We start from the raw sequence: 115,343 nt of genomic DNA on the forward strand, positions 1-115,343 counted from the left end.
CCAGCACACGCCAATATCGCCAAAGTTATCGACGACCTTGCAAAAAACATCCCAGCGCTGTGTCATATCAGATAAGGTCAATCCCAAAATTCTTTAAAACCATAGCATAAACACCAAATATGCCGATTGAAATCGCCAGACTCAGAAATAAGCTCAACCAGAAATTGTATCGGGTTAAAAAATACGGCATCAACAAAAACATAGGTAAGGTTGGAATGACATACCAGAACGTGTAATAAGCGTGATTTGAAATTTTAGCAATCGGCTGCTGCTCATAATTTAACCAGATCAAAGTAAATACTGTAACAAGCGGTAAAGCTGCTATTAACCCACCCAGTTTATCGCTCAGCTTAGCTGCTTCAGATATTACCAAAATCAAACCAGCCGTCACTAAGTACTTTATCAAAAAATACATTGCGCCCCCCCTTTAAACACCTAACTGCTCAATACAGTTAGGTATTAGCGATTGTTTATAAAATAATCGGTGCTATAAATGCAAAAAAGCCGCCTACCAAAAATATCAGTACCGAAAACACGTAAACACGCCATGAAACTTTACGCGCTTTCATACATGCGGCTGCCAGCGCAGGATCGACTGGGCAAGGTAAGCTTCTAGCACGCCATTGCAGCATGCCTGAGACTATCAACATGCATGCTGCAAAAATAAATACCACTACTTTATGCTCCGAAAACCACACAAGCTGCGGTACATTGGCGACTAGGCTCGACATTGCAGCGCCTGCACCAATGCCTACCAGCAGTGCAGGTAAGGCGCAACAAATCAGCGTACCGCCACTGGTGAATAAGGAAAGTACTGAGGCTGCTTTGGTATGCTTGAGATGCGTCATCTCAGGAGGATGCGCTGTCATTTATTTGGCTCCTTGCTTGGATTCAATCTCTGCCTTGATATACGCTACTGGATGATCCGTGATTTCAATTGCAGTCACATCATAACCAGCATCCTTAATCAGATCTTTCACTGTACTCTCCGGCAAGGTTTGGCCTTCTTTTAGCTCAACCGCGACAATGCGCTGCTTTAAATTGACATACACATCTTTGGTTTGTGATAGCACACGCATCTTTTTCTCGATGCCTTGTGCGCAAAACGCGCATACCATGCCATTGACTTTTGCTTGGATAGTTTGGGTTGCAGCCATGGCCCATTGACTGAAAAATACAGTTGAAACAAGTAAAACAATGCTTAATTTTTTCATGATAAATGCCTTCAAATTTGCGAATTAAAATATATACATAAAGTTGAAACGTGGTTCACGTGCGTTATTCACACCCGCCTCAACAAAGAAGTTTTTGTTAATCAAACGTAGCATGGGGGTGACTTCTACTTTGTCTGATAAGCCGTTCATATTGCGTGCCTCAACAATTAACCAAGGCTGTGTCTTATCGTAATCGGTTTCGTAAAAGGAGAAGCCAGCGCGCGCACTGGTAAAGTCGTGGTTGATATCGGACGCGCGATAAAAGCGATGTGTCGCTGCGAAGTAAACACGCGTGGTTTCATAATCAAACTGAATACCAGGCGTAATCATGACCTTGCTAACATCATGATGCACACCTTCTTGCTTGTCTTCGGCTTGCAGCGCCCCTACTCCACCAATAAACCATACATTGGCTTGTGCATGCGGCAAGTTCCATCGCTGCAATAAGCGTGTGTATATCACCTCTTCCAACGTGCGAGTTTTGGTTTTATCGTCTGCGCGCATATAGGTTGCGCCCACTCCCAATGCATCTCGCGGGGTGATGGCGTAGTTAATAAACGACTCACGCCAGTGATTATTGAAATCGCCCATGGCCATATAGGAATCGTTAAATCCCATCGGCCCGGCAATGACATATTGACTTGTCATCAGGGCTGCGGCAGTTAGCCACAGCCTTGTTAAGACTTTGAAAAACATAGATTTCCTTTCTATCAAGTAACAGTCACGTCCATGTATGGACGTGACAAGGCTTTACTTAAGAAAGGAATATAGGGGGACGTTGTAGGCTAGGTAAGGTAATAGAAGCGTATGAAAAATGTGCTGAGCCAATCAATGTAGTGACACTAGGTAACATGGCTGCTTTATTACGCATGGGTAAAGCTGCAATCGCGCACAAATTTGTACATAAAGTATTGCAACTGGTTTTACATGCGGTAGTTGGGGACTTGCCATGGTCTGCGGCTGCATCAGCATGCCCACCGCTCTGCGCCATGTGCGCATGACATGGCATTGCATATGCTTGCGCTTGAGTCTGTTGCATTTGCTGTATTTGCATCGTGCTATTGCACACCAACATATTTGCCGCAGCAATACCCTGTAGCGGCATAACCAGCAGCAGGACATAAGCAAACAAACGTGAAAAGCGAATCAACATGGCGGATATGATAACAGTCTATGTATTAAGTTCAATGCAGAAGTATTTGTTAAATGGCTGGCTAATAGTGAATATCAATCACTTCAAACGCTTCTTCTGCTTTGGGGGTCGCTACACGTACGGTATCACCAACACTTTTACCTAACATGGCTTTGGCTAATGGCGATATCCAGCTGATATAGCCTTTGGTCGGCTCGATTTCATCTTTGCCGACAATGCGATAGATATGCTCGCTATCATCCTGTAGATTGAACAAGGTCACCCATGCGCCGAAAAATACTTTCTCTAAGTGCTGCTGCAAGCTGCTATCGACCACCTCGGCTAAGTCCATACGCCGCATTAAATGGCGGCAACGGCTATCAATCTGACGTAATCTGCGTTTGCCGTAAATATAGTCACCGTTTTCACTGCGATCACCATTGCCAGCAGCCCAAGATACGGTGCGCACCACTTCTGGCCGCTCTACTTTGTACAACTGATGAAACTCTGCTTGTAAGGCAGCGAAACCCTCTGGTGTGATGTAATTTTTCTCGTCGCTTGCTGCCATAGTTACTGAAGTTCGTTTTTCTGAATCATCTCGATTTGCGGAGTATCCAACAGCTCAACATCGCTCACAAAATGCGGTGTCTCGGCAAAGCAAGAACTCGGCACACCCAAATGCTCTTCATAAATTAAGCGTACGCGCTTACCCACGGTTTCATTGATACGTTGCGCGACTTTTTCATCACGCACGGAAAAAAAGAACTTTTCCGCTTGCGTGCCTGGCATGGAAACCAGCACCAGTTCACCTTCATAAGTTTTACACACCCAACCCTTTAATGAGAGCTTTTGCACGTACCCTGCGCGCTCACCGGATGAATAGACCCACGTCAATGTTGCCCATGTGTAGAGTGCAAACAATGCAATGGGTATCACAATCAGACCAATACTGTATTTCAAAAACTTTGCCAAACCACCTAACATATCTTCCCTTTCAAGCACTTTCTTTGATAACGCCCATTATCCAACAATCCGCAGATTTAATTGTTAATTTTTAATCGTTGCGCCTGCTCATCCATTGGCATGGTCGGTTAGAATGTGGCAATGTTAGCACAAGCCCATAGCCCGCTCATTTTATGCTCAACCACGCGTCTAGCACGTAGCCTGCATCTGGATTATCAGCGTAAGCAAACAGAAAGCGGAACGCAGCAGTGGGCAGCCCCGCAGATTGATACGCTCACACAGTGGCTGCATCGTTATACTGGCTTTGCTTTATTGGCTGGCGAGATTGATGCTGATTATTTCTCCCCTAACACTCTAGATAGTTTTACTGAGACTATGCTGTGGCAACAAGCCATTGAAAGCTGCCTTGCCAAGCATGCCTTTTCTGAGCTATTTGATGTTCCGAGTTTGGCACAATCAGCCATCGCCGCGAACCAGATGCTGATTCATTGGCAGATTGAGGACGCACAACTTAGCGATTACTTTACCAATACCGAAACCCGTCAGTTTTTGCGCTGGCGCAATGCATTTTTTAAACTTTGCGAACAACATCAAACCGTCACTCCCGCGTGGCGATTACAGCAAGAGATACAAGCACTTACGCAATGCCAAAGCCCATTGCCCCGCCACATTCAACTGATTGGCTTTGACCGTATTACACCGTTAGAACAACGCTTAATGGCGATTTTGCAAAGCAAAGGCGTGACTATCGACGTGCGTAAACTAGACATAGCCGATGCACAACTCGTGCAGATTGGGCTGCCCGATTTGCAAGCCGAGTGTCGCGCAGCAGTCGCTTGGGCCAAGCAGTACCTAACGCAATGTCCACAAAGCAACCTTGCCATTATCTCGCCAGTGCAAAATGAGGTACGACGCGTTTTAAGTGATCTGCTAGACGATACATTTCATCCGGAAGCACTGCATGCGCATCAATATGAAACGCCCAGAATTTACGACTTCTCGGTAGGCATGATGCTCAGTGAGCACAGCATGTGCCGCACCGCGCTAAACCTACTACGTTTGGCAAGCAGCCATCAAACGCTGACACAAACCGACATCAGCCCACTATTACTTGATGTCTACTGGAGTGACTTAACCGAATTAGACGCGCGCAGCCTTGCCGATGCACGGATGCGTAAAAAACTGATGCGTACTTTTCATTTAACGCAATTGATTGCTTTATTAGAACAAAGTAACGACTTGCCACAATGCCTTGCGCATTTACAGTGGCTACACACCACACAATCACAATGGGGAAAACCTCAACCGCCTTCCGTATGGTCAACACACTTTGCAGAGCTGTTAGCCCATTTACACTGGGCACAGACACGCCCGCTCAGCAGCCATGAATACCAAGCCAAACAAGCGTGGGATGGAGTGTTAGAAGCATTTGCAGCACTTGACTCCTTAACGGGGGCCATCACTGCAAGCAATGCCTTACAAAAGTTGTACCAGCTTGCTCGCAGCAAAATGTTTATGCCAGAAGCCATTGGTGATGTGCGTATTCAGCTACTGGGTATGTTGGAGAACCTGAGTCAACCGATTGATGCAATTTGGGTAATGGGGATGAACGACCACTTGTGGCCTCCACCTACTGATTTGAATCCGCTCTTGCCTGCCACGTTGCAGCGAGAGCTACTCACGCCAGGCGCAAGCCCCAATGCACAAAGTGTGTTTGCACAAGCCATCCACAGCCGGCTGTGTCACAGCGCGCATGAGGTGACATTTTCTTGGTCGCACAAAGCGGGAGAGCGTGAATTACGTGTTTCTCCCCTATTAGCGAATATTCCCAGTGTGGCGCACGCACCGCAGGCCAACACCATGGCGGAAAACCTTGCAGAGCCCCAAGCCATGCAGATGCTGGATGACGCGTTAGCACCGCCAGTACATGCAAATGACAAACTGCGTGGCGGCACAAAACTGCTCGCAGCCCAAGCTGTATGCCCGGCTTGGGCATTCTATCAATACCGCCTAGGTGCAATGGCGTTGGAAGAACCCAGTGACGGTTTAGACAGCATGACCCGCGGCAATTTAGTGCATACCGTTTTGCAGCATTTTTGGCTAGCGTGTGGCGATCTACAAACACTTAAGCAGTTGAGCCATGATGCGCTTGATAGCAACATTCGACACGCCGTAGAAAAAGCCTTGCAAGACATTGCACAAACCTTACCTAAGCAACTAGTACGTATCGAGCAAAATCGCCTGCAACAACTGCTACGCGCTTGGCTGGCCATCGAAATACAACGAGAAGACTTTAGCGTGAAAGCATGTGAGGCTGTCTATCCGATTCAGGTTGCCGGATTGGCGATTGAATGTCGCATTGACCGTATCGACAAGCTTGAGGATGATGCATTGGTCATCATCGACTACAAAACAGGCGCCAGCGACCCCAAAACCAGTAGCTGGGTCAAAGACAGAATCAATGAACCACAGCTACCACTCTATGCGTCTATTGCCTTAAAAGACAATGAAGTGGTCGCCGTGTGTTTTGCCAAAGTGCATGCAGAAGAATGTAAATTTAGCGGCTTGGCACAAGAGGAAGGCATTCCCAATATTACACCGTTTGAAAAGCTCAAAAGCAACTCAGCATTTAAAGCCTTCGATACCTTGCCTGCGCTCATCAGCCATTGGCGTAGTAGTTTAGAAAATATTGCCGAAGAAATCCGCGCGGGCCATGCAGGCGTCATATTTGAAGACGAAAACGATTTAATGTATTGCGATGTAAAACCCTTATTGCGTTTACCGGAGCGGCAACTACAGTTTGAGATGCAACGTATGGGGGCATCTGCCAAGGGTGCAGGCAATGCATGAGATGACCCCACAAGCACTTATTGCGTTGGATGCAGACAACCGCCTAAAAGCGTTGGATGCACGCCAATCGTTTATTGTAGAAGCGCCAGCGGGTGCCGGAAAAACCGAGTTATTGACGCAGCGTTATCTTAAATTACTTGGCACAGTAGAATCGCCTGAAGAAATCATTGCACTCACCTTCACAAATAAAGCCGCGGCGGAAATGCGCAACCGCATTTTACAAAGTTTGGAAGCGGCTGAGCAAAACACAACGGTGGATGCCCCACACAAACAACAAACACGCGCATTGGCGTTATCGGCCTTGCAACAATCCGGCCAAAAAAACTGGCAATTGCTCACACAGCCCTCCCGTTTACGCATTTTAACTATTGATGCGTTATGCAGTAGCCTGTCTGCACAAATGCCATTGCTTAGTCGATTGGGTGGGCAACCACGTGTAGCAGATGATGCCAATACCCATTATCTAGAGGCCGCCAAACGCACACTGGCCATGGTCGCACAAGAAACCAGTTTGGATGCGCCCATCAGCACTGTATTGGCGTTTATGCAGAACGACGCGCAGAAGCTTGCGCAATTATTAAGTGAGATGCTTGCCAAGCGTGAACAATGGCTGCCACTCACCTCACAGCACCAAGCATTAGATTTGGATGAAATATCCAATCAATGCGCAGCTATCATCCAAACTGTTATTGAAGAGAAATTAGCGTTGGCTTACCAAGTACTCACCCCTCATCGCCAAACCATATTGATGCCAGTAGTACGATTTGCAGCCGGCAATTTAGATGAAGCTCATCCACTAAAATCACTGCAAGATTGGCAAACCCCTTTGGCGTTGCATGCACAAACGCTCCCGCACTGGCTGATCTTGATTGATTTTTTACTCACGGATAAAGGTATGTTTCGTAAGCCCGGTGGCTTAAACGTGAATTTAGGGTTTCCAAAAGAGCATGCAGATAAAAAATCACATGTAGAAGTGTTTGAGCAAATTACCGAGATGATAGGCGACCCAGATGCCTTACATGCGTTACGTAGCTTGCCCATGCTCAATGACGCAGACTTACACCAAAATAGCGTAGTCGTCAGCGCGTTTGGCCAAGTGCTGCAATTGGCGGCTGCGCATTTGTGGCAAGTATTTCAATCGGCCGGTGAGGTTGATTTTGTTGCGATTTCACGATTAGCCATCAATGCACTGCGTGACGAGGATGGCGCAACAGACTTAGCGCTGAAACTGGATTACAAAATCTCGCATCTATTGGTCGATGAGTTTCAAGACACCAATGCCACCCAAAAAGAATTGTTGGAGTTATTGACGGCAGGCTGGCAACCTAATGACGGCAGAACGCTGTTTTGTGTGGGCGACCCCATGCAATCGATTTATCGCTTCCGTAAAGCGGATGTCAGTTTGTTTCTGCAAGCAGCCACCCATGGCATTGGGCAAATATCACTACAACCACTCAAACTCACGCGCAATAACCGCTCGCATCCGCAAGTGGTTGAATGGATTAATCAAAAATTCAAATCCATCTTCCCCCCTGCCGACAATACGCTAGAAGCGGCCATTAGTTATCGCGAGTTTATTGCCACGCGCGATGCCATTGATCATGAAGGTGTACAAGTACACGCACTGGCGGTAGAAGGCGATGAGGAAAGCGCAGTGGTTTACACGCATGAAGCGCATTATGTCGCCGCACTGATTGACCAAACACAACGAGAACACCCCTCACAAACAATAGCCGTGCTCGTGCGTTCACGTACGCATCTACACGCGCTGGTCTCGGAAATTCGCCGCCACTTCAATCATTTAAAGTTTCAGGCGGTGGAAATCGAAGGCTTGAGCCAACGCCAAACTGTGCAAGATGCACTTTCCCTGACACGCGCCATGCTGCATCGTGCGGACCGCGTACATTGGCTCAATATATTACGCGCGCCTTGGTGTGGTCTAACGCTTAAAGATTTACATGCCCTCTGCGCACATGACCACCGCGCTACCATTTGGCAGTTGATGCAACGTGCGATATCTAGTGAAAGCGCACTAAGTATTGATGGCCAAGCGCGCTTAACGCATGTGCACGCCATTTTAAACCAAGCATTTAATGAGCAAGGCCGTGTGCCATTGCGCCGCTGGATAGAAAGCACTTGGCTACAGCTAGGTGGCGGCAGCACGCTCATCAGCGCAGGGGATAACCGCGACATTCAAGCATTTTTTGATTTAATAGAAACGTTAACGCAAGGCCATTCACTGGATTTTACGCAACTTGAAACAGCCATGGAAAAGTTGTACGCCGAGCCAGACATTACCGAAAATGACCATTTGCAATTTCTCACCATCCATAAATCCAAAGGCTTGGAATTTGACTGTGTCATTCTGCCGGCGCTGAATCGCAAACCTCGGCATGCAGATTCACCACTCATGCTGTGGGAAGAAGTGCAATCAGAGGCGCATACACAATTGCTAGCTGCACCCTACAGCAAAAAAAAGAAAAACAGCGCGCCCACCATTTACGATTACATCAAACAACTAGAAGCCACGCGTGCCAATAACGAAACAGCACGGCTGCTTTACGTGGCAGCTACCCGTGCTATCCGTCAACTGCATCTGGTAGCAACGGTCAAACGTAAAGAGGGTGACATCACGCCAGTGAAACAATCGTTATTAGAACTGCTCTGGCCAAGCGTAGGCGCTGCGTTTATGCAAGCAGAGCCCATCCGCTTACAAGAAGACGCAAGCTCACTGGCAGAATTTACGCCGCAGCTCATGCGTTTACCTACTGTGCAAATGCCTGCCATATTGGCGCAACACAATACAGCTAAACCAATGGCGGGTGCATACCCGCAAGTGAGTCCAGAACCAGATAGCGCTTCTACATCATCTACGCTAGCAACTGACAAAGGCACGCTAGCGCACTTGTATATGCAGCTCATCAGCAATATTGGGCTTGATCAATGGTCGATTCAGCGACTCAATGACTGCAAACCTGCGATGGTACACTGGCTGTTACAACAGAGACACTCTCAGCCGCTAAGCACAAGCGCCGCCGATGAGATCATTGCCATGTTGCACACCACATTGACCAGCCAAGATGGGCAATGGGTATTAAAAGCAAGGCCAGATGCTAACAATGAGCTTGCCGTTGAAGCCCTCAACAACCAAGTGATTCAAAAGAAAGTGATTGACCGCACGTTTGTAGAACATGATACGCGTTGGATTATCGACTACAAATCCATCCCTCTAACGTCTGGGTTGTCCGATGCAACGCTCCAGCAAATGGCCGAACCATACCGGGAGCAATTAGAAGGTTATGCAGTGCTATTTAAACAAGAAGGCTTAACCGTACAAAAGGCCGTGTTCTTTTTAAGTGTAGGTAAATTGGTGAGGCTAATATGACGTCTTTGAAATGCTGGATATTGATTGCAACGCCTATATTGCTGAGCGCTTGCGATGATCAATCTCATGACCAACCCAGCAAAGATTTAAAAGTAGTCATTATTCGGCATGCAGAGAAACCTGCAGATGGGGATAACTTATCTTGCCAAGGGCAAAACCGTGCACTGCAATTATCGCAGGTGCTCCATCAAAAATTCAAGCTGCCCGATTACCTGTATGTGCCTTCACTCGATGCGGATAAAAACACATCGCATAGCCGCATGTTTCAAACCATTACTCCGTTTGCGGTGAAGTACAATTTAACGATTAACAGTAAATATGAAGATAACGATTATGAGGGTGTTGCTAACAATGTCTTCAAAAAGCGTGGCACCGTGCTTATGGTGTGGTCTCACCAATCCATCCCCAAACTGGCTCGTGCGCTTGGTTTAAAAGACGCACCGCAGTGGGAAGATGCTGATTTTGATTCGATATGGATACTCACCTATCAACATCACAAACCCACGCTCACGTTAGATCAAGAAGGACTCAATCCATCTAGCAATTGTGATTACTAGCTGCTAGTGCTCATTTTTAAAATGACGGTGAATATACCAAGCCAGAAAAATCACCCCTAGCGCTGCAATCACATAGTGAGACTCGTGGAAATACACTTTCAAGTCTTCCCAGTGCTCTCCAGTCTTCATACCAATGTAACCCAATGCGTAACACCAAATCAGCGAGCCTACAAAGGTGTAGCTGACAAACTTGGTCATGTTCATCCGCGCCACTCCGGCTGGGAAAGCAATAAACGTGCGGACTGCCGGCAACAGGCGCGCAATAAAAATAATGATTTCGCCATGATTGGCAAACCAGCGATCTGCCATGTCTAAATCTTTTTTGCTGATGAGTACATATTTACCGTATTTTTCAGCCAGTGGTCTGCCACCAAACAGCCCCACATAATAGGCTGGAATAGAGCCCACCACACAGCCAATCGCACCCGCAAGCGCAATGCCCCACAGTGTCATTTCGCCTTTACTCACCAAAAATCCAGCAAACGGCATGATGATTTCTGACGGTAACGGAATACAGGCAGATTCGATGGCCATCAGTAATACAATGCCACCGTAACCCATGGTGGAAATCACAGAAATAATCCATGCGGCAACTGCAGCAAGCGCTTTTTCTAACATAGTGAATCACTCTTTAATTTGAATAAAAACGAATATAGCATTGTTTTGTGAAATCCATCCGCAGGCTACGCATCTAGGCTATGTAATTTCGTTACAAACACAACCATCTCAAGCAAACTCTTTCAATAAAGTTTTCACCAATTCAGCACGATGATTCACGTTGCCCAACTGTACAGACACGCGCAATTTGTCCGGGCCATTCATGCGGCAGCGTCTATCGCGTTGCAGTAGGTTGACCAGTTTCATCGGGTCAATGTCTGCTTTGATATTGAATTGCAGTTGAATCGCTGTATCAGAAGCATCAATTTTAATAATGCCTAGCGGTTTGGCGGCAATACGTAATCGATGACACGCGATCAGCGCCTCTCCAGGCTCTGGCAATAAGCCAAAACGGTCAATCAACTCTTCTTGCATCGCATCTAGCGCATCATCATCGTTACAGTTGGCTAGGCGCTTATAAATCACCAAACGTTCATGTACATCCGGGCAATAGTTATTGGGCAGCAACGCAGGCGTATGCAAATTGATTTCTGTCGTCACGCCAAGTGGCGCATCCAAATCGGGCTCTTTACCTGCTTTAAGCTGCTTCACTGCGTGGTTGAGCATATCGGAATATAAGCTAAAGCCTATCTCTTGCATTTCACCGCTTTGGCTATCGCCCAGCAATTCCCCTGCCCCGCGGATTTCCAAATCATGCATGGCCAAATGAAAACCTGCGCCTAAGTCTTCTAGCAATTGAATCGCATCCAAGCGTTTTTGCGCTTGTGGTGTGATTTTACGGTGTGGATCGGTGAGCAAATACGCATAGGCCTGGTGATGGCTGCGCCCTACTCGGCCGCGCAGTTGATGCAATTGTGCCAAGCCAAACATATCAGCTTTGTTCATGATGATGGTGTTGGCCGTGGGCACGTCAATCCCAGTTTCAATGATGGTGGTGCACAGCAGCAAATTAGAACGCTGTTGGTAAAAATCACGCATCACATATTCCAGTTCACGCTCGCGCAATTGACCATGGGCAATGGCAATACGTGCCTCAGGTAATATTTTTTCCAGCTTTTCTTTTTGCACGAAGATGGTATCCACTTCGTTATGCAAAAAATACACTTGGCCGCCACGCTTAAACTCACGCATGACCGCCTCACGGATAATGCCGTCAGAATAATCAGTATGGAAAGTTTTAATAGCCAAGCGTTTTTGCGGAGGCGTAGAAATCACTGAGAATTCGCGCAAACCTTCCATCGCCATACTGAGCGTGCGTGGAATAGGCGTGGCCGTCAGTGTCAACACATCCACCTCTGCGCGCAAGGCTTTCATCTGCTCTTTTTGGCGCACCCCAAAACGATGTTCTTCATCTAATATCGCTAAACCAAGGTTTTTAAACTTCACATCTTTTTGAATCAGACGATGCGTACCGATAATGATGTCGATTTTACCATCAGCTAAACCGCGTAATGCTTCTGCTTGCTCTTTCGCCGTTCTAAAACGGGATATCTCTGCAATCTTAATCGGCCAATCGGCAAAGCGATCGCAGAAGTTCTGATAATGCTGCTCGGCCAATAAGGTTGTCGGCACTAATACGGCCACTTGTCTGCCGCCCATTACCGCCACAAAGGCAGCGCGCAATGCCACCTCGGTCTTACCAAAGCCCACGTCACCACACACCAGCCTATCCATGGGGCGACCGGATTGCATGTCTTTAATCACATTCTCAATCGCTTCTAGCTGATCCGGCGTTTCTTCAAACGGGAAGCCTTCACAGAATGCTTCGTAATCATGCAAACCCAAGGTAAATGCATGGCCTTTGCGTGAGGCGCGTTGCGCATATAAATTCAATAATTCGGCTGCAGTATCGCGGATTTGCTTAAGTGCTTTTTTCTTGGCCTTTTCCCACTGCCCGCTGCCTAAACGATGTAGCGGCGCGCTTTCGGGTGGGCCACCTGAGTAGCGTGAAATAAGAAATAGCTGTGACACTGGCACATAGAGCTTATCTTCACCAAAATATTCCAGCAGCAATAATTCGGTCTCGCCCTCACCAAAATCAATATTGACCAAGCCTTTATAACGCCCAACCCCATGCTGCTCGTGCACCACCGGGTCATCTAAACGTAACTCGGACAGATCTTTGAGCATGCCCTCGGTATTGCGTGCTTTTTCTTTGTCCCGACGGCGCTGCTGGCGTACCGTGGAGGCATAGAGTTCAGCCTCGGTAATCACAGCATAGCTGTCATCAATAAAGCCTGTATGCAATGCGGACACTGCCAGCATGATAGACGCTTTAGATTGTGTAAATTCAGCCCACGATTCGCAAGTATTTATCTGCAATCCATGCTCGTTAAACAGCTGCAACATGGTTTCTCGGCGCCCTAGACTCTCCGCAACAATCAACACACGTTGTTTTGTCTGTGCAATAAATGCATTAAGTTTGTGCAGTGGATGCTCAGCCCGTCTATCCACATCAATCGCAGGCAAAGGATTCGCCGACTCTAATTGCGCTTGCACGATAGAAAATTGGTGGGTTTGACTAAAAAATGCATCAGCCTTAAGCAGTAGCACTTCTGGCTGCAATATTGGTTTCTCTGGGTCATGTGCCATCAAACGATAGCGCGAAGTGGCATCAAACCAGAAGCTTTGCGCCGCTTTATCTAAGCCACCATGCAAACACAATACCGCTTGTTTTGGCAGATAATCGAAAATCGTTGCGGTCGCATCAAAAAACAATGGCAAGTACCACTCAATACCACCACTGGCAGTGCCTTTACTCACATCTTTGTAAATTTTGGCGCGCTGCGGGTCACCCTCAAAATACTCTCTAAACTGACTCCTGAATTTGGCAATACCTGCCTCATCCAACGGAAACTCACGCGCTGGTAGCAATCTGATTTCTGGGACAGGGTAAAGACTACGCTGCGTATCAATATCAAACGTACGTATCGTCTCAATTTCTGCATCAAACAAATCAATACGGTACGGCAACACACTGCCCATGGGGAACAAATCCACCAAGCCGCCACGCACGCTGAACTCACCTGGGCTCATGACTTGGCTGACATGATGGTAACCCGCATGTGCACATTGATTTCTGAGGGCTTCTAAATCGAGTTGCTGCCCTTTTTTGAGCATAAAGGTATGCGCGGACAGAAACGCAACAGGTGGTAAGCGTAACAAGGCCGTGGCCATGGGCACAATAATCACGTCACTGACATTCTGACTGATTTGATACAGCGTCGCTAAACGCTCTGAAATTAAATCCGGATGGGGAGAAAACACGTCATACGGCAATGTCTCCCAATCTGGCAATAAATTCACTTTTAAATCAGGCGCAAAAAATGGAATTTCTTCTAATAAACGCTGTGCTTCAAATGCATTGGAGGTCACGATGACCAATGGGGCATGTGTTGTTTTTAAGCGACAAGCCAGTGAAGATAGGGCGACACTATCTAAGCCATTGGCAGCATAAGAAAAACGTACAGGATGACCAACCGATGGTTGAGATAAGACCATAAATGAATGTTGAAAAATAGCTAAGATGAAGAAGAAAAACTTGGATTAACACCAAACATTGCCTATTATAACTGTAAGCGCGTGGATAGATAATGCGATTTCATAGCGACATCTACGTACTTGCCGCAATCTGTGTCTCAGCGTGTCATCCATGCGCCGCACATCGTGCTGATCATTGCTGCAACAGCAATATTTATAGCAGTACAGCTTCAATAGGGGGAACACCACAAATGAACGAAAAACAACTTGTTGCCATTCATGCCGCAAGCTATGTGCAATCGGGCATGCTGGTCGGTTTGGGCACCGGCTCTACCGCAAATTTTTTTATTGAAGAGCTCGCGCGCAAACAAAAAGAAGAAAACCTCAACGTCACTACCATTGCCAGCTCCAATATCAGCATGATCAAAGCGCAGAGCCTTGGACTCACCGTCATCGGCTTACAGCAAGTGTCTTCTATTGATTTATATGTCGATGGTGCAGATGAAATTACACCGAGCATGGCATTGCTCAAAGGTCGCGGCTACGATTTAGTGATGGAAAAACTACTGGCCAAAGCGGCTAAACAGTTTTTGGTGGTGGCAGATAAAAGCAAACTGGTCGACCATATTGGCACCAACTTCCCTATTCCCATTGAAGTTATGCCATTTGCCTGGCAAGCAGCCAAAAAAAGTATTGAAGCCCTAGGCGGCGTGGGTGAGTTACGGCCAAATGCTGCAAAGGATGGCCTCAGCATTACTAGTTATGGCAGCTTAGTGTTAGATATGCGCTTCCCATCTGACATAGATGAAGTGACGTTAAACCAGTGTTTGAACAATATTCCCGGTGTGGTTGAGCATGGCATCTTCAGTGAGTTAGCCCATGGCATTCTCATTGCAGATGCTGGTGCTGACCAGCAAGTAGAAGAGCGCTGGAAGTAGCCCGCGCTACTTGCCTATACTCTGAGATTGATCGTGCGTTTGATTCAGTTAGCCTACGGGGCTGTTGTACTAACGCTGCTAAGTTGCAGTGATGAAGCCGCGTTATCCGCACAAAAAAAAGCGCATGAAGCCAATCAAGCGCACGTTATTCGCTTTGTCACCATCAATAGCCCCAACACCTACTTTGTGAATGAATACGATACATTAGCTGGATTGGAATATGAGCTAGCGACACGTTTTGTTGAGAGCTTAGGCCCAGACTATCAACTTAAAATCATTGTGGTCGATAGTTTCTCAAAAATCATTCCGGCATTGCTTTCTAATAAAGCGGACATTGCCGCAGCCGATATTTCAGTCACCAATGAGCGCAAGAATATCGTCGATTTTTCCGAGCCCTTCCATGATGTACAACAGCAGCTCGTTTATAACCGCGATAAAAACCCACCACCTAAAACACTCACTGCATTGGAAGGCCACATTATTGCTGTGCCTGCCGGCACTAGTTTTGCAGAGCGTATCCGCAAGATAAGTAAACAGCACAGTGGTTTGGTGTGGGATGAAATTGAAAACACCAGTTCAGAGCAGCTGCTGGAAGCATTGGCCAATCAAGAGATTGATTACACGATTGCGGACAGCCATTTGCTGGCGGTGATGCAGTATTACTACCCCAGTATCAGCCCCGCTTTTGCCGTGGGCGATCCTGAAAAAATCGCATGGGCGATGGCCAGAGGCAAAGATCCGGTACGCATGCAACAAATCAATGCCTTCTTTAAGAAAATTCAACAGGATGGCACATTACGCAACTTAATTGACCGCTATCACGGCAATACCAAACGCTTGAAACCGTTTGATGTAAAAGCTTTTTTGACGCGCACGCAAACCATTTTGCCAAAATACACACGCTTATTTAAGGATGCGCAAGAGATTACCGATGTCGATTGGCGACTGCTGGCGGCGATTAGCTACCAAGAGTCGCATTGGGATACCTATAGCACCTCGCCCACCAATGTACGTGGGCTGATGATGTTAACTGAGCAGACTTCAGACATGATGAATGTGACGGATAGACTCGACCCCAAACAAAGCATTCCGGCTGGCGCCAAGTTCTTTTTGTGGATGAAAGATCGTTTTCCGGAGCGCATTCCAGAACCAGACCGTACGTTTATGGCGCTGGCCGCGTACAACAATGGGGTCGGACATATTGAAGATGCACGTGTGCTGGCGCAGCGCTTAAAACTCAATCCGGATAGCTGGGCCGATGTAAAAACGACGCTGATGAAGCTGAATGACCCTAGATACTATACTCAAGCTAAGCATGGCTACTGTAGCTGCGGCGCACCTGTTATCTATACAGAATCTATACGCAGCTACTATCAAATTCTCATCAAACACCTACCCAGCCATACGCCGGATATTGATCCATTTAAAATTGCAGCACGTTGAGGCCAGTGATGCCTAAGGTCAGTGCTGTTTAAATATGAAGCTGCCGAGATTATTTAAGCTCAAACAGTAATGGCTGTTTTCCCGCCCATATAAGCCTGCAACACTTTAGGAATCGTCACACTGCCATCGGCATTTTGATAGTTCTCTAACACCGCTACCAAAGTACGTCCTACCGCTAACCCAGACCCATTTAAGGTGTGTACTAGCTCTGGTTTACCTTGTGCATTTCTAAATCTAGCTTGTAAGCGACGTGCTTGAAAGGCCTCACAATTGGAGACAGAGGAAATCTCACGATAGGTATTTTGTGCAGGCAGCCACACTTCTAAATCATAAGTTTTGGCTGCGCCAAAGCCCATATCCCCTGTACATAATGAAACGACACGGTAAGGCAATTCCAACGCTTTTAAGATATTTTCAGCATGGCCAACCATTTCTTCTAACGCTTCATAGCTTTTTTCAGGGTGCACAATCTGCACCATTTCTACTTTGTCGAATTGGTGCTGGCGTATCATGCCTTTGGTATCTTTACCGTAAGAGCCAGCCTCAGAACGGAAGCATGGTGTGTGTGCAGTGAGCTTAATCGGCAGCGCTTCAGCCGCTACTATTTCATCGCGTACCGTGTTAGTCAATGTCACTTCTGATGTAGGGATTAAATAGAGCTTGCTGTCATTGTGTGCCAGTGAAAACAAATCTTCTTCAAACTTGGGGAGCTGACCAGTACCAATCAGCGTTTCTGCATTGACCATATAAGGCGTATAGCACTCGGTATAGCCATGCTGTTCGGTCTGCGTATCCAACATAAACTGTGCAATAGCACGGTGTAATTTTGCTATTTGACCACGCATCAACGTAAAACGCGCACCCGACAATTTAGCGCCAGTATCAAAATCCAAACCTAGTGGTGTGCCTACATCGGTATGGTCTTTAATCTCAAAATCGAAGGTGCGTGGCGCACCCACTTTACGCACTTCCACGTTATTAGTTTCATCATTTCCTACAGGCACACTTTCATGCGGCAAGTTCGGCACATTCAATAACAGGTTTTGTAATTCCGTTTGTATTTCAAGCAGTCTTGCTTCGTCTGCTTTTAATTGGTCGCCCAAACCAGCCACTTCTGCCATGATGGCACTGACATCTTCACCTTTAGATTTGGCAATGCCGATTTGCTTGGAGGTATTATTACGCTTGGCCTGTAAATCTTGTGTGCGAGTTTGCACTGTTTTACGTTCAGCTTCTAACGCAGTAAAAGTAGCCGTATCCAATACAAATTTTCGGCTGGCCAGTTTGGCTACCACATTGTCTAAATCATTCCGTAATTGTTGAATTTCTAGCATGAAGTTCTCTATTTCTTATCTTTTTGGTTGCGTTGCTGTTGTTGGTCTAATTCGCGCAGACGCGCTAATTTTTCCGCTATTTTACCTTCCAAACCGCGCGGTGTGGGTGCATAAAACTGAATCGGCTGTAAATCTTCTGGGAAATAATGTTCACCCGCCGCATAAGCATCTGGCTCATTGTGCGCGTAACGGTACTCTTTACCGTAATCCAGCGCCTTCATTAACTTGGTGGGCGCGTTACGCAAATGCAATGGCACCGGGCGCGATTTATCTTGCCCCACAAACGCTTTGGCTTGATTATAGGCCATATAAGCTGCGTTACTTTTAGGCGCAACTGCCAGATAAATCACAGCATTAGAAAGCGCCAATTCCCCTTCCGGCGAGCCTAAACGCTCGTAAATCTGGCAAGCTTCTAGCGCCATGGTTTGCGCGCGTGGGTCGGCAATGCCAATATCCTCCACCGCCATACGAATAATGCGCCGACCTAAATACAATGGGTCTGCGCCACCATCAATCATGCGTAAAAACCAGTATAAGGCGGCATCCGGATTCGACCCACGTACCGATTTATGCAAGGCGGAAATCTGATCGTAAAAAGCCTCTCCACCTTTATCAAAGCGCCGCATCTTACTCGCCATGCTCGCTTGCAGAAACGTTTCGTCTATCACTTGGGTGTGACTGGTAAGCGCACTATTAAACAAGCTCTCTGCAAAATTCAACAGCCTTCTTGCATCGCCATCGGCATAGGCCAACACCTGTTCGGTCACTTCAGCATCCAACTGAATCTCTGGTGCCATCAGCAAACGCGCACGCTCTAATAGCTGGCCCAGCTCAGGTTCAGATAACGCATTGAGCACAAACACCTGCGCGCGGCTCAATAACGCGCTGTTCACTTCAAACGATGGATTCTCGGTAGTCGCACCAATAAAGGTAATTAGGCCACTTTCTACAAATGGCAGAAATGCATCTTGCTGGCCTTTGTTAAAGCGATGTACTTCATCTACAAATAAAATGGTTTTACGCCCATTGTGTTGAAGCGTTTGGTCTGCACGCTCAACGGCTTCACGAATATCTTTAATACCAGAAAGCACAGCAGAAAGTGGAATGAATTCCGCATCTGCAGTTGCCGCAATCAAACGTGCCAATGTGGTTTTTCCTACGCCTGGCGGCCCCCACAGAATCATAGAGGGCAATTTTCCGGATTCAAACGCGCGGCGCAGGGGTTTACCCTCGCCCAAAAGATGCGTCTGTCCGACCACATCGTTCAGTGTTTTGGGGCGAAGCTGCTCAGCCAAGGGCGCTTGTGGACTCACAGGTTGAAATAGGCTATTCATAGGGTGATATTATGCCGCGATTTACTTAACCATTTACCAATTAAAATCACGGCGTATGTTAATACTCATGGTGGCGCGCTCAAATCCATTCAGCTCGATATTGGAATCATTCTTGATCAGACTGATTTGCGGCTTGACTGTCCAATAGCGCGCGGGCACGTAATTCACACCTAACGTGATGTCGTATTGGTCGTCTTTACGTTTGCGCAAAAAAGCCAAGTCTTCCGCCTGATAATCCCGCGACTCGTACCCGGCAGACATATAGGCTAGCCAACTTGGCGCCACAACTAACTGCCCACCTGCCCGAACACCATAAATATCTTGATCTAAAAAACGTGTATTTGAGCGCACTGCATTTTCTTGCGCAACATAGGCACCTAAAAATATCACTGGGTTTGTGGCTGCATCAAACGCATGCGCATAATTGACCCCAAGCACATAGCGATCCGCATCGCGAATCGGGCTATCGTCGTATTCCAACTTGGCATATTGCCCATAAACACTGGCTTGATTGGCCGGATCAATATTTTTCTGCCACTGCGCAATCGCACCATAAGCACGACGGAATCGCGAATCATCCACATAAAAGTGGCCATCTTGTGCGGCTATCGTATAAATATCATCTGCCTGCTTAATCTGTACACCAAGGTTTAAATCGATAGCGCCGGTTTCAAATGCTTGGTAATGCTGATTGATTTTTTTTGCAAACTGCACATTGCCGATATACGCTACTTGCGCTGACACCGGGATACGAAAACCCGCGCCACCCGCCATGTTGAAAAAGCTGTCTGATTGCCTTTTGGCATCGTCGGCCAACGCAAAATTCAAACCGCCAAATACCGGCAGCGCGATAGTGTTTGCGCTGGTCGCACTGTTGATATTGCTATCCCAACCCAGCCCACCTTCCAAATAAGCGCTAAACGTAGTGGATAAGCCCATGGCTTTATCAATGGCTGCTAAATATTTTTCGATGGCTTTGGCAGTTTCTGCAGAAGGATTTTGGTTCAGCAAGTACCCAAACTCTGATTTGGAGGTATCAATTTCGCCCAAGTAGTAATGTGCTTTAGCCGCTTTGGCCCGCGCTAGCTGATGATCTGGCTCAATGGCCAATGCACGCTCAAGTGCAAACATGCCTTCGGTGTAATGGCCACTTTCTACGGCTGCGCTTCCTAGCAGCACATCAAAATTCAATTGCCCTGCCAGGGTTTTTTCTAAGGGGAGCAATTGCTGATAAGCCGCCTCATAGTTGCCAGCGTTGAGTAATGCCTCCGCCTGTTGCATTGTGGCTGCGTCTGCCGATGTCTCTGCCGCAGCGAGCGGTGTAGCGATGAATGCAAGTAGTGCAACTGCATAGCCAAAACCATAGGTGTGGCGGCGCAGCATGGTGCTTGCTTATTCGCCCACCACATCCACCCCTTTAGGTGTGGTGAACAGGAAGGTTTGCGTGGTTAGCGCCGGATTACGTTCAATTTGATTGAACGCAATATGCGTGACATGGCTAAAGCTATCGTACAACTCCATTTTTTTGAGCTGCCCTTCTTTAAAACCCAACAATACGCGGTCAAAGCCGCTTTCTTTATCTTTAGGTAAAGCCAGCACCCACGTCAAATCATCTTTACGTACTGCGTTTTTAAGCGTAAAACTTTTCTCAACGGCCTCGCCACCAGCCAACATCGCCGCAGGGCTGGAGCCTAAAGTCTTGCTTAAATCGCGTACCGTGACTTGTTGCAAGTCCACGTCATACAAAAACACTTGCTTACCGTCACTGATAATCTGCTGTTCGTATGGTTTTTGATAATCCCAGCGAAATTTATTTGGCCGTTGCAATTGCATCGTGCCTTCTACCTTTTGCACTTTGCGGCCTTGTTTATCCACCACCTCTTGCTTGAACTCTGCACGCATCGATTGCGTATTCAAGAAAAAATCTTTCAAGCTACTTACACCATCAGCATGTGCCATGCCCGCGCTTGTTGCAGCAAGCCACAGTGTTGCTGTTAATACGTATTTACTCAAATTCATTACTCTTGACTCCCAGAGCCGCTATTCACTAATACTTCTCGATTGCCATTGCTTTGCATAGCTGAGACCAAACCCGCACGCTCCATCTCTTCAATCAAACGTGCAGCGCGGTTATAGCCAATACGTAGCTGGCGCTGTACAGAAGAAATCGAAGCGCGGCGACTAGTCAGTACAATATTGACGGCTTCATCATACAAGGGATCTTTCTCACCGCCGGTATCACTCAGTACGCTGCCTTCGCTGCTCTCTTCTGTTTCATTTGTGAGAATACCTTCAATGTAATTTGGTTCACCTTGCGACTTCAGGTAGTTGACCACCTTATGCACTTCTTGGTCAGACACAAATGCACCGTGAATACGTTGCGGGAAGCCAGTGCCAGGTGGCATATACAACATATCGCCCTGACCCAATAGCGCCTCTGCGCCCATCTGATCTAGGATGGTACGCGAGTCAATTTTACTTGATACCTGAAACGCCACACGGGTAGGAATATTGGCTTTAATCAGGCCGGTAATCACATCTACGGATGGACGTTGTGTTGCCAGCACCAAGTGAATACCAGAAGCGCGCGCTTTTTGCGCCAAACGTGCAATCAGCTCTTCCACTTTTTTACCTACTACCATCATTAAGTCTGCTAGCTCATCAATCACCACCACAATCAGTGGCATCTCATCCAATGGCTCAGGGTCATCCGGCGTTAGGCTAAACGGATGCGGAATGGTGGTATCTGCTTTTTTCGCATCATGAATTTTTTGGTTGTAACCTGCCAAATTACGTACACCCAACATGGACATCAGTTTGTAGCGACGCTCCATCTCGGCCACACACCAATTCAGCGCATTGGCGGCTTGGCGCATATCCGTCACCACTGGCGCTAACAAATGCGGAATGCCTTCGTATACCGATAGCTCCAGCATTTTCGGATCGATAAGAATCATGCGCACTTTGCTGGCTTCCGCTTTGTAGAGCAGGCTTAGAATCAACGCATTGATGGCGACTGACTTACCAGAACCAGTGGTACCCGCAACCAATACATGTGGCATTTTGGCCAAATCTGCCACCACAGGTTTACCTGCAATGTCTTTACCCATGGCAATAGCCAGCGGCGAATGCATGTCGGCATACACTTGGCTGCCCATAATCTCTGAAAGGCAAACGATTTGGCGTTTAGGGTTAGGAATCTCTAAACCCATACAGCTTTTGCCGGGAATGGTCTCTACCACGCGAATACTCACCACAGAAAGCGCACGTGCCAAGTCTTTGGCCAAATTAGTAATTTGGCTACCTTTTACACCAGGTGCTGGTTCAAATTCATAACGTGTGATCACAGGGCCGGGTTGCGCTGAAAGGACTTTGACCTCAATACCAAAATCGACCAATTTACGTTCGATTAAACGCGAAGTGAAATCTAAGGTTTCTGCAGATTGCAGCTCAATAGTAGCTGTTGCTTCATCCAGCAAATGCAATGGCGGTAGCGAGCTGTCTGGCAGACTATCAAACAATACCGTTTGACGTTCTTTTTGCACGCGCTCACTTTTGGGAATTTCCATCTCCGGCACTTTGATTTCAATCGGTGGGCGGTCTTCCGTACGTTTACGCTCAGCCTCAATAAACTCATCCCGTTTGATTTCAACTTGCTTACCGGCTTTTCTATCTTGCCAATCGTAATATTTCTCTAATGCCCATGCATGCGCGGCCAATACCCACGCACCCAGTTGTTCGGTGATCATAATCCATGACCAACCTGTAAACAGGCTAAACCCAATGGCCATCAAGATAATTAAGCACATTGTAGACCCAGCAAACCCGAACATGCTATGCAACATGCTATCTACGGCATTGCCAATCATGCCGCCTTGCGTCAGTGGAAACTGGGCGGGTAAAGCTAGCAGGTGTCCGGCCTCAAATGCTGAAGATGCTAGCAATAACAAAGTAAAGCCGATTAAGTTAAACATCAGGAATGGGCGCTCACTGATCGTGGTCCCCAAGCGTTTGTAGACCAGCCACATGCCGTAAAAGGCTAACACTACCCACCACCACGCGGAGAAGCCAAACAGGTATAACAACATGTCAGAAACCCATGCACCCACCGCCCCACCAGCATTATCTACAGGGGCACCTTCGGTCGCCATATGTGACCAAGACGGATCTTGCGGAGAGTAGGTGATGAGAATGACTGCCAAATACAAGCCGACCAGCACCAAGCCCAGCCACCATGCTTCTTTGACTAAACTGGCGCCATGTAATGCTTTTTCACTAGGCTCCGCCTGAACTCGACCGTTGGATACTGAGGTTTTTTTATTAAAAAACAAGGTGTTATGAACCCTATATAGAAACGAAAGAAAAAATAAAATTATTAAACGATTATAACAAAATCAAATTGCACTAAGTGTGTCTAATCCTTAAAATAGTCACTTAAATAACAAAGGAAACACTATGGATACAGGCATTAAACCACAAGATCGAAAAGTCATTGCAGAAGGTTTGTCTAAACTGTTAGCTGATACCTACACGCTCTACCTCAAAACCCATTACTTTCACTGGAACGTGACAGGGCCAATGTTTAATACACTCCATCTGATGTTTGAAACGCAATATACCGAACTAGCCTTAGCCGTAGATTTGGTGGCAGAACGTATCCGCGCATTAGATGTGTATGCGCCAGGCACCTATAGTCAATTTTCAAAACTCACTTCTATTCAAGAAACAATCGATGTACCTAAAGCCAATGACATGATTAAAGAATTGGTAGCTGGTCATGAAGCGGTATGTCGCACCGCACGCAGTGTGTTCCCTGCAGCCGATGCAGCGGCGGATGAAGCTACTGCCGACTTACTGACACAGCGTTTACAGCTACATGAAAAAACTGCATGGATGTTACGCAGCCTGCTTGAATAGGCGTTAAAGTAATACAAATGGGTCTTTAAATTGTATTTAAAGACCCCATCTCATAGCTAATATTCGCAACGAAAGTACATTCATGGCAACAAAACACGCGCACTTACTTATTTTGGGCTCTGGCCCGGCTGGCTATTCGGCGGCAGTCTACGCAGCCCGCGCAAACCTCAAACCGGTACTCATCACAGGTATTGCACAAGGCGGTCAGCTGATGACGACCACCGATGTAGATAACTGGCCTGCCGATGCCGATGGCGTGATGGGGCCAGAGCTAATGGCGCGCTTTCAAAAGCACGCCGAGCGTTTTAATACCGAAATGATTTTTGATCATATTCACACTACACATTTGACCGAAAAGCCAATTCGTTTAGTGGGTGACTCTGGCGAATACACCTGTGATGCACTGATTATTGCCACAGGTGCATCTGCCAAATATCTAGGCTTGCCATCTGAAGAGAAGTTCGCCGGCAAAGGCGTTTCCGCCTGTGCCACTTGTGATGGGTTTTTCTATCGTAATCAAGAAGTTGCCGTGATAGGTGGCGGCAATACAGCGGTAGAAGAAACGCTATATTTGTCCAATATTGCCAGCAAAGTTACGCTAGTGCATCGTCGCGTTAAATTTAAAGCCGAGGCGATCTTGGTGGATAAACTGATGGAGCGCGTGAAAGAGGGTAAAGTGGTACTGGAAACTTTTCAGACATTAGACGAAGTATTGGGCAATGAAACCGGTGTAACTGGTATGCGCCTTAAAGATGCCAACAACGGCAGCACAAAAGAGCTAGCTGTGAATGGCGTGTTTATTGCCATTGGCCACCAACCTAATACCGAGATTTTTGCTGGCCAGCTTGAGATGGAAGGCGGCTATATCGTGACGCAAACCGGTCGCCAAGGCAACTTTACTGCAACCAGCATTCCAGGCGTATTTGCGGCGGGTGATGTGCAAGACCATATTTACCGTCAGGCCGTGACCAGTGCAGGCACCGGCTGTATGGCAGCCTTGGATGCTGAGCGCTATTTAACCAACTTAGCCTGATTACAATGAAGTAAGGTAAATCACGCTTAAAAACGCACAACGCTGGCGATGCTTGCTTGTGCGTTTTTTTATGGAGTGTAGATGCAGTGACTGCCAAAGATGACAAACCGACAAATAAAAATAGCCCCCCTCCAGAGGAGGATATAGCGCTGTTTTATGAAGCCGTTAAAGGTGCGCGCCCGGTGAAGGCCAATCGCTTATTGCACCCGGTTAAAAAACCCAAACCCATTCCTAGGCAGTTGCTCAAAGATGAACGTCAAGCGCTGGCAGACTCACTGAGCGACCATTACTACCCTGCTGAAGAGTTAGAAAGTGGCGAAGAGTTACTGTATCTGCGCGATGGACAATCGCCCTTGGTATTGAGCAAGCTGCGGCGCGGACATTGGGTAGTACAAGCCAATATTGATTTACATGGCTTGATTGCGGATGAAGCACGCATGTACGTCTCTGAGTTTATTGCTGACTGCAAAAAACGCAATATCCGCTGCGTGCGCATCGTGCATGGTAAGGGCTTGGGCTCAAAAAATCGTGAGCCAGTACTCAAACATAAACTACGTAGCTGGCTGATGCAAAAAGATGAAGTAATTGCCTATGCACAAGCCAAAGCCAATGATGGCGGCAGTGGCGCAGTGATTGTGTTATTGAAGGCGTAAGCTAATAGTGTATTTGTATTGGTTCGGCCCATAGTTGCCAGTTAATCCAAGTTGTCCACAGACTGCTTAGGGGACAAAGCAGATAGTCAACCATTTGAATTAAGGACGTCATATCAGATTAAATGACTCTGGATTGTGTGTATGAATAAACGTTGCAAAATCATCTGATGTTAATGGCTTAGAAAATAAGTAACCCTGAAGTTTATCAGCACCAAACTCGCGACATAATCTAGCCTGATCAAGTGTCTCAACACCTTCAACAATCACCTCAAGATCTAGACTTTTTGCCATTATGATGATTGCCTTTAATACTTTGCAGTCTGCTTCACTTTCTGGCACATTTTGTACAAATGAACGATCTACTTTTAGTATTGATGCAGGTAACCATTTCAAATAGGCCATAGATGAATATCCAGTTCCAAAATCGTCTATCGCGACCTTCACACCTAATGCTTTGATGCGATTCAATAGTAAAGCCGTTTTTTCGAAATCCGAAACAAGTACACTTTCTGTCACCTCTATAGTGATACACTCACCCGTTAGGTGAAAGCTCTCTAGGTCACGCCTAATATCATCATGCAAGCTCTCACGTTGCAATAATTGTTCACTAGCATTCACTGCTAACACGAACTGGCTACCTACCACGCCATTTTTTCGCCATTGAGCTAGCTGCATGCACGCCAACTGTCTATTGTCTGTATCAATGGCAGCTATATACCCAAGCTCTTCTAAGATATCAATAAAATCTCTTGGTGGTAATATGCCTCTTGTTGGATGGTTCCAGCGTACAAGCATTTCTGCTCCACACACTTGTAAACTTTTAGCATGAATGACAGGTTGGTAATATTGTACTAGCTGAGTTTGAAAACGATGTGAGCGCAACTCTCCTTCCAGCATAATCCTATGTAGAATCTGAACTTGCAAGATTTCACTGAAAAAATGAAGGCCATTACGTCCTTCACGCTTCACTTGATACATGGCCAAATCAGCACGCTTTAGCATGTCTTCGGCCGTCGTGGCACATCTAGGATACGTTGCAATCCCAATACTACAGGTTATAAATTGCTCCACATTATTCAGTAGAATAGGTTCTCGCACACGCTCAATCACTCGCTGTGCTAATGCGCCAACTGAAGTTTCCGTTTCCAAATCATGCACAATGATTGCAAACTCGTCACCTCCCAGTCGACAAACTACATCCCCTTCCCTAACAACCTCCAGCAGCCGCTGTGCTATTATTTGTAACAATTGATCGCCTGAATCGTGTCCCAAGCTGTCATTAATCAATTTAAAGTTATCAATGTCCAGATACACTAAACCAAGCTGAAAGTTAAGTCGATGCGCTCGCTGAATCGCTCCACGTAAATGCTCTTCAAAGTAATAACGGTTCGATAAGCCTGTCATGGGATCGTTTTCCGCTAAGTACTTTAAGCGTTTATGTGTGTCAATCAGCTTACTGGCAAGTGCATGCCGTGCCTGCGCGTGAATTAGCGCCTTGGTCAAATGTCGTTCGGAAAGCTCTTTTTTCAGTAAGAAATCTTGCGCTCCAGCAAATATACAATTTTTTTCGATGATTTCATTGTCTTCCATGCCTGTCAGTATGACTACGGCTGCATGTTTGTCTGTATGTTGCGTAATTTGACTCAACACATCAAGACACTCCATGTCTGGCAAACGATAGTCTAGCAACACGATATCGAACGTACTCTCGTCGAATAACTTAAGCGCTCTTACTGCAGTATTAGCATGCACGATATCTTTGACTAGCTTTGGATTTCGCAACACACGGACCACTGCCATCCGATCTAATTCATCATCATCAACAAGTAGAAGTCGCATCTTGCTTATTCCTTTGTGATTGGTAACTCGACCAGTCGCCAATAGTGCTCAATTAAGCTAATCACCTCAAGAAAGTCCCTATCCATATGCTGCTTGAAAATATATCCAGCAACATGCTTGCGATAAGCGGCCACTAAATCCTCATCTGATTTTGAGGTGGTCAAAACAAATACGACTGAATGCGTCAGTACCTCATCTGCACGGAGCACTTCCAGAAACTCCAACCCGCTCATGCGCGGCATATTTAGATCTAGAAAGATAATATAGGGCGCAGGTATCGCCCCAGCCCGTAGCAATTCCAATGCCTCTCGACCATCTCGTGCACGGTGCGTGACGTTAAAGAGACTTAACTTACGTAATGCACGCTCTAGTGCAATGGCGTCGATATCATCATCATCAACAATCAGCAATGTGACCTCTTTATAATTTTGTTTATGATGGACTTGCAGAGGCCAGTCTCCCTTCTATATTGATTGGCCAGGTGAAGCGAATAGAAGTGCCTCGTATTCCATCGGAAACAATCCCTGTAGTACCGCCGTATGCTTCCACAATTTTTTTAACCAGCGCCAATCCCATACCACTACCCTCTACTTCGTCACGCGGCCGTAGCGTTTGGAACATGATATAAACCCGCTCTTGATACTCTGGCGAAATACCGGGTCCGTCATCGGTCACGCTAAATTCATAGTAATTTTTACTTACTACACGCCAACTTAGATTGATGTGTCCTTCTGTTCGATCATGATGCTTAATCGCATTTGCAAACAAGTTGCGGAGCACTTGCTCTAGAGGGGTTGCAAGAGTTGTAAAAGTGGGTAGGTCTTCAGCAACTACAAGCGTAAAACCGTCAGGGGGTGCTTGCATCTCAAAAACATTTTGTGCCAGCCTGCCAATCTCGACTTGACTAGCACTTCCTTCCAATCTCCCTGCACGTGAATAAGCTAGCAAATCATCCAGCAGATGCTCCATCCTACGAAGGCGTCCACGCAATAAATTCATATGGTCTGGAATAGCGTGGGTTTGTCCATTATTGAGATCCTCTTCAATCCAATGCGAGATCTGAAAAATGCCTCGCAATGGTGACTTAAGATCGTGTGATGCGACATAAGCGAATGTTGCCAATTCTTTATTACTACGTTCTAACTCATCACGATGCTCAGCTAGTTTTTCACTTGCTTTTACACGCGCTGAGATATCGGTAATTGCAGACAGCACTTTCACCCCATCATCTGTTTCAATCGGGTTGAGTCCTACTTCTACTGGAAACTCACTCCCGTCCTTGCGCCGACCATACAGGTCTCGACCTGTTCCCATGGCGCGGGGACTTAGGTCTGAAAAGAATGAAGCTCGGTGATGTGGATGCTGGTGACGAAATCGCTCGGGAAGTAAGATATCAATGACTTGGCCAAGAAGTTCGTCTCGGCTATAACCAAAAATGATTTCGGCCTGCGTGTTTACCATTTCAATCAGGCCGGCCTTGTTCACCATTACCATAGCATTCGGTGCGGCTTCTACCACCTGACGAAAACGCTCTTCCATCCGCTTGCGGGCCGAGATATCGGTAATTGCAGACAGGACTTTTACGCCATCATCCGTTTCAATAGGATTGAGGCCTACTTCTACAGGAAACTCACTCCCGTCCTTGCGACGTCCATAGAGATCTCGACCCGTTCCCATGGCGCGGGGACTTAGGTCTGAAAAGAATGAGGCCCGATGATGAGGATGCTGGTGACGAAATCGCTCTGGAAGCAAGATATCAATGACTTGGCCAAGAAGCTCGGCCCGGCTATACCCAAAAATGATTTCAGTCTGAGTATTTACCATTTCAATCAGGCCAGCTTTGTTTACCATCACCATGGCAGTGGGCGCGGCTTCTACCACTTGCCGGAAGCGTAGGTTTGCTCGCTCGATATCCCCAATGCCATCGTTCATGACAGGACCTTTTTGACCAAACAAAATATGTTTGATTATGTTATTTTAAATAAATTATACGCTCTTATATCTTATATAGTATCTATCTTAGGACGATTCCTTTTGCGCAAATAAAACTTAACAAATACAACAAACTGTAAATAAAGATCAAGATGCTTCTTAGTTTTCATAATACTAGTACTAACTCAAAATGTCCGATTTGGGGTGTGAGTTCAACCGGTCGATGCAACACGTTATTCTTATACAAAAGAATGAGGTGTTGAAAAATGAAATACAGACCAAGAATTTATTATAGTGATGAGCAGAAAGCTATCATGTGGGATCGCTGGAAAAAAGGTGACTCGCTGCATGATATAGCCCGTTTATTTGACAGAAATCACTCTTCAGTAGGGCGTATATTATCTCTGACAGGTGGGATAAGACCGCCACAAAGAATACGTTCACATCTAGCTTTATCACTATCAGAGCGTGAAGAAATTTCCAGAGGTGTGGCAAGTCAAGAATCGTTTCGTTCGATTGCCCATCGGCTTGGACGCTCTCCATCTACCATTAGCCGTGAAATCAAGCGTAACGATGGTTATCAGCAATATCGGGCAACACAAGCTGATCAAGCTGCCTGGGATCGTGCTAAACGTCCAAAGCTTTGCAAACTATCAGGCAATCAAGAGTTAATAAAAACCATCACATGTAAGCTACAATCAAACTGGTCACCGCAACAAATTGCCGGTTGGTTGAAAAGAGAGTTTCCTACAGAAGAGCATAATCAAGTGTCACATGAAACCATCTATCGTAGCTTGTATGTTCAGACTCGTGGCGTATTGAAAAAGGAGTTAATTCAATACCTGAGGACGAAACGTATTATGCGTCGCTCCAAGCATTCGAGCTTGAAAGGCAATGGGCTTGGTCAGATTACCGATACAGTATCAATCAGTGAACGCCCAGCCTCCATAGAGGATAGAGCTATACCAGGGCATTGGGAAGGCGACTTGATAGCGGGGTCTAAAAACAGCTACATCGTGACATTGGTCGAGCGTCACTCACGATTCGTAATGTTAGGTAAGATTAAAGACCGAAAATCCGAAAGCGTTGTATCTGCTTTAATCAAGCAAGCAAAGAAACTCCCCAATGAGTTATACAAATCACTCACTTTGGATAGAGGTACGGAGTTTGCAGAACATCGCCGTTTTCAAGTGGAAACGAATATTGATGTGTACTTTTGCGACCCCAACAGTCCTTGGCAGCGTGGAAGCAACGAAAACACTAATCGCTTATTGAGGCAGTACTTTCCAAAAGGTACTGACTTATCGGTACACTCACAAGCTAAACTAAGCGCAGTGGCTAGACGGTTAAACGAAAGGCCTCGTAAAACATTAGATTACGAGACCCCAGCAGAAAGATTTAAAGCGTGTGTTGCGTCGACCGGTTGAACTCACAGGATTTTTGAGACATTCAGTAAATTTTAGTAACACCTCTCAATTGGGCCGAAGTCTGCCATTAATTTCAATCTAATCCAACAAAAACCCACCACTTTGGTGCGCCCATAATTTGGCGTATACACCATTGAGCGCTAGCAATTCAGTATGACTACCCTGCTCCACCACTTTGCCCGCATCTAACACTATTAGCCTATCCATGGCGGCAATGGTAGACAAACGGTGCGCAATAGCAACAACGGTCTTGTGGTCCATCAGTTGATCCAAATGGCTTTGAATGGCAAGCTCCACTTCCGAATCCAGTGCGCTGGTAGCTTCATCCAATAGCAATATCGGCGCATCTTTCAGCATCACCCGTGCAATTGCAATACGCTGGCGTTGGCCGCCGGATAGTTTCACGCCGCGCTCGCCCACATGTGCATCATAACCGGTGCGACCTTTGGCATCTCTTAGCGTCAAAATAAAATCATGTGCCTCGGCACGTTTGGCAGCCTCCATCATGTCATGCTCGTTAGCATCTGGGCGCCCATATAAAATATTATCGCGCACAGAGCGGTGCAATAGCGACGTATCTTGCGTGACCATCCCTACGTTGGCACGCAAGCTGTTTTGCGTCACCTGCTGAATGTTTTGACCATCAATCAAAATTTGTCCGGATTGAATATCATAAAAACGTAATAGCAGATTTACCAAGGTAGATTTGCCCGCGCCCGAACGACCAACCAACCCTACCCGCTCACCTGCATTGATACATAGATTAAATGCTTCCAGCAAGTATGGTTGGCTCTCATAGCCAAAGTGCACATCATCAAATACGATTTCACCGCGCTTTACATCGATGGTTTTGGCATTGGGTGCATCTTGCACTTTATGCATGGCTGAAAGTGTATTGATGCCATCCTGTACCGTCCCGATCTGCTCGTACAGTGAGGTCATCTCCCACATCACCCAATGGGAGATTCCATTCAAACGTAAACACATAGCGGTGATTGCAGCGACTGCGCCCATGCCTACTTTTCCTTGCGTCCACAGCCACAACGCCATACCGCCACAGCCGATAATCAGCAGCATGTTTAAGAAATGGTTAATGGTCTCCACACTACTGACCATTTGCATCTGTTTTTTTACCGTACTTAAAAACTCATCCATGGCGGATTTTGCATAGTTTGCTTCTCGCCCTGCATGTGAGAATAATTTGACGGTACTGATATTGGTGTACGCATCAGTAATGCGTCCGGTCATCAACGCGCGCGCATCGGCCTGCCGTTGTGAGACCTTAGCCAGACGTGGAATGAAATAAGTGAGCGCGCCTATATACAATGCCAGCCAAATCAAAAATGGCCACACAATCAGCAAGCTAAAGCCGCCTACTACCGTCACAATGGTGACAAAATAAATGACGACGTAGACCATAATATCGGAGACGATAAACCAAACGTCGCGCACTGCTAGTGCAGTCTGCATAACTTTGGCGGAAACGCGCCCGGCAAATTCGTCTTGGTAAAAACTCATGCTTTGGCCTAACATCAAACGATGGAAACTCCAACGCAAGCGCATGGGAAAGTTGCCCGCTAAGGTTTGATGCTTGAGTAAAGTCTGTATCCAGATCACCGCGGTACTAAATAACAAAATACCGGCTAATACTAACAAATCGTGCAAGTGCTGATGCCATAAATCTTTGGGGGCGATATGGCTTAACGTATCTACCACCTTACCCATCATGGCGAATAGCAATGCTTCAAACGCGCCAATCAAGGCGGTGAGCAACGTCATGCCCAAAATAAACGGCCGCATACCTTGCGTGCATGACCATACAAACGCCCAAAACTGCTTGGGCGGTGTACTGATGACCTGCTCAGGGAACGGGTTGACGAGATTTTCAAACCAACGAAACATATACTTACACTTAATTATTTGGGAATGGGTTATTTCAACGCGATCAAACACACGGCTTCTGCAGCAATCCCTTCACCACGGCCGGTAAAGCCTAACTTTTCTGTCGTGGTGGCTTTGATGTTGACTTGCTGGATAGCAATCGCACAATCCTCGGCAATATGTTGCTGCATTTGTGCCGTATGTTGGCTAAGCCTAGGCGCCTCACAAATCACTGTGGCATCAACATTGCCGACCACATAGCTATGACTATGCAACAAAGCCACAACATGCCTGAGCAGATTACGTGAATCAATGCCTTTGTAGCGCACATCACTAGGGGGAAAGTGTTTTCCGATGTCACCTAATGCTGCTGCTCCCAGCAACGCATCGCAGATCGCGTGCAATAAGACATCTGCATCAGAGTGGCCATCTAATCCACGCTCGTACGGAATATTCACGCCACCGATAATGCAGGGGCGACCCACCACTAAGGCATGCACGTCAAAACCGTGCCCAACTCTAAAAGGGATATTCATTTGGGTTATTTTCACTCAGTTATTAATGCATTAAGCACAGTGAGATCTTCGGGATAAGTGACTTTTAAATTCCGTAATGCGCCACGTACCAATTTAGGCTGTAGTCCAATCGATTCAATGGCTTGTGCTTCATCAGTAGGCACGCCATGAAAACTGGCTAAAGCATCTCTTAAAATTGCCAATTTAAACATTTGAGGTGTTTGTGCTTGCCAAAGTTGCTCGCGTGGGATAGTTTTTTGCGCACGTTGTGTCGCGTCAGCTAACTTCAAGGTATCCGCCAGAGGCAAAGCGAGTAACCCACCCACTTCATCGTCTCCCAAGCTCTCAATCAATAGGTTTAACATTGCTTGGTTGAGGCCAGGTCTTGCTGCATCGTGCACCAACACCCAATCCGTATCTTCAATTGACTTGATTGCATTTAAACCATTTAACACAGTCTCGGCCCGCGTTGTACCACCACATGTGTGTAAAGTCGTTTTTGAACCCAATGAGATGTCCAATGCTGCCCAATAACGATCATTGGGGCTTAGCAGCACATGTACTGACTGAATAGATGCAGATTGCTCAAAGGTATGAATCACATGCTGAATCAATGGCTTACCATTGAGCTTCAAGTATTGTTTTGGAACCTCTGCACCCATGCGAGCGCCGCTTCCCGCTGCAGGAATAATGGCATGAAATTTTGTCATGCCACATTTTAACATGCAGCCTAAGCAATAAGACTGGAATAACCAATCGTGTGACAATGTAATTGATACGTATTAAAAAAGGCGCTCTAGGCGCCTTTTTTAATTACTCACTAGAAATTACTCTAGGCCAACTTGCAATTACTCTTGGCCAATTTGATAGTTTTCATAGCTAACTTCAACAATTTTACCTGTTGTTGCGTCTACTTCTACTTTAATCTCCTCACCATCCGCTTCCAAAATATCAAACTCGTAAGAAGCTTTACCATCTGGCTCTAACTCATACTCTACTTCTACTACTTTGCCTGGATGTGCTGCCAATGCAGTGGCTTTCGCATCTGCTTCTGATACTTTAGCTAGAGCTGTGAATTTTGCATCATCCGCTTTTACTTCTTCTTCGATTTCAGTTATTTTGCCTGTTTTAGCATTGCACTCAATATCCCAGGCTTTACCGTCAGGTGTTTCAATATCAAACTCATACACGCCTGCTTTTTTCTCAGATTTGTATTCTACTTTGACAACTTTGCCATCATGTTTAGTCAGCGCTGCTTTTAAGCACTTACCTAAACTATCATAGCTTTTTGGGGTAAATGTCTCATGACCAGCGTTGGCAGTGGTAGCAAATGCAGCCGCCAATACTGCAGCACCGAGTGTTAAACGTAACATATTTCTCTCCTCTAGGATTTTACAAAAAACTTGCCTATATAGTATGAGACCAGCATTTAAAAGTTCAATAGGTAATTGATTCTTTTACATTTTTTTTACATATTTGGTTATATATAGCCAAAAAATAGAGCTAAAAATGTACTAAAAGCACCACCAACGTACATTATGTAAAAATTGTCTTACCTATGCCAACTTCATGAGGTCAACAAAAAAGCCCGCGATTGCGGGCTTTTTAGAAACAGATCAATGCATATTGCAATATATCTATACTGCAATTAATCCTCTGAGCGTGCAGGAATTTTATGGATACTTAAGTCTGCACCATCAAATTCAGCTTCCGCATCCATCCGAATGCCGACAAACTTTTTGAGTGACCCATACACAACAATCCCGCCAATCACTGCAACTGTGACACCTAGCAATGTGCCCGCCGCTTGCGAGGCAAAACTTACGCCGCCTAAGCCGCCCAATGCTTTGGCACCAAAAATACCAGCTGCCAAACCACCCCAAGCGCCACATAAACCGTGTAATGGCCACACACCGAGTACATCATCAATTTTGAGGCGATTTTGTGTTAGCGTAAATGCCCATACAAACAAGGCGCCAGCCACCAAGCCTGTGGCCAAAGCGCCCAACGGATGCATAATATCGGAGCCTGCGCACACCGCTACCAAGCCAGCTAATGGGCCATTGTGCACAAAACCCGGGTCATTCTTACCTAAAACCAATGCAGCCAATGTGCCGCCCACCAGTGCCATCAGCGAATTGACTGCAACCAAGCCGGAAATACCTTGTACCGCCTGCGCAGACATCACATTAAAGCCAAACCAGCCTACTGTTAAAATCCAAGCACCCAATGCTAAAAATGGAATGTTAGATGGCGGATACGCATGTAAGCGACCATCTTTGGCATAACGCCCAGTACGCGCGCCCAACAAAATCACTGCAGCCAGCGCAATCCAGCCACCCATGGCATGCACCACGACAGAGCCGGCAAAATCATGAAAATTGGCACCAAAGTTTGCTAATAGCCAATCTTGAATACCGTAATGCTTATTCCAAGCAATGCCTTCAAAGAAAGGATAGACAAAACCCACAACCAAGAAAGTGGCTGCAATTTGTGGGTTGAATTTAGCGCGTTCGGCAATCCCGCCAGAGACAATTGCAGGAATCGCTGCAGCGAATGTGAGCAAAAAGAAAAACTTCACTAAATCGTAACCATTTTTAGCTGCCAATACCTCAGCGCCACTATAAAAGCTGACACCATACGCCACGCTATAGCCAATAAAAAAATAGGCAATGGTAGAAATAGAAAAATCTACCATGATCTTGACCAAGGCATTGACCTGGTTTTTACTACGTACGGTGCCTACCTCTAAAAATGCAAAGCCAGCATGCATGGCAAGCACCATAATGGCCCCTAATAACACAAATAATACGTCGTTGGCTGTCACCAATCCCTCCATGACTATCTCCTTAAATCGTTATATGGATTATTTTTATTTGCATGACAGAAAGCAAAATGCACGCCAAAAGGCAGTGTATTGATTTTTAAAGACTATTTATTACGGGGGTTTATAATTTGCACAAAAAAAGTGCTATGCACTGTGCATTGCACAAAATATGTGCATATATTTGATTACAAGATACTCACTTTACTGACTTTGAGCACATGGTCTCTAGCATCCGGATTGCCAGACCAGAAGTTATAGAACTCTCGCACGACGACCAAAAACAGTTGTCGCGTTTTCTTAAGCTCAAACAAAGGTGTCGTTGCATCTACCGCGATACGGTATGCGTTTTTTTCGGTCAATGGCGCATCGCGCAGGCGTACTATTAATATTTTGGCAAATTTGATACGGACATCAATCGTTTCAGCATCCGCCACCTCATCGGTGAGCGCTTTGAGGTAGGATTTAATGGCCCAGCTTTCTGCCGTGGAAAATTTTTCCTGGTCGATATTCTTCCATAAGTCAGCCAAAGAAACTTCAGCAGGCATCCAATCTACCGGGTGTAAATCAAACCCGCCTTCTGAATTCAATTGGCTAATGGCTCTGATATCTGCCATCCAGAAAGGATAAAACTCACGTGCAATCACGAGATTGGCTGGCCAGTCTGCTGCTGCCTGCCCTTCCATCAGCTGTTCTAATGACTCTCGATAGACAGTGCCGGCAAGTTCTTTTCCTGCAAGATAAGGCGTCAATTGTGACAAGAATAGCTCTCGCTGAGAGATGCTTTTATCATCACCACCTTTACTTCTTAACAGCTTAAAATAAGCAGCTATTGCATCATCTTCGCGCGTTTTATTCATTTTTTGATGATAATTTGAGGATTGTTAGCTAATATAATTCAAGTGGGCAAATATTCAAATATATTCTTGCCGCTGTCTATACCCATATCAACATTATCATGCAGGGATTCTCTTGGAAATTGCTCTATTACTTATATTAATTGGCTGCGCCTGGTTTTGGCTAGATACCATTGCAAAGCGTGAGGCTGCGATTCAATATGGCCATACGTTAGCGCAACGGTTTCAACTACAACTACTAGACGAAACCGTCGCTTGCACCAAAATCAGCATCGCGCGTGATGCGCATGGCCATGCTCAATTTTTGCGCGTATATGCCTTTGAGCTCAACGCCAACGGTGCTGAGCGCATGCAATGCACGTTACAGCTGCTTGGCAAACACTTACATAGTTGGGATATTCCCCCATACCTGCAAACACTTCAATAACCATGTCGTCTTATGTGGGCCGCTTTGCCCCCTCTCCCACCGGGCCTTTGCATTTTGGTTCATTGGTAGCTGCGGTCGCTAGCTACTGCGATGCCAGAGCCAACCAAGGGCAATGGTTGGTGCGCATTGAAGACTTGGATAAACCAAGGGAAGTGAAAGGCGCAGCACAAGACATACTCCATTGCCTAGAAGCCTACGGATTCAGTTGGGATGGCGAAGTCATCTACCAAAGCAAGCAAACTGCGCATTATGCAATAGCGCTACAACAGCTCCAAACTTGGGTGTATCCATGTACATGTACCCGTAAGGAGATTGCAGACTCGTCCACCCGCCAAGGTATAGAAGGCTTTATTTACCCGGGCACTTGCTTGCATCACCCCATTAAGTCACAAGCACCTGTGGCTTGGCGTGTAAAAACACAAGATTTTGTAGATGACTTTCATGACAGTATTCAAGGTGCACTCCATCAGCAGCTTGCGACAGATGTTGGTGACTTTGTTTTAAAACGTGCAGATGGCTTGTTTGCTTATCAGTTGGCGGTAGTGGTAGACGATGCAATGCAGGGTGTAACACACGTGGTACGTGGTGCAGATTTGCTGTACTCCACATCTAGGCAACGCTATCTGCAACAGTTGCTGCAGTTGCCTACGCTAAACTATGCGCATATCCCGATTGTGATGAATGCTGATGGCGAGAAACTGAGTAAACAGACATTAGCACCTGCCATACTAGCCAACGATGCCAGCACGCAACTACTCAATGCGCTCGCCTTTCTGAAACAAACTCCTCCAGCCTCGCTACACAACGCCACGCTTGCGACTATTTGGGCATGGGCCATTGCACATTGGGATATTCACAAAATCACCGCCTAATAATATTTAGCACACTAACATTTAGCTAGCTATATTATTGATAATTATTCTCATTTTTATTACCATTCTAAAAATTGTAAAAAAAATCAATTAATTGTTAGGATTGTCAATGATACAAAGCGCTAACGCTTCTGAAGCTACACCAAACTTTCAACTTAAAAAGCTGAATAATGCTTTATACAACAACATTCACTTTGTGGTCGCATCTACCCTATGTTCATTTATTGCCAACACAGCCTTAGCAGAAGATGTCATAGAACTAGACACAATTACAGTGTCAGCTAAAAAAGATAACGACACAAAACCAGTACAAGGCTACAACGCCAAAAAAAGTTCTGCTTCTACTAGAACAGATACGGAATTACGTGATACACCCCAATCCATTACCGTGATTCCACAAGATTTAATTCAAGATCAATCGATTCAAAGCATTTCACAAGCCGTGCAATATGTGCCGGGTGTGCAAGCAGCTCAAGGCGAAGGTAACCGTGATGCATTGATCTTCCGTGGCAATGCCACGACTGGCGATTTTTTCTTAGATGGCTTGCGTGATGATGTGCAAACTTACCGCGACTTTTACAATATAGACCGCTTAGAGGTGTTAAAAGGCCCCAATGGCATGGCATTTGGACGTGGTGGTGCAGGCGGCGCAATTAATCGCGTGAGTAAGCAAGCTGGCTGGACACCGATTAGTGAATTGACTGCTAGTTACGGCGCGTATAACCAAAAACGTATTACCGGTGATTATGGCCAAGCCTTCAATGATGAAATCGCTTTCCGCATAAATGCTATGTATGAGAATTCAGACTCTTATCGTGATGGCGTGAATTTAGAGCGTTTTGGTGTGACGCCAACCGTGACGATACGCCCGGATGAAAATACAAAAATCATCGTTGGCATGGAGTATTTTAAAGACAAACGTGTGGCAGACCGTGGTGTACCTTCAGTGAATGGTCCTGGCAACTCAACATTGAAAAATCGCCCTTATAAAATCGGTGACTACGACACATTTTTTGGGAATGCCCATCTAAGCCCTACTGAAACTGAAACGGTCGCTTTCAATGCATCCATAGAACATGCTTTTGATAACGGCATCAGCGTTAAAAATAGTACACGCTACGCCAACTACAATAAATATTATCAAAACGTGTTTGCCAGAAACTCCGTGACCAACGCCGGTACTGTTCAATTTGGTGCTTACCTTGATGAGACAGATCGTGAAAACATCATCAACCAAACTGACTTAACATACAATGCAAAAACAGGCTCTGTTGAACACAAACTGTTATTCGGTATGGAGTTGGCAAAACAAGATACAACGAGCAAACGTTTTCAACCAACAGTGGGCTCAACCAATATTGCGACTGTAGTTTCCGCAAGCAATCCATATCTGCCTTCTGCCTCTTTTTCCGCTTTGGCAACCAACAGAAAAAGTGATGTGAGCGTAGCAGCCTTTTATTTGCAAGATCAAATCATTTTTAGCCCAAAATGGCAGGCGATTGTTGGCTTACGAAATGATAACTTTGATACGGACTTTACTAACTTATTAGACAATACCGAGATTAAAGTCAGTGATAATTTATTATCACCACGCGCGGGTCTGATTTTCAAGCCAGTAGAGGCTATCTCCATTTATACCAACTACAGCGTTTCATATGTGCCACGTGCTGGCGACCAATTAACCTCTTTAACGCCGAGCAATGCATCCTTCAAGCCAGAGAAATTTATCAACTATGAAGTGGGTGCGAAGTGGGATGTGAATCCGAGCTTAGCGCTAACGGCTGCGGTGTATAAATTGGAACGTGAGAATGTTTTAGTTGCTGATCCTAGTAACCCTGGCGCAAACTCTATTTTGGTTGATGGTCAAGAAACCAAAGGTATCGAGCTTGGGGTTTCTGGCGACATTACTGACAAATGGAGCGTATTTGGCGGTGTTACTTTTCAAAAAGGTGAGATTACCGAAACGCAAGCAAACACAACTGCAGCAAATGTCATTGCTAAAGGCGCAGAATTAGCACAAACGCCTGACCGCACCCTATCTCTATGGAACAAATATGAGATTAATGATGTGTGGGCGGTGGCTCTAGGTGTTGTCAGCACATCTGATCGCTATGCACAACTGCCAACCGTATCACAAAGCACAATATTGCCAGGCTACACCCGTTACGATGCAGCAGTCTTTGGCAAGTTCAGTGAGAAGTTACGCCTGCAGCTCAACATTGAGAACATCACTAACAAAGAATATGCATTGTTCTCACATACCAATAACAACATCACGCCTGGTTCACCCATTACTGGCCGTGCAACATTAATTTACAACTTCTAATATAGAGGCAACTCACCAAACTATTTACTCAGCCCATGCCACACATGGGCTTTTTTATATGCAGCAAATATAGAGATGTTAAAATAGCGGCATGCAAACATATCAAGACACCTTACACCCATTTATTTTTGACAACACGCCAGTGCGCGGTAACGTGGCGCATCTTAATGCTACCTATATCGACGCGTTACAGCACCAAGCACTGCCGCCATTACTAAAGCGTGCATTGGGTGAGCTAATGACTGCGAGCGCACTGCTGATTTCCACCCTTAAAATGGAAGGTGCGCTGATACTACAATTACAAGGGCGTGGCATTCTCAAATTATTGGTAGTGGAGTGCAGCTCTGATTTGGAAATGCGCGCCACCGCGAAATGGGATCAATCACTGCTGGATAAAGAAACAGCACATCACGACACCACATTTAAACAACTGATTACGCATGGACAATTTGTGATTACTCTAGACCCAAAAATTGGGGAGCCGTATCAAGGCATTGTACCCATTGAAGGCGACAGCATTGCAGAAATGCTAGAGCACTACATGTTGCGCTCACAGCAAATTGACACGTCTATTTGGTTGCATTGCGATGGCACACAAGCAGCTGGTATGCTATTACAAAAGCTACCCAATCAACATGCAGAAGATATAGACGTGTGGAACCGAGTCAATCAGCTGGCCAATACGGTGACAGACGCAGAGCTGATGCTCGCCCCCATTGATTTACTTACACGCCTGTTTCACGAAGAAGAAGTACGCTTATTTAGCGCCCGCACCACTAAAGCCTTTTGTAGCTGCACCCGTGACAGTGTGGCCAACATGCTCACCATGCTTGGGCATGCTGAAGTCGATACCATTATTGAAGAACAAGGCAGCATCCAAATTCATTGCGACTTTTGCAACAAACATTATGTGTTTGATGAACAAGAAACAGCTCAACTATTTGAAGATAACGCTGCTAGCATTAAGCATTAATGTGTTTCTGTGTTTGGCTGCACCGGCTGTTGAATATTAGCCAGAATAGCTTCGATATCCCAAGTCAGGTTCTTACAGTCCGTACAAGGATGCTGTTTTGCAAATTGCTCTGCCAGATGAATGCGATGTTGGGTGTCAGGATGTGAGGACAACCATTCCGGCACCTGACCAGTCTTAGGTTCTTCCTTAGATAAGCGTTTAAAAAAGCTCGCCATACCATTGGGTTGAATGTGCTGCTTTAATAGCAACTGAGCACCTTTTAAATCCGCTTCTGCTTCTACTTGCCGGCTAAAAAACTGTGTCGAGACCTGATGTGCAATCAAAATCATCGCTGCATTGGCGTCACCAAGTACCAGCATTACAACTGCAGCCACACCTGCGCTGTGCATCATGTTCTTAAGTGCATGTCGTTGCTCCACATGCTGCACCTCATGCGCCAGTACCGCGGCTACTTCGTTAGCATTACCGGCTTTTTTAAGTAAACCAGTATTCACAATCACAATACCGCCGGGCATGGCAAAAGCATTCACCATGTCATCTTTAACCACCAGCCATTGGTAAGTATAAGGCGAGCCTTGTGTAAGTTGATTGCCCACCGATTTAACAAAATCCACAGCAGCACCAGAAGTAATGATGTCTTGCTGCCTATTGTAGGATGCAAGCACCGCCTTGCCCATTTTCTGTTCGGTTTCTATAGAGACACGATTAGCAGCCCAACCCAACATACGGTCGTATTGCCAAACCCCGATGCATACAAGCAATACAATCAAACCTGCACCGTAGATCAAACTGTTCCATACTGTTTTTTGGCTAAAAGTCGCAATACGCCACCCTTTAAGCCCAGCTACCAATGGTGCCGGTAGCAATCCAAGCAGTTGTTTTTGCGCATCAGGAGCACCTGCAATTACCATATAGACACCGGCAGTACTCTGCCAATGTAGTTGCAACTGGTCATGATCAAACCCGCCTATATCAGCCTTGAGTGCAGACAACGGCACCGCTAGCTGATGTGAGGCAATACTGATGCTATGCTCATTGATAGCGCAGGTAGTAGCCACCCCGGCATGTGGCAAGCCGGGGCCAAAGAGTAATACGGGAACAGCGTGTACCATTGCGCGTTATTTGCCAGCGAGTGTGATGAACACCACTACGATAATAAAGATGAGGTAGAGTTTGCCCCAGACAGATCCTTTGCTCTTGCCGGAAACGGCTGCGTTGAGAATAACCTGACCTAAACGATTCATTGGTAGTGATTGCACCCAGACGCGACCTGGCCCAGCCACGGTGGCGTAAAACAAGCCTTCGCCGCCAAACAAGCTAGTCTTGAGTGTACCAGTGTATTTAATGTCATAGCGCACAGTAGAAGACATAGCCACCAAGCAACCCGTATCAATTTTTAGACTATCGGTAGGGCCAAGCTCCACCGCTTTAAGCGTGCCAGAGGCATGGACAAATACCGTGCCCTCGCCACTGATTTTTTGCATGATAAAGCCTTCGCCCCCCAACAAACCGACACGTATACGTTTTTGGAACGCCAGTGTGATTTTTTGCCCAACTTGTCCAGCCAAATAAGCGCCTTTTTGGCAAATGAGCGTACCGCCCTGCTCTTGCAGCTGAATCGGAATAATCTGACCAGGGCTAGGCGCTGCAACGGCTACATCTTGCGCCACAAAGCCCTTATTGGTATACACGCTACTAAACAATGACTCACCGGTAAAACGTCTTTTAACCGCATTCACAAAACGGCCAATAGCACCGAATTTAGAGGCGCTACCATCGCCTAATACTGCATTCATCTCAATTGCCTGATCGGTATACATCATGGCGCCCTGCTCGGCCATCATTTGCTCGTCAGGGGCAAGCGTGACTTGAATATACTGTAAATCGTGGCCATGAATGGTGTAGTTAAGCGCGGTCATTGTTTTCCCTTGTTATTGTTAAGTATTTAAAAATAAGTTACACGATTAGATAAGCTCAGTGGCACTGAGCTCAGCGAAGCTGAAATTTAACATAGCATGCAGTAGTGTAGCTATGCTTGCACTATATTAAATTAACGACAATATTGTGGATTAACGACAGGATTGTGGTAAATATTCGTCTGGAATCGTGGTCTTATCTTGGCCTTTTACCACCATGGGCGTAGGTCCTTTGGCGTGACCACATACCCAAGTCACTGGCACAACCGTGGACTCTTCAATGACCGCAGGCCGAATGCTGAGTACTTTACCTTGAAGCTTAGGGTGTATTTTGTTGCCAAGCGTCATGTGAATTGCACCACCCTCAACCACCAAAGACGATACATAGTTACTGACCATCTTATCTGCACTGGGTAATCCTGCTGCCGCATTGTCGGCAGGAAAGGTTTTATTGTTTTTCCAATTGCTGGCAATCGGCTCCTTGGCAGCATCTGCCCACGGCACAGTTGCCGCTACTTGTTCCTTGAGAATACGCCCCAAGCTGGAGGGGATGGCAATCATCGCTAAGATAATCAATATTGCCATCACTACCATCATCTCAATCACACTAAATCCGTTACATTTAATAGGGTTACTTTGCATATTGACTCCTGTTATCACGTCACATCCGCTGGCGTTGGCACTCAAACAAACAAATGGCCGTAGCGGCTGCAGCATTTAATGATTCCACCGCCAAAGTACTGGCATTCGCCATGGGAATCGTAATGGCTTGATCTGTCGCGTTGATAACGGCAGGACTTAAACCGGCCCCTTCATTGCCTACCACAAACAAGCTGGGCGTTTTAAAGTCCTGTGTGTACAAAGACTCACCGTGCATGGTCATGGCATAGCGCTTACCTTGAAACGCGGTAAGCGTTGCCGACAAATCTACTTGTTCGACAACGGGTAATACAAATTGTGCGCCTTGCCCTCCACGCAATGCCTTGGGCGACCAAGCATCGGTACATCCTTTAGACAAATACACCACCTGTACGCCTGCAGCGGCGGCTGTACGCAGCATACTGCCCATATTGCCTGGGTCTTGAATATCTTCCAGCATCAACGCAAAGTGCACTGCTTCAGGCAACGCAATCGTCGGCTTTTTCACCAGTGCCAAAATACCCGTACTGGCAGCCACCGGAGTAAGCTCTGCAAACATCAGCGTGGGCAACATCATGGTGTTCACATCTTGCAATTGCTGCATCAACTGTGTGGCCTCAAGCGCACTTTTTCCTTCAGGAATAATCAGCAACTGCGGCTCACCAAACACCTGCAAGTAGGCTTCTATCAAATGCACACCATCCAATAGCGTCAGCCCTTCACGTTGGCGTTCGCGCGCGTTATCTGCCAGTTTTTTCAGTTGTTTGAAAACGGGATTATCGCGGGAAGTGATGTGTTTAAACGCCATGGGCTCAGTTCTTTACATTTATTAACTGGCATTCTAACCGATGCTTATTGTGAAACATAAAATTTGGGCGTAAATTTGCAGCACAACAATAACACTTTTATTTTCTGGAGGAAGTTCATATGTCATTAACAAAACGTGCAGTTGCAGAACTCATTGGTACATTTTGGCTAGTATTAGGAGGGTGTGGTAGCGCAGTGCTAGCCGCAGGCATTCCTGAACTAGGGCTTGGTTATTTAGGCGTTTCTTTTGCATTTGGCTTAACCGTGGTGACTATGGCGTATGCTATCGGCCATATCTCTGGTTGCCACCTGAATCCTGCGGTTTCTATCGGTTTGGCTGCTGGTGGGCGCTTTAAAGCAGCGGAGCTTCCCCACTACATCATCGCACAAGTCATCGGCGCAATTTTGGCTGCACTGGTCATTCGTTGCATTGCCAGTGGTGCAGAAGGCTACGCTGGCGGCTTAGCGTCTAATGGCTTTGCCGAGCACTCTCCACATGGCTACAGCATGATGGCAGCACTAACAACAGAGATCGTCCTGACTGCTATGTTTTTGTTTATTATCATGGGTAGCACAGATAAACGTGCACCAGCAGGCTTAGCACCACTAGCAATTGGCTTTACACTCACATTGATTCACTTAATCAGCATCCCAGTCACCAACACTTCCGTTAACCCTGCGCGTAGTACAGGTCCAGCTTTGCTAGAAGGCGGCATCGCGCTTGACCAATTATGGTTATTTTGGCTGGCACCGATTGTAGGCGCAGTGATTGGTGCTTTGGTATACAACTTTATTCAAAAAGAGTAGTCATCATTTAAGTATTAACCAGTATTAAAAGCCCACGTCATGTGGGCTTTTTTTATGCACCCGTTATAATAGCCGCATGGCTAAAAAACTCGATTTAGAACGTATCCTCCATAAGCAAGGCTTTGGTTCCCGCAAACTCTGTCGCATCATGATTATCAACGAAGAGATTACCGTTAATGGTGTACTTTGTGATGACCCGGATATGGAGTTTTCATTAGAAAATTTAAGTTACACCATTAAAGGAGAGCCGTGGGAATACCGCGAAAAATCGTATTTAATGATGCACAAGCCCGGCAACTATGAGTGCTCTCACAAAACACAGCATCACCCCACGATTTACAGCCTGTTACCTTTTCCACTTGTAGAAAGAGGCGTCCAATGCATAGGCCGGTTAGATGAAGACACTACGGGCTTGATATTAATCTCAGATGACGGGCAATTCATTCATCGCATGAGCTCACCTAAACACAAAGTGCCAAAAGTGTATGAAGTGACCTGTAAGCACCCAGTCAGCGATGCGCAAATTGCACATATCCTTAATGGCGTACAGCTGGTGGATGAAGATGCGCCGATTGCCGCACTTGCTTGTGATCGGATCTCAGAACATATCATTCATATGACCTTAGCAGAAGGCAAATACCATCAAGTCAAACGCATGGTTGCCGCTATCAGCAATCGCGTCGATGGCTTAAAGCGTATCCGAATTGGCCGTTTATCTCTGCCTGACGATTTAAAACTTGGCGAATGGCGCTGGTTAAGCGATGAAGATATCGCTAATTTAAGCGCCAGCTAGCGGTGGCAACCCACCGCTAGCTACTTATGCTAACCAAGCCACTATGCCAAGCCATTATGGTTGCGGATAAATAAACTTACCAAATACCGCATACACAGCCTGACTGTCTTGAATGATCTTTGTGATATTGTCAGCCTGTTGTTTGGATTCCACATTGCCAGACGCGTTCACAATCCCTTGCTCATCAATTTGAATATCTAATTGGCTTACATCGATTTGGTGCTGACTTAACGTAGCTTGAATGTTTTGTTTGAGTACACCCGCTGGCAAATATTGATATATCGGCTCATTCAGATTGGCAAATGCGCCACTTGTAGCTAACAAACCCAATGTAACAAACAGTGATTTTTGCATAAACATATTGTCTCCCTTCAATGTTGATTAACGACAAGTCCACTTTATGCGTAAACCAACGATTCAAATATCGGTAACACGCCTAAACTCTTGTAAGAATCCTCCTTCATTGAAACAAATCTTGCACATCTAGGCCGCAAATATAATGCTCGCTTTTCTACGTTAAGCTCGTATAATGCGCTCACCCAACACATTACCAATCAGTGTTGCGGTTCTTTGATACTTCAAGTCACGATGACTCTTTAATTCGTCTGCCTCGATTGGTGTTGCTTAAGCAACTGGCCGTCGCAGGAAAAAACATTACATGAACACCCCAAACACAACACTTAGCCAAGTTAATGGCCAAGACACACCTTTACAATTTGATCAACTAGGATTGGCAGCGCCTATCTTGCGTGCGATTCAAGAAGCGGGCTACACCACACCAACGCCGATTCAAGCCAAAGCTATTCCACAAGTACTCAACGGTGGCGATTTATTGGCTGGCGCACAAACCGGCACCGGCAAAACCGCAGGATTTACGCTACCCATCTTACATATACTGAGCCAGACACCGGCAAGCAATCCAGCCAAAAGCAAACCACGTTGCTTGATGCTGACACCTACACGTGAGTTGGCCGCACAAATTGAGGAATCCGTTCAAACCTACGGTAAATATCTACACTTAAAATCCATGGTGGTATTTGGTGGCGTGAGCATCAACCCACAGATTAATCGCTTAAGCCGTGGCATTGATATTTTAGTAGCCACGCCAGGCCGCTTATTAGATTTGGCCAACCAAAAAGCCGTGGATTTATCCGGCGTAGAAATTTTGGTATTGGATGAAGCTGACCGCATGCTGGACATGGGCTTTATTCATGACATTAAAAAAATCTTAGCCATGCTACCCAAAAAACGTCAGAACCTATTGTTCTCTGCAACGTTCTCTGATGAGATTAAGCGCTTGGCAGACAATCTACTGAACAGCCCAGCGTTTGTGGAAGTTGCCCGCCGCAACACAGCCTCTGAGATGGTCACGCAAACCGTGCACTTGGTAAAACAAGCGCACAAAAGTGCGTTGGTGAGCTATTTAATCAAGCAAAACAATTGGGAACAAGTACTGATTTTTACACGTACCAAACATGGCGCAAACCGCTTGGCAGAAAAGCTGGTGAAAGATGGGATTCCTGCTGCAGCCATTCACGGCAACAAGAGCCAAGGCGCACGCACCAAAGCACTGGCTGATTTCAAAAACGGAAACATTCCTGTGTTGGTCGCTACTGATATCGCTGCGCGTGGCTTAGATATTGACCAGCTACCGCAAGTCGTCAACTTTGAATTACCCAACGTGCCGGAAGACTATGTGCATCGCATTGGTCGTACCGGGCGCGCCGGTAGCACGGGTGCAGCTATTTCTTTGGTCGATTTTGAAGAGTCTAAATACCTCAAAGACATTGAAAAGCTGATTAAACGTGAGATTCCTAAAGTCACGGTAGAAGGCTTTGAACCACCCGCCAAATTGGAACCTGAAGCACCTAGACCGCCAAGACCAGCGCAAGGCCGTCGTCCGCAAGGCAATGGTCAAAAGCCTGCGAATGCGCGCAATGCCGGGCAAGGTCAACAGAAAAATACCAACCAAGCACATAAGCAAGGACAGGCTAAGCCAAAATCACAGAATCAGCCACAAGGGCAAGCAATGCCACATGGTCGATTAATCTCTGAAGCAGCCAAACATCAAGCCATGCCACAAACCCCTTTGTTTGCGCCAAAACCAGTGCACCGTGGTGGTAACCGCGGGCGATAATCAGACACTCTCCTACTTATTGATACATCCGGTGTATGCGTTAGAATAGCTTTAACTTAAGCATAGCTTTAACTTAGCACCGGATGCAGCCCATGAACACCATACACCTCAGCATTGTGCCCATCTATGCATCTCTGCTCGCTTTGCTGTTTATTTATTTGAGTGTCTTGGTAGTCAAACAACGCAGGCTACATCGCGTAGCCATTGGCGATGGCCATAAACCTTCTCTCAAACGTGCGATTGCTGTACAAAATAACTTCGCACAATATGTTCCTTTCAGTTTGCTATTGTTAAGCTTGATGGAAATCAATCATGCACCAGCTTACTTGGTGCATACGCTTTGTGCGTTACTGCTGTTTGCGCGCTGCCTGCATGCCTATGGTGTGAGTCAAGAGCCAGAGCCTTTCCGTTATCGAAAAATCGGCATACTCACCACCTTTGGTGTCTTAGCGACTGCTGCGTTATGTTTACTCTATTCGGCCTGGTTTGCATGAATATTTGGGTAGATGCAGATGCTTGCCCGGTGGTGATTAAAGAGATTCTGTATCGAGCTGCCAATCGTACTAAAATCATGACTACACTGGTAGCGAACAAATCTTTGCGCGTGCCAGTCTCACCTTATATCAAATCACTGGAAGTCCCCAAAGGCTTTGATGTGGCTGATAATCGTATCGTGCAGGAACTCGTTGCGGGCGATTTGGTCATTACTGCAGATATCCCATTGGCGGCGCAAGTGATTGCAAAACAAGCGCATGCACTTAATCCGCGTGGTGAGTTCTACAGCACCGCCAATATTGCTGAGCGCTTAGCCATGCGCAACTTTATGGAGGAGCTGCGTGCCAGTGGTGTGGAAACTTCGGGCCCGTCTGTATTTAATCACAGTGACCGACAACAATTTGCGGCTGAATTAGATCGCTTTTTAGCACAGGTTCGGCCAAACAAGCACGCATAACCGAGAATACTGATGAACAAAATACTGAGTTGCTTATTAATGTGTTTACCCATGGCGTGTATGGGCGTACCAGACAACGTAAAAGTAGTAGATAACGTAGATGCCAGCCAGTATTTAGGCACTTGGTATGAAATAGCGCGTTTAGATCACTCTTTTGAGCGTGGGCTTGAGCAAGTGACCGCCAATTACAGCAAGAATGAAGATGGCAGCATCAAAGTAATTAACCGCGGCTATAACCCCATTAAAAATGAATGGGAAGAGGCAGAAGGCAAAGCCTATTTTACAGAAGCGCCGAATAAAGATGGTAGCTACAAAGGCAAACTCAAAGTTTCATTTTTTGGTCCGTTTTATGGCGCTTATAACATCATGGAACTCGACAAATCCTATTACAACTACGTCATGGTATGCGGCCCGGACAAATCTTATTTGTGGATACTCTCACGCACGCCACAGCTCACTTACCCTATCAAGCAAGAGCTCATGTCCAAAGCCAAAGCACTGGGGTTTGAAACGGACAATCTCATCCATGTAAACCAAGTGCCGGACACCCGCGTATTTAAAGCAGGGCCGCATGTTAACTAATTAACAGAGCGGCGCTCTATCCTTTGCGCGCTTCTACCTCTGTAATCACCTGACAAGCTAAAGTGCTCAAATACGGGAGCGATTGCAAGGTCAGCATCAGCACCCATAACTGGGCATCCAGATTATGGAACCCTCTGGTAGCCAGCATGGCCATACTTGCAAAAATCAATGCCAATAATAATGCCAACTCTTCGTAGATGGGTTTAAAAATATCCCATTTGGTGCCAGTAACTTTTCCTTTTGCTGTCACTTTAAACACGCCATGTTTCTGAATCAGTCCCATCATCACACCACGGGCAATGGCATGCGACAAGCCTAAGCTGGCCAGTGATGCTCCCCAAATATCTAACCAGCCACAACGCATGGTCTTGCGGTAGAGAATCGGCCCTAATGCAGCCTTAATCACCAAGAAGCATAAAATCGGCGTAATCATAATTGCCACCGGCAAACTGAAAGCATTAGGGAAAGCCAGCATAGCCACCGTCCAACCGATGGAGCCCAACGTAAAAAACAACTGCAGTGCATCCCCCAGCCAGCCAAACCAGCCGGTTAAAAAGTGATAACGCTGTCCAAAGCTTAGTGTAGAACTCCCTACTAATTTAGGAATATGGTGTTTAAGAATCTGCATGGCACCAAATGCCCAGCGGAAGCGCTGCGATTTAAGCGCACTGAAGTTCGCCGGCGTAAGCCCGCGCCCAAACACATCATCCACATAGCGTAGCTCGTAACCACTCTCTAGCAAGCGCAGGCCAAGCTCAGTATCTTCACAGATGCACCACTCAGACCAACGCCCATTGTCTACAAGCGCTTGATAACGCACCAGCGTCATGGTGCCGTGCTGAATCAAGGCGTTACGTTCGTGGCGATGATGCATACCTATTTTAAAGAAGCCTTCAAACTCCCAATTGCACATCCTTCTGAAGAAATTATGTTCCCAATCACGGTGCGCTTGAGGCGCCTGTACCACAGCCACTTTTTCATCTCCAAAGTGCGGGACTAAATCTGACAACCAATCCGCCGTGACCACGTAATCGGCATCCACCACACCCACCACTTTGGCTTGTGGATTTGTCTGTTGCAAGGCAAAGTTAAGTGCGCCCGCTTTAAAGCCAGGCCAACTTGGCAAGTGGAAGAACTTAAAGTGTTCTGGCAAAGTGGCCATATAAGCCTCAATCGGCTTCCATTTGGCTTCATCTTTGGTGTTATTGTCCACCACGATCACCTCAAAATGGGTGTAGTGAAGTTTGGCTAAGCTATCAATGGTCGCAATCACCATTTCTGGCGGCTCGTTGTAGCAGGCCAAATGGATAGACACAAACAGCTCTTGCTCAGCAGGGACTGGTGTTGCACGCTTAAATGCCCTGACCCACAAGCCTTTGAACATTACTTCGCTGAACTCAACAGCGTAAATCATCAATACGGCAGAGGTCAGCATCATGCCGATAATTAAGCCCACCAGCACAATAAAGTCTCGTAAAGTGTAGTAGTAATCGCCTGGCAGATTCCAAGCCACAACCAAGGTGGTGATGCAGGCTTGCAGTAATATGGCCATTGAAATCTTGCCGCCTAAGCGCCAATGTCTAAAACGCCAAGCGATGAACATGATGGGGAAAAACGCAATGACGGTCGCCCACTTGGCCTTAATTACCCAACGGCTGTCTTTTGGCACAGCGCCTTGTAACGAGTATTTAGGATGCCGATGCGCATCAAACATCCCCCAATAGGCGCCAGCCCAGCCCTCGATTTGTTGTTTCCATGGCTGATCAAATGCTTCCATCAAATAATAGTCGTAGTTTTCATAGGCAGTCTTTGCTAAAAACTCACGCACAAAGCGCGCCTGATTGACTTCTGAGGCTTGCGCACCGCCGATGTCGGGACCTCCACTGGGCCAACCAATCTCGGTAATGACAATTTTTTTGCGTGGATACGCGTTCATTAACTCGTTATAGCGCTGGATCGCATAGCTGACTGCATTTTCTACTGGTACGCCTTCATGGTAGGGCAATAGATGTACCGCAATAAAATCCACATGCTTAACCAGCTCCGGATTTTTCAGCCAGATATGCCAAGGCTCTGCCGTGGAAATCGGCACTTCGGTCGCATTTCTAACTTTATCTAGATACGAAATCAGCTGCTGTAAAGTCAGGTCTTTTCTTAACAGCACCTCGTTACCCACAATGGCGCGTTCGATATTGGGATAGAACTTTAATTTCTCTTCTAACGCGTCTATTTCCCGCTGATTCATGTCATGGTCTGCGTTAACCCAAGCGCCTGCGATGACTTTAAAACCAAGTTTAGAGGCCAGCGCGGTAATCTCAGAATTATCTAGCGACCCGTATAAGCGAATATGGTTGGTCAACGGATTCATCAGCTTTAAATCCTTGGCTAATTCTGCCGTACTAGGAAACTGACGATCTAACGGGCTTTGGTCTTCTTGGTAACCACTGTAGGCAAACCCGCGCACAAGCGGCGGCGCTTCCAATAAATTGCTTGCGCTGTTGGTCAGTGCCCATATACCAAAATGGGCAGCAGCTACCGACAATGCAAACAGCAGCGGAATAAAGAGACGTTTCACAAAATTCAACATAGATAAGACCGTAAGCAATTCTTTGGAGGGTTATTGTTTTTTAAATAACAAGGGAACAGTAAATAGCACGAGTACGCCCAGCCAGTAGGCGGCATTGTAGTTAAGTGGCTCAATTAAATAGCAAACCAGTGCTGTTGTCAGCGCACCCACACCCAACACCAATGAGACTGGATTAGTAAACCTTAACGGCGTTTTTGCCAACCACAAGCCGAGCGAAAATTGCAATACAGGCAATGCGTAAATCATCACAGGAAAATCGCGATAACGTCCATCCACCGTGAGTAAAAGACCTATCGCTAGCGCACCTACCAACAGCAATACCACCATTAGCTTAACAAAACGTACCGCTTGCGCTGACTGCTGATAAATGAGTACAGGTAAGCTCAATAGCATCAGCCATGCTGCTAATACGGCACCGCCCATCGATAACCATTGCAAACCCATGATAACGCTGGCGAGTGGACGCCCTGCTGTGGGCACACAACTTAGTGCGCCGAATAATGATCCATCACCGCATAGCGCACCCAGATACTCCAGCTGCAATAAGCTGGTCACGCCAGCCAATGCACCCAGAGTCGCCATGCCAACATATGATTGCACATGCTTTTGCCCCACCACGAACGTGACTGCACATAATATAAAAGCGCCAATCACTGCAAAAAGCACCGGCATAATGCCGTCGTGTCGATCAAATACTGGACCAGTCAAATTAAACTTGGGGCTTAGCTCGGTATCGTATATACCCCAAAAGCCACCAACCGCGCCCTCCAACCCACGCTTCCACGGTTGATCGAACGCTTCGATCAAGTTGTATTGCCAATGCTTTTGCTCAGCCTCGCGCAAAAAGGTTCTGATATAACGCGCTTGGTTAAGCGCACTTGGAATCGAAGTGCCGCGTTGACGCCCAGTGGAAGGCCAACCCGTCTCACCAATCAAAATAGGCTTACTGAAGGCCGTATCTAATTTGCTCATTACGATATTGGCATGTTGAATCGATTGCTCTACCGATTGCGGATTGTTCTCCCAATACGGCAGTAAATGAATCGTCACAAAATCGACTGATTGCTCTAGATTACGATGGTTGAGCCAAAATTCCCAGACATCGGCATACGTCACGGGTACTTTGGTCAATTGCTTTGCGCGCGCGATATACGCTTGCATCGCTTCTTCTGTTTGCTCGCCACGTAGCAACACTTCATTACCAACAATAACTGCTTTCACGGTATTGGGGTATTGATTGGCCAATGCAGTCGCAAGATTAATTTCTTTATTGTTATCAGCGGCAGTCCAGCCTATCCATGCGCCTACCAGTACCTTCAGCCCTAACTTTTGTGCAGCTGCTGGTACATAATCCAAGCCTTGGCCTACTGAGTAGATTCGCACGCAATTGGATACTTTGGCTATACGTTCAAGATCTGCATCAATTTGAGACTGTGTGATGTGGGTGCCAATTTTAAATGGCGTTTGATCTTTGCCATAATATGGCGCGTAAGAAACGCACTGTACTTTAGCCGCAGCATCCACAGGCAATATGGCGTCTGGCACAATTACTGGCTGATTTTTCTGCCAAAGCCACGCACCTAAAAGCACCAGCAAAATGAGATTGAACAGGGTAAATTGCCACAAAACAGGTGGCTTATGGTTATACATAGGTTGAAAATTCCATTAGATAGACGTGATTGATAACTTATCGTGTCTAAGAATCCAGTATGATAAAGCAGCGCTAGAATAAAAACAAAAAACGATGTAAAAAAACGTAGGTTCCTTACGTCATATTCTTGTGGCAAGTTACAATAGCAATTACAGGGGCAATTCTAATTTAGGTAAACGTAATTTATGGTAAAAGTTCTAATCACAGCATGTTTGTTTGGCTTCATAGGCATTGCACAAGCCAAACCAACATTTACTGGTGTTAATTTTAGCGGGACATACGAGTGTAAAGGCAACAACGAGCAAGTGGGAGATTATCAAGTCACCGCTATTTTTAAACTCAACCGCATTAGCAGCCACGACAAGATTGGTGCTTATGATTTTAGTACCGACTCAGAAAACGCAGTAATTTATCGCGGACAAGCCATTGCAAATGGCACCAAGCTAGCACTTTCTTATAAGTACAAAGAAGGTAAATATATTGAATACAGTACCGGCATTGCCGAAATGAAGAAACTTGGCCGCAATCGCTGGAGCTTCCGTAATATCTATTATGAGCCAGATGACAACGGCGGCAACTATGGGTACGAAGACTGCGTAATGCAGACACCAGTTGCGGCCAAACCTCTGGCCAAGCCATTAAAAAAACGATAATCACTCATCTAAAGCGGCACTACTACCACGGGATAGCGAGACATTATGGCGCGCTATCAACGTTGCAAATTGTGGGCTAGACAGTGCCGCATACTCATGTAACCTTGCTGTGAGAATAGGATCTGTCGCATCTGTGAATGACGTACCCTCCGCAGGATGACACATCACGGCCACTGGCCTATGTATTGCGTTAGCTGCCTGTATCCAGCCATCCAACTTACTCTGGTAGGCTAAAGCATCCACATCGAAACCATATACACCCAGCAAAGTATTCGTGTATCGAACCCCATTCAAAGAAGCTAACTCTTGGAGTGTTGAAGCCCCCAACCACCGAATAATCATGCCCTTCACGCCATCTGCCAGCGGCGGTACCGCAATCCGTAACCACGGTAAACGGGTAGGATAACGCGCCATCAATTCTTGAATGAGTACTTTTCTAATTTGTGGCAATTGATGCACATGCTGATGCCCATCAATATAATCCGGTGCCATGCCTAATGCCTGCTCAAATGCATCCAGCTGCGCTTTAATCGCATGCCGGATAGCAGACTCATCCAGCAGTCTAAACTTGGTTTTCAGTATCAAAGCCGCCAAACCATGCTTGAGCGGTTGCGTATACTGGGTGAAATCCAAATGCAGGCCAATATCCGCTGATTGTTTTATCTGCTGCGTGATACGTGTTGCGGCTTCTGGCCAACGCGTACTGAGTGTCAGGCAAGAGAATGCAGTCACCCTACCCATACCCACCAGATTTAGAATGCCGGTATCAATCGCAGCGCTTTGTGCGTAATCATCTGCTGTGATAATAAGGGTGGTCATGTGTGTGAAAAAGCCCAGTAACGGCTTAATAAATAAGTGCTAATCGCTACCACCACCATCACAATGGCGAGAACCAGCCAGAACGGCAATGTCGTATAGCGCAGGCTAAGCAATACCAATGTCTGGTTTGCTAAAAACCCAAATACCGCAACACTTAAAAACTTAGGCAACGTATGCTGATGTGCTTGATTCAAGCCTGGAAAAGACAACGTACGGTGCCCAATATAGCTGACCGGGAACGCGCAAACAAACCCAACGATATTGGCCCAAGCAGGCTGGATGTTTAGACAACGTTCTAATCCCACTGCGACGACATAATGCACCAAGGCCGCTATAGCCCCGACACAGGCAAACCAAGAGACTGAGCGTCTTAACTTATCTAAATCGGCTTGCATGCGTTTAGCGCAAGCCCTCTGGCCTGCTTACTTCTGCAACAATGTATGGTGGCCGCCCTTTGACTTCATCATAAATTCTCGCGAGGTATTCTCCCAAGATGCCAATGAACAGGAGTTGTACGCCAGACAAAAACATCATGCTGGCCACCACCGTTGGCCAACCTGGTACCGATTCATGGAAGAACAACTTATCCACCACTACGACTATCCCATAAGCGAATGAAAGCAATGCCAAAATAACGCCTACCGCACTAGCCAAACGTAATGGCAATGAAGAGAAACTGGTAATGCCTGTCCACGCCAGACTCATCAGCCTGAGTCTAGAGAATGCGCTTTCACCATGGGTTCTGGGCAAGGGTGTAAATGGAATACCGATTGACCGGTAACCAACCCAGGCATAAATGCCTTTCATAAAACGATTGCGCTCTGGCAGCGCGCATAAAGCGTTTACAACGGCACGATTCATCAAACGGAAATCACCGGCATCTTTGGGAATATTAATCTGTCCGCTTGCGCTCATCATGCCGTAAAACAGTTTTGAACCCCATTTTTTAAATCTAGACTCGACTTCGCGGTCTTGTCGCACCGCGTACACCATATCGTAGCCCTCTCGCCATTTGCTCAACATCTCACTCAGCAGCGATGCCGAATGCTGTCCATCCGCATCCATGCAAATCACGATATCGCCCAGCGCATAGCTTAGGCCAGCAGTAATGGCATACTCTTTACCAAAATTGCGCGAAAAGCGCACCAAGGTAGTGTGAAGCTTAGCAGACAGTGCTTTCACAATATCCGCGGTTTCATCGCGGCTGCCATCATCCACCACCACAATATCCCACTTTGTACTCAACGCAGTTAAGGTATTGGCAATATTTTGTATAGTGCTGGTAATTGCCAGCGCTTCATTATAGGCAGGTACAATCACCGTCAGGTGCGGCTCCACTTGAAGCCTGCTTTTAGATGCTTGTATGAGCGATGTATTCTGCATGTTCATCTCAATTGGGTGCTGGCCTTGCATAACGCGCCTCTCCTTCCAACTGTCTCCTATCTTTTACTACTGCCAATAGTGTACCAAGCCGCTTTACTTCTGCAATCACTTTACCTTGTAATACTTGATCGCAGTTCATATTGGTCGATGACATATAAAAATCTGCGGCATCCCAGTTTTTGGTCACCTCAAAGCGCTGATCTAAATAAGCGCTGCCTTGAAACGACTCTGCACATACCGCCACCAAATAAGGCGCTGTTCTGGCAGGTATCGGTGTGCTCATGAGCGCCTTGGATGCTTCACGTAAACTACTAGACCAATAATCGCTCTCCCATTGCTTTTCGGCAATGGCAGGGTTGCCGGCTAAATGGTTATAAAAAATATATTCGTATGGATGCAAATGGATCAGCACACTCAATGTCACCACAGATAAAGCCGCTACTACCGTGGCATATGCCAAGCTTACACGCTTAGACCATTGCAACGCATTCAATGCCTGATCAATCCCCAACGCAGCCAATACTGCCAGTGGCGGCAACACAAAGGTAAAGTGTCTCACGCCATTATACAAAGCTGGCTTAGTGATCAGTACAAATGCCAGCGGAAAAGCCACGGCAATCACCACAGGGCTTAACAGCAGCGCATGTTGAGAGGTTAAATAGCTACCTGCTTTTTTATAATTGGCCATCACCACTAGGCACAAGCTTAACAAGCCTAATAAAAACACTTCAGGCAACCTGACCATTAAATAATTAAGCAAATAGGTTCTTGGCACTTCTCCGATACTGGTGACCATACCGTCATCGATGGTCAGCATATTAAATGAAAAGTTTGAGAAAGCTTTGATCGCCTCGGCCGGATGATCCGGTGACATCACTCCCCATGGCCAAAAAACGGCCATGATAGCAAAAGCAACCAAGCCAGCCGGTAACAAATACCATGCACTGACTGATAAGCATTGCACTCTAGCCGACCAGTTTTTCTTTACAATTAAACTGGCAACCAACAATGCTAAGATTAAATACACGACCGCAAAACCACCGCCAATACGCATGCCTAAGGCGCACCCTACCGCCACACCCAACTTCAAACTTATATTGAGTGGGATTTTAGGCAAGTGCCGGGACAACTGCACGGTGTAATACAGCGCCCAAGTCATGCAAGTGGCAAATGGAATATCTTTGGTATGCGTAAACATGGCGCCGCTCCACGCTGCCGTCAGTGCCAATAGCAATAAAGCTAAAAAGCCAGTACGCGTAGAACCAAGCGTAACAGCAATTTTATACACGGCTAAAAATCCCAATAGCCCGAAAGCTGCGGAAAGTAAGTGCCGCATATCCCACAGCCACATGGTGGTCAGTTTTTCAAGAATCGCGGCAATGACATCAAAGAACCCTCCATATAAATAAAGATTTTTATAATGAAAGGCAGATTGGTTACTAAAGCCGGATTGGTAAAACTCTAATAAAAGACGCCCATACACATGCTGCACCTCCTCATCGTTACTGATACCGTAATGACGAAACGTCAGCAAAGTAAACAATACTAAGATAACGAAAATGCCATAACTAGCGATGCGATATTGATTGGAATGCATGGGTAATGTGATCAATTAATTTTTATAAAAAGTGCGTGATTATCAACCAAATTTACCAGTAACGGAAGGGAACCAGCATGTGTGATGCAATTATTGTGCAATGAATGCTAATCTATAGCCAAAAGTAGATTGACTTAACGGAGATAGACATGACCAAAGCTTGGTATTCGCATCTTGCAAGAGCCATTGCGCACTTCAGTGGAAAGCCCATCACATTTGCTATTGCTGCTGGGGTTATTCTTGTATGGATCATTTCAGGGCCGCTGTTTAACTTTAGCGACACCTGGCAGCTAGTGATTAACACTGGTACAACGATTGTGACCTTTTTGATGGTGTTTTTAATTCAGAACACGCAGAACCGAGATACTGAAGCTATTCAAGTCAAACTAGATGAATTGATTCGTGTTACCAAGGGTGCTCACAATGCACTGTTGGATCTAGAGGAAATTGAAGAGGAAGAGTTGGATGCTTTTCGCACCAAATACCAAGCACTTGCAAAATCAGCCAGAGAAGAGTTATTGCAAGGCCTAATAGATACTGACATTCCGGAGGCTTAAACGTATTACGTTTCATACCGGGTATGCTGTGACCACGTACAACACTAAATCACAGCTACAACTCTATCCATTGTAGCTGTGAATGAAAGCATAAAAAAACCACACCAAATGGTGTGGTTTTTTGAGCGAGCAATGCTTAATTTAATTCAAATGGATTAGCCTTTGACCACTAAACCATTTTTAACAGACTTAACGCCCTCAATCGAGGCCACTACTTCTTCAGCTTTTGCTTTAGTAGCTTCATTATTCACAAAACCGCTTAGAATGACTTCACCTTTGTAGGTTTCTACACTAATTTTCAGTGACTTGAGTGACTCTTCAGCCAATAACTTTGCTTTAGCTTTAGTAGTAATCACACTGTCACTCACGACTTGTGAGACTTTCTTTTGACCAAGTTCAGTTTTAATTTCGGCATATTCATCTTTATCCAGTGAGCCGTCATGGTCTTTATCTGCTTTGGCAAATTGCTTACTGTTCAGCGATTTGTCTTTAGCAGCCTCTGGCCAGGTCAGTAAGCCATTACCGCTTACATCTAACTGGTTAAACTGTTCTGCGTACGAGGTTTGACTATCTTGCACTTGGTCAGTATCAAATGCACTGGCGTGAAATGAAAAACCAGCTGCCCCCATGGCTAATATAAGTGTTGTTCTCTTAATGTTGGCATAATTCATGTTGTATCTCCTCTATGGTTTGCATACACAAAACTGACTGTGTTTTGTGTATGCCATAGTAGAGAGACCAAACGCCTACGTCAGTCGAACATTCTCTGATTCTGCTGTCAGAGGAAGACTACAACGTGGTGAATGTAGGTTCGGATAATTTCACATCCAAAGGCAGGATAGCGCGCGTAAACAGCCCCTTGCCTATCCCACTGGACACTTCAAAGTGTCCGCCAATGGCTAAAACACGATGACGCATTCCACTCAAACCGTGTGTAGTTGCTTCGAGTTTATCTAAATCAATGCCTACGCCATTGTCTTGAATTTCGATTTTCAAGTGCTTGTCATCGCTAATCATATGAATAGACAGTGTGGTTGCTTTGGCATACTTATTACAATTATTGAGTGTCTCTTGCACAATGCGGTACGCCACCAAACTAATGGTTTCATGTATCACTGTGCCTTCGTCTGGCAATGTTATCGTGAGCTCCCATTGGTTGCGCTCAACCGCATCGTCAATCAATGCACGCAATGCAGGCCAAAAGCCAAAAGTTGAAATCATAGCAGGATGTAACTCTTGCACTACTTGTCGCTTAAAGTTAATGCCTTGATCCAAATAGGTATTGGTTTTTTTGAGTTTGTCCGCAATTTCCGGATGGGATTTCGCCAGAGATTTAATCACCCAGGCGATATCCATTTTAGAAGCGGTAAGAATAGAGCCCAACTCATCGTGCAACTCTCTGGCTAGTTTATGTCGCTCCCGTTCTACATCGGCCTGATAGTCTAAGGCCAGGCTACGCAACAGCTTGCTTTGCTCTATCGCATGTTTCTCATGTTGTAGATTCTCATCGGATAACTGTTGCTGTAGCAAGGCCTTATCTGCCAACTCTTTTAATAGCTGCTTAATCACCAGCACCACTAAAAAAATCAGCACAATCGGCCCAGCAATGACGGAGGTGCGAATGACCATACGCGTTAAATTACGTGCCTCATATACCACTTGCAAACGCTGTTTCAACGCGTTTTGCAATAACTCAATGTTGTGGTTAATGGTGTGCATCTGCATCAAACCACTGTCTAACTTCACAATTTTCTTGGCATCCACCATTTTGCCATCGGTCGCAAATTCCAGCGTCACATTCATTTCGGAGATTTTGGCGCCCACATCGGCAGATAGCTTGCTTAAAATCGTCTGCTCTTTTTTATAGGCTTCAGCGGGGGTTAATGCAAGTAAGGCGGTATTGATAGATTGCAGGCCTTTTTTGGCGTCATCCACACCTATATCATAAGGTAGCAAATACTCTTTAGCGTTGGTCAGTAAGTAGCCCCGTTGGGAACTTTCAGCTTTATAGACACTGCTCTGCAACTGTTGCACCTCTTGCATCAGGCGATTCAACTGTGCGATCTCTGCTGATTTTTCCGTAGCCGTATGCAGCCAATTCTCATTAAAGAATAAGCTGAAGATGGTAACAATGAGAGAAATACCTAATAACGTAATATTGCGGCCGCCAAAGATATTGAACAATTGGTCTAACTTGGCAAACATTAAATTAACGAGTTTTTGCATTGCGTTACATTCTTTGAAACAGGACCGTCAGCATAACATGCTTCACCTGTTTTACCTTTTTGTTCATGGCACTTCTTATCTCCACATACTTGATCCCCACATACGTGGGTGGCCCACGTGTAGGCGCTTTCCTACGCTGAATTCAGACGTTCCCCACTCACCTTTGCCAGCCAATCTTCTTAATATGGCAATACGTTGTAGGCAATCACTCAAGCCCTACGTTTTTAGGAGAACACCATGCTTCATTACACCGTAGTATTTTTTGTCATTGCGCTCATTGCCGCAGTACTGGGCTTTGGTGGCATTGCAGCCGGTGCTGCCAGTATCGCCAAAATACTCTTTTTTGTATTTTTGATATTGACCATTATTTCATTTTTAAAATCCAGAGGCTAATCACGCATTATTAGTGAGCACCTTTTAGTAAATGATTCATTTTTTAGGAGTCCATCATGTTTAATTTAGGTAAAGAACCCGTCACAACAAAAGCTGATCAATTGGCGCAGGAAAGTAACAAAGTTGTGGAAAAAGTAAGCGATAAAATTAAAGCGTCTACCACTAACCTGTCCGACAAAGTCGTCGATAAGACTGAAGAGGCGAAAGATCAGGCGCAATCACTCATCCATAGCTTAAAGTCCCTTATTAATGAACACACACAAGCCTCTAAAATAAATAGTCTAAAAGACCAAGTGACAGACAAAGCCGCCGAACTGAAAGCAGTAGTCACCGATGAAGTGGTGAATGCTTATGCCACGACTAAAGAACGTGCTGCTGAAACTGTGCGCGAAAACCCAGTAGGTACACTCGTACTGGTTGCGGGGGTAGGCTTGCTATTGGGTTATGTGTTAGGCTCAAAGCAATCTTCAAAATAAAGAAAGCCCAGACCATGCTTGCATCTATCGTTAAATTTGTTGCGTTCTATCTAATTGGCAACCGTATTTCCGAAGCGAAACAAGACTTACGTGACGTAAAGGAAAATGCGGCAGATTATGCCGAGAGCCGAGTCAAATACATTAAGCAGAATGTAACGCGCGATGTGCAACGCATGGTGAACAGCTTTATTGGGTTTTTAGTGATGTTTTCCGCGATTATTTTTAGTGGATTGCTGGGCTTAATGTGGCTGTTTGCCACGGCCTGGCAAAGCCCGGATCGCAATCTAATTTTAGGAGTCGCTATGTTAGTGCCGTTGTGCATCAGTGCACTTATTTTTGGTGTAATTAAAACCTCTTGGAAGAAAAAGCCACTCTTAGAAGAAACCAGCGAACTCATCGCAAAAGATTGGCAATCGTTTAGACTAGGATTAGACGGCACAGCCGACACCTCAGATGAAGCAAACCGCTAGTCCAAGCGGTTTTCAATATGTGGTTTAATCAACAAAATATTTGCTTAGTTGGGAATTGCGCATGAAAAAAATTCTATTGGTCGATGACCATAAAATCGTATTACAGGGTTTGCGTAATTTAATCGCGTTGGAATCTGACCTTGAAGTTGCTGATGAGGCCACTTCAGGCGCAGAGGCGTTAAACCTTATTCGTAAAAATAGATATGATATTGTCGTGCTGGATATTTCCATGCCCGATAAAAATGGCGTGGACACCTTGCGTGACCTCAAGCATATTGCACCCGATTTGCCGGTACTGGTACTCAGCGGCTATGCCGAAGAGCAGTATGCGCTCAACTTGATGCGTAGCGGCTGCAAAGGTTACTTGTCTAAAGATGCTGACTCAGATGAAATCATTCTTGCGATACGTACTATTGCACAAGGCAAGCGCTATATCTCATCGCAGTTAGCTGAACTCATGACCAATGAACTCAGCCATCCATCTGAAAAACAACTGCATGAACTGCTTTCCGAACGCGAATTTCAGGTGTTTTTCAAACTAGCCAGTGGATCTACCCCAACAGAAATTGCAGAAGAATTGCATATCAGCATTAAAACTGTGAGCACTTATCGCACCCGCATTTTGGAAAAAATGAGCTTAAAGACCAACGCAGACCTCACTTACTATGCCATTAAATATGCGCTGGTCACTTAGGTTGTGTAGGACAAAACCCGATAGAAGTACTTGAGATGATGTTTTAAACTGTGAAATGTCGAACGTAATAGTGAAGATTTTATATATATGATGCGTGTGTTATTGGTGGAAGATTCTCGGTTGTTGCGGGAATCGATTATAGAAATGTTGAAAGTCTGCGAACATGTTTCGATAGACGATTATGCGACCAATAAACAGGACGCGATCCAACTGCTCGACACCAAACAATACGACTTTATGATTGCCGATATTGAGCTAGCGCAAGGCAATGGTTTTGAAGTGGTCAAACATACAATGAACCCGGATTACGCGTTCAAAGCACCTCTCACACTGATGCTGACCAACCATGCGAATGGCTACTACAAAAGCCTTGCGCGTCAGTTGGGCGTTAAATACTTTTACGATAAATCGATGGATTTTGAAACTGCCATTCAAACCATCGAAAACGAATCTAAGTATTTCGTATAGCAATCACCCTAATATAGCAATCACCCTAATATAACAATCATCTAATATAGCAATCATCTAGCCACGCGCTAACGCATGTTGAGCGGCGTTAACTTATACCCGGCTTTTTTAAATGCGGCGATCAACCCTGAGTTACCCGCCAAATGTGATGCGCCAACCGCGATAAAGGTTGCTTGTGCGTTAGCTTTAGCAATACCACGTTCTGCCATCACCACATTGCGCTCATCAAGCAGCTTGGTACGCATTTTTTCCCACAATGGTGCTGGTAACATGCCCCCTGTGATTTGCGCATCTAAATTGGCAATCTGCTCAGCATCCCCTTTTAAATAAGCACTCATTAGTCTTTCAAAATCCTTTTCTTTTTGCTTGGGCGTACGCTTAAGTACCGCACGTAACATAACCATTTGCTCATCCAAGCTAAAATCATCCATTACGCCAAAGTGCTCTTGGGCTGTCTCAATGCCTTCCACATCTTTCGACAAATCTTCTGATTTGGTCATAAGTAAATTATCTTGTGCAAATGGTGTCTGTGGTTTGGGCAAATCAAAAATAACCGCCAATAGCCACGGTTTCATCTGCATGGCAGCGCCTAGGTGCATGACATGAAAATCTGCCAACTCACGCACTTGCTCAAATTCTTCATTCGTCATCAGTTGAGCGATATTACCTTCTTGCAACATTAATAATTTAGGGTCTTGGCTTGGGGAGACTTCCATCATAAATGTGTCTACCTGATTCAGCGCATTGAGCACCTCTGGGGAAAACTCAGTGACGCGATTGTCATCGGTATGCATGGTGCCAAACAAATAACTGGTCACGCCAGCAGGCGATTCCATTTTCCAGAACAACCCTTTTTCTGCGGCTTGCGCTGTCAGTGCACAACCCAATAATATCATTGCGATGCAATATTGCTTGATTGAGTCAATTCTCATGATGGCCTAAATGGTTGTTGAACTGTACTCATAGTCTATACAAATCAGTTGATAGTTCAAACATATCCATCTTCAAGTATAATTTTCTATCATCTAAAAACCACAATAAAGAATCCATATGTCAATTCACAAGTTCAGCACGTCTCTCCTATTGTTACTCCCGTTATTGTTTACATCAGTTGCTTATGCAGGGCCAGCTGCAGATGCAGTCGGGACTTGCTTGGCAAACTCGACAACGGGCAAAGATAGAGTGAATTTAGCAAGATGGGTATTTGCGGCAATGACTAAGCACCCGGAAGTCAGCAGTATCGCCAACCTACCCCCAGAAAAGCTAGAGGAGATCAATATGACCAATGGCAGACTATTGACGCGCTTACTTTCGGTCGATTGTAGAAATGAGATTAAAATTGCAACCGACTTAGAGGATCCCACAGCTCTTAGAACTGCTTTCGAGTCGCTAGGTAGACTAGCCATGCAAGAGCTCATGAGCAATCCAGCAGTTGGTGCGGAATTTACATCTGGGTTGAGTAAATATGTAGATATGAAGAAAATTCAAGACGCTTTAAAATAAAATAAGACGCTCTCAAATAACAGAGCATCTTAAAATATCCGGCGCTACATTTTTATTGCCAGTTTAAATGTAGCGCTTATTTTGATTTCTTAAACGCTGGTCTAGCCGCATTTTTAAAATTGGCAAAGGCTTTCGGCAACGGTTTGGCTTTAAAGCTCGTCCCATCTGACTGCTTAATATTCGCCATTACCGCTGGCTGGAACGCTGGCACCAATTGCTTTTTACCCGGCCCAATCAAATCGGCTCTGCCCATGCGTTTAAGCGCCTCACGCAACATCGGCCAGTTGGCTGGATCATGGTAACGAATAAAGGCTTTATGTAGCTTGCGCACACTGCCCGATTTGGCCACAGGCACATCTTCGGAGTCCTCCGTCACTTTGCGTAGCGGATTCTTGCCTGAATGGTACATGGCGGTCGCCATCGCCATCGGTGTGGGCGTAAAGTTTTGCACTTGGTCTAATCTAAACTCATACTTTTTGAGCCAAAGCGCTAAATTCAGCATGTCCTCATCCGTGGTTCCCGGGTGTGAGGCAATAAAGTAAGGGATCAAATACTGCTTCTTACCTGCTTCAGCACTAAACTTCTCAAACATGGCTTTAAATTCATCATACGCACCCATGCCAGGTTTCATCATTTTGCTCAGTACATTGTCTTCTGAGTGCTCAGGCGCAATTTTCAAATAGCCGCCCACATGGTGCTGCACGAGTTCTTTAACGTATTCTGGCGATTTAACGGCAAGGTCATAACGCAAACCAGAACCAATCAATATCTTCTTCACGCCTTTAATGGCGCGCGCTTTGCGATAGAGTTGAATCAAAGCGCTATGATCTGTATTCAGGTTTTCACACACGCCAGGGTATACGCAACTGAGTTTACGGCAGGCTTTTTCAATGGTTTCCGACTTGCAGGCAATGCGGTACATATTGGCGGTCGGGCCACCTAGGTCTGAAATAATTCCTGTAAAGCCATCCACTTTGTCGCGGATTTCTTCAATTTCTTTGAGGATAGAATCTTCACTACGGCTTTGAATAATACGGCCTTCATGTTCGGTGATCGAACAGAAAGTACAGCCGCCAAAACAACCACGCATGATATTCACAGAAAAGCGAATCATCTCCCATGCAGGAATTTTGGCATTTTTATACAGCGGATGCGGCTTACGCGCGTAAGGCAAATCGTATACATAATCCATTTCTTTGGTGGTCAATGGAATGGGCGGTGGGTTCAACCACACTTCACGATCACCGTGCCTTTGTACCAATGCACGTGCATTGCCTGGGTTAGCCTCTAAATGTAACACGCGCGAAGCATGTGCATACATGATGGGGTTGGCAATTACCTCTTCATAGCCTGGCAATCGCACTACTTGTGTTGCACGGTCGGGTTTCGGTTTGCGTACAATCTGAATCGGGTTGGTACCCTCAGGCATTATCGGTTTAGCAGGCTCAGTCGCACAGCTGGCATCGGCTTTACCCATTTTCATTTCATAGGGGTCTACCGGTTTATCCACCACACCAGGGCGGTCTAGCTTGGTACTTTCAATTTCAGACCAACCTTCTGGAATGGCTTTACGCAAAAATGCAGTGCCACGAATATCTTGAATTTCGCTGACTTTCTCACCTTTTGCAATGCGGTGACTGATCTCAATGATGGCGCGCTCAGCATTTCCGTACACTAAAATATCTGCTTTGGAATCCACCAAAATAGAACGACGTACTTTATCCGACCAATAATCGTAATGGGCAATACGACGCAAGCTGGCTTCAATACTACCAATCACCAGCGGCACATCCGAATACGCTTCTCGACAACGTTGTGAGTACACTAGCACTGCACGGTCGGGGCGCTTATTAGGCGCAGCATCTGGCGTATAAGCATCATCCGAGCGAATTTTACGGTCTGCAGTATAGCGATTGACCATGCTGTCCATATTGCCTGCGGTAATACCAAAATATAAATTGGGTTTACCTAATACTTTGAAGGCACTCGCATTTTGCCAATCGGGTTGCGCAATAATGCCTACGCGAAAGCCTTGCGCTTCTAGCAAGCGCCCAATCAGTGCAATGCCAAAGCTAGGGTGATCTACATAGGCATCACCAGACACTAAAATAATGTCGCAACTATCCCAGCCCAGTGCATCCATTTCAGCGCGGGTCATGGGTAAAACAGAGGCTGTTCCAAAACGTTTTGCCCAATATGGGCGATAGGTATGAATCGGCTTGGCTAAACTATCGGTGTAGACTTCCATAGGGCAACTATTTTACGCGCTAATGATTTGATTTAAAAGCTTTTTTTGATGTTGTATTTAAGTACTAGCCGTACTATGATTGAAGTATGAATGGAATAACGAAAAAAATAAGCTATCAAGTCACCGGGATGACCTGCGGTGGTTGCGTTAAACGCGTTCAAGCCACCTTATCCCAATACGCATCGCATGTAGACGTCTCACTTGACCCCGCACTAGCGACACTGCACCAGCCCAATGCAAATATCGATGAATTGAATCAGGCACTTAGCCAAGTGGGGCATTACACATTAAGCACAATAGCATCTCCAACTGCACCTACCACTTCTATTGAATCAAGCTCTTGGTTCAGTACCTATCGGCCACTCTTATTGGTATTCGCCTATATTTTGCTCGTTTGTTCAGCGGTTGAAGGGGTAGCTGGCGGGTTTGTACTGCACCGATTTATGCCAAATTTTATGGCAGGTTTTTTTCTGGCTTTCTCTTTTTTTAAACTGCTTGATCTGCCCGGATTTGCCAGCAGCTATGCCATGTATGATGTACTCGCCAAACGTGTTCCACAATACGGCTATGCCTATCCGTTTATTGAGTTGAGCTTAGGGATAGGTTACCTCATTCAGGGCGATAGCCGTTTATTCAACCTCGTGACTTTTATCGTCATGGCATTTTCCACCTTGGGCGTACTCATTGCAGTGAGTAATCGCCAAAAGATCCGTTGCGCTTGTTTGGGCGCTGTATTTAATTTACCAATGAGCACCGTCACTATTATCGAGGATTTGCTGATGGCTGGCATGGCGTTATGGATGCTGGTATCCATCGGCTAATCCTCAATCTATGTGATATTTGTTACGGGTATCGACTACAGAAGATTGAGGTACGGCCGATACTAATCATTGAGATGACTGAATCTTAATTCCTATAAGAATAGCCTGACTAATAATATGAACAAATTGGCAATATGAATCAATCGGCAACATGAAAAAATTAGCTTTTTTCCAACGCTTCCTACTACCACTCTTGCTTGTCGGCCTATTTGCGGTTCTTTCCACCACGGTCTACATGTTCACGCTTAACATGCGTGAAATAGAAGCAGATGCGCATCAGGAAACCAATGAGCTTGCACACCTACTCACCATGGCCAAGAGTTTGGTAGAGGAGCGCGTGCACTCCTCTATGGAGCTATTGAAAAAAAATAGCGAGGCACTTGGCACCCCGCATATTCGTGGCACTGTTGTGCTCAATGGCGAGACGATTCCTAACTTAACGTTTGCTGAAGAAGCACAAATCCGACAAAGCAGTTTAGTCGATGGTGTCACGAGCATCGGCAATGGCACAGCCACCTTGTTTGTCAAACACCACGATGCTTTTATTCGCATTGCCACCAACGTCAAAATCAAAAATAGCGCACGTGCTGTCGGCACACAATTAGACCCTACTGGCAAAGCCATTCCATTTTTACGCAAGGGAAAAGCTTTTTACGGCGTGGTTGATATTTTGGGAGAGCCCTACATCTCAGGCTATGAGCCGATGTTTGACCAAAGTGGTACAGTCATCGGCGCATGGTATGTCGGGTACAAAGTAGACGTGAAAGCGCTGGATCAAGCCATTAAACAATGGTCGTTTTTAGACACCGGCTTTGCTGCTATCCGTGATTACAATCATCAGTTGCGCTTTGTTTCAGAACGCACACAGCCATTAGCGGCACAATCCATCCTCAATCAAACAGATGATCGCTGGGTCATTATTAAAAAACGTATTCCAGATTGGAATTTTGACGCTTATATTGCCTACCCTAAACACGAAGCCTATTTGCAAAGCATAGGCAACCTCTATCCGATTTTGGTGCTAGGTAGTGTATTTGGCTGCGTGCTGTTGTTATTGGCATCGCATGCCATTAAGCGCTTTGTGCTTAAACCCTTGGGCGGTGACCCGGAAACTGCTTACAACCTTGTACACCGTATAGAGCAAGGCGATTTTAATGATGATGGCACGCATGCACCCCCAGATACATTGATAGGCAACATGCTCACCATGCGCCAGCGCATACACGATATGGTGACAGAACTTACGGAAAATGCTGATCGCCTCCGCGTGTCTTCCAGCGTATTCGAGCACGCGCACGATGGTATTTTCATTACCGACTCCACAGCGCGTATTATTGAAGTGAACCCTGCGTTTACCGTGATTACAGGATTTAGCCGAGAGGAAGCCTTAGGCAAAAATCCGGAAACACTAGGCTTTGCCTATCAGATCGAGGCGTTTTTCTCTCAATTTTTTGAATCTACCAAGCAGCAAGGCGAATGGCAAGGCGAGGTATGGAACCGCCATCAGAACGGCGAAACCTATATTGCCTGGCTAGATGTGTTTCCCGTACACGCCAAAACCGGCGAGTTTCAGCACTATGTCGGGTTGTTTTCTGACATTACGCAAGCCAAAGAACAGCAAAAATCTCTGGAACACTTGGCTTACCATGATGCATTAACCAAGCTACCGAATCGCATTTTGTTTTCAAACAGCCTGCAAAAAACGTTAGCACATGCAGAACGCACCAAAGAAGTGGTGGCTATTTGCTATTTGGATTTGGATGAGTTCAAACCCATCAACGATCAGTTTGGTCATGAAGTGGGTGACCAATTACTGGTGATGCTGGCAGAGCGTCTACAATCAAGTTTACGCAAACAAGATACCGTGGCCCGACTTGGGGGTGATGAATTTGCCTTACTGCTGAGCGGCTTACACAGCACAACAGAGTATACAGAAACGCTGGACCGTATTTTGGCGGCGATAGAAGCGCCCTTTCATATCGCCAATCATGCGTTCTCTATCTCGGCCAGCATAGGCTATACCGTGTACCCAGGTGATAAAAACCCACCGGATACATTATTGCGCCATGCCGATCACGCCATGTATCACGCCAAAACGCATGGCGGCAAACAATACCACCTATTTGATCTACAGCTCGCCCAATTATCACGCGATAAACATCAGCTCAAAGAAGACATTGCCAAAGCACTCTCCAACAATCAGCTTAGCGTCTACTTTCAACCACAAATTAATGTACGCACCGGTCAGGTCGTTGGCATGGAAGCACTGATTCGCTGGCAGCATCCACAAAAAGGCTTATTACTACCCAATGACTTTTTGCCGCTGATCGAAAACACACACCAAATCATCGACATCAGCGAATGGGTGATTGAAAACGCACTGGGCCAATTAAAAAAATGGCACCTAGCTGGGTTTGATTTTTATGTGGCGGTCAACATTGCCGCGCATCATTTATTGGATAAAGGTTTTGAAACCAAGTTGGCGGCCATGCTCAGCAAATTTCCCAACGTGCCACCGCACTACTTAAACCTTGAAATTACAGAAAGCGCAGCGATTGGCGAGATTAACAATGTTACCCATATCATCCAGCAATGTAAAAAATTGGGGGTGACGTTTGCCATTGATGATTTTGGCGCCGGCTACTCGTCACTCACCTACCTGCGCCGTCTGCCAGTAGACAGCATCAAGATCGACCGTTCATTTATCAACGGCATGCTAGTCGATTCCGAAGACTTAGCTGTTGTGAGCAGTATCATTACACTCTGCAAAGAATTCAAACGCACCGTCATTGCCGAGGGTGTCGAGTCTGCAGACCATGCCCAAAAACTGATGCAATTGGGGTGTGACCTAGTGCAAGGCCATAGCATGGCCAAGCCTATGCCAGCCAACAAGGTCATGCAGTGGGCCAAAGCACACGCTCCTTTCAAGTTTAGCTAAACATGACACCTGCCATGACCGATGCCTACTATCAATTACCGACCGGCAATGTACTGGCATTGAATCGGCACAATGCTTTTCCGCCACTTCATCAGGCATTAACAGAACCCAATGGCTTAATTGCCATTGGTGGTGAGTTAACCATGACACGTTTGTTAGACGCGTATCAACAGGGGATTTTCCCTTGGTTTAGTGAGGGCGAACCGATATTATGGTGGAGTCCACATCCGCGCATGGTGTTGTATCCAGAGGAACTAAAGGTCTCGCGTTCACTCTCAAAAACAATTCACAAGCAATTGTTTGAAGTACGCATCAATACTGCGTTTCGTGAGGTGATCACTGCTTGCAGCGCAACACCTAGGCCTCAGCAATCCGGTACTTGGATTAGCCCGGCCATGATTGACGCTTACTGCGAGCTGCACGCAGCAGGCTATGCGATTTCTGTGGAGAGTTGGCAAAACGGTGTGTTAGTGGGCGGTTGCTACGGCATTCAAATACAGCGTATGTTTTATGGAGAAAGCATGTTTCACCATGTGTCAGAAGCATCTAAAGTGGCGTTTGTACACTTAGTGCAATACCTTATACAACAAGATGTTGGGCTAATTGACTGCCAGATGCGCACGCCTTTATTGACACAATTTGGCGGACGCGAAATTGAACGCGATCTGTTTATTCAGCAACTGCAAACACTTACACAAGCCCAACATGACGCTCCCTAACGAACCTTCCCTGCAAAAACTACAGTTCTATGTCACCACGCCTTATCCGTGTGGTTACCTGCCCAACCAGCTTGCGCAAAGTTTAATCGCGTCTCCGCAGTCATTGGTCAATGCGCAGGTCTACAGTGGCTTGATCCAACAAGGGTTTAGACGTAGCGGCAAATTTGCCTACCGCCCACATTGCGAACATTGCCATGCGTGTACACCCGTGCGCTTAGTGCTTGCACGTTTTTCTCCATCGCGCAGCCAGCAACGCGCGTTTAAACAACATCAAGAGTTATCGGTCAGGATATTACCGCTAGATTTTCACGATGCGCACTTTAATTTGTATGCGCAATATCAGCAATTACGACACCGCGATGATACGGCAGGCATTGCAATAGAAAGCAATGAAGCCGAGCAATACCGCCAGTTTTTGTGCCTAAGCAATGTAGAAAGCTTGATGATTGAGTTTGCTGACGCACAAGGGCAAATCAAAATCGTCAGTGTCATTGATGTTGTACAAGATGGCGTGTCGGCCGTATATACATTTTACGACGCAACCGATGCTAAAAATAGTTATGGGACGTATGCCATTGTGTGGTTGGCCGAATGGATCAAAACGCTTCAGCTGCCTTATTTGTATCTAGGCTACTGGATAGCGCAGAGCCAAAAAATGGCTTATAAACAACGCTTTAAACCTCAAGAACAATTGATTGATGGCGAGTGGATTGAAAATAATCATATAGCATGAAGCCATATGATTTAAATTTCTAATGGGTCAGCCCAACTACCGTAACCTTTAAACTGCGCAAACACCGCCTGCATTTCTACTTCACTAAGTATATAAGGCGTACCCAACTGCAAGGCACGCCAATATTGCTCCGCCAGATTCTCCACTTCTATTGCAATCGACAAGGCTTCAGCTAAGTCTTTACCAAGCGCAATCACGCCATGGTTTGCCAGCAGGCAGGCTTTACGTGCCTTCAACGCCTCAATCGCTGCATCCGAGAGTGCTTGCGAGCCAAACAGTGCATACGGTGCACAACGAATATTGGCACCGCCGGCCACGGCAATCATGTAATGAAAAGCAGGGATTTCACGATGCGAACATGCCAGCGTCGTGGCAAACATGCTATGCGTATGCACCACTGCATTGACTTCCGGCCGTTGCTGCAAAATATCACGATGGAACCGCCATTCACTGGATGGTTTCTTATCGGTTTCAGCGATACCATCTAACCCCATCTGTACCATGGTTGTGGCTGATAACGCATCTACCGGTACACCAGAGGGTGTAATCAAAAAGCCTGTCGCATTGCGTACGCTCACATTGCCAGAAGTACCTTTATTGAGTCCGGCCTGCTGTAATTGCTGTGCGGTCTGTAATAATGCTACCGCTAAATCCGCACCTGTATGAAACTCTGTATCTGTATTAAACATAGTGGCGATCAATACGACTGTAATGATGTAAGCATATCAGGCGCATACACGCCTTTTTCAGTAATGATGCCTGTGACCAATCTGGCCGGTGTCACATCAAAGGCCGGGTTAAGTGCTTGGCTTTGCAATGGAATCACACGCACATTCTCAATAGTACCTTGTGCGGTCAATCCCTGTATGCACGCCACCTCTTCCGGATTACGTTCTTCAATTTCAATGTCCAGTAAACCGTTTTGCATTTGCCAATCAATCGTAGGGCTAGGTACCGCCGCATAAAAAGGGATTTGCTGATCAAACGCCGCCAATGCTTTCAAATAGGTGCCTATCTTGTTACAGACATCACCTGTACGCGTGACGCGGTCTGCGCCCACAATCACCATATCCACCTGCCCATGCTGCATCAAATGTCCACCGGCATTATCGGTAATCACAGTATGCGGTACGCCATGCTGGGCCAGTTCCCAAGCCGTTAAGCTCGCCCCTTGGTTACGCGGGCGCGTTTCGTCCACCCACACGTGCACAGGTATTCCCGCATCATGTGCAGCATATATCGGTGCCAGCGCAGTGCCATAATCCACCGTGGCTAACCAACCAGCATTGCAATGTGTCAGAATTTGCACCGGTTTATCTGTATAGCGTTTTTGTATACACACCAAACCATGTCGCCCAATTGCCTGATTTTGCAGCACATCTTCATCGGCCATGGTTGCCACCTCCTGCCATGCACCATCACGACGCAATGATGTAGGCAGCTGCATTAAGTAAGTCTGCATACGCTGAACCGCCCAAGCCAAGTTCACGGCAGTCGGCCTACTTTGTAATAACTGTTGTGCTGCAGCAGCCAGCGCGGCATCCGAAGTATCTTGATTCATGGCCAAGGCAATACCATAAGCAGCAGACACACCAATCAAGGGTGCTCCCCGCACTTGCATGGTGTTGATGGCGGTCACCATTGCAGCAACGGAATCTATGCGCACCAGCTCAAACGCAAATGGCAAACGTGTCTGGTCAATAATGGTGACATAGCGTGTTTGGGTGTCTGGCCAGATGGTGCGGTAATGTTGTTGCTCAATGTTCATAATATAACCGTTAGTTTTTTTAATGAAATTGCAAGCGGTTCAAATGAAAAAAATATCAAAAAAATAATTGCATTTTTAAAATAAATAATATTGATTTTTTCCATCCACAAAATCTGTGGATAACTTTGTGGATTACTGTGTCTTAAAAACGTAACTTACCATTTTATAAGGACTTTTTCTAAAAGTTCATTTTTTAATCTATTTTTTTTATTAATAAAATCAATTACTTACAATATCCCCTTGGTTTAATAACACTTTTTAACGAAACTTAATGTAACACTTCAAGTGGTGTGCATAAATACGCTAATTTTGGAAAAATATCGATAGAATTTTTGCTTGTATTTTCAATGATTTGCGTCACGTGCATCCCCCTTAACTCAGCCAAAATCTCAGCGATTTTCATTAGCTCTTTTGGGCTATTTCTACCCTGCGTACCTAGCCATTCCGGGGGAATATCTGGCGCATCTGTCTCTAATACAATCGCATCCATGCCGACTGCTTTGGCTAGCGCTCTGATCTTGAGCGCACGGGTGTAGGTCATGGCACCACCAAATCCTAGCTTAAAACCCATCTCTACAAACATCTCCGCTTGTTGCAAGCTGCCATTAAACGCATGTGCTATCCCGCCACGTACGCTATGACGGCGCAGATGCTTGAGCACATCGTCTACCGCACGTCGTACATGCAGAATCACCGGCAAATCGAAATCCCGCGCCATTTTTAATTGCTCGGTAAAGAAATAGCTTTGCGTTTCTGCATTTTGCTTGGTGACAAAAAAATCCAAACCAATTTCACCGACCGCTACCAGTTTATTTGATGTGCCTACATGTTGTGCAATCAATTGCCGCAAAGTGTGCATGTCACTCGGTTGCGCTGCATCAATGTACATCGGGTGCCAGCCAAGCGCGTACCAGCATTGTGGGTATTGATCGGATAGCGCTATTACTGTTTGAAAATTATTGGCACACACTGCGGGCACAACAATGGCTGCAACCCCTTGCGCAATACTCGCCTGCACCTGCGCATCGCGGTCGGCATTAAATTCAGGGGCATCCAAGTGGCAATGTGTATCAATCAACATATTAAGTAACTGCCGATGCGTACTCTGGCAGTGCCAGCACACGAATATCCGCCCCAAACTGCCTGATATCGGTAATGTTTAAATCAATGGCTTGGGACATATGCGTGAGACTAGGCATTGCCAACATATCGTGGGCTTGCCCGCCCATCAATTTAGGGGCGTAATACATGAGCAACTCGTTCACCAACTGGCGTGCGATTAGCGCGCCGTTTAATCCTTGCCCAGCCTCTACCATCACCTCGTTCATTTGGCAGTGCGCTAGGTGCTTTAACAGCGTATTTAGGCACACCTGCCCCTGTGCATCTGCCGCATGAAACAAAGTTACACCCTGATCTACCCAATAAGACGTACGTTGTAGGGAGTCCGTGGCGTAGGCAATCATAGTAGATCCGCCTTGCGTAATACGTGCATCCATAGGCATGCGCAGCTGACTGTCCACCACCACGCGCAGTGGCTGGCGTGCGTCAGGAATATCACGTACGGTCAGTTGAGGATTATCGGCAAGTACAGTACCGATACCAGTGAGTATGGCACAAGACCTAGCGCGCCAGTGCTGCACATCCAGACGCGATGCTTCTGAACTTATCCATTGGCTGTGGCCATTTGCCATCGCGGTTTTGCCATCTAAACTTGCCGCGATTTTGCAACGGACCCACGGCATTTGCTGCGACATACGCAAAATAAAGCCAGGATTAAGTGCCTTTGCTTGCGTTTCCATTAGCCCATGCTGGGTTTCAATACCATGCGCTTGTAAATAGGCCAAACCTTTACCCGCTACCAAGGGATTTGGGTCCACCATCGCCGCAATGACTTTGACAACTCCGGCTTTGAGTAGCGCATCGGCACAAGGCGGTGTGCGTCCGTGGTGGCTGCAAGGCTCTAGCGTGACATAGGCAGTTGCCCCACGCGCATGCTGTCCAGCTTGCTGTAAGGCATATACCTCAGCATGAGGCTCTCCCGCCTTGAGGTGTGCGCCCTCACCTACTATTTTTTGTTGATGAACAATGACACACCCTACCCGCGGGTTAGGTGTGGTGGTATAGAGACCGCGCTCCGCCAGTTGCAAAGCGCGCTGCATGTATAGATAATCAAGTGCAGAAAACATACTGCATTGTAATGGGCGGTGCGGGCATTACACAATAAAGAAAATGTGGATTTACGCTAGGTGCTTGCCTAGCGTAAACAAGCGTTTAGTGTGAGGAGATACGGGAGTGCATCAAACGGCCATTCTCATCAAAGAAAATACGCAAAGCATGGTACACATGCATACACTTGCCTAAATCGTATTCAATGGCATTGGTGTCTTCTAGGCTGGGGCGCCCAAGCAAGGCCATCACGGCTTCACGTTGCGCGCCTTTAATCAGAATATGCTCTTTTAAATCATAGGCCATGTCACCACGCTTGCACTCTTGCTCCAGAGTAGCGGCGCTCTGCATCCATCTGGTTTGATCAAACTTTTCACTACCAAACACCGCTTGGTCTTTAAACGCCCACCAAGTAAAAAACACTATAGTGAGCAATAACGTGAATACAGCCAGTGCAATCGAAGCAGCATTTATTAGTTTCATCGAGCTATCCTTATCTCAAACGCATGCGTTTATTTTTTCTTACGTGGTATATCCAAATCACGAATCACATCATGGAAGTCATCCACATCGGAGAAGCTACGGTACACCGAAGCAAATCGAATATAAGCCACTTTATCCATGAGCTTAAGCTCTTGCATGACGCTTTCCCCTAAATCCCGCGCTGGAATCTCACGCTCGCCCAAACTGAGGATTTTTTGCACGATATGGTCTAGCGCTCTGTCCACGTATTCGGTTGGCACTGGACGCTTGTGCAATGCACGCGTAAATGACAACCTTAACTTATCGCGATTAAATTCCTCACGTGTGCCGTTTTGTTTGACCACTTGCGGCATATGCAATTCAGCCGTTTCATACGTGGTGAATCGCTTGTCGCAAGCGCTGCAGCGACGGCGGCGGCGAATAGAGTCACCCTCGTCATTAATACGGGAATCAATGACTTGGGTATCGTTGTCACCACAAAATGGACATTTCAAGCGTTATGCTCCGTACACAGGGAAGCGACTGGTTAAGGCATGCACTTTTTCTTTGGTTGCAGCAATCACGGCTTCTGAAGTTGGGTTATCCAATACATCTGCAATCAAATGCGCCACTTGCTCAGCCTCTGCCTCTTTAAAGCCACGTGTCGTAATCGCAGGTGAACCGATACGGATACCAGAGGTCACGAATGGGCTTTCTGGATCGTTAGGAATCGCATTCTTATTCACAGTAATGTGCGCTTGACCCAAATAGGCATCGGCTGCTTTACCGGTTAACCCTTTTGGACGTAAATCCACTAGGAATACATGTGACTCAGTACGGCCAGAAATAATACGTAAGCCGCGAGCTGCTAATGTTTTCGCCATTACATCAGCATTTTTAAGCACTTGCGCTTGATACACTTTAAACTCAGGCTGCTGTGCTTCCAAGAACGCAGTGGCTTTACCAGCAATCACGTGCATCAATGGGCCACCTTGCAAGCTCGGGAACACATTTGAATTCAGCATTTTCTCGTATTCGGCTTTGGCTAAAATGATCCCACCACGTGGGCCGCGTAAGGTTTTGTGCGTAGTTGACGTCACAAAATCTGCATGCGGCACTGGGTTAGGATAGACACCTGCCGCAATCAAACCAGAGTAATGCGCCATATCCACCATGAAATAGGCGCCCACTTTTTTGGCAATCTCAGCCATGCGTGCCCAATCAAAACGCAAGGCATACGCACTGGCCCCACCAATCAGGAGCTTTGGTTTAGCTTCAATGGCAATACGCTCCATTTCATCGTAATTAATCTCTTCTTTATCATTCAGGCCATAGGCCACAATGTTAAATAGCTTGCCTGAAAGATTAGCCGGTGATCCATGGGTTAAGTGACCACCATGACCTAGGTTCATCCCCATCACGGTATCACCCGGTTTAAGGATAGAAAAATACACGGCTTGGTTAGCCTGAGAGCCTGAGTGTGGCTGCACGTTCGCGTATTCTGCACCATAGATTTGCTTTAAGCGATCAATCGCCAATTGCTCTACTTGGTCTACATATTCGCAACCACCGTAAAAACGTTTACCTGGGTAGCCCTCTGCATATTTGTTGGTCAATTGAGAGCCCTGTGCTTCCATCACCGCTGGGCTGGTGTAGTTCTCTGACGCGATGAGTTCAATATGCTGATATTGACGAACGACTTCGTCTTCAATCATCTTGGCTAACGAAGGATCTGCGATTTTTAAATTGCGAGAAGTGCTAAACATGAGAGGCATCCATAAAGCTGAAAATTTAGAAACGTGAGTTTAACATGATGTATATGGTGCATAAACAGTCATGATTACTTTATGTGTGGTGCACATATGCACCATTTTGGTTCATTCGAACCACCACACACCGCCTCTAAACCAGCACTCAATATCAGGATTTTCAATAACTCATTGAATTAAATAAACTAAATTACTTGGCACGGTGTTTGCTAAACATAAATTAAGCGCATATCTCCAAAATCGCTCCCCCTAGGCCCAACACTCGTGTTGGGCATTTTTTTGCCTACGGCAGTATTGCTGGCCCATTGTGGCTACTTACCTCTGCATACCAAGCAGGCTATAATCGCATCTGATTGGCTTAACCAAGGATGCAACATGAAATGGACCGATAGTCAGCGCATTGCTGAAGCGCTATACGACAAACACCCCGAAGTAGATCCTAAAACTATCCGGTTTACCGACTTGATGGAATGGACATTGGCCTTGGATGGATTTGATGATCTACCGGCCCATTGTGGTGAAAAGATTTTAGAAGCGATTCAACTTGCTTGGATAGATGAAGCCGAATAGCACATGTTTGAAGCGCTCTTCTTATTATTTGTAAAGCACTTTGTATGCGACTTCCCATTGCAAACTTCTGCATGGATGTATCGCAACAAAGGCATTTATTTACATTTAGGTGGGATTACACACTCTGCCATTCACGCGCTTGGCACTTGGCTGGTACTGGTTTTTTTTATTGGCGAACACGCCTGGCTTTACGCGCTGATCGATTTCATCGTGCACTACCACATTGACTGGGCAAAGCTACAACTCAACAAACGCTTTGGCCTGCGCCCCGATAACAGCAATTGGTTCTGGATTCTTTTAGGATTTGACCAACTTGCGCACCATATTACTTATTTTGTGATTATTTACTATGCATTCAACTATCAATTTACCTAAAGAAATTTTCAAGGCCTATGACATTCGCGGCATCGTCGGTAAAACGCTTACGCCGGAAATCGTCGAGCGCATCGGCCATGCCCTAGGTTCCGAAGCCAAGCACCGCGGCCAATCAGAGATTTGCATTGGCTATGATGGCCGTTTATCTGGTCCAGAATTGGCGGACGCATTATCCGTCGGCATTCGTAAAGCGGGTATCGATGTGGTGAATTTAGGTATGGTCGCCACCCCCATGGTGTACTTTGCTGCACACTTTCTTAACACGCAATGTGGTGTCATGGTGACTGGCAGCCACAACCCGCCTGATTACAATGGCTTAAAAATGGTGCTGGCAGGAGAAACGCTTTCTAACGAAGCGATTCAAGGATTAAAAGCACGCATTGAAAACAATCAACTGACCTATGGTGAAGGCTTAGAGCGTAAGTACAGCATTGCGGATGACTACATCCAAACCATTAAGGCCGATATCAATCTGACGCGCCCACTGAAAATTGCGGTGGATTGCGGCAACGGTGTGGCCGGTGCATTTGCAAAATCACTTTATAACGCCATTGGTTGCAGCGTGGATGAATTATTCTGCGAGGTGGATGGCCATTTCCCTAACCATCACCCAGACCCTTCTGTGCCCGAAAACCTAGAGGATTTAATCAATGCGCTGAAAACCAGCCGCGCTGAAATTGGCTTAGCATTTGATGGCGATGGCGACCGTTTAGGCGTGGTGACAAAAGATGGCAAAATCATTTACCCAGATCGCCAGCTGATGCTGTTTGCAGAGGATGTATTAGCTAACAACCCCAATGCCAGCATCATCTTTGATGTGAAATCGACCCGTAACTTAACGCCATGGATTCAAGAAAAAGGCGGGCAAGCGGTGATGTGGAAAACCGGACACTCACTCGTCAAATCCAAGATTAAAGAAATCGACGCCGCACTTGCCGGTGAAATGAGCGGCCACGTATTTTTTAATGACCATAAACAAGGCAAAAAACGCTGGTATGGCTTTGATGATGGCCTCTACTCTGGCGCACGCTTGCTAGAAATTCTGAGCCGCTTCCCCAACCCATCAGAGATTCTGAATAAACTACCGGATAGCGTCAGCACGCCGGAACAGCATATCCATATGAACGAAGGCGAACCACATGCCTTGATTCATACCCTACAGAAAACGGCTAATTTTCAAGGCGCAAATGAAGTGATTACGATTGATGGCCTGCGTGTGGAATACCCAGACGGCTTTGGTTTAATGCGCCCATCTAACACCACGCCTGTGATTGTATTGCGCTTTGAGGCCGATAGTGAAGCAGCACTCAAACGTATACAGGCACAGTTTAAAGAGATCATTTGGGAAGCTGCACCGCACGTTGCCATTCCATTCTAAATCATGTCTAGACATACCCTAGTGATTGTATGTATCTGGGTTGCGCTGGCGAGTGTCGTGTACTATCTGGTTGACCGCATTCAGCAGCCCAATACCTTACAAGCCCTAGGGCATGACCACACCGTGGTACTCAAAAGAGGGTTGGATGGCCACTACCGCGCCGAAGCATTGATTAATGGCGAACAAGTAGATGTACTAGTCGATACCGGCGCAACCGGTGTCGCCATCTCACAAACAGTAGCAGACAAACTTCAATTAAAAAGCCTCACGGCAGTCCGCACCAATACAGCCAACGGCACCACAGTGGGCTATATGGTGCGACTCTCTTCCGTTAAGCTCGGTGGCGTGGAAGCCAATAACGTATCTGCCATGATTGCCCCTGGCCTAGAAGGCGATGTCTTACTTGGCATGAGCTTTTTGGCGCGCATGGACGTGCGCTTATTTAAAGGCGAGATGACGATTCGCCAAGTTGAATAATCAAGTTGAATAAAAATATAAGTTTTTGTTTTTTATAGCTATATTTTTACAGAATGTGTTTTATGTAAGTATTCCTCACAAGGTGTGACTAATGGTGGCTAGCTAGCCACTTACACATTTAATATTCACATTTTAATATTTGAGGAGCTTTACCATGAAGACACATTTAAAACTATCCACACTGGTTGCAACCATGCTAATGGTCGCAACTACACAACTAATGGCAGCTGAACCGATGCTAAGTACTGGCGGTTATGCGACCCAACTGCAAAAGCTAGAAATGATGAAGATGCTGGACGCAGATGGCAACCATATGGTCACCATTGCTGAGTCAGATGCTTATTACAACAGTATTTTCGATGCATTGAACAAAGACCAAGATGACTCACTAGACGCTAAAGAATGGGCTGGCACGACAAAACAGACCAAGCTTGATTTAGCTACCGGCGGCTACACCCGAGAGCTGCGTTCAATGAAAATGATGAAAATGATGGATACCGATGCCGATCACTTAGTGACACGTGAAGAGTTCTTAAATCATCACCGTGCAATCTTCAACAAAATGGACACGTCGACTGACAAGCAATTGGATGCGCAGGAATGGGTGGCTAAAGTATTTGGCGGTCACTAATACTCGTAGCAATTCACTTAATTAAGTAACTCTCTCGTATTAAGGCCGGCATCGCTGGCCTTAATCGATTAGCGAATAACGCTACAATTTATTGCGCCAACTCTGCCGCATCCACCACCACTTTGTACAACTGCAGCTCCTGCTGTGTTTTTACCGTTTCCCCTACTGCAATCTGGTTACGTTTACCCGGTGCAACTCCATTAATAATCATCGGTCTGCTTTGCGCGACGGGCCTGCCTGTTTTTGCATCATATTTAATCATGCGCACTTGCACCCTGCCAATTGGCACCGCTGTGGCATTTTGCACTACGGCATACACAGCACCATTATTATCGGCCACAGGGCCAGACTGAATATACTTGGCAGGATTACGCGGTAGATCAATACGCACCGCACGCGCATTGGCGTCTTTACCTATATCCGAATCTGAGCCTGCTGCCGTTTGGTAGTGTTTGAGGGCCACATCGGTTTCCCCGCGCCCTTCTGCAATTTGCCCAAGCAAATCATGCCCTGGCGCCGTTGGCAGCAGCGCATTAGCACGATTTAAAAATGGTTCAGCTTCTGCTTTTTTACCCATATTAAATAAAGCAATACCGCTTTGGATATGCGGCTTAAAATAATCCGGCTGCATTTTTATGGCTTTATCATAGTAGCCCAATGCTTCTTGTGGCTTTTTCTGCGTCAGCGCAATATCGCCCAACAGCTCTTGGAATCTTGCCTCTTTAGGCTCGCCTGCAATCGCCTGATTTGCCAATTTGGTAGCCGCTGCGGTATCGCCTTTTTTAAGGGCAACCAATGCATCGTCATAAGCTTTATAAGCAGCGCGTGTGGCCTTTACTTTACCTACTTTTTGCGCATACGCCTCTTTACCCCAATCACCTCCGGCACCAATTCTGGCCAGTGTTTCCTTGTTGGCATCTACACGTTCTTGTGATGGTGGATGGCTGGCAAATAACCCTGTAATAAAGTCGCTTTTCTTACCTTCGCTCAAACGCACAAACGTCTCCTGCAGTGTTACCGCTGCAGTAGGGTCGTACCCTGCTTTTTTCATATATTGCATGCCATACAAGTCTGATTCTGACTCTGCATCACGTCCATATTTACTGGTAGCCAGCTGTGCGCCTAGCTGCGCCCCACCTACAATCAAATTAGAATAATTCGTGTTTTGTGCGCCTATCCCCACCGCAATCATAGCGCCTTGTAATAAAATACCGCGCTCCATACTTTTAGCGCCATGTCGGGCAGCGGCATGCACAATTTCATGCCCCATCACTGCCGCCAACTCCGCCTCGCTATTCAGCTCATATAACAATCCACGGTTAAACGCAATTTTGCCCCCTGGCATCGCCCAAGCATTCGGAATCGAGTCATTCAATACCACGAATTCATAAGGCAAATCTGGTCGATCCGAAACAGCAGCCAGACGTTTACCTACCCCTTGTACGTAAGCCGTTAACTCAGGATCAATCACATAGTCGCCCCCTTGCGATTGACGCGCAGGTGAATAGTTTTGCGTACCAATTGAGATCTCTTGTGCTTGAGACACAAATTGAAACTCGGTTTTTTTGGTGACAGGATTGGTACCGCAAGCCGTCACTGCGACTACTGCACATAGGCTCAGCCATTTGCACGAATATCTCATGATTTTCCCCTTATGCACTTATTATTCTTCAGCCAATTAAGTAATCACCGTAGGTGCTGAGCGTCCAGTTTTTTCCACTAGCTGCGACAGCTTCAATGCCAACTGAATCATTTCCGCCAACGCCACCTGTGCATCTAAATGATGTTGATTGGCGTCTGGTTCAAAAGCCTCAAGATAGATGCGGATGGTCGCGCCTTCTGTGCCGGTGCCGGACAATCTGAATATGATTCTTGAGCCACATTGGAATAAAACGCGTATGCCTTGTCCCCGGCTGACAGAGTGATCGACCGGATCTTGATAACTAAAATCATCACAAGTAGCCACAGTATAGCGACCAAACGTTTGACCAACCAATGTCTCGAATTGCGCTTTCAAATGTGCCATGACTGCATTGGCTTGTTCAGTCGGAATACCTTCATAATCATGGCGGGAATACACGTTACGGCCATATTCCGCCCAATGCGCTCTGACTATCGCCTCTACACTTTGTTTGCGCGCAGCAATAATATTCAGCCAGCACAACACCGCCCATAAGCCATCTTTTTCGCGCACATGATTAGAGCCGGTACCAAAACTCTCTTCACCGCATAGCGTTACCTTATCGGCATCCATTAAATTACCAAAGAACTTCCAACCGGTAGGTGTTTCATAACAGGCGATATTCATTTTTTTGGCAACGCGATCCACCGCCCCACTGGTTGGCATAGAGCGTGCAACACCCGCCAAACCAGCTTTGTAGGCAGGAATCAAATGCGCATTGGCTGCAATAATCGCCAAACTATCGGATGGCGTGACAAAAAAACTTTTGCCTAAGATCATATTACGGTCACCATCCCCATCGGATGCTGCCGCAAAATCGGGCGGATTAGATCCGTAGACAATTTTGACCAACGCTTCGGCATAAGTCAGATTTGGGTCAGGGTGACCACCACCAAATGTTTCCGAGACCTGACAGTTCATTAAGCTGCTGTCAGATGCGCCTAATCTGTGTGCGAATATCTCCTGTGCATAAGGCCCTGTGACTGCATGCATGGCATCAAACTGCATGGTGAAGCCATTGGCAAACAATGTGCGTATTGCCGCAAAATCAAACATGCTTTCCATTAAATCGGCATAATCACGTACTGGGTCAATCACTTCAACACTAAAGCCATCAAATGCTGTGAGCCCAATTTTATCTAGGTCGACTAATGGCAGATCGACTAATTGATATTGCAGGATGGTCTTTGAGATAGTAAAAATAGCCTCTGTGATTTTCTCGGGCGCAGGTCCGCCGTTGGGCGTATTGTATTTAATGCCAAAATCATCGTCTGGCCCAGCCGGGTTATGACTTGCAGACAGAATAATGCCGCCTAATGTTTGATATTTGCGAATCACATGCGACGCAGCAGGTGTAGATAAGATACCGCCTCTACCCACCAAGACCTTAGAGAACCCATTAGCAGCGGCCATTTTAATAATGGTTTGAATCGCTTGCGCATTGTAATAGCGCCCATCACCACCCAGCGTCAACACAGCACCTGTTGGGATATCTAACGAATCAAAAATACTTTGTACAAAGTTCTCCAGATAATGCGCTTGTTGGAAAACTTTGACTTTTTTACGCAGACCGGATGTGCCCGGTTTTTGGTCTGGAAAAGGCGTGGTGCTGACAAGACTGACTTGCATGGAGATTCCTAAACTAAGCGATTAACAGAGGGTAGTTCATTAAGATGAACGGTTCAATAGAATATAAATCAAGTTCAGGCGAATCACAATTGCCAATATGGATATTTACACAACATGGATATTTACATAAAAGAAACAGATACAAAAAAACCAGCATATGGCTGGCTTGTGTGTTTTATTGCTTATATAAATTGGAAATCACCGTTATAGTTTAACAAACTAAACGGATGTCGATATGGCAATGAAACGATTTGCTGAGGATATCGTATCTTTTATCCGACTAATGCTTGCTCAAAACTTTCAATTGGGACTGGTTTACCAAATAAATAGCCTTGATAATTTGAGCAACCTTCCCTCAATAGTATTTGCCGTTGCCCTTCCGTTTCCACACCTTCAGCAATTACATTTAGCTCCATTGTCTCAGCCATTGCAATAATCGTACGTACAATTGATTTATCTATTTCATCATTGGCGATATCCCGCACAAACGACTGATCAATTTTGATTTGTTCCAGCGGGAGCTTTTTAAGATATTGCAAAGAGGAATAACCGGTGCCAAAATCATCTAAAGAGAATCGCACACCTACTTTGCATAAAGTATTCATCGTATCAATGGCTTGGTCGACATCATGCAACAACAAGCCCTCTGTAAGCTCAAGTTTAAGCAGTGTCGGGTTTACATTAAAGCGTTGCAAAGCGAGCTTCACTTGATCCACAAAGTAGGATTGCGCAAATTGTTTGGCACTGACATTGATAGATAAACCTAGCTCACGCGTGTGAGGTTGCTGTTGCCAGTCGCGTAACTGAGCACAAGCAGTATTGATTACCCAATCGCCTATTGGCAATATCAAACCAGTTTCTTCACTCAGGGGGATAAAGTGGATGGGGGAAATCAATCCGCGTTCAGGATGTATCCATCGAATCAAGCCTTCTGCCCCCACCGCTTTACCTGATGCGTCTACCTGAACTTGGTAAAACAGTTTAAATTGCTCTTCTCTAATGGCTACCTGCAGTTCTTCTTCGAGTAAAGCTCTCGCATTAATCACTTCTTGCATGTGCGGGTCATAGAAGCGGATGGTATCTCCCCCTTCTTTTTTGGCTTGATACATCGCAATATTTGCCTGCTGCAACAACTCCTCAACCATCGATTCTTTGCGGTTAAACAGCGTCACACCAATACTTGAAGTACAGACATACGGATTTTGCTCAAGCTGGTAAGGCTTATTTAATTCAATGAGAATTTTATTGGATATCGCTCTCGCTTGGGCTGCTGCCTCAAGGTTACGCGTACTCAGTGCTTGCAGTAGGATGACAAAGTCATCGCCGCCTATGCGTGCCACCGTGTCAACTGCGCGCAAGCATGCCGCTATACGCTTGGCCACTTGCTCAAGCAGTAAATTGCCAGAATCATGCCCGATGGTGTCATTGAGTGTCTTGAAATTATCTAAGTCTAGGTAAAGCACTGCGCCCTCTTGGCCAGTTCGGAGGCTTGTGGATAAGGCTTGCTGAAGACGATCTACGAGTAGTTTTCTATTGGGCAGCTTTGTGAGCGGATCATAAAACGCCAGTTCATTCATCTCGCTCGCACGTTTTTCCTTTTCATCATTTTGAAACGCAAGCTCTTTGTTCGCTTCTATTAGCTCTGCAGCACGCTTGCTTTTTTCCTTATTTTGGAAAGCCAGCTCCTTATTAGCAACAATCAGTTCAGCGGCTCTTTTACTTTTTTCTTTGTTCTGAAAAGCTAACTCTTTGTTTGCAACCACCAGCTCGGCTGCGCGGTTTTCTTTTTCTTGATTTTGGTACGCAAGCTCAGTATTGGCTATCACTAGCTCTGCCGCCCGCTTTTCCTTTTCTGAATTCTCATAAGCCAACTCACCATTTGCAATTGCAAGTTCTGCCGCCCGCTTTTCTTTTTCTTCATTTTGAAGAGCGAGTGCTTTATTTGCGGCAACTAACGCCAAATTTGCTGCTTCAAGCGCGGAATATTTTAATTCTAATACTTGTACCGATGCACTCAATTTAGATCAGCCAAATGATGAAACAACTGACTTGGCGGTGTGCTATGTTTGAGATGAGTTGACTGGCAATGTGGGTAACGCACTCTAGTTAGCATGATAACTTTCAGTTTTTATTATTCGTTATTAAATTTAGACCGATATTATCAAGTATGCAGAATGAATATAGGCGCTACTGATACTAGGCTCATGACAGCCAAAATGCAATTCAAATTGCTAAAATTATGTGTTTGTTTTGGGCGTTTTGCGCATATAGTCAGAAAGCTGTACGGCCTTCTGGGAGAATATTATGGTCTCTATCTGAAATACGCTGATTAATCTACAAATATACCTCTGCCTCAACCCAAGCAGGGTTACATACATCGATATTTACTGGTTTTAAAAGTGTCTTCCGTTAATCAATTAGCTATAGAACGTTCGGTTAGGCCTGCCTTATTACAGACCTCAGACTTGTGTATCAGTCGCAATGTTTGCGCACTCACTCATTGTCTCCTTAGCACGACTTAAGCCATTGATGGAAATAATTATGCGTTGCAAAAACGCTGCTTTTCACTGCTTTTAGAAGTAGGGCGGAAAGTGGTGATTTGGATTCGAATTAGGTGATATGTTTTGATTCAAGCACCCCTATGAGCACTCCTAAAATAAAAAAACCACTCAGTGAGTGGCCTGTCTATTTGTTTCTATTGGTCGGGACGGTGTGATTCGAACACACGACCCCTTGCACCCCATGCAAGTACGCTACCAGGCTGCGCTACGCCCCGATCCTTACTGAAACTTCAGTGCAGGCATTATAAATCAAAATAGCCATACGCCGAATGTAGAATCAATAATTTTAACAAAAAGGGGAATAGAAATCAGGCGCGCAGCAACTGTATGACTTGGCGAATCTGCGCACGTACCTGCGTCAAATCAACAGTGTCAGCAAATGGCGTCGCCATGGACTGAGCTATCGCCACTACCGGAGCAGCGACTGGCGCTGCCTCAGTAGACTCTTGCCCATCTAAACGATTGCGTGCGCCACTGATGGTAAAGCCTTGCTCATACAACAGCTCACGAATTTTACGGATGAGCAACACTTCGTGATGTTGGTAATAACGACGATTACCACGACGTTTCACAGGTTTTAACTGTGTGAACTCTTGTTCCCAATAACGAAGCACATGTGGTTTGACACCACATAACTCACTCACTTCACCAATCGTAAAATAACGCTTGGCTGGGATAGGTGGCAACTGTACTTTGGGAGACTCTTCAACCATGTTTACTCACTTTTAAGTTATTGATTCGCGTAATGCTCTTCTACTTTAGTTTTTAACTTTTGGCTTGCGTGAAAGGTAACTACACGTCTTGCAGTAATCGGGATTTCTTCACCCGTTTTTGGGTTACGACCTGGACGCTCTGATTTTTTACGTAATTCAAAGTTACCAAAACCAGATAATTTCACACTATCGCCTGCTTCTAACGCGGTACGTACTTCTTCAAAAAACGCTTCTACCATGTCTTTAGCTTCACGTTTGTTGAGCCCAACTTGCTCAAACAACAAATCGGCTAAATCTGCTTTAGTTAATGTCATGAACTCCCCTAACTACTTTTTACTTAATTCTTGATGGACAGTCGGTACTTAATTACGTAACTCGGCACCAAATTGATTTTCGAGTATTTTTAACAACTCAGCCATTGCGGCTTCGGCTTCGGTGTCGACCAAAGTTTTATGAGTATCTTGTATAAGTACAAGAAATGCAAGGCTTTTTTTGTTTTCAGCGATACCTTTTCCTTGGTAAACATCAAACAATTGTATCTGTTGCAACAATGGAATTTGTGCCATTTTCACTGCATCGATAATGGCTTGCACTTGCACATTAGCATTCACGATCACCGCAATATCACGTCTCACCCCTAAAAACTTAGAGACTTCTTGGTATTGCGGGACAGAAGCATGTAATAACGCGTCCACATTCAGCTCAAACAAGAACGTTGCTTTAGGAAAATTGTAATCCTGCTGCCATTTGGGATGCAGTTTACCAAACCAACCTTGCGCTTTCCCATCGATATAAATACGCGCAGTTTGTCCCGGATGTAGCGCAGTGTGTGTCTCTACGCGATACTCTGCTTGCTGCTTAGTCAGTGCGTCTACCGTGGCTTTTACGTCATAGAAGTCTACTTCGCGCTTATCGGATGCCCATTGCTCAGGCTGAAAATCGCCATAAAATAAACCAGCGAGTTTCTGCTGTTCAGCATAGCCCTGTGCAGCCGTGTGGTAGCTACTACCCACTTCAAACAACAAAGCACGGTCTTGTTTGCGATTCAGGTTATAACTCAATACATCTAGCAAACCGCCCCACAAACCACTGCGCATCACACTCATATTACTAGCAATCGGATTTTTCAACGGGATTGGCGACGCATTGCCCAACAAATCACGCTCCCAAGCCTCATCCACAAAGCTATAGGTGACCACCTCTTGGTAGCCTTGCGATTGCATTGCATCACGCAAACTAGCCACATTTAAGCGGCTTTCAGATTGCTCGAGCATCGCCAAATTGGCATGTGGCGTGATGGCCGGTATTTTGTCGTAGCCGTATAAACGTGCAATTTCTTCAATCAAGTCTTCTTCGCGTGCGATATCAAAGCGATAGCTTGGCGCTTGCACTAAAAACACATGGTCTTGCTCGGTAAATGTGAAGCCTAATTGCGTTAGCAACTTACCTACCGTTGCATAGGGAATATCAATGCCTAATACGGATTGTAAACGGTCATAACGTAATGTGACTTGCTTACGTACTGGCAGTGTTGCCACCGATTGTGTGACGCGGCCTGCTTGACCGCCACAAATAGAAAGTACCAAATCCGTAGCGCGTGCCAATGCGTTGGCTGTATTACCAAAATCCACACCGCGCTCAAAGCGATAAGATGAATCCGTGCTCAGCCCAATGCGGCGGGCTTTGCCAGCGATTGCATCTGGTGAAAAGAAAGCACTTTCTAAAAAGACAGCTGTGGTGACATCTGTCACTGAGGTAGGCTCGCCGCCCATAATACCAGCCAGTGCAATCGCACCGCTATTGTCAGCAATCACTAAATCATCCGCTGCCAATTGCACAGTATTGCCATTTAATAGCTGTAATGACTCACCCGCTTTTGCCAAACGTACATTCACATTGCCTTGCAACTTGTCCAAATCAAACGCGTGCATGGGTTGCCCCAGCTCTAACAACACATAATTAGTGATATCGACTAAAGCGCTGATGCTACGGATACCGCTACGCTCCAAGCGTCGCACCACCCAATCTGGAGATTGTGCTTGTGCATTTACACCGGTGATGGCACGTCCAAAATAAGCCGGACATGCCTCGGTTGCCTGTACTTGTACTGAAATACTTTTGTCTGTGGTGATTGCTGGGGGTTGAGTAGTCGGGACACTTAATGGCGCGCCCGTCATGGCCACTACATCTCGTGCAATACCCAGAATACTCAAACAATCTGCACGATTAGGTGTCAGCTTCAATGTAAAGAGCGTGTCGTTCAAATCCAAATAATCACGAATATCCTGACCTACTGGCGCATCGGCAGGCAATTCTAACAACCCTGTTGCTTCTGCTGCCAAGCCTAACTCTTTGGATGAACACATCATGCCAAATGATTCCACACCGCGCACTTTAGCTTGCTTGATGGAAATACCAGGTAATTCCGCACCCACCAATGCACAAGGCGCTTTGAGGCCAACACGCGCATTAGCTGCACCGCAGACAATTTGTAACGTTTCTTGGCCAATTTTTACCTGACACACTTGTAAACGATCCGCATCGGGATGTTTAACGGCAGACACAATCTCACCCACCACAATTTTCTCAAAAGCAGGCGCAACAGGGGTGAGCTCTTCTACCTCAAGCCCGGTCATCGTCAGCGCATGGCTTAATGCTTGCGTATCCATCTCTAGATTAACAAATGTACGTAACCAATTTTCTGAAAATTGCATAAGAAACTTTACTTAATAAATTGCTGCAAAAAGCGCAAATCGTTGTTAAAAAAGTGGCGCAGATCGTTGACACCGTAACGCAGCATAGCTAAGCGTTCTACGCCTAAGCCAAATGCAAAGCCACGGTATTGCTCACTATCAATATTCACATGCTTGAATACTTCCGGGTGCACCATGCCACAGCCGCCAATTTCCAACCAGCCGCCATTCCAACTCATGTCCATCTCCGCAGAAGGTTCTGTGAATGGGAAAAAAGAAGGCCTGAAACGCACGGTCAAATCATCGCGCTCAAAGAATTTTTGCAGGAAATCCTGCACCACACCTTTTAAATTGGCAAAACTAATATGCTCATCCACCCACAAGCCTTCTACTTGGTGAAACATCGGTGAGTGCGTAGCATCGGAATCCACACGATATACACGTCCCGGCGCAATGATTTTCAACGGAGGCTGTTTGTTTTGCATGTAATGTACTTGCACGGGTGATGTGTGCGTACGCAATACATGCGATTCATCCACATAAAAAGTGTCGTGCATGGCCCGCGCAGGATGATTTTCCGGAATATTCAGTGCGGTAAAGTTGTAAAAGTCAGTTTCGATTTCCGGACCATTTGCGACATCAAACCCAATGGAATGAAACAACTGCTCAATACGTTGTAACGTTAAGGTAACTGGATGCAATCCACCACGCGATTGTGTACGTGCCGGCAAGGTAATGTCCAATGACTCACTGGCCAATTGTTGCGCTTGCGCAGCTTCAAGAATCGCTTCTCTACGTGCATTCAGCGCTTGTTCAATGGCTTGTTTGATTACATTGATTGCAGCCCCAGCCGCTGGACGCTCTTCAGCGCTCAATTTTCCTAGGCCCTTGAGCGCATCTGTGAGCAACCCTGTTTTACCTAAGTATTTTGCTTTTGCATTCTCAAGCGCAGGTAATGCATCACATGCAATAAAATCTGTTTGCGCTTCTGCGATTAGATGATTTAAATCTGACATGTTTGCGTTTGCACTCAATCAAAAAATTTATCGGTCAAAAAAATTCATGCTAAAGCACTTAATCTTTGCATGAATAAAAAAAGAGGCCGCAGCCTCTTTTTTTAATTGGTTTGTTTAGGCGCTTAAACCAGTTTTTGCCAATTCAACAAACTTTGCAAATGCAGCCTTATCAAATACAGCTAAGTCAGCCAGCACTTTACGATCCACCTCAATAGAAGCCTTTTTCAAGCCATTCATGAAGCGGCTGTAAGTTAAACCTAACTCACGTGCACCTGCGTTGATACGCGCAATCCACAATGTACGGAATTGACGTTTTTTCTGACGACGGTCACGGTAAGCGTATTGACCAGCTTTCATTACCGCTTGCTTAGCAATACGGTATACGTTTTTACGACGGCCACGATAGCCTTTGGCTGCTTTTAATACTTTTTTATGTCTTGCGCGAGCGATGACACCACGTTTTACTCTAGGCATATCAGTCTCCTTATTGTGTTGGCATCATTGCGCGAACGCGTTTGACGTCAGTTGCTGAGATGATAGAAGTGCCACGTAATTTACGTTTTTGCTTCGTCGTTTTTTTCGTCAAAATATGACGTAGGTGGGAGTGAGTACGTTTTACTTTACCGTTCCCTAAGAACTTAAAGCGCTTTTTGGCGCTGCTCTTGGTTTTCATCTTTGGCATTTTTTTCTCCTTGAGAGTTGAATAAAGAGTGCTTGGGCATGCCTTTTCGCCGTATCACTCATAAAAAACTTGTTTGTTACTTATTCGGCTTTATCCGATTTTTTTACAGGTAATTTTTTCGCCGGAGCCAATACCATCACCATTTGACGGCCTTCCATTTTCGGAAACTGCTCTACTACCGCATGCTCCTGTAAATCTGCCTCAACACGTTTTAATAGCGCCAGACCAAACTCTTGGTGCGTAATCTCGCGGCCTCTAAAACGCAATGTAATCTTTGCTTTATCGCCCTCACCCAAAAAGCGGATAATATTACGTACTTTGATGTTGTAGTCACCATCGTCAGTACCTGGACGAAACTTCACTTCTTTAATTTGTACTTGTTTTTGCTTTAGTTTTTGCTCATGCTGGCGTTTGCTTTCGGCATATTTAAACTTGCCGTAATCCATCAACCTACATACAGGTGGCGAAGCGTTCGGTGCAATTTCAACCAAATCAATATCCGCCTCTTCTGCCTTGGCAAAAGCTTCTCTCAAGCTCACAATACCAAGTGGTTCACCATCCACACCAATCAAACGTATTTCGGGCGCTGTAATATCACCGTTAATGCGCGTTTCTTTATCCTGAGCTATAACTATCCCCTAAACAAATAAATTAAGCCGTGTTCCAGACAATTTAAACCTTGGCTGCTATCTCTGTCTTGATGCGTTCAATAAACGCTTCCAGAGACATTGAACCCAAGTCTTCACCTTTTCTGGTTCTCACGGCTACATGACCATTTTGCATTTCACGCTCACCCGCTACAAGCAAGTAAGGCATCTTTTGCAAACTATGTTCGCGTATTTTATAGGTAATCTTCTCATTTCTCAAGTCAAAATCGCATCGAATGCCATTTTTCTTTAAGATTTCAACTACTTGGCGAATATAATCGGCTTGACCATCTGAAATATTGAGTACCATGGCCTGCACTGGCGCCAACCAAGTTGGCATTGCACCCGCATAGTTTTCGATCAAGATACCTAAGAAACGCTCCATAGAGCCAACAATTGCGCGGTGTAACATAATTGGGCGCTTGCGTGTATTGTCTTCCGCCACGTACTCAGCGCCTAAACGCTCTGGTAAGTTCGGGTCTAATTGAATCGTGCCGCATTGCCACAGGCGACCCAGCGAGTCTTTCAGTGTAAATTCGATTTTTGGACCGTAGAAGGCACCCTCGCCTGGCTGATATTCAAACTCCAAGCCATTGATTTTAAGTGCATTAGCAAGCGAAGTTTCTGCCCTATCCCACTCTTCATCGGTACCGATGCGTTTTTCGGGACGCGTAGATAACTTGACCAACACATCTTTAAAACCAAAATCGTTATACACCTGATATAGCATTTTGATAAAGCTCGCGACCTCAGATTCCACTTGCTCTTCGGTACAGAAAATGTGCGCATCATCTTGTGTAAAACCACGCACGCGCATCAAGCCATGTAACGAACCTGATGGCTCATTACGGTGACATGAACCAAACTCTGCCAAGCGCAAAGGCAAATCACGATAGCTATGTAAGCTGCTATTAAAAATTTGAATATGGCCAGGGCAGTTCATCGGCTTGACCGCATAATCGCGACTTTCTGATGACGTCACAAACATATTGTCGCGGTAATTCTGCCAGTGACCGGACTTTTCCCACAGGGTGCGATCCATCACAGTAGGCGTACGCACCTCTTGGTAGTCATGACTACGAAACATGTCACGCATGTATTGTTCGACTTCCTGCCAAATACTCCAGCCACGCGGATGCCAGAACACCATGCCTGGCGCATCGTCTTGCATATGAAAGTAATCGAGTTGCTTACCGAGTTTACGGTGATCGCGCTTTTCTGCTTCCTCCAATTGGAACAGGTACGCATCCAACTCTTCCTTGTTGCGCCAAGCTGTGCCGTACACACGTTGCAGCATTTCGTTATTGCTATCACCACGCCAATAGGCGCCGGCCAACTTCATCAGCTTAAACGCTTTTAACTTACCAGTATTGGGCACATGCGGGCCGCGGCATAAATCGGTAAAGCCACCTTCAGAATATAAGGAGACATCTTCACCCGCAGGGATAGAAGCAATAATCTCTGCTTTGTAATGCTCACCAATCGATTTAAAGTAGGCAACGGCCTCGTCACGCGGCAGCACTTTACGTGTGACTGGCTCGTCTTTTTTCGCCAGCTCTACCATTTTCTTTTCGATTGCCACTAAGTCTTCCGGCGTAAACGGACGCTTATAGCTGAAATCATAATAGAAGCCATTGTCAATCACCGGCCCAATCGTCACTTGCGCATCTGGAAACAGCTCTTTAACTGCGTAAGCCAATAAATGCGCAGTTGAGTGCCGAATGACTTCCAAGCCTTCAGGATTTTTGTCTGTAATGATGGCCAAATCAACATCTTGCTCAATCAGATAGCTGGTATCGACTACTTTCTCACCCACTTTGCCAGCGAGTGCTGCTTTGGCCAAACCCGCACCAATATTCATGGCGACTTCAGCGACCGTTACAGGCTGATCAAACTGTCTTACAGAACCATCTGGCAATCGAATATTAGGCATAACACGTCCGAAATCTATCTGAATAAAAAGCAAAAACAATAAAAGCCGTTAATTATAACGGCTTTTATAAGTTAATTTGGTAGGCAGTAGCAGATTCGAACTGCTGACCTCTTGGATGTCGACCAAGCGCTCTAACCAACTGAGCTAACCGCCTAATACTAGACTAAATTCTTAATTGCTTAAGAGGTGCGAATTCTAGCCGATTATGCACGTTGGCGCAAACCCAGCCTGCTATAATTTTGCAATGCAGACGAAAATACTTTCAACGACAGATGACGACAAGATTGTCACTACATTAGCAGAACAAGGCTATGTCGTTATTGACGATTATCTACCTGCGCACACCATTTTTGCGTTAGCAGAAGTAGCTCGAACTAAGCTGTGCAATCAAGAAATGGCGCATGCACGCACAGGAAAACAAGCGGAAACACGCCAACATATCAGAGGCGACCATATTTGTTGGTTAGATGAAAATAGCCCAGATATTGCCATTCAGCAATATTTTGTGCATATGCAGCATTTAAAACAGCTGCTCAACCAACAGCTATTTATAGGATTGGCGTCATTAGAAACGCATTTGGCCATTTATCCAGTTGGCGCTGTGTACCAAAAGCATCTTGATCAATTTAATGCGGGTGGTTCTACACAGCTCAACACCCGCAAAATCAGTTCTATCTTATATTTGAATCAAGACTGGCAGCCTAAGCATGGCGGCGAATTAAGACTGCACCTTGATAATGAAGAGTGGATAGATATTTTGCCAATTGGCGGGCGACTGGTGTTATTTTTATCGGCTGATTTTTGGCATGAAGTGCTGCCTGCGCATCGTGAACGCCTAAGCTTAACTGGTTGGTTTAGAACACGCGAACCACAATTACTTTAATGACTCGATTAGACGCACATACAAACTGGGGCTAGCGTAGCCATCTTGAGGTAAGCCATGTGCAGATTGATACATGCGAATAGCCTCTTGCGTTTTCAAACCGGGGAAACCATCTGGCGGCCCACTAGGAAACCCCAGTTCATTCAATTTGCCTTGCAATGCCCACATTTCGTTGAAACTTAACGCACCCAACTCAACATCATCCTCCACCGCTATATCGGCCACCCCCACCAACTGCTCTGACAAATAGGCAACTGCCAACGCATAGTTCACGGAACGGTTCCAGTCCATCACCACATCAAAATTGCTGAATACCATCAATGCCGGACCACGCCAGCCTTGCGGTAATAAGATCGCCGCATTTTCAAGATTACGAATATGCGCAGGCACGTATACGCCTAACGCTTTCCAAGCGTCCACATGCTGGCGGTAGTTAAGCTTTGCAAACCGATAATCAAAATCGGCAGGCAGATCTACTTGCACCATAATGGGCTCATCACCACGCCACCCCGCTTTGGCCAGATAATTGGCTGCGGAGTACATGGCATCTGGTAACGATTGCCAAATATCCACGCGACCATCGTGATTCGCGTCCACGCCATGTGCAATCAACGTAGAGGGCATAAACTGCATATGCCCCATCGCGCCAGCCCACGAACCTTGAATACGCGCAGATGTTGACGCATGGCGTGCATCGGCTATGCGCATTAAATTGAATAGCTCGTTACGAAAAAATACTGCACGCCGCCCTTCATACGCCAGTGTCATTAAAGCAGAGGCCAAATCAAAATCACCTTGCATCTTGCCATAGTGTGTTTCCATGCCCCAAAACGCAACGAGCACTTGCTTAGGTACGCCATAGCTGGACTCCACTTCTGCCAATAACGGTTGATGCTGGGTCAATAAATAACGTCCGCGCTCAACCAAACTTGTGTTCACGCGGCGATTTAAATAATCCAAAAAGGTAGAGATAAATTCAGGCTGAGAACGATCCAATTGAATGACACGTGGTAACAGTTTGGCATGCTTAAAAGTGGCATCCACGGTTTTTTTAGAGATGCCCTCACGCACTGCATCCGCCTTTAGCTCTTGCAGCCACTCCGTAAAAGTTTGTTGTGTGTCTGCCTGCGCAACAGTTACACATAGACTCAAGACAGTGATGATAAATAGATGTCGCATTGACTAGAGTATAGTTAAATAAGTGTTGAATAACCGTGCTGATAGCTTGGATAACTCAGCACAAAACCGGTGTCTCGTAGCCGCTCATTGGATAAGCGCTTACCTTGTGTTACGGGCGGAATACGCACATTCTTTACATTACCACCCATGTTGGTTGCCAACCAAGTCAGGACTTCATATTGCGCTACGGGCAAATCATCCGTCACGATGTACAACGGGTGTATAGATTGATTACCTAACACTTGCCCAACCAAAAAAGCTGCAAACGCTGCTGCATCATCCCGATGAATACGATTCGTCCATTGGTTCTCGGCTGGCCATCTTGTTTGATCTTTTGCCAGATAGACCAAATACAAGCGTCCCGGCCCATAAATTCCAGACAATCGCAATACCGTGCTTGAACAAGGCAAAGCTGACAGTAGCTGCTCTGCTTCCAACAGTCGCTCACCACCAAAGTCTGTCGCAATCGCTGGTGTCGCTTCATCTAGTAGCGCGTCTGCATGCTGCCCGTAAACACGGGTGCTGGAGACAAAAAATACATGTTTTAATTGTGGGCCAGACTGTGATTGCAATACATTACGCAAGCCCTGCACATAGTGCCGATGATAGTTTTCATTCGTTTGCGCACTGGCAGCTACACAATACACAATCACCTCTGTAGTTAACGGCGCAAGCGTGCCCTGCTCGGTCACATCGGCCTGAATCGTATGCATGCCAAATGGCAATGTGCGCGTACTTTTACGCACACCAACCACTTCGTGGCCAGATGCATGTAATCGCACCGCGATTTCAGCGCCCAAGTCACCGCAGCCTACCAACAATATCTTAGCCATGTTGTGTTAAATATTTCTCTGCAAACAACATAGCCACGATGGTTTTACCATCGGTAATCTCGCCATCCAGAATCATCTGCATACACTGCGACAGACTCATCTCAAACACTTCCAGTGTCTCATCAATATCGCGCTGATGCTGGCCAAGCGTGAGGCCCCGCGCTAAATACATATGAATCACTTCATTAGAGTAACCAATACATGGATGCTGCAAACCGAGCTTAACCCATTGGTTTGCGGTGTAACCGGTTTCTTCCAGCAGCTCGCGCTGTCCTGTCGTTAAGATTGTTTCATTGGGATCAATTTTACCCGCCGGCAACTCAATAAACACTTGATGTAGCGGGTATCGAAATTGCCGTTCGAAAATAATATTGCCATTGTCTAATAGCGGCACCACCACTACTGCGCCAGGGTGCAGCACAAACTCGCGCTGACTTTGATGCCCGTTCGGCAATCGCACCTGATCGCGTTTGACTGTGAGCATACCACCCGAGGCAATCACCTCGGAGCGAATCGTGTGCTCTTCCAAATTTACCTTGTTCACCGCCATTTAAATCGATGCCGCTTTAAACGTGTCACATTGGCGCATATCGCCAGTAGACAAACCTTGATTAAACCAATGCATACGCTGTTGAGAGGTGCCGTGGGTAAAGCTATCTGGCACGGCATAGCCTTGTGCTTGTTTTTGCAAGGCGTCATCGCCAATGGCTGCCGCAGCAGTCATGGCTTCTTCCACATCTCCAGCTTCTAAAATACGGTTCTCACCATCAGCATGATTTGCCCAAACGCCAGCATAACAATCTGCCTGCAATTCCAAACGCACGGAATATTGATTGGCTTCCGCTTCACTCCGAGCTGACTGACGCGCGCGTTGCACTTGCTCGGAAGTGCCCATGAGGTTTTGGATATGGTGCCCCACTTCATGCGCAATCACATAGGCTTGCGCAAAGTCGCCTGGCGCATGAAAACGGTTTTTCATTTCTTGATAAAAACTTAAATCGATATACACTTTTTGATCGGCAGGGCAGTAAAATGGTCCCATTGCCGCCTGCCCTGCACCACAGGCAGTACTAGTCTGCCCTGTAAACAAAACCAGTTTAGGCGCTGGGTATTGCTGGCCAGATTGCTGAAATACCTTATCCCACGTTTGCTCGGTACTCCCCAATACTTTGGCCACAAAGATTGCCATCGGGTCATCCTTAGGAATAGGCTGCGCTTCAGATGTCTCCGTTTGCTGCAACCCTTGCCCAATATTCAAGACGACCGAAGGATCTACGCCAAAATACATAGCCACCAAGGCAAGTACTATCGTACCGACACCAATGCCTTTACCGCCGATACCACCGCCACCGCCACCGCCACGCCGATCTTCAACATTACCACTTTCTTGTTGGTCATCTAAACGCATTTGTACACTCCTTATATATTCACACTATTACGATACAACTAATCGCGTATACATCCTCAAAAAAGCTTATCGAAGAGATAGTTAGCCACCAAGCCAGCAGCATAGCCCACCACCAATACAGGCAACACCATCAGCTCTTTTTTCCAATCCAAAATGCCAAACCGTTTTAGGTAGAATAAAATTAACGGAATGGTGGACAAGGCACTGCACGCAATAGCCCATACCGCACCTTTAAACCCATATAAATGGTACATGCTAATGCCCATGACATACAGGCAGACCAAATTGACGAATATCAGGCTACTTTGTAACTTTGGTTTACCCATGGCCAAGAAACACTCCCCTGCCAAGCGATAACGTACTTCAAACAAGCTGATGGCCATGATCTGTAATATCCACCCTACAGAATGGTAGCGATCATCATAAAGAATTGTCACGATCGTATCTGCCGTCACAAACAAAAAGCTGCAACTAAACATTAAAATCAAGTCAAATGGCAGTCTTAATTTATAAAAAACCGATTTCAACGCACTAGGGTTGTCACGAAAAGTCTCACTCAAGGCGGGAAAGCCAACGGAGTGAATTAAGCTACCAATCAACTGCACTACGGCACCGACTAACAATCCAGCAATGGCGAAATAACCTAAAGAAGCTGCATCTACTAAGCCGCCTAACATCAGCTTATCGCTACTCATCACCAAAAAACCCATGATGGAGGATATAAAAATCCATTTCCCAAAGTGGAAAATGTCATCCATGATCGTTTTGTCCCAGCAAAAGCGGTTGCCTTTGCCTTCAATCATCAGATAGCTCGCGATGGTTTGAGAAAGCGTTGCAACGATCGATCCAGCTACTAACGCCCAGACATCCGGCCTAAAGTAAGCCCAAATCATCATGGCAAAAAATCCAATGACTTGGCTAATGAGTGAAATCGTCACATTGATTTTGAGGTTTAAATTTCGATTACCAAATACCAACTTGGTAGACTCGTATCCGGAAATGACCGAATTAATGCCGATGATGGCAATGATATAAGGAAATGCCGGGTCGATATATACGCTATTGGCTGGCAACATCTGTTCGTAAGCAAGCAAGTAAAACACAACGGCCACCACTACAGACAATAACCAAATCATCCAACCCCTGACGACTTGAATGGTCCACACAGTGTTCACAAACCGCTCGTCTGAACGCTTGTTCTGAATTAAGATTTGTCTGAGCCCAATATCAGACAATAAATTCAAACCGAAAATAAACACGCCTGCCAACGCCATCAGGCCAAACATTTCTGGCGCTAACAACCTTGTCATAATCAAGTTACTGACGAACCGGATGACTTGTGTGAGCGCGTTACCACTAAAAATCCACAGACTTGAACGAATAACTCTATGCTTGAATGATTGCGATTGCATGCGGTAACTTTATAAAAAACAACAGGTTAAAATGGATGACTAACAAAACGATAGAAACTTAATTGAGATTATTAGAAAGATAACGTAACTTATTAATTATTTGTAATATTTCGTAACAATTTTTTAAGAAAAAATGCAATTTATGTCTTGACAGATTCGCATCATTATATAGAATGTTAATCATAACAAAATAGTATTAATAGTACCTCCCGTACATACATATAAAATATATTCAAAGAAACAAGGGTCATTAGTAGTAAGAATTAAAGAAGTTGGAGTTACCCAAATGAATATAACCCAATCCACCAGAACAGGGCTCAGCTCCTTGCTTCTGCTTGCATTATTAGGTTCTAGCAGTAATTTATTAGCAGATGTTTACCGTTGGCGCGATAGCAAAGGCGTCATGCAGTATTCAGATGTACCCCCGGCAGCAATCACTAACAAACGCTCAGAAAAGATTTTGTTAAATATTATTAAGGACGGCAATCTCTGTGCAAATCCAGCAGAGCTTAAAGCAGGGAAGATTGATAATAGCCCCATTAGATTGAATATAATATGGAACACCGTTAGTAAAAACCTTACACAGACGGCCAGTCCATCAACGACCACAAGTACGACTACGTCTACAAATACAAGCACATTCAAACCAATTGCTTCAAGTACGACTACATCAACACCTAATGGGGTCGCAATAGCTACGTTAGGGTGGAAGGCTAAGGCAACTACTGGCGGCTCTACGACTACTGGCGGCTCTACGACTACTGGCGGCTCTACGACTACTGGCGGCTCTACGACTACTGGTGGTTCTACGACTACTGGTGGTTCTACGACTACTGGCGGCTCTACGACTACTACTGGTGGTTCTACGACTACTGGTGGTTCTACGACTACTGGTGGTTCTACGACTACTGGTGGTTCTACGACTACTGGTGGTTCTACGACTACGAGCACCACACTGTTAGCACCTCCTAAGGTTGCAGTATTTTGCAATGGCAACATGGAGCAGTGCACAATCCCTGCAGGGGTCACTGCAAAAGTGTGGTTTGGGGTAGCTACAAAATGGACGACCAAAGAAAATGTAACAGGCAGCATCGGTTGTAATGCAACTGTGATGGGTGACCCGAAATCTAGCGCCTATAATCGTTGCTTCTACGTAGACAACAAACTGCTGGAAAAAGTACTTGATCCTAAAGGTCAAAACTTAATGCCTGCAGTAAATACAGCGCTAGCACCTAAAGCTGCGGTTGGTTTCTCAACAAAAATGCTTAAAGCCGCAACCATTCCAAAACTTGAATCGTTCCCTTACGCTGGCGCATTCCGTATGAGTTGCGAATATTCACATATGAGCAATGATGACCCGATTGTGTATCCTGGTGTGCCGAATGCAACACACCATCACACGTTCTTTGGCAATACCGCTGCAAATGCATACAGCACGAATGAAACATTGCATAACTCTGGTAACACCACTTGTGCTGGCGGCATTTTGAATCGCTCTGGTTACTGGATGCCTAGCCTGATTAATACCGCTAATGGCGCACCAGCAAAACCAAGCGTGGTTGTGGTGTATTACAAGGCTATTGATGATAAAAGCGGTGCGTATATCAAAGCACCACCAGCAGGACTACGTATGATTGCTGGCAATGCTAAACCATTAGCAGTTGCCGATGCACAAGGCGGTTTCTACTGCCAAGACCAAACCCAAGTAATGAACCCAGCCAACTGGGGGATTATGTGGCAAGGTAGTCATATCAAAGGCACTTGTGGCGGCGCAAATCAAATGTTACGTTTGATTGTGAGTTTCCCGCAATGCTGGGATGGTAAAAACCTTGACAGTCCAGACCACAAATCTCACATGGCTTATGCTTGTGGTGACGAGTGCGAAGACGCGACAGGCAAAGTGACCAAATCTGCAAACTCTTGTCCGGCTAGCCATCCTGTGGCCATTCCGAACATCACCATCAATGCAGACTTCTTCAACTTGGATGCTGCCGCTAAATACCGCTTAGCTAGTGATAATTATAGTACAGCGTATCCTGGTGGTTACTCATTACATGCTGACTGGATGAACGGTTGGGATGAAAATACGATTGGCCGTGTAGTGAAGAACTGCTTGAACAACCCTAGAAATTGCGGTGGTCCAAACTTAGGTGATGGTGAAACTTTATATGGAGTGAATCAGGACTAAGTTTCTGAACGTGTAAGGTTGTAATTCAAATAAAAAAGCCATGTGAATCATGGCTTTTTTATTGCTGGTAACTTTTAAGCTTCATTTACTTTGCTACACATGCTGCATTTAATTACACACTGACATTAACGCTTTTTCCACAGAATCTTATAAATAAACCCAGGAAATGCAAACACAAGGAACAGGCTAAATGTCACTGCGTAAAACTCCCAAGCCTGCGGGTTCACCTGCCCGTACGTCTTATACTCAGCATACTTGGCAATGCCGCCTATCACAACATATAGCACTAGCAGCTCAAGTAGACACCACGCCAAACTCTTATGGCCAGCTTTGAGTGGGGCTAGATAAAAGACTTTATCGGTAAACCAAGGTGAGTTTGCAGCTACAAAAGCAAGCAAAAGGATGGTGATTTGTGTCATAAGGGTATAAGAGCTTTGAAGTGCGAGTGGCTACTGCAAACTGGTGACGATGGATAAACCACAGAGATTCATCAGCACTTGTGGCAACAATCCAATCAGTAACAATGCCAACGCATTCATGCCCAATACAAATTGCATATCGATAGGTGCATGAATCGGACTGAGGTCGGTTGGCGCATCAAAATACATCAGCTTGACGATGCGCAGGTAGTAAAATGCACCCACCACGGCCATCAATACGGCCAACACCACTGCCCAAGTAAAGCCTGCCTGCCATGCGGCCTGCAGAACGGTAAACTTTGCATAGAAACCGATTGTGGGTGGTATCCCTGCCATGCTAAACATGGTGATTAGCATCATAAAGGCGGCCCAAGGGCTGCGTTGATTTAAGCCTTTAAGGTCATCTAGCTTATCAGCTTCAAATCCTTTACGAGACAGCAACAGGATCATGCCGAAACCGGCCAATGTCATTAACACATACGCTGAGATATAAAACAGGCTAGAAGCAAAGCCATTGAGATTTGCGCTCATTAATCCGAACAACAGGAAGCCAATGTGTGAGATGGTGGAGTATGCCAACATTCGTTTCAGATTTGTTTGTGCTATCGCGCTTAAATTGCCAATGATGATAGACAGCAACGCCATGATAAGTAACATGTCTTGCCAGTCTGCCGCTAACGGGTACAGGCCCTGTGCCAGCAAACGAATAGTGATGGCAAATGCCGCAAACTTAGGGACAGAGCCAATTAATAAGGTAATAGAGGTCGGAGCGCCTTGATAGACATCTGGCACCCACATTTGGAACGGCACGGCACCAAACTTGAACGCCAACCCAGCCACTACAAAGACCAAGCCCATAATCAGCACAGGATTATGTTGCCCAATATTCGATATCTCCACTGCGATTTCTGAAATATTCAGGCTGCCGGTCATGCCGTAAATCATACTCATACCATACAGCAGCATGCCGGAAGCGAGCGCACCCAATACAAAATACTTCATGGCAGCTTCAGAGGCGCGTGGGTTATCTCGATCAAACGCAACCAAAGAATACAAGCATAAAGACAATAGCTCTAAGCCCATATAAATGGTCAGCATATTCTGACCGGAAATCATGATCATCATGCCCAGCATGGAAAATAGCACCATGGCGTAGTACTCACCACGGAACATATTGCGCTGCTTTTGATATTGGCGTGTATACACCAACATAATTGAGCTACCGAGATACGTCATCAGTTTGAGCACATCGCCTAAACTATCATCCACAAACATGCCGCTAAACGCATAGCTCACGCCCAATGTGTGGGTTTGAAACGTAAATACCGCTGCAGCAAACAAGGTAAATTGTGCCAAGCCGTAAATTACAAAGCGGTTTTGCGGTTTAATAAATAAATCGACCAGCAAAATAAACATGGCCATGCACAGCACGGTCAGTTCAGGCAGCACATTGAGAATATCGTATTGAAAATTTTCCATCGTTAGATACTTGCTGCAGGCACACTGCTTATGATTGGTATTTTAGTGGTTTGCATATGGGTCAAAAATTCTGCACTGGTGGCTTGTAATAATGTGGTAATAGGCTCTGGGTACACACCAAAACCAATGACCAACAATGCCAACGTTGCCAGAATTATAAATTCTCTTGCGTTAATGTCGGTTAATTCAGCCACATGTGTATTGGCGATTGCGCCATAGAATACGCGTTTGGTCATCCATAACGTGTAGGCCGCGCCAAAAATCAAAGTGGTCGCGGCTAAAAAAGCTACCCAGAAGTTAAATTTAACCGCAGCTAGAATTACCATAAACTCGCCCACAAAGCCCGATGTACCTGGCAACCCGCTATTGGCCATGGCAAATAACACGGCAAATGCAGCAAAGATCGGCATGGTATTCACTACGCCGCCGTAGTCAGCAATTTGGCGGCTATGCATACGGTCATACAGCACCCCCACACATAAGAACATGGCGCTGGAAATAAATCCGTGGGAAATCATTTGCACCACTGCGCCCTCCAACCCCAGCTGGCTAAACATAAAGAAGCCTAGTGTGACAAACCCCATGTGTGAAATCGAGGAATAAGCAATCAGCTTTTTCATGTCTTTTTGCACCAATGCCACCAAAGCAATATATACAATCGCAATCAATGACAGTGTGACCATGGTATTGGCAAAGTAATGCGCCGCATCCGGTGCAATCGGCATGGCAAATCGTAAAAAGCTATATCCACCCAACTTTAGCGCGATGGCCGCAAGTACCACCGAACCACCGGTAGGCGCTTCAACGTGCGCATCCGGCAACCATGTATGCACAGGCCACATCGGGATTTTGACAGCAAATGCCATAAAGAAGGCAATAAAAATCCAAATCTGCGCACTCATGCTAATCGGCAACGCATAGTAATCTGTAAGCGCAAAACTACCTGTTTGATGGTACAGGTAAATAAATGCAACCAACATCAACAATGAACCAAGTAGCGTGTATAAGAAGAATTTGATGGTGGCATACACTCGGTTTGGGCCACCCCAAATTCCAATCACCAAGAACATCGGGATCAGCATTGCTTCCCAGAACACATAATACAAAATGGCATCTAAGGCACTAAATACGCCAATCATCAGGCCACTCATGATTAAAAACGCAGCCATATATTGTGCAATGCTTTTGGTAATCACTTCCCACGCTGCAATCACCACCAATACCGTGGTAAAACTGGTCAATAAGATAAGGGGTACAGAAAACCCGTCAGCACCTAAGTGGTAGTAGATATTAAACGCAGGGATCCATGATGCACTTTCCTCAAACTGGAACGTACCAATCTGCAATTGGAACCCAGTGTAGAGCGGAATCGTCACTAAAAAACTAATGACCGCGCCAACCAGAGCGACCCATCGTGTTCGATTTGCGTTTTGATCACTACCAAGCAATAAAACAATGACGCCAGCCAAAATAGGCAACCAGATGGCAAAGCTTAGTATGTGTTGATTGAATAAATTCATGTGCAACTTTTTTAGTTGATTTTAATAAAGAATGTTAAAAACAAAAACACGCCGATAATCATGGCAAATGCATAGTGATAAATAAGGCCAGACTGCAAATGACGCACTTTGCTCGATATTTTTACAATCAAGTTTGCCGTGCCATTGACCATGGCGCCATCGATGAGTTGAACATCGCCAATCTGCCATAATTTGCTGCCTATAAAACGTGAGCCTCCTGCAAAAAAGCGCTCATTAAAACTATCGAAGCCGTATTTGTTTTCAAGCACTTGGTAAATCAAATTACATTTACGCTGAATCGTGGCAGGAATATCTGGGCGTTTCATATAAAAGAACCATGAAATCAGCACACCAGAAGCGGCTAACGCAAATGGTAGTGTCAGGAATCCATGTAATGCCATACCTGCTGGACTATGTAATAGTTCATGGTAATGGTGAGCCAAGTGCTGCATGGCCGGATGTGCGTTGGCATCCACAAAAATCACCTGATTGAAAAAATCACCAAACAGCATGGACTCAATCGCGACATAGCCCACAATTGCTGAAGGAATCGCTAGCAAAATTAACGGTGCAGTCACTACCCAACCAGGCTCATGCGGATCGTCTGTAGGCGATAGGCCATGGTGGTGATCATCGTCATGGTGTGCATGTGCGTCGTGATGCACTTCACGCCACTTTTCTTTACCATGGAACACCAAGAAATAGAGTCTAAATGAGTAGAAAGCAGTGACGAACACGCCTGCTAACACAGCAAAGTAGGCAAATCCACTGCCATTGATATGCGAAAACTTCACTGCCTCGATAATGCTATCTTTGGAATAGAAGCCAGCAAAAAATGGTGTGCCAATCAGCGCGAGTGAGCCGATCAAGGAAGTAATCCAGGTAACTGGCATGTATTTTTTCAAGTTACCCATATTGCGGATGTCTTGATCATGATGCATACCCATGATGACTGAGCCAGCCGCTAAGAATAGCAATGCTTTAAAGAATGCATGCGTCATCAAATGAAAGATAGCCACTGAGTAAGCAGACGCGCCAAGCGCTACGGTCATATACCCTAATTGGGATAAGGTGGAGTAAGCCACCACACGTTTAATGTCGTTTTGAATAATGCCTAAGAACCCCATAAACAAAGCGGTGATTGCACCAATCACCATCACTGTCGACAATGCGGTAGTGGACAATTCAAACAAAGGCGACATACGGGCCACCATAAAGATACCTGCAGTTACCATGGTCGCAGCGTGAATCAATGCGGAAATAGGCGTTGGGCCTTCCATAGAATCTGGTAGCCACACATGCAATGGCACTTGCGCAGATTTACCCATGGCACCCACAAAGAGCAAAATACAGGTCACAGTCATCAACGACCAGTCAATATTCGGTAAAATCTGAACCTGCGCACTGGCTAGTCTTGGTGCAGCTTCAAATACAGTGGCATAGTCCAAACTACCAAAGTGAAATAGCACCATGCCAATGCCGAGTAAAAAGCCAAAGTCGCCTACACGATTCACTAAAAAAGCTTTGAGGTTCGCATAAATAGCAGTGGGTCTGGTATACCAAAAACCAATCAGCAGGTAGGAGACCAAGCCTACGGCTTCCCAACCAAAGAACAGCTGCATGAAGTTATTGCTCATGACCAACATCAGCATAGAGAAGGTAAACAATGAGATGTAGCTAAAGAAACGGCTATAGCCAGGATCTTCATGCATATAGCCAATGGTGTAAATATGTACCATTAACGATACAAATGTCACCACAACCATCATCATGGCAGTGAGGTTATCAATGAGAAATCCCACTTCAAAGTTAAAAGCGCCAGAAGTAAGCCAGCGATAGACTGTTTCATTAAGCGTAAAACCATGCATGGTTTGATTCAACACATAGGCAGATAACACAAATGCCAGCCCTACCCCAGCGATAGTCAGCACATGTGCATAATGCCTAGGTAATTTTCGCCCAAACAAGCCCACAATCGTTGCTGTAATCAGCGGCAGGATAGGAATCAGCAATAAAATTTTTGACATACTCATATTCATTAACCGTTTAAATGGTCTAAATCATCTACGTTAATCGTACGTAAATTACGGAACAGCACGACTAAAATAGCTAGTCCGATAGCCGACTCTGCTGCTGCCACGGTTAAGATGAAAAACACAAACACTTGGCCGGCAATATCGTTTAAGTAATGTGAGAACGCAATAAAATTCAAATTGACCGCCAACAGCATTAACTCAATGGCCATCAATAAAATAATCACGTTTTTTCGGTTGAGAAAAATGCCGACTACACTGATAGCAAACATCAGTGCGCCTAGGATGAGGTAATGAGATAAACCGACCATGTTATTGTTTCCCCTCTGCAGGTGTATCCGTCACAGCTGGTGGCTCAACTGGCAGCTCTACTTCGGCCGGCATGCTGACGATACGTACCCTGTCTTGTTTACGCACTTTCACTTGATCTGCTGGGTTCATCGATTTATTGTCTTGGCGATCGCGCAATGTCAGCACAATGGCTGCCACAATGGCCACCAGCAGTACTACAGAAGCCAATTCGAATGGCAATAGATATTCGGTATACAAAACACGCCCCAACTCAGCCGTATTGCTGTAGCCAACCGGCTTGCTCACCGCATGCGTAGGACTAAAATATTTGCCACCCAGTACCATGGCCATTTCCACCACCATCAGCAGGCCAATGAAACCAGCCATGGGCAAGTACTCCCAAAACCCTTCGCGCAGCTTGTCTACATTGATATCCAGCATCATGACCACAAACAGAAAAAGCACCATCACCGCGCCGACATAGACCAACACCAGTGCAATACCCAAAAATTCAGCTTCTAATAATAACCAGATGCCGGCAGCCGTAAAAAAAGCCAATACCAAAAATAGCGCGGCATATACTGGGTTACGGGTAGTGATAACACGTAAACCTGCGAACAGTAGAATGGCAGCCAGTGTATAAAAAACAATATCAGTAAATACCATGGCAATTACCTAAACGTCTTATCTTGCGCGCGGTCTGCGGCAATTTGTTGCTCGTATTTGTCGCCAACTGCTAGCAGCATTTCCTTGGTGTAAAGTAAATCACCCCGTTGCTCGCCGTGGTAGTCAAATATGCGCGTTTCCACAATGCTATCCACCGGGCAGGACTCTTCACATAGTCCACAGAAAATACACTTGGTTAAATCAATGTCATAGCGCGTGGTTCTGCGGGTATTGTCTTCGCGCTGTTCCGATTCGATGGTGATGGCCATTGCAGGGCAAACCGCTTCGCACAACTTACAGGCAATGCAGCGTTCTTCGCCATTGGGGTAGCGACGTAATGCATGCAAACCTCTAAAGCGGTTAGATTGCGGTGTACGCTCTTCCGGATATTGGATGGTGATTTTACGTGCAAAGAAATAACGTCCAGTGAGCGCCATGCCTTTCAGCAGCTCCCAAAGCATCAAACTTCCCAATGTGTTTTTAATAGTATTTAGCATATTAGTGGAACAAATAACCTAATGAGGTTTGCATCATGGCACCGACGAAAACAATCCAAACCAATGTGATTGGAATAAAAATCTTCCAGCCCAAGCGCATAATTTGGTCATAGCGGTAACGTGGGAATGTTGCACGGAACCACAGGAACATGAACAATAAAAACGCTACTTTAGCCAGCAGCCACAAGAAGCTATCTGGAATGAAGGGTACCGGTGACAACCAACCACCTAAGAACATCAACGCAGCCAACATTGATACCAGAATCATATTGGCATACTCAGCCAAGAAAAACACAGCAAACGCCATACCGGAGTATTCCACATGGAAGCCCGCCACAATCTCAGACTCACCCTCAGCCACGTCGAACGGTGCACGGTTGGTCTCAGCCACCGCACTAATAAAATACACCACAAACAACGGGAACAATGGAATGAAATACCAATGCCAGAAACCACCAGCCTGACCCAGCACAATCTTGCCTAGATTCAAGGAGTTGGCGCACATCAGCACCCCCACCAAGGTAAAGCCCATGGCGATCTCGTAAGAAACAATCTGCGCCGCAGAACGTAACGAACCTAAAAATGCATACTTAGAGTTAGAAGCCCAACCGGCAATAATCACTCCGTATACGGCTACTGAAGTCATGGCCAGAATGTAAAGCAAGCCAGCATCGATATCCGCCAGCACCATGGTGGCATCAAACGGTACCACGGCCCAAGCAGCAAACGCAGGTGCAATGGCGAGCACAGGGCCTAGGAAAAACAGACCTTTATTGGAAGCCGTTGGCAGAATGATTTCTTTGAACAATAATTTCAGGCCATCGGCTAGTGGCTGCAATAAGCCCCAATAGCCTACCCGGTTTGGGCCAATGCGCACCTGCATATAGCCAATCACTTTACGCTCTGCCAACGTTAAGTACGCAACAGCGATCATCAGCGGCAATACAATCGCTACGATTTTAATCAGCGTCCAAGTCACTGTTTGCACAGACGGCCAGTACTCACCAAAAAATTGCGCTAAAAACGCCATCATGACACCGCTTCCATCATCGTGGTTTCATAAGGCTTGTAATGCTCTTCCGTCGTTTTTTCAAGGGTGATATCCCCCATCAAATCGCCCAACCCTACGGTCAGCTCATGTGATGCTGCTACACGTACACAACCTTTAGCCACATGGTGATCTAATTTCACTTTCAGAACAGCACTACCACGGTCTTGTTTTGCCAATACAACGTCACCTTCTACCAAGCCGAGTAACGCCATTTGTTCTGCGCACATTCTAGCCATTGGGCGAATGTTGTATTTGGTTTTTTGCAACGGTGGCGAACGACGCACAATTGGGTCTGACTCGTACTGTGGGACTTCCCCAATGCGCTGCAAGCCTTCTTTTTTGATGTTAACCTGAATTTCAACCAACTCTTTTAGGTTGTTATTCAAACTGCGCCATGCTACTGCGGATGGTTTCTCGCCATTGAAGATTTTATTTTTAACTTCTTCACTGCTATTAAAATCAAAACCTTCCAGCCCCAACGTATTGGCTAATACGCGTAGTACTTTCCATGCTGGACGACACTCCCCTAATGGTTTGGTCACTGCTTGGAAGCTTTGAATACGCCCTTCCATACTCATATACGTACCGGAAGTCTCAGTAAATGGTGCTATTGGCAATAAAATATCTGCATTTTCTAGCGCTTGTGATTTATAAGCAGTCAACGCAACTACGCACTCAGCTTTGGCCATGGCGGCTTTGGCTAAGGCGGCATGTTGGCAATCCAATTCCGGCTCAATATTGAGCAACATATAGGCTTTGCGTGGCACCTCTAGCATAGCGCGCGCATGCATTCCTGTCGCACTCGGCATTACGCCCATCAAATGCATCCCGGTACTATTGGCTGCCGCTGGCAAAATACCGCCCTTAGCACCAGAGATACCAGCAATCGCTTCCGCCATACTGTACATCTCGGTAAAACGTGGGTCACTGAGCCCCATATTGCCGATAAAAATACCTACTTTTGGTGCAATCAATACCAAGTCTTCGCTGATACCAGCCAAGCTCTCGGCCATGGCCTGTGTATTAGGGCGTACACGAATCTCCTCTAATAATTGATTGAGTGATGGTGGTAGGCACAAGGAAAGCTTTTGCAAGCCAGACATGGCTTTGAGCACTTGACCCAACACATTGACCATATCATTTGGGCGCACAATCACTTTATGCGCGATATCCATCAATGGATCATTGTCCAGCGGGCTGACGATACAAAGCTCGGCGCCATTGGCAACGGCTTTACGGAAGCGTTGCGCAAGCAATGGGTGCTCATTTCGGATATTGGAACCAATCAATAGAATACGATCAAGCTCTTCAATTTCTTGAATATTACAACCCATCCACGGCGTACCTACGCGCTTGCCATCCAGTCTAAAATCGGTCTGACGTAAGCGATAATCTACATTACCGCTGCCTAAGCTATTGGCAAGTTGCTTAATTAAATAGCCCTCCTCCATCGTGCTATTGGGGGAAACCAATACGCCTAATGCATCTCCGCCATGTTGTGTGGTAATGTCTTTGAGCTGGCCTGCAGCAAACTCTAATGCAGTTTTCCAGTCGGTTTCTTGCCATTGTCCGTTGTGCTTAATCATCGGCACTTTTAAACGGTCTGGGCTATTGAGGCCTTCATAGGAGTAGCGGTCACGATCTGATAACCAGCACTCATTAATAGACTCTTTTTCACGCGGCAATACACGCATGACCTTATTATCTTTGACGTGTACTTCAATATGTGAACCCAAACCATCATGTGGCGCAATGGATGGGCGGCGTGTGAGTTCCCAACTACGGGCAGAATAGCGGAATGGCTTGCTGGTCAAAGCGCCCACTGGGCACAAATCAATAATGTTGCCACTTAATTCAGAGTTCACGGATTTGTCGACATACGCTGTAATCTCTGCATGCTCACCACGGCCAACTAAACCAAGCTCTTGCATGCCACCCACTTCTTTCAAGAAGCGAACGCAGCGTGTGCATTGAATGCAACGTGTCATATCGGTACTGACTAACGGCCCAATGTTTTTATTGAACACCACGCGTTTTTCTTCTGCATAACGTGAGCCACTGGCACCATAGGCCACTGCAATATCTTGCAAATCGCATTCGCCACCTTGGTCACAAATTGGACAATCCAATGGGTGATTAATCAGCAAAAACTCCATCACGCTCTGCTGTGCTTCCACCGCGGCTTTACTGCGCGTGTAAATTTTCATCCCATCGGCCACTGGTGTGGCGCAAGCTGGCAGAGGCTTATTAAATTTTTCAACTTGCACTAGGCACATACGACAGTTGGCTGCGACCGATAGTTTTTTGTGATAACAAAAACGCGGAATCGCAATACCCACTTTATCAGCAGCATCGATAATCGTGCTGCCGTGTTCGACTTCTAATGGTTTGCCGTCTATTTCAATATTTAACATGTAGATACCGTATTGTTTATCTCGTCGCGATTACTTACCGTCAACCATGCTTTTGCCATGCTGAATATAGTATTCAAACTCTGGTCTAAAGTGTTTAATAAAACTCAGCACAGGCGTTGCTGCTGCATCTCCCAACGCACAAATAGTACGCCCAGAGATATTATTGCTCACGTCGGTCAGCAAGTCTAAATCTTCCATCTTACCTTTGCCATCGACAATACGTGAGATAACGCGGTATACCCAACCTGTGCCCTCACGACATGGCGTGCATTGCCCGCAACTTTCTTCATAAAAGAAATAGCTCAGGCGTTTTAACGCTTTGACCATACAGGTCGTCTCGTCCATGACAATCATGGAACCTGCGCCCAAGCTGGAACCGGCTTTACTCAAGCCATCATAGTCCATGGTCGCATCTAGTATCGCACTGGCAGGCATGACTGCAGTGGACGGCCCACCCGGAATCACCGCTTTTAACTGACGGCCTTTCCAAACACCACCAGTCATTGCTAGCAAGTCAGCAAATGGTGTACCCATTTTAACTTCGTAATTGCCTGGCTTTTCTACGTGGCCAGACACTGAGAATAACTTAGTACCGCCTGAATTCCGCACCCCCAAATCAGCAAAGG

The 115,343-nt window shown here is 45.9% G+C and carries 111 protein-coding genes, 2 tRNA genes and 1 pseudogene (2 of these 114 cut by a window edge); 39 read left to right on the forward strand and 75 right to left on the reverse strand.

Going from position 1 to position 115,343, the window contains the following annotated elements:
• The 8 genes from earP to A3Q3_RS0103820 form a co-directional block, all read right to left on the reverse strand.
• A protein-coding gene (earP, locus tag A3Q3_RS0103785) for an elongation factor P maturation arginine rhamnosyltransferase EarP (RefSeq protein ID WP_020182243.1) crosses the window boundary here: on the reverse strand, window positions 1-66 show its 5' end (the start). Its footprint begins 1,014 nt before the window's first position; 66 of the gene's 1,080 nt are visible here — the first part of the coding sequence; it begins with the start codon at window positions 64-66; its stop codon lies beyond the left edge, outside the window.
• A gap of 1 nt (window position 67) precedes the next feature.
• Window positions 68-415 carry a DUF3147 family protein gene (locus A3Q3_RS0103790; RefSeq protein WP_020182244.1) on the reverse strand — a complete coding sequence of 116 codons (348 nt, stop codon included), beginning with the start codon at window positions 413-415 and terminating at the stop codon, window positions 68-70.
• A gap of 55 nt (window positions 416-470) precedes the next feature.
• Window positions 471-869: a hypothetical protein gene (locus A3Q3_RS0103795; protein ID WP_020182245.1), complete on the reverse strand. Its 399-nt coding sequence runs from the start codon at window positions 867-869 to the stop codon at window positions 471-473.
• Complete coding sequence (locus tag A3Q3_RS0103800; protein ID WP_020182246.1) at window positions 870-1,214, reverse strand: heavy-metal-associated domain-containing protein; 345 nt, start codon at window positions 1,212-1,214, stop codon at window positions 870-872. It lies immediately after the preceding gene.
• 24 nt (window positions 1,215-1,238) lie between these two features.
• Window positions 1,239-1,910: a hypothetical protein gene (locus A3Q3_RS0103805; protein WP_020182247.1), complete on the reverse strand. Its 672-nt coding sequence runs from the start codon at window positions 1,908-1,910 to the stop codon at window positions 1,239-1,241.
• A 58-nt stretch (window positions 1,911-1,968) separates the two neighbouring features.
• Window positions 1,969-2,367 (reverse strand): CopL family metal-binding regulatory protein, encoded by a 399-nt coding sequence (locus A3Q3_RS0103810; RefSeq protein WP_020182248.1) that lies wholly within the window; start codon window positions 2,365-2,367, stop codon window positions 1,969-1,971.
• A 61-nt stretch (window positions 2,368-2,428) separates the two neighbouring features.
• On the reverse strand, window positions 2,429-2,914 hold the full coding sequence (gene greB, locus A3Q3_RS0103815) for a transcription elongation factor GreB (RefSeq protein WP_020182249.1): 486 nt from the start codon (window positions 2,912-2,914) through the stop codon (window positions 2,429-2,431).
• A 2-nt stretch (window positions 2,915-2,916) separates the two neighbouring features.
• Window positions 2,917-3,330: a hypothetical protein gene (locus A3Q3_RS0103820; RefSeq protein WP_020182250.1), complete on the reverse strand. Its 414-nt coding sequence runs from the start codon at window positions 3,328-3,330 to the stop codon at window positions 2,917-2,919.
• Between the two features lie 120 nt (window positions 3,331-3,450).
• Between A3Q3_RS0103820 and A3Q3_RS0103825 the strand changes: the two genes are divergently transcribed.
• From A3Q3_RS0103825 to A3Q3_RS0103835, 3 genes are read left to right on the forward strand one after another with little or no spacing between them, the layout of a single operon-like run.
• Window positions 3,451-6,159 (forward strand): PD-(D/E)XK nuclease family protein, encoded by a 2,709-nt coding sequence (locus A3Q3_RS0103825; RefSeq protein WP_020182251.1) that lies wholly within the window; start codon window positions 3,451-3,453, stop codon window positions 6,157-6,159.
• The gene (locus A3Q3_RS0103830) at window positions 6,152-9,544 is read left to right on the forward strand and encodes an exodeoxyribonuclease V subunit beta (protein ID WP_020182252.1); all 3,393 of its coding nucleotides are present in this window, start codon (window positions 6,152-6,154) and stop codon (window positions 9,542-9,544) included. Before A3Q3_RS0103825 ends, A3Q3_RS0103830 begins: the two co-directional genes overlap by 8 nt.
• Window positions 9,541-10,101: a histidine phosphatase family protein gene (locus tag A3Q3_RS0103835; RefSeq protein WP_020182253.1), complete on the forward strand. Its 561-nt coding sequence runs from the start codon at window positions 9,541-9,543 to the stop codon at window positions 10,099-10,101. Before A3Q3_RS0103830 ends, A3Q3_RS0103835 begins: the two co-directional genes overlap by 4 nt.
• Window positions 10,102-10,104: 3 nt before the next feature.
• On the opposite strand, the gene A3Q3_RS0103840 is transcribed toward A3Q3_RS0103835, so the two are convergent.
• Window positions 10,105-10,719, reverse strand: a complete 615-nt coding sequence (locus A3Q3_RS0103840) for a DedA family protein (RefSeq protein WP_020182254.1) — start codon at window positions 10,717-10,719, stop codon at window positions 10,105-10,107.
• A 108-nt stretch (window positions 10,720-10,827) separates the two neighbouring features.
• On the reverse strand, window positions 10,828-14,220 hold the full coding sequence (gene mfd / locus A3Q3_RS0103845) for a transcription-repair coupling factor (RefSeq protein ID WP_020182255.1): 3,393 nt from the start codon (window positions 14,218-14,220) through the stop codon (window positions 10,828-10,830).
• Between the two features lie 230 nt (window positions 14,221-14,450).
• On the opposite strand from mfd, the gene rpiA reads away from it, so the two are divergent.
• Both rpiA and mltF read left to right on the forward strand, forming a co-directional pair.
• Window positions 14,451-15,137 carry a ribose-5-phosphate isomerase RpiA gene (gene rpiA / locus A3Q3_RS0103850; RefSeq protein WP_020182256.1) on the forward strand — a complete coding sequence of 229 codons (687 nt, stop codon included), beginning with the start codon at window positions 14,451-14,453 and terminating at the stop codon, window positions 15,135-15,137.
• 33 nt (window positions 15,138-15,170) lie between these two features.
• Window positions 15,171-16,580 carry a membrane-bound lytic murein transglycosylase MltF gene (gene mltF, locus A3Q3_RS0103855; RefSeq protein ID WP_232418353.1) on the forward strand — a complete coding sequence of 470 codons (1,410 nt, stop codon included), beginning with the start codon at window positions 15,171-15,173 and terminating at the stop codon, window positions 16,578-16,580.
• A 59-nt stretch (window positions 16,581-16,639) separates the two neighbouring features.
• On the opposite strand, the gene serS is transcribed toward mltF, so the two are convergent.
• The 5 genes from serS to A3Q3_RS0103880 are packed head-to-tail and all read right to left on the reverse strand — an operon-like array spanning window position 16,640 to window position 23,579.
• The gene (gene serS, locus A3Q3_RS0103860; protein WP_020182258.1) at window positions 16,640-17,914 is read right to left on the reverse strand and encodes a serine--tRNA ligase; all 1,275 of its coding nucleotides are present in this window, start codon (window positions 17,912-17,914) and stop codon (window positions 16,640-16,642) included.
• Window positions 17,915-17,922: 8 nt separating this feature from the next.
• Window positions 17,923-19,248: a replication-associated recombination protein A gene (locus A3Q3_RS0103865; RefSeq protein ID WP_020182259.1), complete on the reverse strand. Its 1,326-nt coding sequence runs from the start codon at window positions 19,246-19,248 to the stop codon at window positions 17,923-17,925.
• Between the two features lie 33 nt (window positions 19,249-19,281).
• Window positions 19,282-20,631, reverse strand: a complete 1,350-nt coding sequence (locus tag A3Q3_RS0103870) for a surface lipoprotein assembly modifier (RefSeq protein WP_020182260.1) — start codon at window positions 20,629-20,631, stop codon at window positions 19,282-19,284.
• Between the two features lie 9 nt (window positions 20,632-20,640).
• Complete coding sequence (lolA, locus tag A3Q3_RS0103875; RefSeq protein ID WP_020182261.1) at window positions 20,641-21,267, reverse strand: outer membrane lipoprotein chaperone LolA; 627 nt, start codon at window positions 21,265-21,267, stop codon at window positions 20,641-20,643.
• Window positions 21,267-23,579: a DNA translocase FtsK gene (locus tag A3Q3_RS0103880; RefSeq protein ID WP_020182262.1), complete on the reverse strand. Its 2,313-nt coding sequence runs from the start codon at window positions 23,577-23,579 to the stop codon at window positions 21,267-21,269. Before A3Q3_RS0103880 ends, lolA begins: the two co-directional genes overlap by 1 nt.
• A 124-nt stretch (window positions 23,580-23,703) precedes the next feature.
• On the opposite strand from A3Q3_RS0103880, the gene A3Q3_RS0103885 reads away from it, so the two are divergent.
• From A3Q3_RS0103885 to A3Q3_RS0103895, 3 genes are all read left to right on the forward strand, one after another.
• Complete coding sequence (locus A3Q3_RS0103885; protein ID WP_020182263.1) at window positions 23,704-24,165, forward strand: Dps family protein; 462 nt, start codon at window positions 23,704-23,706, stop codon at window positions 24,163-24,165.
• A gap of 82 nt (window positions 24,166-24,247) precedes the next feature.
• On the forward strand, window positions 24,248-25,198 hold the full coding sequence (trxB, locus tag A3Q3_RS0103890) for a thioredoxin-disulfide reductase (protein WP_020182264.1): 951 nt from the start codon (window positions 24,248-24,250) through the stop codon (window positions 25,196-25,198).
• An 86-nt stretch (window positions 25,199-25,284) separates the two neighbouring features.
• The gene (locus tag A3Q3_RS0103895) at window positions 25,285-25,851 is read left to right on the forward strand and encodes a Smr/MutS family protein (protein ID WP_020182265.1); all 567 of its coding nucleotides are present in this window, start codon (window positions 25,285-25,287) and stop codon (window positions 25,849-25,851) included.
• Window positions 25,852-25,959: 108 nt separating this feature from the next.
• Here the strand turns inward: A3Q3_RS0103895 and A3Q3_RS0103900 are convergent, their stop codons facing one another.
• Genes A3Q3_RS0103900 through A3Q3_RS0103910 form a run of 3 tightly spaced genes read right to left on the reverse strand, consistent with a single transcriptional unit; the run spans window position 25,960 to window position 29,622 of the window.
• On the reverse strand, window positions 25,960-27,732 hold the full coding sequence (locus tag A3Q3_RS0103900) for a bifunctional diguanylate cyclase/phosphodiesterase (protein WP_232418355.1): 1,773 nt from the start codon (window positions 27,730-27,732) through the stop codon (window positions 25,960-25,962).
• Window positions 27,696-28,139 carry a response regulator gene (locus tag A3Q3_RS0103905; RefSeq protein WP_025224490.1) on the reverse strand — a complete coding sequence of 148 codons (444 nt, stop codon included), beginning with the start codon at window positions 28,137-28,139 and terminating at the stop codon, window positions 27,696-27,698. The genes A3Q3_RS0103900 and A3Q3_RS0103905 overlap by 37 nt, the downstream gene beginning before the upstream one ends.
• Window positions 28,123-29,622: a PAS domain S-box protein gene (locus tag A3Q3_RS0103910; RefSeq protein ID WP_020182268.1), complete on the reverse strand. Its 1,500-nt coding sequence runs from the start codon at window positions 29,620-29,622 to the stop codon at window positions 28,123-28,125. Before A3Q3_RS0103910 ends, A3Q3_RS0103905 begins: the two co-directional genes overlap by 17 nt.
• Window positions 29,623-29,888: 266 nt before the next feature.
• On the opposite strand from A3Q3_RS0103910, the gene A3Q3_RS0103915 reads away from it, so the two are divergent.
• Window positions 29,889-31,049, forward strand: coding sequence for an IS30 family transposase (locus A3Q3_RS0103915; RefSeq protein ID WP_020181889.1), 1,161 nt, complete (start codon window positions 29,889-29,891; stop codon window positions 31,047-31,049).
• A 78-nt stretch (window positions 31,050-31,127) separates the two neighbouring features.
• On the opposite strand, the gene A3Q3_RS0103920 is transcribed toward A3Q3_RS0103915, so the two are convergent.
• From A3Q3_RS0103920 to A3Q3_RS0103945, 6 genes are all read right to left on the reverse strand, one after another.
• Window positions 31,128-32,951, reverse strand: coding sequence for an ABC transporter ATP-binding protein (locus tag A3Q3_RS0103920; RefSeq protein ID WP_020182269.1), 1,824 nt, complete (start codon window positions 32,949-32,951; stop codon window positions 31,128-31,130).
• A gap of 29 nt (window positions 32,952-32,980) precedes the next feature.
• Window positions 32,981-33,466 carry a 2-C-methyl-D-erythritol 2,4-cyclodiphosphate synthase gene (gene ispF, locus A3Q3_RS0103925; protein WP_020182270.1) on the reverse strand — a complete coding sequence of 162 codons (486 nt, stop codon included), beginning with the start codon at window positions 33,464-33,466 and terminating at the stop codon, window positions 32,981-32,983.
• Window positions 33,467-33,477: 11 nt separating this feature from the next.
• Window positions 33,478-34,155: a 2-C-methyl-D-erythritol 4-phosphate cytidylyltransferase gene (gene ispD, locus A3Q3_RS0103930; RefSeq protein WP_026361742.1), complete on the reverse strand. Its 678-nt coding sequence runs from the start codon at window positions 34,153-34,155 to the stop codon at window positions 33,478-33,480.
• 138 nt (window positions 34,156-34,293) lie between these two features.
• The gene (locus tag A3Q3_RS0103935) at window positions 34,294-34,818 is read right to left on the reverse strand and encodes a PepSY domain-containing protein (RefSeq protein ID WP_020182272.1); all 525 of its coding nucleotides are present in this window, start codon (window positions 34,816-34,818) and stop codon (window positions 34,294-34,296) included.
• Window positions 34,819-35,093: 275 nt separating this feature from the next.
• Entirely contained in the window at window positions 35,094-36,284 is a 1,191-nt protein-coding gene (locus A3Q3_RS0103940; RefSeq protein WP_020182273.1) for an ammonium transporter, read from the reverse strand.
• Between the two features lie 173 nt (window positions 36,285-36,457).
• Window positions 36,458-37,129, reverse strand: a complete 672-nt coding sequence (locus tag A3Q3_RS0103945; RefSeq protein WP_020182274.1) for a hypothetical protein — start codon at window positions 37,127-37,129, stop codon at window positions 36,458-36,460.
• A gap of 112 nt (window positions 37,130-37,241) precedes the next feature.
• Here A3Q3_RS0103945 and A3Q3_RS0103950 point away from each other — a divergent pair, with 112 nt between their 5' ends.
• From A3Q3_RS0103950 to hslO, 4 genes are all read left to right on the forward strand, one after another.
• Window positions 37,242-37,553 carry a DUF3301 domain-containing protein gene (locus tag A3Q3_RS0103950; RefSeq protein WP_020182275.1) on the forward strand — a complete coding sequence of 104 codons (312 nt, stop codon included), beginning with the start codon at window positions 37,242-37,244 and terminating at the stop codon, window positions 37,551-37,553.
• A gap of 2 nt (window positions 37,554-37,555) precedes the next feature.
• On the forward strand, window positions 37,556-38,425 hold the full coding sequence (gene gluQRS / locus A3Q3_RS0103955) for a tRNA glutamyl-Q(34) synthetase GluQRS (RefSeq protein ID WP_020182276.1): 870 nt from the start codon (window positions 37,556-37,558) through the stop codon (window positions 38,423-38,425).
• A 109-nt stretch (window positions 38,426-38,534) separates the two neighbouring features.
• Complete coding sequence (locus A3Q3_RS0103960; protein ID WP_020182277.1) at window positions 38,535-40,751, forward strand: TonB-dependent siderophore receptor; 2,217 nt, start codon at window positions 38,535-38,537, stop codon at window positions 40,749-40,751.
• 91 nt (window positions 40,752-40,842) lie between these two features.
• On the forward strand, window positions 40,843-41,724 hold the full coding sequence (gene hslO / locus A3Q3_RS0103965; protein WP_020182278.1) for an Hsp33 family molecular chaperone HslO: 882 nt from the start codon (window positions 40,843-40,845) through the stop codon (window positions 41,722-41,724).
• On the opposite strand, the gene A3Q3_RS14120 is transcribed toward hslO, so the two are convergent.
• From A3Q3_RS14120 to A3Q3_RS0103985, 4 genes are all read right to left on the reverse strand, one after another.
• Entirely contained in the window at window positions 41,721-42,836 is a 1,116-nt protein-coding gene (locus A3Q3_RS14120) for a M48 family metallopeptidase (RefSeq protein ID WP_020182279.1), read from the reverse strand. The two genes, hslO and A3Q3_RS14120, sit on opposite strands and share 4 nt — an antisense overlap.
• 6 nt (window positions 42,837-42,842) lie before the next feature.
• The gene (locus tag A3Q3_RS0103975) at window positions 42,843-43,643 is read right to left on the reverse strand and encodes an AIM24 family protein (RefSeq protein ID WP_020182280.1); all 801 of its coding nucleotides are present in this window, start codon (window positions 43,641-43,643) and stop codon (window positions 42,843-42,845) included.
• A 150-nt stretch (window positions 43,644-43,793) separates the two neighbouring features.
• Window positions 43,794-44,282 carry a pilin gene (locus tag A3Q3_RS0103980; protein WP_020182281.1) on the reverse strand — a complete coding sequence of 163 codons (489 nt, stop codon included), beginning with the start codon at window positions 44,280-44,282 and terminating at the stop codon, window positions 43,794-43,796.
• A 19-nt stretch (window positions 44,283-44,301) separates the two neighbouring features.
• A complete protein-coding gene (locus tag A3Q3_RS0103985; protein ID WP_020182282.1) occupies window positions 44,302-45,087 on the reverse strand; it encodes an RNA methyltransferase in 786 nt (261 codons plus the stop codon).
• Window positions 45,088-45,206: 119 nt separating this feature from the next.
• Between A3Q3_RS0103985 and aqpZ the strand changes: the two genes are divergently transcribed.
• Both aqpZ and A3Q3_RS0103995 read left to right on the forward strand, forming a co-directional pair.
• Window positions 45,207-45,893: an aquaporin Z gene (gene aqpZ, locus A3Q3_RS0103990; protein ID WP_020182283.1), complete on the forward strand. Its 687-nt coding sequence runs from the start codon at window positions 45,207-45,209 to the stop codon at window positions 45,891-45,893.
• A gap of 76 nt (window positions 45,894-45,969) precedes the next feature.
• Window positions 45,970-46,686: a 16S rRNA pseudouridine(516) synthase gene (locus A3Q3_RS0103995; protein WP_020182284.1), complete on the forward strand. Its 717-nt coding sequence runs from the start codon at window positions 45,970-45,972 to the stop codon at window positions 46,684-46,686.
• Between the two features lie 54 nt (window positions 46,687-46,740).
• On the opposite strand, the gene A3Q3_RS13620 is transcribed toward A3Q3_RS0103995, so the two are convergent.
• Complete coding sequence (locus tag A3Q3_RS13620) at window positions 46,741-47,046, reverse strand: hypothetical protein (RefSeq protein ID WP_020182285.1); 306 nt, start codon at window positions 47,044-47,046, stop codon at window positions 46,741-46,743.
• Between the two features lie 298 nt (window positions 47,047-47,344).
• Between A3Q3_RS13620 and A3Q3_RS0104005 the strand changes: the two genes are divergently transcribed.
• The 4 genes from A3Q3_RS0104005 to A3Q3_RS0104020 all read left to right on the forward strand — a co-directional run bounded on the left by A3Q3_RS0104005 (window position 47,345) and on the right by A3Q3_RS0104020 (window position 50,357).
• Window positions 47,345-48,823, forward strand: a complete 1,479-nt coding sequence (locus tag A3Q3_RS0104005; protein WP_020182286.1) for a DEAD/DEAH box helicase — start codon at window positions 47,345-47,347, stop codon at window positions 48,821-48,823.
• Window positions 48,824-48,915: 92 nt separating this feature from the next.
• Entirely contained in the window at window positions 48,916-49,317 is a 402-nt protein-coding gene (locus tag A3Q3_RS0104010; RefSeq protein ID WP_152604052.1) for an MAPEG family protein, read from the forward strand.
• Window positions 49,314-49,775 carry a YaiI/YqxD family protein gene (locus A3Q3_RS0104015; protein ID WP_020182288.1) on the forward strand — a complete coding sequence of 154 codons (462 nt, stop codon included), beginning with the start codon at window positions 49,314-49,316 and terminating at the stop codon, window positions 49,773-49,775. Before A3Q3_RS0104010 ends, A3Q3_RS0104015 begins: the two co-directional genes overlap by 4 nt.
• Before the next feature lie 12 nt (window positions 49,776-49,787).
• A complete protein-coding gene (locus tag A3Q3_RS0104020) occupies window positions 49,788-50,357 on the forward strand; it encodes a lipocalin family protein (RefSeq protein ID WP_026361743.1) in 570 nt (189 codons plus the stop codon).
• 16 nt (window positions 50,358-50,373) lie between these two features.
• On the opposite strand, the gene A3Q3_RS0104025 is transcribed toward A3Q3_RS0104020, so the two are convergent.
• Together A3Q3_RS0104025 and A3Q3_RS0104030 are read right to left on the reverse strand one after the other, a co-directional pair.
• Window positions 50,374-52,944, reverse strand: coding sequence for a glycosyltransferase (locus tag A3Q3_RS0104025; protein ID WP_020182290.1), 2,571 nt, complete (start codon window positions 52,942-52,944; stop codon window positions 50,374-50,376).
• A gap of 30 nt (window positions 52,945-52,974) precedes the next feature.
• On the reverse strand, window positions 52,975-54,594 hold the full coding sequence (locus A3Q3_RS0104030; RefSeq protein WP_020182291.1) for a hypothetical protein: 1,620 nt from the start codon (window positions 54,592-54,594) through the stop codon (window positions 52,975-52,977).
• A gap of 186 nt (window positions 54,595-54,780) precedes the next feature.
• Between A3Q3_RS0104030 and A3Q3_RS0104035 the strand changes: the two genes are divergently transcribed.
• Window positions 54,781-55,248, forward strand: coding sequence for a hypothetical protein (locus A3Q3_RS0104035; protein WP_020182292.1), 468 nt, complete (start codon window positions 54,781-54,783; stop codon window positions 55,246-55,248).
• On the opposite strand, the gene A3Q3_RS0104040 is transcribed toward A3Q3_RS0104035, so the two are convergent.
• Genes A3Q3_RS0104040 through A3Q3_RS0104055 form a run of 4 tightly spaced genes read right to left on the reverse strand, consistent with a single transcriptional unit; the run spans window position 55,249 to window position 59,047 of the window.
• Window positions 55,249-56,067, reverse strand: coding sequence for a ChbG/HpnK family deacetylase (locus tag A3Q3_RS0104040; RefSeq protein ID WP_020182293.1), 819 nt, complete (start codon window positions 56,065-56,067; stop codon window positions 55,249-55,251).
• Window positions 56,064-56,462 carry a GtrA family protein gene (locus tag A3Q3_RS0104045; RefSeq protein WP_020182294.1) on the reverse strand — a complete coding sequence of 133 codons (399 nt, stop codon included), beginning with the start codon at window positions 56,460-56,462 and terminating at the stop codon, window positions 56,064-56,066. The genes A3Q3_RS0104040 and A3Q3_RS0104045 overlap by 4 nt, the downstream gene beginning before the upstream one ends.
• Before the next feature lie 4 nt (window positions 56,463-56,466).
• Window positions 56,467-57,450: a glycosyltransferase family 2 protein gene (locus tag A3Q3_RS0104050; RefSeq protein WP_051086439.1), complete on the reverse strand. Its 984-nt coding sequence runs from the start codon at window positions 57,448-57,450 to the stop codon at window positions 56,467-56,469.
• A gap of 7 nt (window positions 57,451-57,457) precedes the next feature.
• Window positions 57,458-59,047 carry a glycosyltransferase family 39 protein gene (locus A3Q3_RS0104055; RefSeq protein WP_020182296.1) on the reverse strand — a complete coding sequence of 530 codons (1,590 nt, stop codon included), beginning with the start codon at window positions 59,045-59,047 and terminating at the stop codon, window positions 57,458-57,460.
• Between the two features lie 149 nt (window positions 59,048-59,196).
• Between A3Q3_RS0104055 and A3Q3_RS0104060 the strand changes: the two genes are divergently transcribed.
• Complete coding sequence (locus A3Q3_RS0104060) at window positions 59,197-59,604, forward strand: low affinity iron permease family protein (protein ID WP_020182297.1); 408 nt, start codon at window positions 59,197-59,199, stop codon at window positions 59,602-59,604.
• Between the two features lie 155 nt (window positions 59,605-59,759).
• Here the strand turns inward: A3Q3_RS0104060 and A3Q3_RS0104065 are convergent, their stop codons facing one another.
• Window positions 59,760-60,275: a BON domain-containing protein gene (locus tag A3Q3_RS0104065; RefSeq protein ID WP_020182298.1), complete on the reverse strand. Its 516-nt coding sequence runs from the start codon at window positions 60,273-60,275 to the stop codon at window positions 59,760-59,762.
• A 118-nt stretch (window positions 60,276-60,393) separates the two neighbouring features.
• Entirely contained in the window at window positions 60,394-61,830 is a 1,437-nt protein-coding gene (locus A3Q3_RS0104070) for a CHASE3 domain-containing protein (protein WP_020182299.1), read from the reverse strand.
• A gap of 237 nt (window positions 61,831-62,067) precedes the next feature.
• Between A3Q3_RS0104070 and A3Q3_RS14265 the strand changes: the two genes are divergently transcribed.
• The 5 genes from A3Q3_RS14265 (at window position 62,068) to A3Q3_RS0104095 (ending at window position 64,331) form a co-directional block, all read left to right on the forward strand.
• Window positions 62,068-62,223 carry a DUF1328 domain-containing protein gene (locus tag A3Q3_RS14265; RefSeq protein ID WP_020182300.1) on the forward strand — a complete coding sequence of 52 codons (156 nt, stop codon included), beginning with the start codon at window positions 62,068-62,070 and terminating at the stop codon, window positions 62,221-62,223.
• 56 nt (window positions 62,224-62,279) lie between these two features.
• On the forward strand, window positions 62,280-62,699 hold the full coding sequence (locus tag A3Q3_RS0104080; RefSeq protein WP_020182301.1) for a YqjD family protein: 420 nt from the start codon (window positions 62,280-62,282) through the stop codon (window positions 62,697-62,699).
• Window positions 62,700-62,713: 14 nt separating this feature from the next.
• A complete protein-coding gene (locus tag A3Q3_RS0104085) occupies window positions 62,714-63,169 on the forward strand; it encodes a hypothetical protein (protein ID WP_020182302.1) in 456 nt (151 codons plus the stop codon).
• Between the two features lie 61 nt (window positions 63,170-63,230).
• Window positions 63,231-63,863, forward strand: a complete 633-nt coding sequence (locus tag A3Q3_RS0104090; protein ID WP_020182303.1) for a response regulator transcription factor — start codon at window positions 63,231-63,233, stop codon at window positions 63,861-63,863.
• A gap of 87 nt (window positions 63,864-63,950) precedes the next feature.
• Complete coding sequence (locus A3Q3_RS0104095) at window positions 63,951-64,331, forward strand: response regulator (RefSeq protein ID WP_020182304.1); 381 nt, start codon at window positions 63,951-63,953, stop codon at window positions 64,329-64,331.
• A gap of 68 nt (window positions 64,332-64,399) precedes the next feature.
• Here A3Q3_RS0104095 and A3Q3_RS0104100 read toward each other — a convergent pair whose 3' ends face one another.
• A complete protein-coding gene (locus A3Q3_RS0104100) occupies window positions 64,400-65,263 on the reverse strand; it encodes a TraB/GumN family protein (RefSeq protein WP_025224512.1) in 864 nt (287 codons plus the stop codon).
• Window positions 65,264-65,381: 118 nt separating this feature from the next.
• Here A3Q3_RS0104100 and A3Q3_RS13625 point away from each other — a divergent pair, with 118 nt between their 5' ends.
• The gene (locus tag A3Q3_RS13625) at window positions 65,382-65,834 is read left to right on the forward strand and encodes a hypothetical protein (protein ID WP_020182306.1); all 453 of its coding nucleotides are present in this window, start codon (window positions 65,382-65,384) and stop codon (window positions 65,832-65,834) included.
• Between the two features lie 76 nt (window positions 65,835-65,910).
• Here the strand turns inward: A3Q3_RS13625 and A3Q3_RS0104110 are convergent, their stop codons facing one another.
• Window positions 65,911-68,082, reverse strand: a complete 2,172-nt coding sequence (locus A3Q3_RS0104110; protein ID WP_020182307.1) for a YgiQ family radical SAM protein — start codon at window positions 68,080-68,082, stop codon at window positions 65,911-65,913.
• Between the two features lie 86 nt (window positions 68,083-68,168).
• Between A3Q3_RS0104110 and A3Q3_RS0104115 the strand changes: the two genes are divergently transcribed.
• The 4 genes from A3Q3_RS0104115 to A3Q3_RS0104130 all read left to right on the forward strand — a co-directional run bounded on the left by A3Q3_RS0104115 (window position 68,169) and on the right by A3Q3_RS0104130 (window position 73,293).
• The gene (locus A3Q3_RS0104115) at window positions 68,169-68,903 is read left to right on the forward strand and encodes a heavy-metal-associated domain-containing protein (RefSeq protein WP_033424934.1); all 735 of its coding nucleotides are present in this window, start codon (window positions 68,169-68,171) and stop codon (window positions 68,901-68,903) included.
• A gap of 151 nt (window positions 68,904-69,054) precedes the next feature.
• The gene (locus A3Q3_RS0104120) at window positions 69,055-71,841 is read left to right on the forward strand and encodes an EAL domain-containing protein (protein WP_020182309.1); all 2,787 of its coding nucleotides are present in this window, start codon (window positions 69,055-69,057) and stop codon (window positions 71,839-71,841) included.
• A gap of 14 nt (window positions 71,842-71,855) precedes the next feature.
• The gene (gene aat / locus A3Q3_RS0104125) at window positions 71,856-72,560 is read left to right on the forward strand and encodes a leucyl/phenylalanyl-tRNA--protein transferase (RefSeq protein WP_026361746.1); all 705 of its coding nucleotides are present in this window, start codon (window positions 71,856-71,858) and stop codon (window positions 72,558-72,560) included.
• Window positions 72,547-73,293: an arginyltransferase gene (locus tag A3Q3_RS0104130; RefSeq protein ID WP_020182311.1), complete on the forward strand. Its 747-nt coding sequence runs from the start codon at window positions 72,547-72,549 to the stop codon at window positions 73,291-73,293. Before aat ends, A3Q3_RS0104130 begins: the two co-directional genes overlap by 14 nt.
• Window positions 73,294-73,304: 11 nt before the next feature.
• On the opposite strand, the gene A3Q3_RS0104135 is transcribed toward A3Q3_RS0104130, so the two are convergent.
• The 7 genes from A3Q3_RS0104135 to glyA all read right to left on the reverse strand — a co-directional run bounded on the left by A3Q3_RS0104135 (window position 73,305) and on the right by glyA (window position 79,455).
• Window positions 73,305-73,982, reverse strand: a complete 678-nt coding sequence (locus A3Q3_RS0104135; RefSeq protein WP_020182312.1) for a class II aldolase/adducin family protein — start codon at window positions 73,980-73,982, stop codon at window positions 73,305-73,307.
• A gap of 8 nt (window positions 73,983-73,990) precedes the next feature.
• On the reverse strand, window positions 73,991-75,061 hold the full coding sequence (gene mtnA / locus A3Q3_RS0104140; RefSeq protein ID WP_020182313.1) for an S-methyl-5-thioribose-1-phosphate isomerase: 1,071 nt from the start codon (window positions 75,059-75,061) through the stop codon (window positions 73,991-73,993).
• 268 nt (window positions 75,062-75,329) lie between these two features.
• Complete coding sequence (locus A3Q3_RS0104150) at window positions 75,330-76,142, reverse strand: TatD family hydrolase (protein WP_020182315.1); 813 nt, start codon at window positions 76,140-76,142, stop codon at window positions 75,330-75,332.
• Window position 76,143: 1 nt separating this feature from the next.
• The gene (gene ribD, locus A3Q3_RS0104155) at window positions 76,144-77,247 is read right to left on the reverse strand and encodes a bifunctional diaminohydroxyphosphoribosylaminopyrimidine deaminase/5-amino-6-(5-phosphoribosylamino)uracil reductase RibD (protein ID WP_020182316.1); all 1,104 of its coding nucleotides are present in this window, start codon (window positions 77,245-77,247) and stop codon (window positions 76,144-76,146) included.
• An 85-nt stretch (window positions 77,248-77,332) separates the two neighbouring features.
• On the reverse strand, window positions 77,333-77,710 hold the full coding sequence (locus tag A3Q3_RS0104160; RefSeq protein ID WP_020182317.1) for a hypothetical protein: 378 nt from the start codon (window positions 77,708-77,710) through the stop codon (window positions 77,333-77,335).
• 29 nt (window positions 77,711-77,739) lie between these two features.
• A complete protein-coding gene (gene nrdR, locus A3Q3_RS0104165) occupies window positions 77,740-78,204 on the reverse strand; it encodes a transcriptional regulator NrdR (RefSeq protein ID WP_020182318.1) in 465 nt (154 codons plus the stop codon).
• A 3-nt stretch (window positions 78,205-78,207) separates the two neighbouring features.
• A complete protein-coding gene (gene glyA, locus A3Q3_RS0104170; protein ID WP_020182319.1) occupies window positions 78,208-79,455 on the reverse strand; it encodes a serine hydroxymethyltransferase in 1,248 nt (415 codons plus the stop codon).
• 378 nt (window positions 79,456-79,833) lie between these two features.
• On the opposite strand from glyA, the gene iscX reads away from it, so the two are divergent.
• The 5 genes from iscX to A3Q3_RS0104195 all read left to right on the forward strand — a co-directional run bounded on the left by iscX (window position 79,834) and on the right by A3Q3_RS0104195 (window position 82,889).
• Window positions 79,834-80,028: a Fe-S cluster assembly protein IscX gene (gene iscX, locus A3Q3_RS0104175; protein ID WP_020182320.1), complete on the forward strand. Its 195-nt coding sequence runs from the start codon at window positions 79,834-79,836 to the stop codon at window positions 80,026-80,028.
• A gap of 3 nt (window positions 80,029-80,031) precedes the next feature.
• Window positions 80,032-80,403, forward strand: coding sequence for a DUF3307 domain-containing protein (locus A3Q3_RS0104180; RefSeq protein ID WP_020182321.1), 372 nt, complete (start codon window positions 80,032-80,034; stop codon window positions 80,401-80,403).
• Window positions 80,378-81,781 (forward strand): phosphomannomutase/phosphoglucomutase, encoded by a 1,404-nt coding sequence (locus A3Q3_RS0104185; RefSeq protein ID WP_020182322.1) that lies wholly within the window; start codon window positions 80,378-80,380, stop codon window positions 81,779-81,781. The genes A3Q3_RS0104180 and A3Q3_RS0104185 overlap by 26 nt, the downstream gene beginning before the upstream one ends.
• A 3-nt stretch (window positions 81,782-81,784) precedes the next feature.
• The gene (locus tag A3Q3_RS0104190; protein ID WP_020182323.1) at window positions 81,785-82,258 is read left to right on the forward strand and encodes a TIGR02281 family clan AA aspartic protease; all 474 of its coding nucleotides are present in this window, start codon (window positions 81,785-81,787) and stop codon (window positions 82,256-82,258) included.
• Between the two features lie 154 nt (window positions 82,259-82,412).
• Window positions 82,413-82,889 carry a hypothetical protein gene (locus A3Q3_RS0104195; protein WP_020182324.1) on the forward strand — a complete coding sequence of 159 codons (477 nt, stop codon included), beginning with the start codon at window positions 82,413-82,415 and terminating at the stop codon, window positions 82,887-82,889.
• Window positions 82,890-82,977: 88 nt separating this feature from the next.
• Here the strand turns inward: A3Q3_RS0104195 and A3Q3_RS0104200 are convergent, their stop codons facing one another.
• The 13 genes from A3Q3_RS0104200 to A3Q3_RS0104260 form a co-directional block, all read right to left on the reverse strand.
• A complete protein-coding gene (locus tag A3Q3_RS0104200) occupies window positions 82,978-84,531 on the reverse strand; it encodes a M48 family metalloprotease (protein WP_020182325.1) in 1,554 nt (517 codons plus the stop codon).
• A 36-nt stretch (window positions 84,532-84,567) separates the two neighbouring features.
• Window positions 84,568-86,199: an alpha-D-glucose phosphate-specific phosphoglucomutase gene (locus A3Q3_RS0104205; protein WP_020182326.1), complete on the reverse strand. Its 1,632-nt coding sequence runs from the start codon at window positions 86,197-86,199 to the stop codon at window positions 84,568-84,570.
• Window positions 86,200-86,471: 272 nt separating this feature from the next.
• Entirely contained in the window at window positions 86,472-88,160 is a 1,689-nt protein-coding gene (locus A3Q3_RS0104210) for a bifunctional diguanylate cyclase/phosphodiesterase (RefSeq protein ID WP_232418357.1), read from the reverse strand.
• A gap of 738 nt (window positions 88,161-88,898) precedes the next feature.
• A tRNA-Pro gene (locus tag A3Q3_RS0104215) sits at window positions 88,899-88,975 on the reverse strand.
• 93 nt (window positions 88,976-89,068) lie between these two features.
• Complete coding sequence (locus tag A3Q3_RS0104220; protein WP_020182328.1) at window positions 89,069-89,473, reverse strand: MerR family transcriptional regulator; 405 nt, start codon at window positions 89,471-89,473, stop codon at window positions 89,069-89,071.
• Window positions 89,474-89,490: 17 nt separating this feature from the next.
• Window positions 89,491-89,787: an integration host factor subunit alpha gene (locus A3Q3_RS0104225; RefSeq protein WP_020182329.1), complete on the reverse strand. Its 297-nt coding sequence runs from the start codon at window positions 89,785-89,787 to the stop codon at window positions 89,491-89,493.
• A gap of 48 nt (window positions 89,788-89,835) precedes the next feature.
• Window positions 89,836-92,187, reverse strand: a complete 2,352-nt coding sequence (gene pheT / locus A3Q3_RS0104230; RefSeq protein WP_020182330.1) for a phenylalanine--tRNA ligase subunit beta — start codon at window positions 92,185-92,187, stop codon at window positions 89,836-89,838.
• An 8-nt stretch (window positions 92,188-92,195) separates the two neighbouring features.
• The gene (pheS, locus tag A3Q3_RS0104235) at window positions 92,196-93,182 is read right to left on the reverse strand and encodes a phenylalanine--tRNA ligase subunit alpha (RefSeq protein WP_020182331.1); all 987 of its coding nucleotides are present in this window, start codon (window positions 93,180-93,182) and stop codon (window positions 92,196-92,198) included.
• Window positions 93,183-93,296: 114 nt separating this feature from the next.
• Window positions 93,297-93,656, reverse strand: coding sequence for a 50S ribosomal protein L20 (gene rplT / locus A3Q3_RS0104240; RefSeq protein ID WP_020182332.1), 360 nt, complete (start codon window positions 93,654-93,656; stop codon window positions 93,297-93,299).
• A 10-nt stretch (window positions 93,657-93,666) separates the two neighbouring features.
• Window positions 93,667-93,864, reverse strand: coding sequence for a 50S ribosomal protein L35 (gene rpmI / locus A3Q3_RS0104245; protein WP_019881750.1), 198 nt, complete (start codon window positions 93,862-93,864; stop codon window positions 93,667-93,669).
• 80 nt (window positions 93,865-93,944) lie between these two features.
• Window positions 93,945-94,493 carry a translation initiation factor IF-3 gene (gene infC / locus A3Q3_RS0104250; protein WP_198288929.1) on the reverse strand — a complete coding sequence of 183 codons (549 nt, stop codon included), beginning with the start codon at window positions 94,491-94,493 and terminating at the stop codon, window positions 93,945-93,947.
• A 43-nt stretch (window positions 94,494-94,536) separates the two neighbouring features.
• Complete coding sequence (thrS, locus tag A3Q3_RS0104255; protein WP_020182334.1) at window positions 94,537-96,444, reverse strand: threonine--tRNA ligase; 1,908 nt, start codon at window positions 96,442-96,444, stop codon at window positions 94,537-94,539.
• A 77-nt stretch (window positions 96,445-96,521) separates the two neighbouring features.
• A tRNA-Val gene (locus A3Q3_RS0104260) sits at window positions 96,522-96,598 on the reverse strand.
• 90 nt (window positions 96,599-96,688) lie between these two features.
• Here A3Q3_RS0104260 and A3Q3_RS0104265 point away from each other — a divergent pair.
• Complete coding sequence (locus tag A3Q3_RS0104265) at window positions 96,689-97,327, forward strand: 2OG-Fe(II) oxygenase (RefSeq protein ID WP_033425039.1); 639 nt, start codon at window positions 96,689-96,691, stop codon at window positions 97,325-97,327.
• Here A3Q3_RS0104265 and A3Q3_RS0104270 read toward each other — a convergent pair.
• Genes A3Q3_RS0104270 through A3Q3_RS0104290 form a run of 5 tightly spaced genes read right to left on the reverse strand, consistent with a single transcriptional unit; the run spans window position 97,319 to window position 102,159 of the window.
• Window positions 97,319-98,506 carry a lytic murein transglycosylase gene (locus A3Q3_RS0104270; RefSeq protein ID WP_081623262.1) on the reverse strand — a complete coding sequence of 396 codons (1,188 nt, stop codon included), beginning with the start codon at window positions 98,504-98,506 and terminating at the stop codon, window positions 97,319-97,321. The two genes, A3Q3_RS0104265 and A3Q3_RS0104270, sit on opposite strands and share 9 nt — an antisense overlap.
• Before the next feature lie 14 nt (window positions 98,507-98,520).
• Entirely contained in the window at window positions 98,521-99,339 is an 819-nt protein-coding gene (locus A3Q3_RS0104275) for an SDR family oxidoreductase (protein WP_020182337.1), read from the reverse strand.
• Window positions 99,332-99,889 carry an NUDIX domain-containing protein gene (locus tag A3Q3_RS0104280; protein ID WP_020182338.1) on the reverse strand — a complete coding sequence of 186 codons (558 nt, stop codon included), beginning with the start codon at window positions 99,887-99,889 and terminating at the stop codon, window positions 99,332-99,334. The genes A3Q3_RS0104275 and A3Q3_RS0104280 overlap by 8 nt, the downstream gene beginning before the upstream one ends.
• A complete protein-coding gene (locus A3Q3_RS0104285) occupies window positions 99,890-100,747 on the reverse strand; it encodes a neutral zinc metallopeptidase (protein ID WP_020182339.1) in 858 nt (285 codons plus the stop codon).
• A gap of 56 nt (window positions 100,748-100,803) precedes the next feature.
• A complete protein-coding gene (locus tag A3Q3_RS0104290) occupies window positions 100,804-102,159 on the reverse strand; it encodes an oligosaccharide flippase family protein (protein WP_081623263.1) in 1,356 nt (451 codons plus the stop codon).
• 286 nt (window positions 102,160-102,445) lie between these two features.
• On the opposite strand from A3Q3_RS0104290, the pseudogene A3Q3_RS14650 reads away from it, so the two are divergent.
• Window positions 102,446-102,547 (forward strand): annotated as a pseudogene (locus tag A3Q3_RS14650) (hypothetical protein); the annotation flags it as partial.
• On the opposite strand, the gene A3Q3_RS14500 reads toward A3Q3_RS14650, so the two are convergent.
• Window positions 102,535-103,158 (reverse strand): hypothetical protein, encoded by a 624-nt coding sequence (locus A3Q3_RS14500; RefSeq protein ID WP_020182341.1) that lies wholly within the window; start codon window positions 103,156-103,158, stop codon window positions 102,535-102,537. The pseudogene A3Q3_RS14650 and the gene A3Q3_RS14500 overlap by 13 nt on opposite strands.
• Here A3Q3_RS14500 and A3Q3_RS14505 point away from each other — a divergent pair.
• Entirely contained in the window at window positions 103,157-104,347 is a 1,191-nt protein-coding gene (locus A3Q3_RS14505) for a DUF1996 domain-containing protein (RefSeq protein ID WP_020182342.1), read from the forward strand. The genes A3Q3_RS14500 and A3Q3_RS14505 overlap by 2 nt on opposite strands.
• Window positions 104,348-104,472: 125 nt before the next feature.
• Here A3Q3_RS14505 and A3Q3_RS0104305 read toward each other — a convergent pair whose 3' ends face one another.
• The 10 genes in view from A3Q3_RS0104305 to nuoF are tightly spaced (at most 30 nt apart) and all read right to left on the reverse strand, a layout consistent with a single transcriptional unit that may run on beyond the window.
• Window positions 104,473-104,766: a DUF2818 family protein gene (locus tag A3Q3_RS0104305; protein ID WP_020182343.1), complete on the reverse strand. Its 294-nt coding sequence runs from the start codon at window positions 104,764-104,766 to the stop codon at window positions 104,473-104,475.
• A 30-nt stretch (window positions 104,767-104,796) separates the two neighbouring features.
• Complete coding sequence (gene nuoN / locus A3Q3_RS0104310) at window positions 104,797-106,245, reverse strand: NADH-quinone oxidoreductase subunit NuoN (protein ID WP_020182344.1); 1,449 nt, start codon at window positions 106,243-106,245, stop codon at window positions 104,797-104,799.
• A gap of 2 nt (window positions 106,246-106,247) precedes the next feature.
• The gene (locus A3Q3_RS0104315) at window positions 106,248-107,765 is read right to left on the reverse strand and encodes an NADH-quinone oxidoreductase subunit M (RefSeq protein ID WP_020182345.1); all 1,518 of its coding nucleotides are present in this window, start codon (window positions 107,763-107,765) and stop codon (window positions 106,248-106,250) included.
• Window positions 107,766-107,776: 11 nt separating this feature from the next.
• Window positions 107,777-109,798 carry an NADH-quinone oxidoreductase subunit L gene (gene nuoL, locus A3Q3_RS0104320; RefSeq protein ID WP_026361750.1) on the reverse strand — a complete coding sequence of 674 codons (2,022 nt, stop codon included), beginning with the start codon at window positions 109,796-109,798 and terminating at the stop codon, window positions 107,777-107,779.
• Window positions 109,799-109,803: 5 nt separating this feature from the next.
• Complete coding sequence (gene nuoK, locus A3Q3_RS0104325) at window positions 109,804-110,109, reverse strand: NADH-quinone oxidoreductase subunit NuoK (protein ID WP_025224540.1); 306 nt, start codon at window positions 110,107-110,109, stop codon at window positions 109,804-109,806.
• A gap of 1 nt (window position 110,110) precedes the next feature.
• Window positions 110,111-110,755: an NADH-quinone oxidoreductase subunit J gene (locus A3Q3_RS0104330; RefSeq protein WP_020182348.1), complete on the reverse strand. Its 645-nt coding sequence runs from the start codon at window positions 110,753-110,755 to the stop codon at window positions 110,111-110,113.
• A gap of 5 nt (window positions 110,756-110,760) precedes the next feature.
• Window positions 110,761-111,252, reverse strand: a complete 492-nt coding sequence (gene nuoI / locus A3Q3_RS0104335; RefSeq protein ID WP_025224542.1) for an NADH-quinone oxidoreductase subunit NuoI — start codon at window positions 111,250-111,252, stop codon at window positions 110,761-110,763.
• 1 nt (window position 111,253) lies between these two features.
• Window positions 111,254-112,282 (reverse strand): NADH-quinone oxidoreductase subunit NuoH, encoded by a 1,029-nt coding sequence (gene nuoH, locus A3Q3_RS0104340; RefSeq protein ID WP_025224543.1) that lies wholly within the window; start codon window positions 112,280-112,282, stop codon window positions 111,254-111,256.
• Window positions 112,282-114,717, reverse strand: a complete 2,436-nt coding sequence (gene nuoG, locus A3Q3_RS0104345; protein ID WP_020182351.1) for an NADH-quinone oxidoreductase subunit NuoG — start codon at window positions 114,715-114,717, stop codon at window positions 112,282-112,284. The genes nuoH and nuoG overlap by 1 nt, the downstream gene beginning before the upstream one ends.
• Window positions 114,718-114,747: 30 nt before the next feature.
• Window positions 114,748-115,343, reverse strand: partial view of an NADH-quinone oxidoreductase subunit NuoF gene (gene nuoF / locus A3Q3_RS0104350; RefSeq protein ID WP_020182352.1) — the 3' portion only. The gene runs 730 nt beyond the window's last position; only the last 596 of its 1,326 coding nucleotides appear in the window; its start codon lies beyond the right edge, outside the window; its stop codon occupies window positions 114,748-114,750.

Origin of the sequence: Methylotenera sp. 1P/1, assembly GCF_000384355.1 — a bacterium.
Classification (GTDB): Bacteria; Pseudomonadota; Gammaproteobacteria; order Burkholderiales; family Methylophilaceae; genus Methylophilus.

Excerpts from the sequence above, each read along its gene's own strand:
- A3Q3_RS0103790 (WP_020182244.1), bottom strand. The coding sequence starts at position 415 with ATGTATTTTTTGATAAAGTACTTAGTGACGGCTGGTTTGATTTTGGTA.
- A3Q3_RS0103795 (WP_020182245.1), bottom strand. The coding sequence starts at position 869 with ATGACAGCGCATCCTCCTGAGATGACGCATCTCAAGCATACCAAAGCA.
- A3Q3_RS0103800 (WP_020182246.1), bottom strand. The coding sequence starts at position 1,214 with ATGAAAAAATTAAGCATTGTTTTACTTGTTTCAACTGTATTTTTCAGT.
- A3Q3_RS0103805 (WP_020182247.1), bottom strand. The coding sequence starts at position 1,910 with ATGTTTTTCAAAGTCTTAACAAGGCTGTGGCTAACTGCCGCAGCCCTG.
- A3Q3_RS0103810 (WP_020182248.1), bottom strand. The coding sequence starts at position 2,367 with ATGTTGATTCGCTTTTCACGTTTGTTTGCTTATGTCCTGCTGCTGGTT.
- greB (WP_020182249.1), bottom strand. The coding sequence starts at position 2,914 with ATGGCAGCAAGCGACGAGAAAAATTACATCACACCAGAGGGTTTCGCT.
- A3Q3_RS0103820 (WP_020182250.1), bottom strand. The coding sequence starts at position 3,330 with ATGTTAGGTGGTTTGGCAAAGTTTTTGAAATACAGTATTGGTCTGATT.
- A3Q3_RS0103825 (WP_020182251.1), top strand. The coding sequence starts at position 3,451 with ATGTTAGCACAAGCCCATAGCCCGCTCATTTTATGCTCAACCACGCGT.
- A3Q3_RS0103830 (WP_020182252.1), top strand. The coding sequence starts at position 6,152 with ATGCATGAGATGACCCCACAAGCACTTATTGCGTTGGATGCAGACAAC.
- A3Q3_RS0103835 (WP_020182253.1), top strand. The coding sequence starts at position 9,541 with ATGACGTCTTTGAAATGCTGGATATTGATTGCAACGCCTATATTGCTG.
- A3Q3_RS0103840 (WP_020182254.1), bottom strand. The coding sequence starts at position 10,719 with ATGTTAGAAAAAGCGCTTGCTGCAGTTGCCGCATGGATTATTTCTGTG.
- mfd (WP_020182255.1), bottom strand. The coding sequence starts at position 14,220 with ATGGTCTTATCTCAACCATCGGTTGGTCATCCTGTACGTTTTTCTTAT.
- rpiA (WP_020182256.1), top strand. The coding sequence starts at position 14,451 with ATGAACGAAAAACAACTTGTTGCCATTCATGCCGCAAGCTATGTGCAA.
- serS (WP_020182258.1), bottom strand. The coding sequence starts at position 17,914 with ATGCTAGAAATTCAACAATTACGGAATGATTTAGACAATGTGGTAGCC.
- A3Q3_RS0103865 (WP_020182259.1), bottom strand. The coding sequence starts at position 19,248 with ATGAATAGCCTATTTCAACCTGTGAGTCCACAAGCGCCCTTGGCTGAG.
- A3Q3_RS0103870 (WP_020182260.1), bottom strand. The coding sequence starts at position 20,631 with ATGCTGCGCCGCCACACCTATGGTTTTGGCTATGCAGTTGCACTACTT.
- lolA (WP_020182261.1), bottom strand. The coding sequence starts at position 21,267 with ATGAATTTGAGTAAATACGTATTAACAGCAACACTGTGGCTTGCTGCA.
- A3Q3_RS0103885 (WP_020182263.1), top strand. The coding sequence starts at position 23,704 with ATGGATACAGGCATTAAACCACAAGATCGAAAAGTCATTGCAGAAGGT.
- trxB (WP_020182264.1), top strand. The coding sequence starts at position 24,248 with ATGGCAACAAAACACGCGCACTTACTTATTTTGGGCTCTGGCCCGGCT.
- A3Q3_RS0103910 (WP_020182268.1), bottom strand. The coding sequence starts at position 29,622 with ATGAACGATGGCATTGGGGATATCGAGCGAGCAAACCTACGCTTCCGG.
- A3Q3_RS0103915 (WP_020181889.1), top strand. The coding sequence starts at position 29,889 with ATGAAATACAGACCAAGAATTTATTATAGTGATGAGCAGAAAGCTATC.
- A3Q3_RS0103920 (WP_020182269.1), bottom strand. The coding sequence starts at position 32,951 with ATGTTTCGTTGGTTTGAAAATCTCGTCAACCCGTTCCCTGAGCAGGTC.
- ispF (WP_020182270.1), bottom strand. The coding sequence starts at position 33,466 with ATGAATATCCCTTTTAGAGTTGGGCACGGTTTTGACGTGCATGCCTTA.
- ispD (WP_026361742.1), bottom strand. The coding sequence starts at position 34,155 with ATGACAAAATTTCATGCCATTATTCCTGCAGCGGGAAGCGGCGCTCGC.
- A3Q3_RS0103935 (WP_020182272.1), bottom strand. The coding sequence starts at position 34,818 with ATGTTACGTTTAACACTCGGTGCTGCAGTATTGGCGGCTGCATTTGCT.
- A3Q3_RS0103940 (WP_020182273.1), bottom strand. The coding sequence starts at position 36,284 with ATGGAGGGATTGGTGACAGCCAACGACGTATTATTTGTGTTATTAGGG.
- A3Q3_RS0103945 (WP_020182274.1), bottom strand. The coding sequence starts at position 37,129 with ATGAATAAAACGCGCGAAGATGATGCAATAGCTGCTTATTTTAAGCTG.
- gluQRS (WP_020182276.1), top strand. The coding sequence starts at position 37,556 with ATGTCGTCTTATGTGGGCCGCTTTGCCCCCTCTCCCACCGGGCCTTTG.
- A3Q3_RS0103960 (WP_020182277.1), top strand. The coding sequence starts at position 38,535 with ATGATACAAAGCGCTAACGCTTCTGAAGCTACACCAAACTTTCAACTT.
- hslO (WP_020182278.1), top strand. The coding sequence starts at position 40,843 with ATGCAAACATATCAAGACACCTTACACCCATTTATTTTTGACAACACG.
- A3Q3_RS14120 (WP_020182279.1), bottom strand. The coding sequence starts at position 42,836 with ATGGTACACGCTGTTCCCGTATTACTCTTTGGCCCCGGCTTGCCACAT.
- A3Q3_RS0103975 (WP_020182280.1), bottom strand. The coding sequence starts at position 43,643 with ATGACCGCGCTTAACTACACCATTCATGGCCACGATTTACAGTATATT.
- A3Q3_RS0103980 (WP_020182281.1), bottom strand. The coding sequence starts at position 44,282 with ATGCAAAGTAACCCTATTAAATGTAACGGATTTAGTGTGATTGAGATG.
- A3Q3_RS0103985 (WP_020182282.1), bottom strand. The coding sequence starts at position 45,087 with ATGGCGTTTAAACACATCACTTCCCGCGATAATCCCGTTTTCAAACAA.
- aqpZ (WP_020182283.1), top strand. The coding sequence starts at position 45,207 with ATGTCATTAACAAAACGTGCAGTTGCAGAACTCATTGGTACATTTTGG.
- A3Q3_RS0103995 (WP_020182284.1), top strand. The coding sequence starts at position 45,970 with ATGGCTAAAAAACTCGATTTAGAACGTATCCTCCATAAGCAAGGCTTT.
- A3Q3_RS13620 (WP_020182285.1), bottom strand. The coding sequence starts at position 47,046 with ATGTTTATGCAAAAATCACTGTTTGTTACATTGGGTTTGTTAGCTACA.
- A3Q3_RS0104005 (WP_020182286.1), top strand. The coding sequence starts at position 47,345 with ATGAACACCCCAAACACAACACTTAGCCAAGTTAATGGCCAAGACACA.
- A3Q3_RS0104010 (WP_152604052.1), top strand. The coding sequence starts at position 48,916 with ATGAACACCATACACCTCAGCATTGTGCCCATCTATGCATCTCTGCTC.
- A3Q3_RS0104015 (WP_020182288.1), top strand. The coding sequence starts at position 49,314 with ATGAATATTTGGGTAGATGCAGATGCTTGCCCGGTGGTGATTAAAGAG.
- A3Q3_RS0104020 (WP_026361743.1), top strand. The coding sequence starts at position 49,788 with ATGAACAAAATACTGAGTTGCTTATTAATGTGTTTACCCATGGCGTGT.
- A3Q3_RS0104025 (WP_020182290.1), bottom strand. The coding sequence starts at position 52,944 with ATGTTGAATTTTGTGAAACGTCTCTTTATTCCGCTGCTGTTTGCATTG.
- A3Q3_RS0104030 (WP_020182291.1), bottom strand. The coding sequence starts at position 54,594 with ATGTATAACCATAAGCCACCTGTTTTGTGGCAATTTACCCTGTTCAAT.
- A3Q3_RS0104035 (WP_020182292.1), top strand. The coding sequence starts at position 54,781 with ATGGTAAAAGTTCTAATCACAGCATGTTTGTTTGGCTTCATAGGCATT.
- A3Q3_RS0104040 (WP_020182293.1), bottom strand. The coding sequence starts at position 56,067 with ATGACCACCCTTATTATCACAGCAGATGATTACGCACAAAGCGCTGCG.
- A3Q3_RS0104045 (WP_020182294.1), bottom strand. The coding sequence starts at position 56,462 with ATGCAAGCCGATTTAGATAAGTTAAGACGCTCAGTCTCTTGGTTTGCC.
- A3Q3_RS0104050 (WP_051086439.1), bottom strand. The coding sequence starts at position 57,450 with ATGCAGAATACATCGCTCATACAAGCATCTAAAAGCAGGCTTCAAGTG.
- A3Q3_RS0104055 (WP_020182296.1), bottom strand. The coding sequence starts at position 59,047 with ATGCATTCCAATCAATATCGCATCGCTAGTTATGGCATTTTCGTTATC.
- A3Q3_RS0104060 (WP_020182297.1), top strand. The coding sequence starts at position 59,197 with ATGACCAAAGCTTGGTATTCGCATCTTGCAAGAGCCATTGCGCACTTC.
- A3Q3_RS0104065 (WP_020182298.1), bottom strand. The coding sequence starts at position 60,275 with ATGAATTATGCCAACATTAAGAGAACAACACTTATATTAGCCATGGGG.
- A3Q3_RS0104070 (WP_020182299.1), bottom strand. The coding sequence starts at position 61,830 with ATGCAAAAACTCGTTAATTTAATGTTTGCCAAGTTAGACCAATTGTTC.
- A3Q3_RS14265 (WP_020182300.1), top strand. The coding sequence starts at position 62,068 with ATGCTTCATTACACCGTAGTATTTTTTGTCATTGCGCTCATTGCCGCA.
- A3Q3_RS0104080 (WP_020182301.1), top strand. The coding sequence starts at position 62,280 with ATGTTTAATTTAGGTAAAGAACCCGTCACAACAAAAGCTGATCAATTG.
- A3Q3_RS0104085 (WP_020182302.1), top strand. The coding sequence starts at position 62,714 with ATGCTTGCATCTATCGTTAAATTTGTTGCGTTCTATCTAATTGGCAAC.
- A3Q3_RS0104090 (WP_020182303.1), top strand. The coding sequence starts at position 63,231 with ATGAAAAAAATTCTATTGGTCGATGACCATAAAATCGTATTACAGGGT.
- A3Q3_RS0104095 (WP_020182304.1), top strand. The coding sequence starts at position 63,951 with ATGATGCGTGTGTTATTGGTGGAAGATTCTCGGTTGTTGCGGGAATCG.
- A3Q3_RS0104100 (WP_025224512.1), bottom strand. The coding sequence starts at position 65,263 with ATGAGAATTGACTCAATCAAGCAATATTGCATCGCAATGATATTATTG.
- A3Q3_RS13625 (WP_020182306.1), top strand. The coding sequence starts at position 65,382 with ATGTCAATTCACAAGTTCAGCACGTCTCTCCTATTGTTACTCCCGTTA.
- A3Q3_RS0104110 (WP_020182307.1), bottom strand. The coding sequence starts at position 68,082 with ATGGAAGTCTACACCGATAGTTTAGCCAAGCCGATTCATACCTATCGC.
- A3Q3_RS0104115 (WP_033424934.1), top strand. The coding sequence starts at position 68,169 with ATGAATGGAATAACGAAAAAAATAAGCTATCAAGTCACCGGGATGACC.
- A3Q3_RS0104120 (WP_020182309.1), top strand. The coding sequence starts at position 69,055 with ATGAAAAAATTAGCTTTTTTCCAACGCTTCCTACTACCACTCTTGCTT.
- aat (WP_026361746.1), top strand. The coding sequence starts at position 71,856 with ATGACCGATGCCTACTATCAATTACCGACCGGCAATGTACTGGCATTG.
- A3Q3_RS0104130 (WP_020182311.1), top strand. The coding sequence starts at position 72,547 with ATGACGCTCCCTAACGAACCTTCCCTGCAAAAACTACAGTTCTATGTC.
- A3Q3_RS0104135 (WP_020182312.1), bottom strand. The coding sequence starts at position 73,982 with ATGTTTAATACAGATACAGAGTTTCATACAGGTGCGGATTTAGCGGTA.
- mtnA (WP_020182313.1), bottom strand. The coding sequence starts at position 75,061 with ATGAACATTGAGCAACAACATTACCGCACCATCTGGCCAGACACCCAA.
- A3Q3_RS0104150 (WP_020182315.1), bottom strand. The coding sequence starts at position 76,142 with ATGTTGATTGATACACATTGCCACTTGGATGCCCCTGAATTTAATGCC.
- ribD (WP_020182316.1), bottom strand. The coding sequence starts at position 77,247 with ATGTTTTCTGCACTTGATTATCTATACATGCAGCGCGCTTTGCAACTG.
- A3Q3_RS0104160 (WP_020182317.1), bottom strand. The coding sequence starts at position 77,710 with ATGAAACTAATAAATGCTGCTTCGATTGCACTGGCTGTATTCACGTTA.
- glyA (WP_020182319.1), bottom strand. The coding sequence starts at position 79,455 with ATGTTTAGCACTTCTCGCAATTTAAAAATCGCAGATCCTTCGTTAGCC.
- iscX (WP_020182320.1), top strand. The coding sequence starts at position 79,834 with ATGAAATGGACCGATAGTCAGCGCATTGCTGAAGCGCTATACGACAAA.
- A3Q3_RS0104180 (WP_020182321.1), top strand. The coding sequence starts at position 80,032 with ATGTTTGAAGCGCTCTTCTTATTATTTGTAAAGCACTTTGTATGCGAC.
- A3Q3_RS0104185 (WP_020182322.1), top strand. The coding sequence starts at position 80,378 with ATGCATTCAACTATCAATTTACCTAAAGAAATTTTCAAGGCCTATGAC.
- A3Q3_RS0104190 (WP_020182323.1), top strand. The coding sequence starts at position 81,785 with ATGTCTAGACATACCCTAGTGATTGTATGTATCTGGGTTGCGCTGGCG.
- A3Q3_RS0104195 (WP_020182324.1), top strand. The coding sequence starts at position 82,413 with ATGAAGACACATTTAAAACTATCCACACTGGTTGCAACCATGCTAATG.
- A3Q3_RS0104200 (WP_020182325.1), bottom strand. The coding sequence starts at position 84,531 with ATGAGATATTCGTGCAAATGGCTGAGCCTATGTGCAGTAGTCGCAGTG.
- A3Q3_RS0104205 (WP_020182326.1), bottom strand. The coding sequence starts at position 86,199 with ATGCAAGTCAGTCTTGTCAGCACCACGCCTTTTCCAGACCAAAAACCG.
- A3Q3_RS0104220 (WP_020182328.1), bottom strand. The coding sequence starts at position 89,473 with ATGGTTGAAGAGTCTCCCAAAGTACAGTTGCCACCTATCCCAGCCAAG.
- A3Q3_RS0104225 (WP_020182329.1), bottom strand. The coding sequence starts at position 89,787 with ATGACATTAACTAAAGCAGATTTAGCCGATTTGTTGTTTGAGCAAGTT.
- pheT (WP_020182330.1), bottom strand. The coding sequence starts at position 92,187 with ATGCAATTTTCAGAAAATTGGTTACGTACATTTGTTAATCTAGAGATG.
- pheS (WP_020182331.1), bottom strand. The coding sequence starts at position 93,182 with ATGTCAGATTTAAATCATCTAATCGCAGAAGCGCAAACAGATTTTATT.
- rplT (WP_020182332.1), bottom strand. The coding sequence starts at position 93,656 with ATGCCTAGAGTAAAACGTGGTGTCATCGCTCGCGCAAGACATAAAAAA.
- rpmI (WP_019881750.1), bottom strand. The coding sequence starts at position 93,864 with ATGCCAAAGATGAAAACCAAGAGCAGCGCCAAAAAGCGCTTTAAGTTC.
- thrS (WP_020182334.1), bottom strand. The coding sequence starts at position 96,444 with ATGCCTAATATTCGATTGCCAGATGGTTCTGTAAGACAGTTTGATCAG.
- A3Q3_RS0104265 (WP_033425039.1), top strand. The coding sequence starts at position 96,689 with ATGCAGACGAAAATACTTTCAACGACAGATGACGACAAGATTGTCACT.
- A3Q3_RS0104270 (WP_081623262.1), bottom strand. The coding sequence starts at position 98,506 with ATGCGACATCTATTTATCATCACTGTCTTGAGTCTATGTGTAACTGTT.
- A3Q3_RS0104275 (WP_020182337.1), bottom strand. The coding sequence starts at position 99,339 with ATGGCTAAGATATTGTTGGTAGGCTGCGGTGACTTGGGCGCTGAAATC.
- A3Q3_RS0104280 (WP_020182338.1), bottom strand. The coding sequence starts at position 99,889 with ATGGCGGTGAACAAGGTAAATTTGGAAGAGCACACGATTCGCTCCGAG.
- A3Q3_RS0104285 (WP_020182339.1), bottom strand. The coding sequence starts at position 100,747 with ATGCGTTTAGATGACCAACAAGAAAGTGGTAATGTTGAAGATCGGCGT.
- A3Q3_RS0104290 (WP_081623263.1), bottom strand. The coding sequence starts at position 102,159 with ATGCAATCGCAATCATTCAAGCATAGAGTTATTCGTTCAAGTCTGTGG.
- A3Q3_RS14505 (WP_020182342.1), top strand. The coding sequence starts at position 103,157 with ATGGAGCAGTGCACAATCCCTGCAGGGGTCACTGCAAAAGTGTGGTTT.
- A3Q3_RS14500 (WP_020182341.1), bottom strand. The coding sequence starts at position 103,158 with ATGTTGCCATTGCAAAATACTGCAACCTTAGGAGGTGCTAACAGTGTG.
- A3Q3_RS0104305 (WP_020182343.1), bottom strand. The coding sequence starts at position 104,766 with ATGACACAAATCACCATCCTTTTGCTTGCTTTTGTAGCTGCAAACTCA.
- nuoN (WP_020182344.1), bottom strand. The coding sequence starts at position 106,245 with ATGGAAAATTTTCAATACGATATTCTCAATGTGCTGCCTGAACTGACC.
- A3Q3_RS0104315 (WP_020182345.1), bottom strand. The coding sequence starts at position 107,765 with ATGAATTTATTCAATCAACACATACTAAGCTTTGCCATCTGGTTGCCT.
- nuoL (WP_026361750.1), bottom strand. The coding sequence starts at position 109,798 with ATGAGTATGTCAAAAATTTTATTGCTGATTCCTATCCTGCCGCTGATT.
- nuoK (WP_025224540.1), bottom strand. The coding sequence starts at position 110,109 with ATGGTCGGTTTATCTCATTACCTCATCCTAGGCGCACTGATGTTTGCT.
- A3Q3_RS0104330 (WP_020182348.1), bottom strand. The coding sequence starts at position 110,755 with ATGGTATTTACTGATATTGTTTTTTATACACTGGCTGCCATTCTACTG.
- nuoI (WP_025224542.1), bottom strand. The coding sequence starts at position 111,252 with ATGCTAAATACTATTAAAAACACATTGGGAAGTTTGATGCTTTGGGAG.
- nuoH (WP_025224543.1), bottom strand. The coding sequence starts at position 112,282 with ATGGCGTTTTTAGCGCAATTTTTTGGTGAGTACTGGCCGTCTGTGCAA.
- nuoG (WP_020182351.1), bottom strand. The coding sequence starts at position 114,717 with ATGTTAAATATTGAAATAGACGGCAAACCATTAGAAGTCGAACACGGC.